Genomic DNA, 103,099 nt, shown 5'->3' on the forward strand with positions numbered 1-103,099 from the left:
CGTTTTCGGAGGGACGATCGATGAAGGAAAGCTCCCCGAAAGCTGCGACCAACGACAGTCAATCATGTTCGCGATCCTTCCGATAGTCGAGAAGTCAAACTGAACAAAACACCGTCAGATTTCAACGAATCGACACGAAGCGGTAATGCCAGAACGCAGATGAAGGACCGACGATGACGCCCGAAGAGTCCTACGGCGAGCAGCTGTTGGCGCGCTCGCTGGCGGGTGTCGAGCCGTCGTTGTCACCTGTCACATATCAGACCGTGATCGGTTCTCAGACAGCACAGTTCGGCGAATGGCCGGACTGGGCGCCTGCGGGTGTCGTCGACGCCTTCACCGAGGCCGGGGTGCGCCGACCGTGGACCCATCAGGTGGCCGCCGCGCAGGAGGCGCACGCCGGTCGGCACGTCGTCGTCGCGACGGGCACGGCGTCGGGCAAGTCCCTCGCCTACCAGTTGCCGATCCTCAGCGAGCTCACCGCCGACAACCACGCCACCGCGCTGTACCTTTCTCCCACAAAGGCATTGGGCGCCGACCAGATCCGGTCGTTGGTGTCGCTGCTGGCCGGGCGACGCGAGTTCTCCCATATCGCGCCCTGCGCATACGACGGCGACACCGAGCCGGAGATCCGACAGTGGGCGCGGGAACACTCGCGGTGGATCTTCACCAACCCCGACATGCTCCACCTCGGGATCCTCAGTTCACCCGCCCGGTGGCGACACTTCTTCCGCCATCTGCGCTACATCGTCATCGACGAATGTCACCACTATCGCGGGGTTTTCGGTTCCCACACCGCGCTGGTCGTCCAGCGCGCGCTGCGGGTGGCCCGAGCGGGCGGGGCAGACCCGACCGTCATCGCCGCCAGTGCCACCGCCGGCGAACCCGGCCTGGCACTCGAGCGTCTGATCGGTCGGCCCTGCACCGCCATCACCGCCGACGGGTCCCCGCACGGCGAACGCACCGTGGCGCTGTGGGAGCCGGGCTTCACCCCCGGCGTCACCGGCGAGCAGGGGGCGCCGGTGCGCCGTGCCGCAGGCACCGAGGCCGCGCGCATCATGGCCGACCTCGTCATCGAGGGCGCGCGGACGCTGTGCTTCGTGCGCAGTCGTGTCGGCGCCGAGGTCGCCGCCCGCTCCACCCGGCAGATCCTCGCCGCGGTGGACCCCGACCTCGTCGACCGGGTCGCGGCCTACCGCGCCGGATATCTGGCCGACGATCGACGCAGGCTCGAGGCGGCCCTGTCCGACGGTGAGTTGCTCGGGGTGGCAACGACCAACGCCCTCGAACTCGGGGTCGACATCGCCGGGCTCGACGCCGTGATCGTCGCCGGATACCCGGGCACCGTCGCGTCGTTCTGGCAACAGGCGGGGCGGGCGGGCCGTCGCGGCGCCGGGTCGTTGGTGGTGATGATCGCGCGTGACGACCCCCTCGACACCTATCTCGTGCACCATCCCGAGGCGTTGCTGTCGCGGCCGGTCGAGGTCAGCGTCACCGACCCCACCAACCCGTACGTCCTCGGGCCGCATCTGCTGTGCGCCGCGGCGGAGCTGCCGCTGACCGAGGCCGATGTCGAGGCGTTCGACGCGCAGGCGCTCGTCGACGACCTGACCACCCAGGGGCTGCTGCGGCGCCGGCTCGCCGGCTGGTACGTCGCGGCGGGCCTGGACCCGCACGGCGACATCGACATCCGCGGTGGCATCGGCGGTCAGGTGATGATCGTCGACGCCACGACGTCGCAACTGCTCGGCACCGTCGACACCGGTCGGGCCATGTCGACCGTGCACGCGGGCGCGGTCCATCTGCACCAGGGGCGCTCCTACGTCGTCGACGAGCTCGACCTCGACAACGGGCTCGCGCTCACGCACCCCGAGGACCCCGACTGGACGACCTCGGCGCGACAGTCGACGGCGATGGACATCACCGCGACGACCGACGAACGGCGTCACGCCGCACTGACGGTCGCGCTGGTCGATGTCGACGTGACCCACCAGGTCATCGGATACATGCGGACGCTGCTGTCCGGTGAGGTGCTCGACGTCGTCGAGTTGGACATGCCCGCACAGACTCTGAGCACCCGGTCGGTGATGTACACGATCACCCCGGAGGCGCTCGAGGCCGTCGGGGTGTCGGTGAGCCGGTTCCCCGGCGCGCTGCACGCGGCCGAACACGCGGCCATCGGTCTACTACCGCTGATCGCGACGTGCGACCGCTGGGACATCGGCGGCCTGTCGACCAACCTGCATCCCGACACCGGGTTGCCGACGGTGTTCGTCTACGACGGCTACCCCGGAGGCGCCGGCTTCGCCGCCCGCGGATTCTCCGCGTTCGAGACGTGGATCCGCGCCACACGCGACGCGGTGACCGACTGCCGATGCGAGACGGGCTGCCCGTCGTGCGTGCAATCACCCAAGTGCGGCAACGGAAACGAACCACTCGACAAGGCAGGTGCCATCGCAGTCCTCGACCTGATCCTGCGTGAGGTCCACGGGTAGACGTTCACCGAATCGTCGACAGCGGACACCCGACCGACGCCATGTTCGATACAACTAATGCTTGTCGCGCCACAACGACTCCTCTGTTCCCGATGTCCGGCCGTGAGCGCATCCTGTGTTCACAGAGCATTCTCCAAACGATGGAGTCGAGAACATGAGCGCACAATCGGTCCGCCCCGGTCTTGTCGAATGGCTCGGCTATGTCGTCGGCCGCACACTGCCGGTCGAGTACAACGATTGGGTGAGAAACGATCTCACCGGGCGACATGCGGCCGCGAGACACATTCTTCGCAACGAGCTCGTCTTCTCGCCGTTCTTCGTCGCAGCGCTCTTTCTTCCCGGGCCGTGGATTTTGCGGCTGTCGACCTTGGCGCTCGGATTCATCCTGGGAACCTTCTACACCGTCGCGTACATGAAGCCGCAGCGCGAAGGGCGTCTCCTCGCGCACGGGTTACCCGCAGATCTGTTGACCGCGCACGAGGCAACTCGTCATGACCAGCAGCGCCGCAGCTTCGAGCACGAGTACCGAAGCGGGGCCGCCGATCTGTCTGGTTCACGACTGCAGCCGACCCCCAGGTCGCCCGAGCCTCGTTTCATGTGAACGGAGATCCCATGCAGATCAGAAGAGTTGTGGCCATCCAGGTTCTGGATTCACGGGGGAATCCCACCATCCGGGTGAGCTTGACCGATGATGGTGGCCGCGAATTCGTCGCCGGTGTGCCTGCCGGTGCGTCCACGGGCACGCGCGAAGCGAAGGAGCTGCGTGACGGAGATCCGAATCGCTTCGGTGGGAGGGGGGTGTCGCGTGCCGTGGAGCACGTGAACGACGAGATCGCCGAGCTGGTCACAGCACAGGCGTGGACACGCCTCGCCGATCTGGACGACGCGTTGCGGTCGCTGGACGGCACGACGGACAAATCCCGGCTCGGGGCGAATGCGATCGTCGGAGTGTCGATGGCCGCGGCCCGCGCATTCGCCCACGACAGGAGGGAGCCGCTCTACCGCTATCTCTCATCATTGACGAGAACCGCACTGCGACTGCCGGTTCCGCATTTCAATGTGCTCAATGGCGGCGCGCATGCGGCCAACGCACTCGATTTTCAGGAGTTCATGATCGCTCCCATCGGCGCACCGTGTTACGCCGAGGCGTTGCGGTGGGGAGCCGAGGTGTATGCGTCACTGCGGTCCGAACTGCGCCGGGTTGGTCTGACGAGCGGACTGGGTGACGAAGGTGGCTTCGCCCCCGACATCGCCGATCCCCGACGAGCTTGTGAGTTGCTCGTCGCAGCGATCGGAAACACGGGATTGAACGCCGGTTCTGAGGGCGTCGCGCTCGCGATCGATCCCGCTGCGAACGGGTTCTTCGACGGATCCTCGTATTCGCTGGACGGGAAGGAGATGAGTCCGTCGGCACTGGTTGAGTTCTATCGCGGTCTCATCGACGAGTTCCCGGTGTGGTCCTTGGAAGACGGGTGCGCCGAAGGTGACGACGAGGGGTGGCAGCTGCTGACCCGAGAGCTGGGTGACGTGGTCCAGTTGGTGGGCGACGACATCTTCGTGACCGACCCAGAGACGATCCGAGCCGCTGCCGACGCCGATCTCGCGAACGCCGCTCTCATCAAGGTCAACCAGATCGGGACGGTGTCGGAGACCCTCGACGCGTTGTCAGTGTGCCGTGAGCGCGGGTACGCGGCCATGATCAGCCACCGGTCGGGAGAGACCCCGGACTCCTTCATCGCAGATCTGGCCGTTGGAAGCGGTTGCGGCCAAATCAAATCCGGTGCACCAGCGCGCGGCGAGAGAGTCGCGAAGTACAACCGTCTGCTGGAGATCGCAGCGCAGGAGAACGACGTACCCTATGGTCTCGCCGTACTGCGGGTTGATCGGTGACCGAAGGCCGCTTGGTGATCGTGCGCCACGGTGAGAGCGTCACCAACGCGGCGAGGGTGTTCACCGGGTGGCTCGATGTCGAGCTGACGATGCGGGGCCGTTCTGAGGCCACCCGTGTCGGGCAGACCTTGGCCGAGACCGACTGCATCCCAGACATCATGCACACATCGACCCTCTCGCGATCGCAAGAGTCGGCGCGCCTGATCTGCGAGGCGCTGCCTCGATCACTCGACGCGCACATCACCGCGCATCGGTCGCTGGATGAGCGGCACTACGGGGCGTTCACCGGGCGCGACAAAAGCGACGTTCTAGGTGCTGTTGGCCCCGAATTCTTCGACGAAGCGCGAAATTCACTCATCGTGCCCCCACCACCGCTGTCCGGCAACGATCTGGCACGCCTGAGGAATTCGAGGTGGCCATCGAGCCGCCTGTCGCTGACCGGGATCCTGACGGAGTCCCTCGGTGACGTTGTTCTCCGCGTCTCCAGATTCTGGCAGGAAACGTTGTCGAGTGAACTGGGGGCGGGCGCAACGGTGCTCGTCGTGGCGCACGGAAATTCACTGAGGGCGCTCTTGGTGGTCATCGAGCATCTGTCGCAGTCGGAATTGGCGGCGCGCCGTCTGGGAACGGGTGAGCCGCTGCTCTATCGCTTCGGCCACAACTTCTCGCCCACCGTGCACGGCGGCGAAACCATGAAGCCCCCACCAACAGAGCAGGTCTAGGAATCGACCTTCCAATTCATCGCTTGCACCGACCACCGATTGCCATCCTCGGAGATGAGGTGGCATGACCCGGGGGCGATGGTCTCGTCGATCGTGCCTCCGATGATCGACTCGAGGATGGGTCGTAACACCGCGTCATGACTGACGAGGACCACCGGTCCGCTGGTCGCGGTCTGCGCTGCGTCGACGACGGCGGGCCAGACGCGCTCGAACACATCGGATTGCGGCTCGACTCCAGGGGCGGCATCAACGCGTCCGAACAGTCTGATCACCTCAGTGCGCAGCTCACCGGTCCATTCGCCGTAATCACGATCGTTGAGCCGAGCGTCGACGTGATGGGCGATGGCGGCGGCGTCGGCGATGATCGTCGCTGTGCGCACCGCTCGCTCCAGCGGACTCGACCACACCACGTGAGGGTTCAGGCGAGCGATGTCGGCTGCCACCGCCTTCGCCTGATCGATACCGATGCTGTCGAGTTCGGGATCGGCGAGACCTCGAAGCCGGTCCTCGGCATTGAGCACGGTGCGACCGTGCCGGACGAGAATGATCCGGCTCATCGGTGGGCCTCGTCGGTGTCGCGCGGTACGACGAGTATCGGCATGTCGTGTCGTCCGATCAATCCGTGTGCCACCGACGGTTCGCCGAGAGATTCGAGGAAGGACCGTAGACCGCTGTGCGGTGATCCGACGACAACCATCAGGGAGTCGTTGTCGTGGGCGACGGAGAGGAGAAGACGCGCGGGGTCTCCGTGCGCGCAGTGATACGTCCAGCCGGCGTCGACGTCGCGGAGTGCCGCTACCGCGTCGTGGGCTTGAGAATCGAGGGTGCGTCGGATCTCGTCCTCCCAGTCCGCCGAATCCGGGTCGACCGGCAGGTCGTCGATGTCGACGATGTGAACGACGTGTAGGTGGGCGGCGAGGCGCCGCGCGAGATCGACCGCGAAGGTGAGCGCTGACCCGCTCGCCGATTCGTGATCCCACCCGACGACGAGTGAGGTGGTTGCGGCGCGAGCGTCCGTTGTGCTCGACATGGTGCGATGACGTTCGATGTCGAGTTCGGGATCGTTGTCCATGAGATGGTCCTGCCGTTGTAGTGGGATGTGGCGTAGTTGACAGTTCAGAGTGCGGAGGTCAGGAGGAGTCCCAGAGCGCATGCGGCAACCGACGCTCCGAGTGTGCCGAGGATGTTGACGGCCGCAGCAAGATGCGCCCGCTGCTGGATGAGTCGGACGCTTTCGAAGCTCGCTGTGCTGAAAGTGGTGTAACCGCCGCAGAATCCCGTCCCGAGGACCGTTTGCCACCCGGGTGCTGCACCGTGGAAGAGCGCTGCGCCGGCCAGACCCCCGAGGAAAAAGGAACCCGAGACGTTGATCGCGATGGTCGCCCACGGGACAGTGCTCTTCCATCGGGATTTGACCTCTGCATCGACCACGAACCGGCACACCGCGCCGATCGCCCCTGCGATGATCGTCAGCATCAGTGTCATCGGTCGCCATCCGCTGTACGTCGCAGAGACGCGGCTGCGGTGATGCCGACCCAAGCGGCGATGATGCCACCGACCACACTCGCCGCGGCATATCCGGCTGCCAATCCCGCTGCACCATCGCGGACGAGGAGTGACGCCTCGAGAGCCAGGGTGCTGTAAGTGGTGAATGCGCCGCATACGCCGGTGCCCACGAGCACCCTGGTTCGGCGGCGCCATCCAGAGTCGGGACCCAGACGGGCGAGCGCCTCGAGGAGCCCGCCCAGAACGGCCGCTCCGGCGAGGTTGATCACGAATGTGCCGGTCGGCCACCCGGTGCCATCGTGGGGCAGCAAGAGTTCGATGCCGTACCGTGCCGCTGTTCCCGCTGCTCCCCCGAGTAGAACCAGGCCGAGCGCTTCCGGATGCAAGTGGAACGGGACTCCCGCGCGACCGCCGGAGTCGGGGTCGATCGGCAGCTTGTCGAGGTCTCGTCGCCTGTCACCGGAACGCATGCGCCCACCCATCATCGACATGGGTAGGAACCATCAGCCGTGTGGCGGTTCGAGCAGATGCTCCGGCGGGATCCATCACCGTGTTCGTCAGCCTAGCGTGTGCGGGTCGATCGGCGAATCGGGCCGTAAGCACTGAGGTACTTCGCTCGTCGCGCGCGAACGACATCACGACGCAGCGCCGGATCGCGGGACACGCTCAGATCCATCCTCAGGAGCGCGTACGCCGAGCCGAACAGCACAAGGGTGATCACCGCCATCACGATCCAGAAGATGACTTCGCCGCCGGCAAGCGCCACGAGGGTCACGCCGCCGGTTGCTGTGCCTGCCATCACCATCGTCGCCGCAGCCCACATGGCCGGTGTGGTTCGCCGTTCGCGGCGCAGTCGTCGTTGAATGTCGTTCATCGTCATCTCCTTGGAAGAGAAATCGGTGTTCTCGTCGCTGCTCACCGATCAGGCGGGGAGGAAGACCTTGCCGCTGATGGTGCCGCGAAGGGTGTGGGTGGCGACCGTGGCCCAGGCGGTCAGCAGCACGACGTAGAGGCCGACGGCCATCGCGTGGATGACCGAGATGCCGGCTGCGGTGCCCAGTGCGGTGGCACCGGTGACACAGGTTCCCACCGGGAAGGTGAAGCTCCACCAGGTGAGTGAGAAGCTCAGCCCGCGCCGTGCGGCGTGGATGGTCAGCATGGTGGCGAGGGCGAACATCAGGATGCCGAATCCGCCCATCGCGAAGCCGTATGCGATGCCGAAGATGTGGAGTCCGGTCGCGATGACGGCCTGCTTGCCGACGAACACCGTCGCGGCGTGGGTGCCGAGCAGGTTCGTGGCGGTGATGGACTGGCCGATCATGCCCAGGGTGATCCACACAGTGGGTGCGGCCTGCACGGCGGGCATGCCGCCGTGGACCAGGCGCGAGTAGATCATCGTCATGGTGATCATCCCGAGGAACAGGCTCAGTCCGAACATGGCATAGCAGGCGGCGATGAGCGCGAGCCGCGACTGCCCGGCCGCGACGTGATCGAGCAACAGTGCGCCGGTCGACGCAGACACCATCGGAGGCACGATGGGCATCAACCACGCGGGTAACGCCATGGCGGTGTCGTGATCGTGAGCGGTGATCATCCGGTACGGAATCCACAGACTGGTGGCCAGACCGGTCAGTGTTCCCGCGGTCCACAGGACTGCGTCGATCCACACCGCGGCGCTCGAGCCGATGAGCGCAGGTCCCAACGTGATCGCGCCGGCGCCCACGGTGAGCATCGCCATCGGCGGTGCACCGTAGAACTGCGACATCACCGGGTGTGCGGCGTGGGCACGGGCGTGACCGCGGTGCAGCGTCCAGTGCGCAGCGAAGGCGACTGTCAGCGCGACCAACGCGGTCGACGCGATGAGCCACACCACGGTCGCGAAGGTGTGCAGGCCAGTGAACTGCAGGGGCAGGGTGGCGGCCGCGTTCGCGACGATGCCTGTTCCCATCACCGAGGCGTACCAGTTGGGGGTGATGTGCTCGAGCATCTGGCCGGGGCGACCCAGGTGCCCGAACACGACCGGAGCGCGACGATGCGACTCCGACCGGTCCGCCGGGCGCGCGACGGTTGACGAGGTGAGGTTCACGGTGGTGGACATACATCGATTCTCGGCGGATGGAACGTGCGACACCAGAGAGTGCTGACTTGTGGGGCCACAAACTGCATTTGTGTCCACACGCGCGTAAATCGACCAGTGCAGAAGCGTCCGGGCGCTTCTGCACTGGTCGATGGGAACTCGTGACGGGAGGCGGTGCAGTCAGTTTCCCGTTCCGGCTGCCGCACTCGTGAAGGTCGACGTGGCGGTGTCGACCATGGCGAGCACGGGGCTCGTCGACGGTATGGAGTGACGAGCGGCCAGGCCGCGGTAGTCCGGGTGCGCGACATGGACCACGCCGTCGGCGTCCTGCCAGGCCGAGTAGCGGACGGGGAGATCGATCCCCATGGTCTGCTGCTGCGACAGCAGCGCGGTCGACACAGTGGGATTTCCGACGAGGATCGTCATCGTGGGCCGCAGCGCGACCCCCACGCTCTGCCCCGCCGCTGCGAGATCCACGGTGGCAACCGTGGGCAGTTGCTTGGCTGTGAACGCGGCGGCGTATCGCGCGATCGACTCCGTGACCGACGCGTTGCTTACCTTCTCGACCAGATACGGAACCGACGTCGATGTGACGCTGCCGCCCGCCGCGGCCGATGTCGAGCCCGTTGCCGCGGAGGTGATGGCCGCCGATCCGGTCCGCAGTGCGTCGAGTTGTCCCGAGCTGACCGCCAGCCCGGCGCGTTGCGCGATGTAATCGGCCGAATTGTAGGCGACGAACACCGTGCCACCCGCTGCCTGCCAGACGAGGTACTTCTGCGGCAGATCGATCGCCGTCCGTTGATCGGCCGCCACCACCGGGGCGACCGCGCTTGGATTTCCTCCGATCACGACTGTCGTCGGCCGCAGTTGCTTGCCGATCTTGCTCGCCAACGCTGCGAAGTCGACCGTGGCGGTGACGGTTCCCTTGTCTGAGATGCGCTGCCGCAGCGCGCTGACCGTGTCACTGAAGGAATGTCTGCTGACGTAGACGATGAGTCCCGATTCCTGGGGGGCCGCGTCGCGCGCGGTGGTGTTGGCCGATGTCGACGCGGATGTCGCCGCCGTCGACGACGTGGCCGTGTTCGTCGATGAGGTCGAGCAGGCGGCGAGAAGAACAATGGACGCGGTGGCGACCGTTGCGGTCATAGCGCGCAGAGGACCGGATTTCATGAAGGGTGTTCCTGACGTCAGGTGGGAGCCATCGAGTCGATGGCCTGACGGTCAGTGTCAGGTGACGACAGACCCCTCAGCTACGGGCAGCTGCTTGTGACCTCACAAATTGGCGTTGTCGCACGCGAGAGACGGCCAACCTGATCAGTCTGTGTCAGAGAGGGTTCCGTGGGGTCGTCGCCTAAAGAACTGCTTCCACCAACGCCTTGGTGCGTAGCGAAATAACCGGTAGTCGTCGCGGCCACCCTCGGCGAAGCGCCAGAGGTTGAGCATCACGACGGGACCCCCGGGATCCTCGGCGAGAAAGCGCTTCAGGCCGACACCGCGGGGATCAATGGCCATGCTGGGAGCCTTCCATACTCGGAGCGCCGCCCATCATCGACAACATCCCACGCCCGCCACTGCGGAAGAATCTCACGACGAGGCCGACGGCGAGGATGACGGCGACGATGTTCAGCCATGTGGTGTAGTTCCAACTGATCCCGGCGTCGGGGAGATGGGCGTCGGCACGACTCGGCGCCAGTCCCGTCGGCGTGAAGAGGAGTTCGACCACGTATCCCGCGACGACCATGGCGACGTAGAAGGTCCCCGCGATCATCATGGTCATGCGCCAGCCGTAGTACTTCCGATAGATGTTGAGGATGGGCAGGATCAGCAAATCGGCGAAGACGAACGCGATCACCCCACCGAAGCTGATCCCACCCGTCCACAGAACCACGGCGAGTGGCACATTGCCGACCGAGCAGACAAAGCTGATCACCGCGACGATGGGACCGATCAAGGGTCCCCAGATCGCTGCGAGCACGGGGTGTCCTTCCAGGAACAATCCCTGCCAGAAGCTGTCGGGGACCCAGGCTCCGACTGCGCCGGCGATGAGGAGTCCGATCACCAGGTCTTTCCAGATGGCCGCCCATTCCATCACGAACACGTGACTGACCGAGGTCGCGGCCTCGCGCGACGCCAACCGGCGTAGGAACCCGCCCTTGCGCCGTACCGACATGTCCATGGCCGCATGGCCTTCCATCGAGCCGGACAGGCCCTTGTCGGCCTGCTCCGCCGCATCTCGGATCAGCTTCGTCGTCAGGAGCCTGCGGAACAGCAATGCGACGATGACGATGATCACCGGCCCGCCGATGAATTCGGCCGCCGTGAATTGCCACCCCATCAACAGGAGCAGGATCACCCCGAGCTCGATCACCATGTTGGTCGACGCGATCTGAAAGGTCATGGCGGCGGTGAAATTCGCCCCCTTGCGGAAGAGTGAGCGCGCAAGTGCCACCGCTGCGTACGAACAGGACGACGATGCGATGCCGAAACCGGTCGCGGTGGCGAGGGATCGAGGGCTGTCGTCGCCGAGGAGCCGCACCATGGTTCCGCGGCGGACGACCGCCTGCACGACGGCCGAGAGGAGGAATCCCAGAACCAGCGCCCAGAGGATCTCCCAGGTCATCGAGCCGGTCAGGCGTAGAGCATGTTCTATGGCGTTCATATCAGATCCTGTTCGTGGTCAGATTCGGTAGTCAAGGCGGGTCATCATTCCGGCGTCCTGGTGATAAGCATTGTGGCAGTGCAGCATCCACTGTCCAGGGTTGTCGGCGACGAGATCGACGACGACGCGTTCGCCCGGACGTACGGCTACGGTGTCCTTGCGCGGGCCAGGGGTGCCGTCGGGTCGTCGAACCTGAAATGTGTGGCCGTGCAGATGCATCGGGTGCCACATCGTCGTGGTGTTGGTGAAAGTGAGGCTGGCCCGTTGGCCCTGGGTGATCATGATGGGTTCCATCTGCTCGTAGACCCGCCCGTTGATGGTCCACTGGTACTTGCTCATGGTGCCCGCGAGTATCGCTTGCAGTGCGGCGTCCTCGCGGCCGGTGGGCAATGTGACGTCGTCGGTGGCGACGAAGGTGTCGACGGTACCGACGAATCCGTCCAACTCGGCAGGACGAACGTTCACCGCGGGTGTGGCCCCCGCGCCGGTGCGCAGCAGCGCGCGAGCGGTGCCGGTCTTCCCCTCTGGAGACGCCACCAGAGGGAATACCCCGTCTTTCACCGTGACGAGCACGTCGTAGCGTTCGGACATCCCGATCAGGAGCGCGTCGACGTCAGTCGGTGTCACCGGGAAACCGTCGGTGTGGGTCACGGTCATCCGGTGCCCACCCAGTGCGACACGGAAGGCGGTGTCCGCACCGGCGTTGATGATGCGGATACGAATTCGTTGTCCCGGCGCAGCAGTGAATGTCGTCGGCGCGTTGGCGATTCGCCCGTTGACCAGGTAGAGCGGGTAGGCGACGTCTCCGGCGTCGCCACCGAGGAGAGCGCTCGTGCCGACCCCACTCGTTGAGCCTCCCGACATGCCGCCCATGGACATGCCGCCCTTCTGAAGCGACGTGAGGATGTCTCGGGGACTGTTCCCGACACCGTCGGTCCAGTCGTCGAGAACCACGATCCATTCCTTGTCGTGATCGTGCGGCTCACGAGGGTCGTCGATGATGATCGGAGCGTAGAGGCCGAAGTCACTCTGCAATCCGACGTGCGGATGCGCCCAATATGTTCCGGAGTCCGGTACCGAGAAGCGGTAGGTGAAGGCGTCGCCTGCGGCGATGTCCGGAGTCGCCGGTGCCGCTCCGTCCATGTCATTGCGCAATGCGATTCCGTGCCAGTGCACCGATGTCGCGTCGGTCAGTGCGTTGCGCGTGGTGATCGACAATTCGTCGCCGACGTTGGCGCGGATGACCGAGCCCGGAATGGTGTCGCCGTATGCGTAGGTGTTCACAACCGGGCCGCCGAGATCGATGTCGGTTCGCCGCGGATCGAGGGTGTACGAGACCGTCCGTCCGGTGTGCGGTCGTCGGGCCTCGGCGGCATCGATCGCACTCTTGTTGACCCGGTGTGCGTCGACCGGACTGACCGCACGCGTGCCGCACGCGGCGGCGGCGGCGGTGAGGCCCATGGCCGCAGCTCCCAGAAAGGTTCGCCGACTGACCGGACGCGTGGTGATGTTCGAGGTGTTCATGAAGTCTCTCCAGATGATGAGTGCGCGCAGCGGCTGATGTCGCAGCGCAGGCCGGCCTGGTGGGCGGTGTCGTCGAACAGACGACGTGCCGCAGGCGTCACTCAGATCTGTAGAACACTCTTGTCGTGGAGAATTGTCACGCCGGTCGTCGGAGGGCTACGCGAGCTGTGCGTTCGTCGCGAGGACGGAGGCGTCACCTCATCGGCCGGAAGTGCGCGTGTGGCGAGGACGGCCGGGTCGTGGTGGTCGACAGCCGCGCCCGTGGGGATCGCCAGGTCGACCGTCGAATGGTTCGAGCAGTGGGCGGTGGGTGCCGAAGCTGTCTCGTGATGCGCGCGGCGCACACTCGGTACGGCAGTGGCCGCCGACTCCGCCTGATGGGACGCGGCGAGGGCGACCGCGCCCTCCGGTTGCTGCGCTGACGTGCCGTCGACGCAGAAACACAGTCGGATCGTCGCGAGTACGGCGAGCACGACCATGACATAGAAGGTCGCGACGATCGGTCGCCGCGTGCCACGAGGCAATACCCCTGTGCCCGTTGCGGCGGTCCCGATCTGCATGCCATCGAATCTATACCCCTATGGGGTACCCGTCGAGTCCTCGGCGGTGCGGCGCCTCGCGTCCGACCACGGGTGGCGACGTCCAGGCGAAGCATCTGCGCGGCCGCGTCAGCTTCGTGACGCCGCCACGTGCCCGACGAGATCCCGGATCGCCCCGGCAGGGGGAGTCCGGCCGCCCATCCACACGGCTCTCAGGTCACGGCGGAGACCGATGCCGTCGGTGGCGACGGCCACGAGCCGACCGAGTGTGAGGTCGTCGGCCACCGACAGGCGACTCAGAACTGCCGGGCCGGCGTTTGCCAAGACAGCGGATCGGACGCCCGAGGCAGTGGTCATCTCCATCGCGGGCGCAGCCTGCGGATGGGTGGGACCGAGCGCCAGACGCATCGCGTAGGACAGAAAGTCGCGTGTCCCCGATCCTGTTTCGCGGGTGACCAGCGACGTCGTGCTCAACTCCTCGGCCGTCACCGGACGCGTTCGCTTCGCCCACGGGTGCGCCCGCGCGACGACGACGACGAGTTCGTCGTGGTCGACGATGCGGCTGCGCACTCCCTTCGGTGTTCCCGGACTCTCGACGAAGCCGAGATCTACGTCTCCGTCGCGTACGGCGGCGATCGCCTGCTCGCTGTTGGATGCCACCAGCGTCACCTCCGGGGGCGCAACGCCGAGCCGGATCGACTCGGCTCGCTGCGACATCAACCACCGAGGTAGGAGCTGTTCGGCGATCGTCAGGCTCGCCGCGACCCGAAGGTGCGCGCGTGCGTCCGTGCGGAGCGAGGCCAACCCGGAATCGAGGCGGTGAGCGGTGTCGAGAAGTCCGTCGGCCCACTCCGCCACGACGCGACCGGCGGGGGTGAGGGTGGAACCACGGCTGGTTCGAATGACCATCTGGACTCCGGTCTGCGCCTCCATCGAGCGGATGCGAGCAGAGACGGCCTGCTGTGTCAGATTCAGCTGATGTGCAGCAGCGGTGAGACTGCCGCCGGCAGCGACAGCAGTGAGAACCTCGAAGGCGGTCAGATCCGGCATGCGTGAACTCAGGGCCACGATCGCACCATAGCTCATCGTCCACAACCACGGATTGTGGCGGTCCGGCAGTACGGAGCGCCGCGATCAACCCGAGTCGGACGGGGTGGCCTCCTGAGATGTTCGGGCGAGTCAGAGTGTCAGGACAGCTGTGGGCGGGGTGCGGCGGTGGCGAGGTGGGAGTTCACACGGACCAGCGGAGCGTGCGGGTCGTTGGTCTGCGGGACGGACTGCAGGGCGAACTCGTTGATAGCGCCCGGCCGGAAAACGAGGCAGTGTGTCGACCCGCCGAACTGGAAGTAGCCCAGCTCGTCGCCCTTTCCGATGTGTGCCCCGGGGCGGACGTCGTCGGAGATCAGACACGAGGACACCTCCGACATCCCGATGGCCACGAACGCCATCCGCCCGATCACCGGGTTGTCGGCGTCGATGACGATGATCGCCCGCGCCGAGACGTGCGCGAGGTACGACTGGGAGTGGGTCGGCTGCAGCGCGTCGCCTTGGCCGTCGGCTTCGGAGAAGTAGGTGCCGTCGACGAGTCGTGTGCTCACGATGGTGCCCGCGACCGGGCTGTGCCAGCGGTGGTAGTTGAAAGCACTGAGGAACGCCTGGTAGACGGTCCCGCCGTCGAACGCGTCCACCGACGGGTCGTTGTCGAGCAGATCGGCGAGCGAGTACGGCTGCCCCTTGACCCAGAACGATTCACGCAGTGAGACATCGGTACTGATGCGGTAGGGCGTGGACTCACACGCACTGACGATGACGGAGTCGTCGTCGGGGGCGGCGACGGGACGCGCTCCGGGCGTGAAGGTCCGGGTGAAGAAATCGTTCCATGACGAGAAACCCGCATGCTCGTCATCGGGGTTGTGTTCGAACTCATCGAACCCGATCTTGTCGCGCGCCTCCTGACAGAGCCAGCCCGAGGGAGAGTCGTCGAGGACGTACCGCGAACCGGGGCTGCTCAGGAACTCGCACCAGGCCGTCAAGATCTTCTTCAGCATGGCGTTCACGCGGGGGTCGCGGAACGCGGAATGTCCCGCGGCGGTTCCCATCGACCAATCGAGAATCGCGCCGAGAGGTGTGACGACGGAGTTGGGACCGTATTCAGGTGCGACGGTGAGGACCTCGTCGATCAGACGCAACAACTGGGGGAGATCCTGTACGTGTCGGTCGCGGTAGGTCCTGCCCGTCGGGACCTGCTCGATCATCTTCTCCAGGTACATACGGACCACCGGATCCGCGTCGATCAGCTCCTGAAACTCGACGATGACCGGGTGTACCACGCGGCCATCGGTCGACTCGGCCTTCTCGCGGTGCCCCCGCAACCACTGCTCGAGGTCGTCCTGCTCAGCGGGGAGCCAGCCACCCTGGCGGCGGGAATCGGAATGCGACTTGTCTACGGTCATAATGCGACGCTACACCAGAACTTCGACATGTGTTGCAGCACAATGATACTGAGAACATTCTGAGGATGTGCGGCATGGAACCGTCCTGCTGCCCCAGTTCGGGGTGATGTGCCCGAACACGCGCGGGCGGCACTGCGAGGCCGAATCGACGCGGTGCGTCGAATGCCGGGTCCGCAGGGTGTGGAAGCGAGTGACGGTGCTCGTTCATCGAGTCTCGGCGCGAACCATCAGCAGGGGTAGAGGGAGCAACGTTGTGGGGCTACAAGCTCACGTTGTGGTCTGGTCTCGGTCTCGGTGCAGTGTGAGTCGCCCCCAGGAGTTGTTCACGTAGCCCTTCGGGTTCCACAGCTCGGCGGCCGAGGCGGGCTGTGTCGCGGCCGCGTCGTCCCAGGCGCGGGCACACAACTCCACGGCGGGAGCGTCGAGGGGGACGACTGCCGACCAGCGGCGCCATGCCCAGGGTCCCTGCGGCTGTGCCAAGTCCGCTTCCATCCACGTCGCCCCCTGGTCGGTCGACACCTGTACCCGCGAGATGCCCCGTTCGTCTCCGGCGAAGGCGTACCCGCCTACCAGGACCTCGGCGGCGTCGATCGGTGTGGCCGGGTCTGGGTAGAGGAAGTCGCAGTTGAGGGCAACTGACGACAGGGAGATGCCGTCGCCGGGTCCGGCTGTGTCGGGGTCGGCGTCGACGGGCAGCACCCGGTAGGCGACTCGTTGAAACCAATTGTCCGATGGGCTTTCTCGTACTGTGATGCTGTCGACCCACTTGACCGAGCGGGCGCCGATGTAGCCGGGTACGACCACGCGCATCGGACCGCCATGCAGCCGTGGGAGGGGTTGCCCGTTCATTGCCCAGGCGAGCATGGTCCCCGGCGACATCGCCTTGCTCAGCTCGATCGAGCTGCCGTACCGCTGCGGTGGTGTTGCCAGATCGGAGACATCGGGACCGATGAATTCAACGTGGTCTGTGCTGTTGTCGGCGACATCGCAGGCGCGGAGTAGATCGGCGAGCGCCACGCCGCTCCACCGCGCGGTTGATGTCGCGCACTGCGTCCACGGATCTTCGCCGGGGATGTCGCGTACCGCGATGAGCCCGGCGCGTCGGTTGCCTGCGCACTGCAGCGTCGCGACGGTGGACACCTCATCGAATTCGTGACGGATCTCGTCCAAGGAAAATGTGCGGGTCGCTCCGCGGCCGTTCGACACGGTCAGTCGCCACTGCGCTGGATCGATGTCCGGGATGGGGCCGTGATTGCGGCTGTAAAACGTGTCGTGGGCCGTCAGCGACTCCGCGGCCAGCGCGGCCGGTGACGGTTCGGCGTTGTAGGGATCGACCTCGTGTACACGGGTGTCGGCTCGTTTGTTCCACATGGTTCTCCTCGGCGATCACGAGGAACCCGCGTCGTCTGCACGAGTTCGGGATGTGGTCCAGGGTTGCACATCGCACGCGGCGCTGTGGTCTGTCTCAGGCCGAGGACAGCCGAGCGGTGTAGATCGAGTAGCCGTCGATCCACCGGGTGATGGCGGTGGCGATGACGGTGGCGACCATCATCGGCACCATCAACCCGAAACCGCTGTGGGTGAGTTCGAGCACCAACACGAGTGCCGCGAGCGGGGCCTGCATCCCGGCGCCGATCATGGCGGCCGCACCGATGAGCGCATAGGCCCCGATGGGACTCCCCGGCCATACCTGGCTCCATGCGATGCCGAGCGCGGCGCCGAGGACCGCGCCGGTGCTCATCACCGGGGTGAAGAGACCGCCGGACGCCCCTGCACCCAGGCAGAGTGCGGTGACGAGAGGTTTGAGCACCGCCAGCGCCGCCAACAACCCGATGCTGCCCACGCCCACAAACGCGTCGTGGGCCATCCCTTTGCCGTTGCCGTACAGCTGTGGAAAGGCCACAGCGACACCGGCGAGCACAGCGAACGCGATCATCGGCGCGATGAGAACCCAGCGGCCCCGCGCCTGATGGTGCGAGACCCATCCGATGACGCGTATGTATCCAGCAGCGACGATCCCGACGATCGGCCCGAGGACTGCGGCCCACACCAGCAGTCGGAGGTCGAACCGGTACTCGGGGATGTCGAGGTACGTGGCGTGTTCGGGGAGGTACACCCAGGCCACGGCCGTTGCGGTCGCGGCGCACGCCAGGGCCGGCAACACCAGTGGCAGCGCCACCGCGCCCATCAGCACCTCGGCGGCGAACAGGGCACCGCCGAGCGGCACGTTGTACACCGCCGCCAGCCCGGCACCGCCGCCACACGCGACGAGCAGCCGCTGCTGCGCCGCCGACATCCCGGCCCACTCCGCCGCGACGCTGCCCGACACCGCGCCCATCAACTTCGGCGCGGCCTCGCGCCCGAGCGACGCACCGAGACCGATCACGATCTCCGACAACACAGACGTACCGAGACTCCGTCGGAACGACAGGCGGCCCTCGCCGGTCCACAGGACCTCGTCGGCCTCGGATTTCCGGCCGGGGGTGAAGCGCCGCAACAGGAACCACCCGACGCCGGCGATCACGCCACCGATCAGCAACGGGGTCACGCGGCGCCACCCGTCGGCGGCGGCGACCGCGGCCGAGAACCCCTGACCGTCGCTGCTCACTCCGAACGCGGCATGCTCGACGGTGAACAGGATGAGCATGAGCAGTACACCGAAGAAGCCGGTGACGATTCCGGTCACGATGACCAGAGCCCAGAACCTCGCGGTGAGGTGTGCCTCGCCGTCACCTGTCGCGTTGGGTTGCAACATCGCGCCGCGGCCCGACGGAAGGCGCTTCTTCAGCAGCGGGGTGGGGATGCGCTCGCGGTCGGTCAACGACGGTGCCGATGGCTCATGGCTTCATCCTCGGATACGACCGACCGCGATGTCGACCATCGCAGAATCGACGAGGGAGTACGCCATGGTCATCGCGGCCAAATCGGAGCGCATTCGCGCTGCTCATGTTGAACCGCTCAATGCGCTTGTCGACACATGGCGCGGCCAAGCGCCGGAACAGCTCGTCCCGTGGTTCGACCCCGACGACGGAGGCGTCGATGCGCGGGTGCTCATCCTCATGGAGTCGCCGGCACCGAGCACGGTGCGAGCAGGGGGTACCGGGTTCTGTTCGGAGGACAACCCGGATCGCAGCAACGAGTTGCTGTCGCGTCTGCGCGCGGCGGCGGGCGTGCCACGGTCGGCCTGCCTGAAGTGGAATGTCGTGCCGTGGGCGGTGCTCGACGCCGCCGGCCATCCGACGTCGCCGTCGGCCGGCGACCTTCGCGCGGCCGCGGTGTATCTCGACGAACTCCTCGTGGTGGCATCCCGTATCGAGGTCGTGATCACCCTTGGCCGGCCGGCGATGCTCGGCTTCATGAACCAGACGTCGCGGAGTCGACAACCTCTACGCCGTGTTGTCGCCGCGCCGCATCCGTCGCAGCGCAACGCCGGGGCGCGAGCGGAGTCGATCGCCCGCATCGAGAACGCCTTCGCGTCGGTGGCGGCGTTCCTGAGGGAATCAGCAAAATGACGACCGATAGTTCGATCGAACACCTGTTCAGGTCGACGCCCGGCAACAGCGCGAGTTCGGCCTGAACCGTCGCCACCAACCGATCTCCCTCGACCCGGATCGAGATGTTGGCACCGCTCGGCGCCTCCGAGCGTCCCGCGCTCACCGCGCGTGCCGAGTCACCCTGCGCAGCGACATAGTCAGCCTCACGCACCGCGTCGACACAGCGGACATGCGTTCCCACGGCGAGCACCGCGCCCCCCGATTTGGGTCGACACGATGGCCGCGATCGCGAACGCAGCCTCGACCGAGACCATTCTTCGATCGTCGCCGAATCGGCGAGTCGCGGATCGCCACACGTGACGCGGTGACCGACTGCCGATGCGAGACCTGCAGCCCGTCGTGTGTGCAGTCACCCAAGTGCGGCAAAGGAAACGAGCCGCTGGACAAATCCGGAGCGATCGCCGTGCTCGACCTCATCCTCCGGGAGCTTGCCCAAGGCCCACAGAATTCATCGAATCGTCAGGTCAGCGCCCTGTGCAGTACACTCGGGGCCATACGCATTGGCTGAAACCCCGGGTTCTGCGTCACCTGGGAAGGATCGCCATCACATCGTCACCGCCGTCTCGTGAGCTCTACCTCGTTCCGCCGAATGCCTCGGCCGCACAGCGCAAGCACGCCACCGAACGTCCGGTGACCCCACGACTGCGGGACCGCACCGACATCGTCGAGTTCCACGGCAGGCACGCGTTGCGCAACACCACCACGACGCCTCGTCAGGCGATGGTCGCCGACCTGCTGTTCATCCGGGACGCGCTCGACTCCGCAGGCATCGGATACCTGCTGGTCCGCGGCAACGACCTGCGGCCCGTCCTCGCCGTCGACTGGCACGTGCGTACCGAACTGCGGGCCGCGCTCGTCTCCGCATGCGAGCGGGAACCGTTCTACGTCAAGGCGATGGACGTCAAGAGCAGCCGCCCGACACTGGTCGCCGACGGCAAGCTCTCCGAGGACGACGACGCCCGCGTCCTACGGCTCTATCGTCCGCGCTTCGAACCGACCAGCGGGCTGCACTACGGCGCGTCGACCGCGGTGCAGATCGAACTGTGGTCGATGTCGGACGAGGTGATGGTGTTGCCGGTCGAGAACTCGCTGACCCGCAACACCATTCGTGCCGACGAGGTCGTGCGCGGCACGGTCGAGCGGTTCGGTGTGACCTGGCCGACGATCGAGAACATGTTCGACGATCACGCCTCCGACATCTCCTTCGACATCGACATCGTCTTCTCCTGGGTCGACGGGTCGTCGGCGGAGTTCCAGGCCCAGCGCGCCAAGCGCATGAAGAACTACGTGGTCGGGTCGGGCGACGACTCGGCCGCACGGTTCCGCCAGATCGACGAACTCAAGTACGCGCTGCGTTCGGTGCACATGTACGCCCCGTGGATCCGTCGCATCTTCGTCGCGACCGACTCCCCACGCCCGGCGTGGCTGGCCGACGACCCCCGGGTCACGTTCGTCCCCAGCGAGGAGTTCTTCGCCGACACCTCGGTGTTGCCCACCCACAACTCGCAGGCCGTCGAATCGCAGTTGCACCGGATCCCGGGCCTTTCCGAACACTTCCTCTACTCCAACGACGACATGTTCTTCGCCCGACCGGTCCAGCCCGAGATGTTCTTCTCCCCGGGCGGCATCAGCATGTTCATCGAGGGTCCCGTACGCATCGGGCTCGGCGTGAACGACAACGAGCGCAGCGGTTTCGAGAACGCCGCACGGGTCAACCGACGAGTCCTCAAGCAGCGCTTCGGATCTGTGACCACCCGACACCTCGAGCACGTCGCGACGCCGTTGCGCAAGAGCGTGATGTCGGAGATGGAGGTCGAGTTCCCCGAAGAGTTCACCGCCACCGCGGCCAGCGCGTTCCGGGCCAGCGAGAACATCTCGGTCACCAACTCGCTGTACCACTACTACGCCCTGCGCACGGGCCAGGCCGTGGTCCAACGCGGAGCCAAGGTCCGCTACATCGACACCACGTCGACGGCCGGTCTGCGGTCGATGGACAAGCTGCTGCCCAAACGGGCCGTGGACTTCTTCTGCCTCAACGACGGCAGCTTCCCCGAGGTCGACCTCGAGGTCCGGACCGACCGGGTCACCCGGTTCCTCGACCGGTACTTCCCGATCGCCGCGGAGTGGGAGACACCGGCCTCGGCGTCCCCCATCACGCGCTAGACCGAACGGCTCCCGGCCCGCGAACTCTCCCGGATCGTGACCCCGTGCGTGGCGAGCCGACGCGCGGCCTCGTCGGCGTCGACACCCTCACCCACGGTGGAGTGACCGCGCATGGGGACGACCGAGCAGACGACGGTCTCGTCGTAGACGTAGACGAGGTTGTGCGCCTGGGCCCCGTCGCGTCCCCGCACCGCCCCGGCGGGCACCGCCAGGTCCTGGGTGTAGCTGGTCGCCGAGACCACCGACACCGGGATGCCCGCGAACGTCGCCGTCGACGAGTAGTGCAGGTGTCCCGAGAGGATCTGCCGGATGTCGCTGCCGCGCACCACATCCGCGAGCTTGTGCTGATCGAGTAGTTCCACCAGCGTCGACAGGTCGAGGACCGCCGGGATCGGCGGGTGATGCATCACCAGGATGCTGCCGTACTCCGCGGGTGTCGCGAGCACGTCGGCCAACCACGCCAGCTGGGCGTCGGTCACCTCACCGTGGTGATAGCCGGGAACGGTGGTGTCGAGACTGATGATCCGCAGTCCGTCGATGTCGTGGACCTCGTCGACCGACTCGCTGGACGGCTCCTGGTCGAGCAGGTGGGCGCGGAACTGTGCCCGGTCGTCGTGGTTGCCCATGGCCCAGATCACCGTCGCACCGAGTTCGGCCGCCAGTGGTTCGACCAGTGCCCGGAGGTCGTCGTAGGCGGAGGCCTCGCCCCGGTCGGTCAGGTCGCCGCTGAAGACCAGGGCGTCGGGACGCGCCTTGGACGCCTGGACGTCGCCGAGGATCTGCCGCAAGCGCAGCCCGCTGTCCACGTCGCCGTAGAGGATGCCCTCGCCGACGAGATGGGTGTCGCTGAGGTGGAGGATGCAGAAATCGGGCCGCGCATATTCGGCCATTCGGGCCTTCATCTGGTCTCGCTTCCGCCGACCGCTCGTCGCGGGCCGTGCGTGGGGCTGCGCGAAACCCGGGGCCGGGCATCCGTCGTGTTCACCCTAGACAACCTCGGACGCGGATCGGGTCGGCGCGGGGTCGGGTGGTGTCGCGCGGCAGCGGGCGTCTCACTCGGCCGGCCCGGCCCGCGCGATGGCGCGCGCCTGCCGGACGCCGAACGGCCCGAGGTCGACATCCGTCGTCGCCAGGACGACGACGTCCTCACCGTCGGTGCGGCATCGGGCGATCGTCACCGATGAGGTGGCGGCGATCGTCCGCGCGGCTCCGCACGGATCGTCCAGCGCCAGCATCGCCCGTTGGGCGGCGGCGAGGGCGGCGAGATCGGCCACCGACTGAGCCCGGTGTCGCGCCACGACCGCCGAACCGACGAACACCACCGCGACCACCAGGCTGACGAGTCCGACGATCACCCACGCACCGAACACCGTGGCCACACCGCGTTCGTCGGACGCGACCCGCGTGCACCATTGTCGCGGTGGTCGGGGCGTCATGAGCCGGCCGGCGCCACCGGCTCCATCGCCGCCACGGCGGTTGCACCGAGGTCGACACCCGGCAGCAGCGCGAGTTCCGCGTGAACGGTCACGACCACCCGATCGGCGTCGGACCGGATGCCGATGTCTGCGCCGCCGGGGGCCACCGAACGTCCCACGGTCATCGCCCGGGCCGAATCGCCCTGCGCGGCCACACGCGCCGTCTCGCGCGCCGCATCGACACAGCGGACATGGACACTCACGCCCAGCACCGCGCCGATCCCCAGAATCAACACCGAGACGATCGCCGCGATGGCGAACGCCGCCTCCACCGACACCATGCCGCGCTCATCGCCCCACGAACGGACCACCGTCCAGCCCCGCCAACCGCCCTGCGCGTCCCCGATCACCCGGTTTCGACGCGCGCCCGGCGCCCGCGGTTCCACTCGACCGAACGATCGACACGGGTCGCCCATGGCCGTCAGACCGTGTTTACTCGTACGCATGGGTAACGCCGAGGGACCCGCAGTGGCCGTGATCGTACCGATGTACAACGAGAAACACCTGGTCCTGGACACGCTGCGCGCTCTGGAGGCCCAGCGTTTCGATCAGCCGGTCCACCGCGACGTGCTCGGCGGATTCCGTGTCATCCTCGTCGACAACAACAGCACCGACGACACCGCGACGATCGTGAGCGACTTCATATTGGCCGGCACAACGGTCCCGTTCGAGATGATCACGGAACGCGAGAAGGGGACCGGGTCCGCCGCCGACGCCGGCGCGCGTCGTGCCATCGAGCTCGGTGCGACCTACATCGCCCGTACCGACGCCGACACCCTCCCCGCCCCCGACTGGCTCGCGTCGATCACCGCTCCACTGCTCAGCGGCAAGCGTCTCGTGGGCGGTCGGGTCCGGGCGCGCAGCGGTGACGGGATGCAGTCGACGGTGTTCAACGCCGTCGGGCGGCTCTGGCGCGTCGGGCATCTCGTCGAGTGGGTCCGCACCCGCAACCACGACCCGGACAAGCGCCGCAGTTTCGCCGTCGTCGGCAACAACCTCGCCATCGACGCCGAGATGTACGAGAAGTCCGGCGGCTTCCCCCGCACGTCGATCGAGGAGGCCGACGAGGACCAGGTGCTCCAGCAGCGCGTCCGCGCCATCACGGGCGGTGACGGAATCGCGTTGGCGCCCAACGCGATCGTCTACACATCACTGCGACGTCTCGACGAGTACGGCACCCAGGGCTTCGTGTCCTGGTACGCATCGTCCGATCGCACTGCCACAGAACAGAACACCGACATTCGCTGACGCACAACGGACGATCCACCGAGGAACGCGAGGAGTGACACCACGATGCCAACCGAACAACTCAGCAGGACCGACAAGCCGACCGTCGCAGTGATCGTCGCGGCGTACAACGAGGAGAAGTTCATCCTCGACACGTTGCGGGCACTCGACAAGCAGCGCTGGGACGACGTCATCCACCGCGATGTGCTCGGGAGCCCCCGGGTCATCGTGGTCGACAACAACAGCACCGACCGGACCGCGGACATTGTGGCCGAGCACATCCAGTCGCACCCGCGGTTCCCCGTCGAGCTGATCACCGAGAAGCAGAAGGGCCTCGGGTACGCGATCGACACCGCGGCCCGACACGCCATCGACACCGGGGCGACGCTGGTCGCGCGAACGGACGCCGACACCATCCCGGACACCGAATGGCTCTCCCAGCTGATCCGGCCGTTGCTCGACGGCAAACGCCTGGTCGGTGGTCGGCTGCGTGCGCGCACCGACGAGGGCTTCACCAACGTCGTGTTCAACGCGATCGGTGTCGCCTGGCGGCTCGGGCACGGTGTGGAGTGGTGGCGGACCCGCAAGGAACCCGACGCCCTCCGACGCAGCTTTGCGGTGTGCGGGCCGAACCTGGCCTTCGACGCCGACATCTACCGCGAGAGCGGCGGTTTCCCGCGGGTGTCGATGGACGACGCAGACGAGGACATCATCCTGCAGCGCCGGGTCCGCGCCATCACCGGTTCGGCCGGGATCGGGCTGGCGCAGAAGGCAGTCGTCTACATCTCGCTGCGCCGACTGCACGCGTTCGGCATCAAGGACTTCGTGACCTGGTACAGCACCAAGGACCGCGACACCACCGGCAAGCAGGTCGACGTCCGCTGACGACGCTCGGGCGAGACCGGTTCCGGGACAGCGCAACCGCCCGGCCGGTCTCGACCCGCGGCCGTCAGCTCACCGTGGTGTTCAACGCCTTGGTGATGATGCCCGTCAACGCCGAGACGATGTTGTCGCCGGTGACCACCGTGTAGAGAATGGCCCCGAACGCCGCCGCGGCAATCGTCCCGATCGCGTACTCGGCCGTGGACATCCCCTCGTCGTCGGTCACGACGATCATCACCCGTGTCTGCAGATCCTGGATCACCCTGTTCACCATCATGTCTCCCCCTTGTGCCCGCGACGGCGTGTTCCGTCGCGAAGTTCTTCTCTCACAGCAGTCCGCCGTCGAGGACGTTGCCCGCCAACCCGATGACCACCGGGACGATGCCGAGGCAGACGAACGCGGGCAGGAAGCACAGTCCGAGCGGTCCGGAGATCGCCACCCCCGCGCGTTCGGCGGCCGCCGCCGCGTTGTCCTGTGCCGCTGCGCGTTCGGTCTCGGCCAGCTCCCGTAGTCCTCTAACCGGCGACGAACCCGCCCGCGCAGACCTCCGGGCCATCGCACTCAACGACACCGACGACGCCGGCGCATCCGTCGGCACCTCCCAGGCGTGCGCCGGATCGGCACCCAGCCCCAGCAGCTCCGCGGCCCGACGCAGCGTCCGCGCCATGGCGTCCGGTGCCGAGTGGGACACGACCTCGGCCGCGGTGGCGACCGGCATCCCCGAGCGCAGGCACACCGCGAACAGGTCGTAGCCGGCCGCGTTGGCGAACGGATCGTCGCGGTCCTTCGTGACCCCAAGCCAGCGCGCCTCCCGGACGATCTCGGGTGGCGGCGCAATCCGATACAGCCGCCACTGCGGCGCCGGGATGATCCACAGGCCGATCAGCGCGCACACACCGGCCACCACCCACACGCCGCTCACGGCCGCATCACCTTCGCGGTGATGCGTTCGGTCCACCAGAGGCCCGTGGCCACCAGTGCGGTGCCGACGACGAGCAGCGCACCACCGAGGCCCCCGCCGAACAGGATCGCCAGCGGCCGAGCGCCCATCGCCTGACCGAGACCGATCCCGAGGAGCGGCAACAGGGCCAGGACGGTCGCGGTGGCACGAGCACCCGCCAACGCGGCTCGTGTGCGCTCGGCGAACCGGCGCCGGGCCACGAGATCGTCACGCACGGCGCTGAGCAGGTCGGCCATCGGCAGCCCGTGTCGCTCGGCCGTCCGCCAGGCGACGGCCACTCGATCCCAGGACGACTGATGGGTCACAGTGGCGCCCTCGATGCCCTCCGCGACGTCGCCACCCAGTTCCGCCCGGCCGGCCATCTGCGTCAGCACCCCGGCGACCGCGGCTGACTCCCCGACCCCTCCGCGGGACACGTCGTCGGCCGCCTGCCGACATGCACGGGCCGGGTGGGCGCCCACCGACAACTCCGCGATCATCACCGCGACCGCATCCAGCAGGAGACCCAGCCCGGCATCGAGCTCGGCGGTTCTGCGTTGCAACGCCATCCGATGGTGAACGGTCACCGCCGCGATGCCCGCGGCGATCGTCGCCGCCGGTCCGACCACGACGAAGACCACCGCACAGGCTCCCGCGGCGACGAGCACCGGCGCACCCGGCAGACCGCGGCGGCGACCGACCCCTCCCGCCAGGGTCCGCAGGCGCGCCGTCGGCCGGGCCCGGGGCCACAGGAGGAGCATCGCGGCCACCCCGGCCAACAGCGGACTCATCTCGACCCCGTCCGCGGTGTCCGGGACCCGACGAGCCGGTCGAGGTCCGTACGGGCATCGGTGAAGCCGTTGTCACGCAACCACACCGGCTCGATCCGCACCAGACCGTCCGCGCCGCGCGTCACCAGGCCGATCTCGGACACCCCGCGGCGCCCAGCGGCGTCGCGCGCGACGCCGATGACTACGTGGACCGCGGCCGCGAGCTGACTGTGCAGAGCAGCCCGGTCCATGCCACCGAGGGCGGCGAGTGCCTCCATGCGGGCGGGCACCTCGGTCGTCGAGTTCGCGTGCAACGTCCCCGCGCATCCCTCGTGCCCGGTGTTCAGCGCGGTCAGCAGATCGACCACCTCGGCGCCCCGCACCTCGCCGACGACGATCCGATCGGGTCGCATCCGCAACGCCTGCCGGACCAGGTCCCGGACCGCGACCGCTCCGACGCCCTCGACGTTCGCGGTCCGCGCGACGAGTCGCACGACATGCGGATGATCGGGTGCGAGCTCCACCGCGTCCTCGACGCACAGAATCCGTTCGGCGGGGTCCACCCGACCCAACATCGCGCTGAGCATCGTCGTCTTGCCTGCACCGGTGCCACCGACGATGAGGAAGGCCAGGCGCGCATCGATCACCGACGCCACCGTCCCGGCGATCTCCGACGGGATCGCTCCACGCTCGACCAATGCGTCGAGATGCTGTGTGGCCGGTCGGAGAACCCGCAGGGACAGACACGTGCCGTCGACACTGATCGGCGGGATCACCGCGTGTAGTCGGACGCTGTAGCCGCGCCGACCGACGTTGCTCAGCTGGCCGTCGACCCATGGCGCGGCGTCGTCGAGTCGTTTGCCTGCCCCCAGCGCGAGGCGGACGGCCAGGCGACGCACCGCCGCGTCGTCGGTGAAGCGGACGTCGCTGCGGCGCAGCCCGATCCCGCGATCGACCCAGACCTGATCGGGACCGACGACCAGGATGTCGGCGACGTCGGGATCGGCGAGCAACTCCTCCAGACGTCCGGCCCCGACGAGTTCGGTCTGCAGGAACCGCAGAGCCTCGAGCAGGTCGGTGTCGCCGAGCACTCCCCCGGACTCGGCCCGGATCGCGTCGGCCATCACCTGCGGCGTGGGGTCCGCGGACTCCGATGCCAACCGTTCGCGGACACGGACCAACAGATCCGCACGCTGATCGGTCAGCCCGGTCATGCGACGTAGCCCGCGGCGTCGGTGAGCCGGTCGAGGACGCGATCGGCCGTGCGCGAGAGCGCAGATCGTGGCCGCAGCGACAACGCCCCCGATTCGAGAGCGGCGACGAGTCCTCGTTCCGACCGCATGCCGGCGATCAGCGGGAGTCCGGCCGCGTCGGCGATGTGGTGCGCCGACAGTCCACCCGGCGCGGGGCCGCGGACCACGCACCCGACCCGTTCGGTGCGGGCGGCCATGCGCGCCGACATCTCCCGGGTGGCCGCACACCCGTGGACGGTGGCCGAGGTGATCACCACGACGAGGTCCACCGACTCGACCACCGCGTCGACGAGCGACGTCGCGCGACGCGGCAGATCGACCACGACGATGTCACCGTTCTCGCGGCCGGCATCGATCACCGTCGTCACCGCGTCCATCCCCACCGGCCGCACGTCCCCACGCCTCGGGCACAACACGGCCAGATCCGTCCCCACCCGCGGCAACGCCGCGTGCAGACTGTCGGCGAACACGTGCCCGCTCTCGAGGGTCAGGTCAGGCCACCGCAGCCCGGATGTGTCCTCGATCCCGAGCAGGAGGTCGACGCCGCCGCCGAGTTCGTCGACGTCGAGCAGCAGCGTCGTCCCCGCGAACTCTCCGGCCGCGCGCATCGCGACAGCGGCGGCGAGCACCGACGCCCCCGCTCCGCCGTGACCACCGAGGCACGCGACCACCGCCCCGGCCGGGCTGCGCGGCGCCCGCAGTCGACTCAAGGCCCCGACCACGTCGTGTTCCTGCTCGGGCAGGAGGTACCCGTCGTGCGCACCCAAGGTCAGCGCCGACCGCCACAGCTGTGGATCGACCTCGCCGGAACCGACTACGAGGACACCGCCGCGACGCGGCCACCCGAGCCCGGCGAGATCTGACGCCGCCCGGGCGTCGACGACCACCGCCAGGCAGTCCGACCACGCCCGACGGCAGGTGTCCGGCTCCGCGGTGACCACCTGATAGCCGGCCGCGGCGGCGCAGCGGGCCACATCGTCGGCGAGGTCGTCGCCCACCATGACCAGTACGTGATCGCTCATGGGGTCGATGGTGCTCGGGCGATGTCACCGTCGACCGTGCAACGGGCACCCGATCCCCGCATTCTGCGACTCGGAGAACAACTGTGCACAAATAGGCTGAATGCGCGCGAAACCACAGGTCAGTGAATGCGGTTATTGCGATCAGCGTGCGCAGAATGGGGACGGACGAAAAGGTCCGGAAATGGGGACGACCCCGGCCAGGGGGGGAGGAGGCCAGGGTCGTCGCGTTTCAGCCCCGGGGGGTCGGGCTGAAAGCCCCGGATGAACCGGGTAACCATGACTATACACACGGTCCCCGGGATGATTGCAAGTTCAACCATGTTGTTACCCGCGGGTAGTTTATGGCGGCTGACCTCACGGTTTGGTGTCGGAGCCCGGACGTCTGTCCGAGCCGACCCGCCCGCCGAGCCCCCGACGTAGGCTGATGCCGTGACGACCTCGCCACCGGGTTCACCCACGGGTGCCCGGAGTGCTCAGAGACCCGAAACTCCCGTAGCCGCATTCTTCGATCTCGATAAAACGATTATCGCCAAGTCGAGCACCCTGGCATTCTCACGACCCTTTTTCGACGAGGGCTTGATCAACCGGCGCTCGGTGCTGAAATCGAGTTACGCACAGTTTCTGTTCCTGCTGACCGCGGCCGATGCGGACCAGGTCGAGCGACTCCGCAAGCACGTGACGCAGATGTGCGCGGGATGGGACGTCGACCAGGTGCGCACGATCGTGGCCGAGACCCTGCACGACATCGTCGACCCGCTGGTCTTCGCCGAGGCGGCCGAGCTCATCGCCGGCCATCGTGCACGCGGACACGACGTGGTGATCGTGTCGGCGTCGGGCAGCGAGATCGTCGAGCCGATCGGCGGGATGCTCGGCGTCGACACCTCGGTGGCGAGCCGTATGCAGGTGGTCGACGGCAAATACTCCGGCGAGGTCGAGTTCTACTGCTACGGCGAGGGCAAACGGACCGCCATCCGTGAGATCGCCGCCGAGCGCGGGTACGACCTGGCGTTGTGCTTCGCGTACTCGGATTCGATCACCGATCTGCCGATGCTGGAGGTCGTCGGCCATCCGACCGCGGTCAACCCCGACCGCGCGCTGCGCAAGGCCGCGGCCGCCAACGGCTGGCCGGTCCTGTCGTTCAACCGCCCCGTCTCCCTGCCTGAACGGCTCCCCGGCGCGCCGTCGCGCACGACGGTGACCGGCGCAGCAGCCGTCGGCGTGGGCGCAGTGGTGGCCGGCGGCATCACCTACGCGATCGTGCACCGCACCCGGGGTCGTTGACCCTTTCGGGGCTGTCACGCAAAGGTTTTCGACTGACCACCGAATCGTTGCCGTTCACCTCTTGATGTGACCGATGTCACGGTGTACAAAGAGAACTACGGAAGTACGAACGGCAAAGGCCACCTCGGAAGAGAAGGAGTGGCCCCCCGGACGGGCACTTCCCAGCACGGACACCGAGCACCCACGCGGAGCACGCCGCGAGAGGCACAAGTGTTGCGGGCCTGCGACATTGCGGAAGTGACGAGAGCGTCGGACCTTGGGTGGGACGGCGCGTTCATCACAACGCGACCAATCGCCGAGGCCACCCACGCAACCCACTCAGCACGCTTGGTAACCAGTGATCCGTGCTCGGCGGGCGGCCTGATGATCTCCGCGATCATCGGCCGCCCGCATTTATGTGTCCACCGGCGTCGAGGTCGGCGTGATTCAGCGACGAGCGTCGGCGATCGACCGGGCCTCGGTCGCCCCCGCGGTCAGCGCGGCACAATGCAGGGTCAACCATTCACGAACCCCGTCACCGGTTCCGCTACCGAAGCCGATTGCGGCCGTACGATATTCGTCGATCCGGCGCAGCCAGGTCACCTCCGGCACTCCGAGACTGTGTGGATCGAGTCCGGTCGACGCCGCGACCAGTCGCGCGGCGGCGCGGGCGACCACGCCGTTGCCGGTGGTGAACGGGGCGAGGGTCAGCAACTCCCCGTGGACGACGCCCGCGAGTACCGGCGCCGCGACCGAGGTACCGCCGGTGACGAGCTGCGCGAGCATGTCGAGACGCTGGGAGACGTCCGGGTCGGTCCGCGGGCGGCCGAGGGTGTCGGGATCGGTGACCAGGTCGGCCGCGACCAACAGGTGCAGTCGGGCGAGCGCCTGCAACGGCGCCCGCGTCCACACCGAGACGAGCTGATCCAGCGAATCACCGGTCAGGGCCAACGCGACCCGCATGGCGCCGCCGAGCACCGGGTCCTCGACGTCCTCGTCCCGCCGCAGCGAGCCGGCCACGCCCTCGATGCCCGCCGAGGAGTGCGCGGTTCGCCACGAGGCCTCGGTCGAGGTGTCCAACCATCCACGCATGTTGACCGGATGCCGGTGCACCGAGCTCAGCGCGTCACGCGCCTCGTCCGCGGCGGCGGCGACGCCGGGCAGGTCCAACAGCGGTGCGAGCGGATCGGTGGTCACAAGCGATCAGCGTAGTGGTCGGCGCATCCGCGGCCGGTCCGCCGGCACTACGTCGTGACGATGGACGCCCCGGGAATCGCGTCGAGCAGCTTGCGCGTGTAGTCCTGCGACGGGTTGTCGAACACCGCGTCGGTCGTGGACTGTTCGACGACCTTGCCCTGCTCCATGACCACCACGTTGTCGGCGATCTGCTTGACGACGGCCAGGTCATGGGTGATGAACAGGTACGTCAGGCCCAGCTCGCCCTGCAGGTCGTTCAGCAGACCGAGGATCTGCGCCTGGACCAGCACGTCGAGCGCCGAGACCGCCTCGTCGCAGATGATCAGCTCGGGATCGAGCGCCAACGCGCGCGCGATGGCCACACGCTGTCGCTGGCCGCCGGACAACTCGTTGGGAAAGCGCTTCATCACCGACGACGGCAGCGCCACCTTGTCCAGCAGATCCCGGACACGGGCCTCGCGCTCCTTCGACGACCCGATGCCGTGGATCCGCAGCGGCTCCTCGATGACCCGGTAGATCGAGAACAGCGGATCGATCGACCCATACGGGTTCTGGAAGATGGGCTGCACCCGTCGCCGGAACGCCAGGGCGCGCTTGCCCTTGAAGCTCGTGACGTCGTCACCGTCGAAGGTCACCGACCCGCTGGTCGGAGGGAGCAACGCCAGGACCATCTGTGCGACGGTGGATTTGCCCGAACCGGACTCGCCGACGATCGCGGTGGTGGTGCCGCGGCGGATGGAGAACGAGACGTCGTCGACCGCGGTCAGCGTCTTCGATTTCCACGGCGCGCTGCCGCGGATGGGGAAGACCTTGGTGAGCTTGTCGACCACGAGGACCGTCGGGTCGGCCGCGACCGGCTTGATCTCGTCAGCGACGTCGACCGCCTGCTCCACGATCTCCGCGCGAGCGGCCTTGGCCGTCAAGCGCTTCGACGCCAGCGACGGGGCCGAGGCCACGAGACGCTTGGTGTACTCGTGCTGCGGGTCGCGCAGGATCTCGCGCGCCGGACCGGACTCGACGACCTTGCCGCGGTACATGACCACGAGGTGCGACGCGCGCTCGGCGGCGAGACCGAGATCGTGGGTGATCAGCAGGACCGACGTGCCCAGTTCCTTGGTCAGACCCTCGAGATGGTCGAGGATCTGCCGCTGCACCGTGACGTCGAGTGCGGAGGTGGGCTCGTCGGCGACGAGCAGCTTCGGCCGGCACGCGAGGCCGATGGCGATCAGCGCGCGCTGGCGCATACCGCCGGAGAACTCGTGGGGGTACTGGTTCATCCGCGACTCGGCGTCGCGCATACCGGCCTCGGTCAGCAGCTCCGCCGCGCGCTTCTTGGCCGCGGCCCCCTTGGCGACGTTGTTGGCCTCGAGTGCCTCACGGACCTGGAAGCCGATTTTCCACAACGGGTTCAGGTTCGACATCGGGTCCTGCGGCACCAGGCCGATCTCAGACCCCCGCAGGGCGTCGATGTCCTTCTTCGACGCGGTGGTCAGCTCCTGGCCGTCGAAGCTGATGCTGCCCGAGGTGACGTGCCCGGTGCCCGGCAGTAGGTTGAGCACCGCGTTGGCGGTGGTCGTCTTGCCGGATCCGGACTCGCCCACGATCGCGACGGTCTGGCCGGGATAGATCGTCAGGCTGACGCCGGAGACCGCTTCGGTGTCGCCGAAGGAGACCGCGAGGTCGGTGACCTTCAGCAGTGGTGTGGCGTCGGTGTTCTGTTCGCTCATCGGGTGCGCGCCTTGGGGTCGAGGGCGTCGCGCAACGCGTCGCCCATCATCATGAAGCTGAGCACCGTCAGGGCCAGCCCCACAGCGGGATAGAGCAGGATCGGGTTGCCCGAGCGGAGCAGGCTCTGCCCCGCCGAGATGTCGATCCCCCAGGACACGCTGGTGGCCGGCAGTCCGATGCCGAGATACGACAGCGTCGCCTCGGTCACGATGAACACACCCAGGGAGATGGTGCTCGTGACGATGACCGGGCCGAGCGCGTTGGGGATCACGTGGTTGAACAGCGTGCGCACCCGCGACGAGCCCAATGCCTGTGAGGCGGTGATGAACTCGTTGTTGCGGATCGAGATGGTCGCACCGCGGGCGATACGGGCTATCTGTGGCCAGCCGAAGACCGCGAGGATCGTGACGACGGTCCAGACGCTGCGGGTGGTGAACATCTGCATGATCACGATCGCGGCCAGGATCAGCGGCAGCGCGAAGAAGATGTCGGTCAGACGCGAGATGATCACATCGAGCCACCCGCCGAAGAACCCGGCGAACACGCCGAGCAGACCACCGACGACGAACGCGATGAGCGTGGTGCAGACGCCCACGACCACCGACGCACGTGCGCCGTACATGGTGCGGGAGTAAATGTCACAGCCCTGCAGGTCGGTACCGAACCAGTGGGCACCGCTGGGCTTGAGGAGGCTGTCGGCGCCGATGCACTGACGGGGGTCCTGGTGCGCGAACAGCCCGGGGAACAGACACACCAGGATGACGAACAGGATCATCACCGCGGAGATGATGAACAGCGGGCGGCGACGCAGGTTGCGCCAGGCGCCCTTCCAGAAGCCCGCCGAGGCGGTCGAGTCGTCGACCGTGTCGACGGCGAGCACCTCGGTGGCGTCCGGGCCGGCGACGAACCGAGCCTGGCCGGCGCGCGCGCCGATGGGCATTTCCGGGGTGGGGTCAGGCATAACGGATCCTCGGATCGATGACGGCGTAGAGGAGATCGACCGCCAGGTTTGCGATGAGGTAGATCAGGACCAGCACCGTGACGATGGATACCACCGTCGGCGCCTCGCCGATCTGCACACTGCGGAACACGGTCTGGCCGATCCCGTTGATGTTGAAGATCCCCTCGGTGACGACGGCACCGGCCATCAGAGCGCCGAGGTCGGCGCCCAGGAAGGTGACGACGGGGATCAGCGAGTTGCGCAGGATGTGGACGGTGACGACACGCGGACGCCCCAGTCCCTTCGCGGTCGCGGTACGTACGTGGTCGGCGGTGGCGTTCTCGGCGACCGATGAACGCGTCAGCCGCAGCACGTAGGCAAAAGACCCGGACGCCAGCACAATCGCAGGCAGCACCAGATTCGAGATCCCGTCGTTGCCGCCCACCGTCACCGGCGCGAGGCCCCACTTGACGCCGATCACGAACTGCGCGATGAAGCCGATCACGAAGATCGGGATGGCGATCACGATGAGGCTGATGACCAGGACACTGCTGTCGAACCAGCCGCCCTTGCGCATACCGGCGATGACACCGAACACGATGCCGAACACGGCCTCGAAGATCAGCGCCATGACGGCGAGGCGGATCGTCACCGGGAAGGCCTGCTGCATCACATCGAGCACCGGACGCCCCGAGAACGACGTCCCGAAGTCGAAGGTGAAGATGCCCTTGAGGTACAGCCAGTACTGGGTGAAGAAGTTGTCGTTGAGGTGGTACTGCTCGCGGATCTGATTACGCACCGCCTCGGTGAGCGGACGTCCACCGCCAAGCGCCGCGGTGGGGTCACCGGGCAGCTTGTAGACCATGAAGTAGAGGAGCAGCGTCGCACCGAAGAACACCGGGATCAGCTGCAGGATCCGACGGATGGTGTACCAGACCATGATTGGTCACTTTCTCTCAGCGCAGCCATCGGCCCCGCGCCCCTCCGACACTGGGCCGGAGGGGACGGGGTCGAAGGACAGGGACTACTTGGTGATGTTCTCGTAATCCGGCAGACCCGACCACGTGATGGACGCCTTCACACCGGTGTTGACGCCGGCGTTGTTGACGTAGTCCCACATGGGAATTGCGGGCAGGTCGTTGAGCAGGATCTGCTGCGCCTCCCCGACGACCTTGTACGACGCCTCGGCGCTGGTCTGGCTCTCGGCCTCACGGACCTTGGCGTCGAACGTGGGGTTGCTGTAACCGGCGTCGTTCGAGCCGCCGCCGGTCACGAAGATCGGCTCGAGGAACTCGAGCATCGACGGGTAGTCACCCTGCCAGCCGGCACGGAACGCGGTCTGGATCGTCTTGTCGTTGATCTGCTGCCGCAGCTGCGAGAACGTCGGGATACCTGCACCCTCGGCGTCGATCTTCAGCGTGTTCTTGATGCTGTTGGCTGCCGCATCGGTCCACTCCTTGTGTCCACCGTCGTAATTGGTGCTGATGACGAACTTTCCCGACCACGGCGAGATGGCGTTGGCCTGGTTCCAGAGCGCGACGGCCTTGGTGGGGTTGTACTCGAGGTTCGACTCCCCCGGCAGGTTGCCGTCGAAGCCGGGCAGCGAGGAGGCGGTGAAGTCCTTCGACGGGTTACGTGATCCCTGGAAGATGTTCGTGGTGATCTGCTTGCGGTCGATCGCCATGGAGATCGCCTGACGCCGCAGCACACCTTCCTGACCACCGAAGTGCGCGAGGCGCTCGGGGATGGTGATGGTCTGGTTCTGTGCGGTGGCCTTGTCGATCGCACGATCTCCCAGGTCCTGCTTGTACGTACGCAGGGCGCTCGTCGGAATCGTGTCCAGCACGTCGAGGTTGCCCGACTGCAGGTCGGCGTAGCCGGTGTCGAGGCTGGTGTAGAACACGAACGAGATGCCCTTGTTCTGCGCCTTGTTCTCACCCGGGTAGTCCGGGTTCGGCACGATGTCGGCCTTGACGTTGTGCTGCCAGGTCTGCAGCTTGTACGGGCCGTTGCCGACCGGGTTCTCACCGAAGGCCTTGATGTCCTTGAACGCGACATCGGGCAGCGGCTTGAAGGGGGTGAACCCCAGACCCAGCTTGAAGTCGATCGCGGGCTGCTTGAGCGCCACGGTGAAGGTGTAGTCGTCGACGACCTTGAGGCCGGACATCGTCTTCACGGTCGGGTTCTCCGACGAGACCTCGTCGTATCCCGCGATCGGCGCGAAGAAACTCTGCTGCTTCTGCGCGTTCGGGGTGTACGCGCCGAAGTTCCAGGCGTCGACGAAGTTGTGCGCCTTCACCTCGGTGCCGTCGGTGAACTTCCAGCCCTTTTTGATGGTGATCGTGTAGTTCTTGTTGTCGGTCGTGTCGAGCTTGTCGACCATCGCCGGCTTCGGGTTGCCGTCGGCGTCGTAGTAGTACAGGCCGGTGAACAGGCGGTCGACGATGCGTCCGCCGCCGTTCTCGTTCGTGGTGGTCGTGATCAGACCCGTCTCGGGCTCGGATCCGTTGACCCGGATCAGGCTGCTGTCCGAACTCGATCCACCACATGCTGCGAGCACGCCCGCACTGATCACCAGTGCACCGGCCATCGCCGCGATTCTCTTCAATCTCACCGCTGTCATTCCTTCTCATCGACGTCGTTCGACGCTCGGGATTACCGGCGTCGAACGTTGTGTGACCTCAAACCCACCCCGCGAACGGAGGTCCGAAACACCTCGGCAACATTTCGTGAATGTCGCTAAACGGCGCTCGGACCTTCGAGGACATTACCCACCTCACCCGGCCCCGTCTCGCTGAGTGGGAAATTCGTTGACTCCTACACGTAACGATTGGTAGGAATTGCGACCTTTCGGACAGACATGTCGCTGCAACGGGAATCCAACGTGACTACGCTCACGATGGGACGGCCGCGACATCCGATCACTGTGGGTACATCCACGCGTGGCGTGCGCCGTGCCGCCGACAATGATGAGCGGTGCGCGACCCGTACCGAACTGAATCTCTGCCGCTCGGGCCTCACCCGCGACGAGCGGCCCCAGAAAGGGTGATTGATCCACCATGTCGAGTGCCACAGGGCAGTCCACGCAGGGCTCGCAGGACGACATTCCATCGGCCTACCCCCCGCCCCCGGAGTTCGCGGAGAACGCGGTCGCCAAGGCCGATCTCTACGACGAGGCCGAGCAGGACCGGCTCGCGTACTGGGCCAAAGAGGCCCGTCGCCTGCAGTGGGACACCGACTTCACCGACACCCTCGACTGGACCGACGCGCCGTTCGCGAAGTGGTTCGTCGGCGGCAAGCTCAACGTGGCCGCCAACTGCGTCGACCGCCACGTCGACGCGGGCAACGGCGACCGTGTCGCCATCCACTGGGTGGGCGAGCCCGGCGACACCCGCGACATCACCTACTCCGACCTGTTGACCGAGGTCAGCCGCGCCGCGAACTACTTCACATCACTCGGCCTCGTGGCCGGTGACCGGGTCGCGGTCTACATGCCGATGGTCCCCGAGGCCATCGTGACGATCCTGGCGTGTGCACGTCTGGGCCTGCCGCACTCGGTAGTGTTCGCCGGGTTCTCCGCGGGCGCACTGCGTTCGCGCGTCGACGACGCCGAGGCGAAGCTCGTCGTGACCACCGACGGACAGTTCCGTCGCGGTCAGCCCGCCCCGCTCAAGGAGGCCGTCGACTCGGCCCTCGGCACCGGTGACGACGCCGCGAAGTCGGTCGAGAAGGTCCTCGTCGTCCGGCGCACCGGCCACGACCCCGACCTCACCTGGGTCGAGGGCCGCGACGTGTGGTGGCACGAGACGGTGGCGAACGAATCCGACTCCCATGCCTACGAGTCGTTCGATGCCGAGCACCCGCTGTTCCTGCTGTACACCTCGGGGACCACGGGCAAGCCGAAGGGCATCCTGCACACCTCCGGCGGCTACCTGACCCAGGTCAGCTCGACGTTCCACAACGTCTTCGATCACCGGCCCGAGTCCGACGTGTTCTGGTGCGGCGCCGACATCGGCTGGGTCACCGGCCACAGCTACCTCGTCTACGGGCCGCTCTCCAACGGCGCCACCGAGATCATCTACGAGGGCACCCCGAACTCCCCCAATGAGCACCGACACTTCGAGATCATCGAGAAGTACGGCGTCACAACGTATTACATCGCACCCACGCTGATCCGCACGTTCATGAAGTGGGGTCGCGAGATCCCCGACGCCCACGACCTGTCGTCACTGCGTCTGCTCGGCAGTGTCGGTGAGCCGATCAACCCCGAGGCGTGGCGCTGGTACCGCGAGGTCCTCGGCGCGAACTCGGCACCGATCGTCGACACGTGGTGGCAGACCGAGACCGGCGGGATGATGGTGTCGCCGTTGCCCGGTGTCACGGCCACCAAGCCCGGTTCGGCCATGAAGCCGCTGCCCGGCATCAGCGCCAAGATCGTCGACGACGACGCCAACGAGGTCGCCCAGGGCGAGCAGGGATACCTCGTCATCGACAAGCCGTGGCCCGCGATGCTGCGCGGCATCTGGCGGGACAACGACCGCTACAAGGAGACCTATTGGTCGCGGTTCGCGGCGCAGGGCTGGTACTTCGCCGGTGACGGCGCGCGCTACGACTCCGACGGCGCCCTGTGGGTCCTCGGCCGCATCGACGACGTCATGAACATCTCCGGTCACCGCATCTCCACCTCCGAGGTGGAGTCGGCATTGGTCAACCACCACGGGGTGGCCGAGGCCGCGGTGATCGGTGCCGCCGACGAGACCACCGGGCAGGGCATCGTCGCGTTCGTCATCCTGCGCGGCAGCACCGTCGACACCGGCGACGCGCTGATCAAGGAGCTCAAAGACCAGGTGTCAAAGGACATCTCGCCGATCGCCAAGCCGCGTGAGATCTACGTCGTGCCGGAACTGCCCAAGACCCGCAGCGGTAAGATCATGCGACGACTGCTCAAGGACGTGGCCGAGGGACGCGAGCTCGGGGACACCTCGACCCTCGTCGACCCGACTGTCTTCGAGAACATCCGCAAGAAGAAGTAGTGGCACGGAGCTCGGCTGCTGACGTGGTTCAGCAGTCGAGCTCGACGGTCACGGTGACCGCGCCGGTGTCCGCGGCCACGACACCGTCGGTGTCGGTGAACCGCCCGAGATCGGCGATACCGGGGAAGTACCCGACGTCGCCGTAGTACAGGACGAGCACCCGGTCGGGGGCGTAGTAGCCCAGCGTTCCCGGTCCGGGGTCGGCACCGGCGGGCATGCCGGTCATCGGCAGCGCCGGGATCTCCGCGGTCTTCTCGACACGGCCGTAGTCGGTGGCGTCCGCCGTGATCGGCAGCCGGTCACGCAGCGCACGCGCCGCGGGGCTCGCATTGAGCGACCCCGTCAGCGCTGTCGCTCCGAAGCGGATGCGGATCGGGGTGGTGGATGCGTCTGCGTTCGTGCATGTTCGAGGTGTGCCGGCGGCGGGCGTCGACGTGCTCGGGCTCGTCGGGTCGGGTTGCGCGACGTCGGATCCAGATCCGGACGCGCACGCGCCGACCGCGAACACAGCGGCAAGAACGGCGGCAGATCCGTTGGCCCGCAGGCCTACAGCCCCACGGTCTGGCCGCCGTCGACCACCATCGCGTGCCCGATGGTGAAGGCAGCGAGCGGCGAACACAGCCAGAGCACCGCGGAGGCGATCTCCTCGGGCCTGCCCATACGGCCGATGGGCTCCTGGGCGATGACCCGCGCCCGTCCCTCCGGGGTGCCGCCGGAGAACCGGTCCATCATGGGGGTGTCGATGATGCCCGGGCAGATCGCGTTGATCCGCACCCCCCGATCGGCGTAGTCGAGTGCGGCGGACTTCGTCATCCCCAGCATCCCGTGTTTGGCTGCGGCATAGGCGCTCTGACCACGGATCCCGATCACCCCGGCGCCCGAGGCGGTGTTGACGATCGCGCCGCGACCGTTCGCGAGCATCAGAGGGATCTCGTGCTTCATGGACAGGAACGTGCCGCGGAGGTCCACGTCGATGACACGGTCGAAGTCGGCGGCGGTGATGTCGGCCAGGGCGGTCACCGGCTGCTCGACACCGGCGTTGTTGAACGCGATGTCGAGGCGACCGAACTCGTCGACGGTCGCCCTGAGTGCGCTCGCGATCGATTCGGCGTCGGTCACGTCGCAGTACACCGACAGGGCCCGTCCGCCCGCACCACGAACAAGGTCGGCCGTCTCCTCCGTCGACCCGTCGTCGACGCCGGTGCACACCACCGATGCCCCCTGTTCGGCGAACGCGACGGCCGTCGCCCGACCGATACCGGTACCGGCGCCGGTGATGAACACGACGCGGTCTGAGAACTGATGATCTGTCATGTCCCCACCACAGCACCGGATGCGCGCGTGCGGGAGTCCTCCTCGATGGAGGCACGCACAGGGACCCCCACCACCGCGGATCCCCGACTACCGTCGCAGTGTGGGCGTCGACAACAAGGCGGAGGTACGGGATTTCCTGACCTCGCGCCGAGCCAAGCTCTCGCCCGAGGTGGTCGGGCTCCCCGCCGGGACGAACCGTCGGGTCGCCGGACTGCGTCGCAGTGAGGTGGCCGTGCTGGCCGGGGTCAGCGTGGAGTACTACACACGCCTGGAACGGGGCTCGATCAGCGGCGCATCCCCGGAGATCCTCGACGCACTGGCGCGTGCGCTGCTCCTCGACGACGCCGAACGCGCCCACCTGTTCGACCTCGCCCACGCGGCCAGTCCGGTCGCCCGCCCGCCCCGGCGACGCACCACGACGTCGTGGAAGGCGCACGAGAGCCTGCAGTGGACGCTGGACGCGATCACCGCCGGACCGGCGTTCGTCCGCAACGGACGCATGGACGTCCTCGCGGTCAACCCGCTCGCGCGAGCCTTCTACGACGAGGTGTTCGACATGCCGGGGCAGCTGCCGAACATCGCGCGCTACACCTTCCTCGACGAGCGGGCCGCCATCTTCTACCCGGACTGGGACCTGTTCGCCGAGGTCACGGTGTCGATCCTCCGCACCGAGGCAGCCCGCGACCCGCACAACAAGGAACTACACGACCTCATCGGTGAACTGTCCACCCGCAGTGACGATTTCCGTCGGCAGTGGGGCAGGCACGATGTCCGCCACCACGGCACCGGCTCCAAGAGCTTCCACCACCGGGTGGTCGGCGAGATGACCCTGGCCTACGAGGGCCTCGAGATGGCCGCCGAACCCGGACTCACCCTGACCATCTATGCGGCTGCCCCGGGATCGTCGTCGGAGCAGGCGCTACGTCTCTTGTCCTCGTGGGCGGCAACCGAATTCGCCGGCGAGACCGAACAGCGGGCCGCGCACCGCGACTGATCTCAGCGTCCGTCCCGGTCAGGGGCGAACTCGGACAGCTGGGCGGTCAGCTCGCGCGCGTAATCGAGCTGGGTGCTCAACTTCTCGCACGCCTGCGTCGCCCGGGTGTGACATCCGGCGAGATAGTCGGTCGCCGCGGCTTTCTCGGTGGCCGTGGCGTCCGGATCGTCGAGCGCCGCGAGTGATTCGAGCAGCGACCGCATCTCGTCGAGCGTGAAGCCCAGCGGCTTCATCCGGCGGATCGCGAGGAGTCGGTCGATGTCATCGGCGGTGTAGAGCCGGAAGCCGCCGGCCGATCGCGCCGACGGCACGACGAGCCCCACCTCGTCGTAGTGCCGGATCGTCTTGATCGACAGCGCGGTTCGCTCGGCCACCTCGCCGATCTGCAGATGCGCCCCGGTGTTGTCAGTGTCCGGCACCGAGTTGTCCGCTCAAGAGGTCGTGGCGCTCGGCGCTGTGGTCATCGAGACCGATGATGCTGACCGTCTTGCCCTTTGCCGCATATTTACCGGTGATCGCATCGAGGGTGGCGACGGTGGAGGCATCCCACACGTGGGCGTCACTGAGGTCGATCACCACGTTCTCGGGATCGCCGACATAGTCGAACTGGTAGATCAGATCGTTGCTGGAGGCGAAGAACAGCTCGCCCCGCACGGCGTAGACACGGGTGTCCTCATCGGGATGCGCGATGTCGACGACTTCGGTCATGTGAGCGACACGACGTGCGAAAAGCACCATGGCGGTCAGCGTTCCGGCACCGACCCCGTAGGCGAGGTTCCCGGTGGGAACCGTCACCGCGACGGTCGCGAGCATCACCAGCGTCTCGCTCTTGGGCATCCGATTCAACGTCGACGGCGTGATGCTGTGCCAGTCGAACGTGCCGACGGAGACCATGACCATCACCGCGACCAGCGCCGCCATCGGGATCAGCGCCACGATGTCGCCGAGCCCGACCACCAGGATCAACAGGAACACCCCGGCGAGGAACGTCGAGATCCGGGTACGCGCACCGGACACCTTCACGTTGATCATCGTCTGACCGATCATCGCGCACCCGCCCAGACCGCCGAAGAAGCCGGTCACGATGTTCGCGATGCCCTGTCCGGTGCTCTCACGGGTCTTGTCGGAATGGGTGTCGGTGATGTCGTCGACGAACTTGGCCGTCATCAGCGATTCGAGCAGCCCGACGATCGCCATGGTCAGTGCGTACGGCGCGATGATCGACAGCGTGTGCCAGGTGTACGGCACATCCGGGATGAGGAAGGACGGCAGGTTCGACGGCAGCTTCCCCTCGTCACCCACGTTGGGAACGTTGTTCCAGCCGAACACGATCGTCGCGCCGGTGAGCAGCACGATGGCGACCAACGGCGCCGGGACGACCGAACTCACCCGGGGGAGGAACACCATGATCGCGATACCGACGGCGACCAGCGGGTACACCAGCCACGGGACGCCGATGAGGTGGGTGAGCTGCGAGATGAAGATCAGGATCGCGAGAGCGTTGACGAATCCGACCATCACGCTGCGCGGGATGAAGCGCATCAGCTTGGCCACACCGAGCAGAGACAACACGATCTGCAGGATCCCGGCCAGGATCACCGCCGCGATCAAGTAGTCGAGACCGTGGTCCTTGACCAACGGCGCGACGACGAGGGCGACCGCGCCGGTCGCCGCGGAGATCATCGCCGGGCGTCCACCGACGATCGCGATGGTCACCGCCATGGTGAACGACGCGAACAGGCCGATCTTCGGATCGACGCCGGCGATGATCGAGAACGAGATCGCCTCCGGGATCAGCGCGAGCGCGACGACGAGTCCGGCGAGCACCTCTGTCCGGAGTCGGGCGGGCGAGCGCAGTGCCAGGCGGACCGACTGTTCCTGCGCCGGGGTGACCGGCTTCGCGGACGATGTCATTGCAGGAACCCTACCCTCCCCGGAGGGGAGAGTTGACCACGTCGCCTCGGCGTCAAGAACCCGTTAAGGTTGTCCACGGTGCGCCGGGAAGTCTGGTCGGCAACAGTTTTGTCGACCCACGACCCCGAAGGATCTGCTCATAAACGCCCCGAAGATCTCCCCGCCGTCGCCCACCGAGTTCGTCCGCTACCTACGGACCGAGACGTTCGGCGGGATGGTCCTGCTCGCCGCGGCCGCCGTCGCCTTGCTCTGGGCGAACTCCCCCTGGTCCGACGCCTACCTCTCACTGCGCGACGCACACGTGGGCACCGACGTCCTGGGCCTCGACCTCACCGTCGGACACTGGGCGCAGGAGGGGCTGCTCGCGGTGTTCTTCTTCGTCGCCGGCCTCGAACTCAAACGCGAGATCGTGCTCGGCGAGCTGTCCGCGTTCAAACAGGCCATCCTCCCGGTGGTTGCTGCGGTCGGCGGCGTCGTCATCCCGATCCTCATCTGTCTCGCGATCGGCTGGGGCACAACGGGAATCGAGAAGGCCTGGGCCATCCCGGCAGCCACCGACATCGCCTTCGCGTTGGGAGTCCTGGCGCTGGTGGGTTCCCGGGTCCCGTCGGGGGCGCGGGTGTTCCTGCTCGCGCTCGCCGTCGTCGACGACCTCATCGCCATCGCCATCATCGCCGCGGTGTTCACCGACAGCCTCGATCTGGTGGCGCTCGCGATCGGCGCCGCGGCGATGGTGGCCTACTGGTTCTGCCAGCGCCGCAGGATCACCAGCCCCCTGGTCTACGTACCACTGGCCGTCATCACCTGGGTCGCCGTTTACAACGCAGGCATCCACGCCACGATCGCGGGCGTCGCCCTGGGCCTGCTCACGCGCGTACGTCCCGACCCCGGCGAGGAATGCGCTCCCGGTGCGCGACTCGAGCATCGGCTCCAACCGATATCGGCGGCGATCTGCGTCCCGCTGTTCGCGTTGTTCGCCGCCGGCGTCCCGCTGAACGCGTCCATCGTCGGCGACCTCTTCGGCGACCGCATCGCGATCGGGATCATGGTCGGTCTCATCGTCGGCAAGACCATCGGGATCTTCGGCGCCAGTTGGGTGCTCATCCGACTCGGCCTGGCCAGCCGACCGGACGGCTTCTTCACCAGAGACCTTCTGGCCGTGGCCATCCTGGGCGGCATCGGCTTCACCGTCAGCCTGCTCATCGCCGACCTCGCCCTGTCGCCCGCACAGGCCGAACTCGCCAAGGCCGCAGTCCTGCTCAGCTCGCTGGTCGCATCACTGCTCGGCGCGGCCGCGCTGATCCGACGCGGCCGCGTGCACAGCCGACTGCTCGACGACTAGGCGACATCACCACCAGGCCGGTCGCCTCAGGAGAGGTCGGCGAAGTGCTTGACGGTGTCGGTGCGCAGCGTCGACAGCAGCGGTGCGGCCGCCGCCGAGGTCCCGGGCAGCCTGGCCGCCGGACCCGCGAGCTCGATGGCGAAGGCCCACGTGAGCCGGCTGCCGTGCTCGGCGGGGACGATCTCGGTCATCTCCCCGAACCGTCGCAGGCTCGGGACGTTGGACTCCACGACGCGAAAAGCGTTGCGGTAGCGGCCCGCTCCCGGATCCTCGGTCCAGTCGAAGAAGTACTCCGACAGGTGCAGGCCGCCGGGGGCCAGGACAGCAGAGCGGGTGGTCCCGACACCGTAGGGGGCATCGGAGGTGAAGGTGATCTTCTTGATCAGCCGGCACCAGTCGAGGGTGTTCTGCCTGCTGAACTCGGCCCACGCGCCCGCCGGGGAGATGGGCAGGTCGACGCTGAACCGGTAGGCGATCGGGGCGGAGTCGAAGAAGTCCAGTTCGAACGGTTCCAGGGTGTGGGTGGCCATCGCGCACGCTCCTCGGTGATCAGACGGTCGGGTCGGTGCCGAGCCTAGTGCTCAGAGGTCGCGACAACGCGGGGTCGCAGGACCACGTAGACGACGATCCCGACGACCAACGCCCAGAACGCGGAGCCGATCCCGACGAACGCCGTGCCCGACGCGGCCACCACGAAGGTCGCGACGGCCGCCGTCCGGTGCTGCGTCGACCCGCCGTCGGAGCCCACCGCGGCCGCGATCGCCGACCCCAGCGTGGCCAGCAGCGCCACCCCGGCCACGGCCTGCACCACCCCGGCGGGCGCGAGGACGACGAGCGTGGCCATCGCGGCCGAGGCGGCCCCGAGCACGAGGTAGCTGACACCGCCCGCGACCGCGGCGACCCATCGGCGCCCCCGATCGGGGTCGGCCTGGGGACCTGCGGCCAGCGCGGCGCTGATCGCCGCCAGGTTCATCACGTGCCCACCGAACCCGGCGCCGAGCACCGTCCCGAGACCGGTCACCGACATCGACGCCCGCCACGGCACCCGGTATCCGAACGAGGTCATGATCGCGACCCCTGGGACGTTCTGCGCGGCCATCGTCACGATGTAGAGCGGGATGGCCAGGCCGGTCACGGCCTGGAACGTCCAGTGCGGCATGGTCCAGACCGGTTGCGGCACCAGCGACGCGGCGTCGACGTGCGAGCCCGCCCGGATCACCTCGACCACGATGACCACCGCGGCGACACCGAACGCGCCCGGCACCGCCCACCGCGGGGCCCACCGCAGCAGCACCAACCAGCTGAGCAGGATCGGCGCGATCACGGCCGGGTCGTGGGCCAGCGCGGTCACCGGTGCCAGACACAGCGGGAGCAGGACCCCGGCCAGCATCGCCTGGGCGACCGGCATCGGGATCCGCCCGATGAGGTCCGACAGTCCCGACCACAGGCCGGTGATCACGATCAGCACTCCGACGACGACGAAGGCACCGACCGCGGCGGGCCAGCCACCGGCCACCACCCCCGTCGTCGCCAGCAGCGCGGCGCCTGGCGTGGACCACGCCAGGACCACCGGGATCCGGTGTCGTAGCGACAGCACGATCATCCCGACGGCCTGCAGCAGGCAGACCGCGAGCAGCCCGGACGCGGCCTGCGCCGGTGATGCACCCACCGCGCGCAGACCGGCGAGCACCACGGTGAAGGAACTGGTGAAGCCGACGACGGCCGAGACGACCCCCGCGCCGATCGGTACGGACAGACCGACCCGGTCGACGGTGTCGACGTCATCGGGCGGGTTGTCGGGCACGGCACACCTTCTACTCGGGCGGTTTCGTCCACCGCGGCCCGATGGTCGTTCCGCAAACAGAACGTTCTGGATACGGAACGTAGCACGTAGGCTCGGGCCATGGCAGCGGGTTCGGCGTCGGTCGAGATCGGGCGACGCGTCCGTGCGCTGCGGGCCGAGCGCGGCCTGAGCCTGTCCGAGCTCGCCCGCAGATCATCCGTCGGCAAGGGGTCGCTGTCGGAGATCGAGACCGGGCAGCGCAACCCGACCATCGAGACGCTCTACGCGCTGTGCGCCCCGCTCGGAGTGGCGATGTCCGCGCTGATCGGAACCCTGCAGGTCCGCACCAGCAGCGGCGGGATGGTGTCGACGACGCTCGACGTGCGCGAGCTGCCGGACTCGACCGTCGAGGTGTTCCGATTGCAGTACGAGGCCGGGGCCGACCACACCTCCCCCGCCCACGTCGCCGGTGTCACCGAACATCTGACCGTGGTCGCCGGTCGTCTTCTGGTCGGCCCGGTCGACGCCCTGCGGACCGTCGGTGCGGGCGAGTCGACGAGCTGGGAGAGCGACCGGCCGCATCGATACAGCGCGACCGAGGGTGCCGCCGAGGCGGTCGTCGTCATAGTCACGCCCCGGCATGGCACGATGAGCGCGTAGACCGACAATGGAGGAGCAGCTGTGAGCCTGGACGACCGTGCCCGCGGAGATGTGGGCCGAAACGTTTCTGCCATCCCGCTGAGTGACCCCCACGCGCCCGCCGAGCAGTCCGTCGGCGGACTCGTCAAGGACGCGACGACCCACATGTCGACCCTGTTCCGGTCGGAGCTCGAGCTCGCGAAGACCGAGATCGTCGGCGAGGCCAAGAAGGCCGGCATCAGTGCGGCCCTGTTCATCGTCGCCGGTGCGATCGCGCTGTACGCCAGTTTCTTTTTCTTCTTCTTCCTCGCCGAACTGCTCGACGAATGGCTGCCGCGGTGGGCCGCGTTCGGGATCGTCTTCCTGATCCTGCTGGTCATCGCCATCGTCGCGGGCATCGTCGGCTTCGTCATCGTCAAGCGCATCCGTGGCCCGAAGAAGACCATCGACTCGGTCAAGGCCGTCCCGTCGGTGCTCCCCGGATCCGGCAAGGGCGCCCCGGCCGACCTCCCCGGCGGCCTGGGTTCGGCGCCACGCGGTTGATCCGCCTCCGCTGTGCCGGCGCCTGACCCGTCATCGGTACGGATCGAGGGACCCTGGACCCATCTCGATGTCCGGGCCAACGGGATCCGGTTCCACGCCGTCGAATGCGGTGACGGTCGCATCGACCGACCCCTGGTGTTGCTGCTGCACGGGTTCGGCGAGTTCTGGTGGAGTTGGCGGCACCAGCTCGAGTCGCTGACCGCGCAGGGGTACCGCGCCGTCGCCCTCGATCTGCGTGGCTACGGCGACTCCGACAAGCCACCGCGCGGGTACGACGGTTGGACCCTCGCCGGCGACACCAACGCCCTGATCCGTTCCCTCGGCCATTCCGACGCCGCGTTGGTCGGGCATGCCGACGGCGGTCTGGTCGCCTGGGCGACCGCCACCCTGCACCCGCGCGCGGTACGTTCCGTCGCCGTCATCGGATCACCCCACCCGCGAGCCCTGCGGTACGCGGTGGTCCGCGACGGTGCCCAGCGCTCGGCGTTCCTGAGCGGGTTCCTCGGCAACCAGCTGCCGCGGACCGCGGAGAAGACCCTGACCCGTTCCGACGGCGCGTTCATCGCGGACATGTTCGCCCGCCGCACCGCGTCGGCCTGGCAGCACACCGACGAGTACGCCGAGGTCATCCGACGCAATCGCGCCGCGATCCAGATCCCCGGCGTCGCGTTCTGCAGTCTGGAATACCGTCGGTGGGCGTTCCGGTCACAGCTGCGACGTGACGGCGTCAAGTTCCTCGCGCTGATGAACCAGCGTCTGCACATACCGGTTCTCGCCGCCCGTGGTCACCTCGACGACTACATGCTGTCCGAGACCGTGTCGGCCAGTCGGTACTGGGCGTCGCGGATGACCTACGCCGAGGTCGACGGCAGCGGGCACTACGCGCACGAGGAGAACCCCGACCAGGTCACCGAACTGCTCCTCGAGCACCTGCAGCTCGTCTGAGCCTGCGGGTCAGAGCATCTCGGTGGCGTAGACCGGAGCGAGTTCGGCCGCCAGCGTCCGGCGCTCGGCGATCTGTTCGGCCGTCAACTCCGGCGGAGGACTCGTCCGGGTCGGGATGCGATCACCCACCCGGTCGAAGAACTCCTCCTGCCCCGCCGGGGAACACAGACACAGCATGCGTGCCGACACGTCGGACCGGTTGACGAAATTGTGGGGCGCGTTGGCCGGGATGTTGACGGTGTTCCCCGCGGCCACGGTCGTCGTGACGCCACGGAAGGTGAACGCGATCTCGCCGCTGAGGATGGTGAACATCTCCTCGAAGTCGTGCCGATGTGGCGGCGGACCACCACCGGGCGGGATCTCCATGTCGATCAGGCAGTACCGACCGGCGGTCTGCTCACCGGTCACCAGCACCGAGTAGGTGTCCCCGGCGAGGAAGATGTGCGCCACGACGGGATCGTCCCGGCCGGAGACGGTCAGTTCGCGCGTCGGGTCGTCGTCGGGAATCGGCATGCCGGGCTCCATTTCGTGGGTCGTGCTGATGGCTCGCGTGATGAACGGTCGGAGGTCAGGGTTGCGCGAAGTGCGCACGCAGGAACTGCCCCGCGGCGTCGAGGGCCGCGGCCCCCTCGTCGAGGATCGCGGCGAACGCCTGGAAGACGTGGGGCACGCCCGGGGTGATCTGCAGGCTGATCTCTACGTCGGCCCTCGCTGCGGCGGCGGCCACGCGAATCGCGTCGTCGAGCAGGATCTCGTTCGATCCCGCCTGTACGAGCAGAGGGGGGAGCCCGGTGAGATCGGCGTACACCGGACTCAGCAGCGGGTCGGACGGGTCCGACATCCCGACGTAATCGATGGCGCGCGTACGCAATCCGTCGACCGTCAGAGCTGGGTCGATCCCGGCTCGGGAGTCGATCGTCGTACCGGACAGCGTCAGATCCGCCCATGGGGAGAAGACCGCGGCGGCCGACGGCATCGGCAGGTCACGATCGCGCAGAGCGAGGAGCGTGGCCAGGGCGAGTCCTCCGCCCGCCGACTCGCCCACCACGGCCACGTGACCGGGCTCGGTCACCTCCAGTAGTGCCGTGTACGCAGCGACGGCGTCCTCGATCGCCGCCGGGAACGGCGATTCCGGCGCCAGTCGGTAGTCGACGGTGACGGCGCGGGCACGAGATCGGCGTATGAGGTCTCCGACGAGGCCGACCGACGACGCGGCCGTTCCGAGCGAGTACGCCCCGCCGTGCAGGTACAGCACCACGTCGTCCGTGCTGACCCCCGCGATCTCGACCGACACGACATCGACGCCGCCGAGCCGATCCGGGGTCGCGACCACATCGTCGGGCAACGGGAACGCGGTGAGCATCTCGACCAGCACGCGGCGTTGTTCGTGGACCTCGCCTCCGAGGTCGAGGGGCCCGCTGCGCAGCATCTCCGCAACCGCTCGCTTCTGGCCATCGGTCATGGTCGTTGGACCCTTCGTCAATTGAGTAGCCGACTACGTAATAGTAGGCGTGGACGCCGCGAACGCAACGGGGAAGGCAGAATGTCCGACATGGACCGTCGCGCTCCCGTCGCCAACACGCTCGAGAGCCGGTTTCCCGTCAGCTATTCGATCTATGCGATGGCCCGCGTGCAGCGAGCACTCGCCGCGACCGGGCTGGCCGACCTCGGACTGTTCCCCGCGCAGGAGATCCTGCTGACCGAACTCGACGGGGACGACGGGCGGTCCCAGAAGGCCCTTGCGGAGACGATGGGGATCAGTCACGTGACGGTGGCGAAGATGACGGCGCGACTGGAGCGCGCCGGGCTGGTGGCCCGTCGCACGTCATCGACCGACCGACGGGTCAGCCTCGTGTTCCTCACCCCGGCCGGGCGCAGCGCACAGGAGGGCATCCGCGCCGTCTGGGCGGGTCTCGAGGCGATCGTCAACCGCGAACTCGACCCACAGGCCAAGCAGGATTATCTCGCCGGTGCCGCCAAGATCCGTCGCGCTCTCGACGCGTCGGGTTCCGGCGACGCCGGCGAGTAGCGCCGGCCCGTCATCGGATCTAGGACGAGTGCACGCAGGACATCGTGTCGACGGCGGCGTTACGGCCCTCGGACGCCTGCAGGTTGTCCTGGACCTGCTTGGCGGTGAGCACGAACCCGGTCTGACTCGAGGTGTCCTCGGCGGCGCCGAAGATCACGCCGAGCACCTGACCGTCCGAATTGATCAGCGGTCCACCGGAATTGCCCTGCCGGATGGATCCGCGGACGGTGTAGACCTCACGACGGACCTGTCCGTCGCGGTAGATGTCGGGGCCGGACAGGTTGACCACCTCGCGGATGCGCTCCGGGCTCGCGGTGAACGGGCCCGCTTCCGGATAACCCAGCGCGATGGCGTCGTCGCCGGTGTCCGCGGGCTGGTCGACGAAGTCCAGTGCCGGTGCGGTGAGTCCGGGTACGTCGAGCACGGCGATGTCGTTGCGGGAGTCGAAGAGAACCACCTTCGCGTCCAGCGGTCCGTCGTTGGACTGCACCTTCAGGGTGCGGGTGCCCGCGACCACGTGTGCGTTGGTCATCACCCGCTCGGGGGACACGACGAAGCCGCTGCCCTCCAGCGCCTGGTTGCAACTCGGGGCGATGCCCTCGATCTTGACCACGCTGGGACGCACCTGGCTGATCACCGGCAGGTTGAGCAGGGTGGTGTCGGGCGGGTTGACGTTGGTGATCGGGGTCCGGCCGAACGGACCGATGACCTCGGGCAGACCCGAGTCGTCGAGGAGGGAGCTGAAGTCGCTGGGCAGCTCACGCAACCACTGCGGCGCAACCTGATCGACCCCGCTGAGCACCTTCGAACCGCGTACGGCGTTGGCGATGGACGGTTCGGCGGCACTGCTGACCGGGATGGCCAGCAGCCACGCCGCGACCAGCACGGCGACCGCCTGTAGCAGCGACCCGACACCGCTGTCGGCACGCCGGAACGCCGCCGATCGGATGCCGCTGCGCGCGGCCCGACCGAGCACCATCCCGGACACCTCGCCGATGACCACCAACAGCACCAGCAGTCCAACCCCGACGACGAGTCGCCACCGGCGGTCACCGATGTGGTCGATGATGTGTGGCGCCAACATGATCCCGGCGACCGCGCCGAGGACGACACCGAGGAACGCCAGCGCCGACGCGAGCGCGCCCTGTCGGTATCCGGAGGCGGCGGCCAGCAGGGCGACCACGACGACGGCGATGTCGACCCACGCCGACCCGCTCATCGCTGACCCGCCCGGTCCAGCATGTCGCCGAGGTCACGGACGTCGTCGGTGTCCCACGGGACATCCCAGCCCGCGGTCTCGAAGATCGCGGCCAGCAGTCCGCCGGTGAAGCCCCACACGAGCATGTCCTCCACCCAGAAGGCCGGGCCCCGATAGACCCGCCCTCCCATCACCGAGCGCTGTACCTGAAAACGATTGTCCGGAGAGAGTAAGTCGCGCAGTGGCACTCGCGCGACCCGGGCGGTCTCGCCCTGGTCGACCGCGCGGACCGGGCTCGGCGTGGGCCAGTGGGCGATCACGGGCACCACGTCGAATCCCGACGGCGGCACCGGGAACGACCGCAACTGCGCCACGGGCACGACGCTGTCCGGGTCGAGTCCGGTCTCCTCCTGCGCCTCGCGCAGCGCGGTGCCCACGGGGTAGTCGTCACCGGGGTCGACGGCTCCTCCGGGGAACGCGACCTGGCCGGGATGGTTGCGCAGCGTGTTCGCCCGCTGGGTGAGCAGCACGTCGGCGTCGACGGGCGGTGTCCCGTCCGCGGCGGCGTCGAACGATCCGCCGAACAGCACGAGGACCGACGCCGGTCGGGCGCTGCGCTTGCGGGTGAGTGCGAGCAGTCGGGTGCGGTCGCCGCCGCGGTTGTTGACGCTGTCGGTGACCCCGTCGACGTTGTCGGTGAGCGATCGCAGCCATGACGGGATGGACTCGTCGGACGTCAGCGGTCCGGCGACGGTGCGGGCACCGTCGTCGTCCGTCCGGTCGGTCACAGGCTCGTGCCGAGGTACTGGTTCACCGAGTCGGTGACCGCCTGGGTGTCGGGGAAGACGGTGGGCAGCACCTTCGCCACGGTCCCGTCGGCACGCACCAGGATCGACACCGGGTAGGCGCGCGGAGCGCCGAGAGCGGCGGCGATCCTCGACTGGGTGTCGACGACCGAGGGCAGGTGCACGTCGATCTCGCTGAGCAGACCGAGGGCGAGCACCGGGTTCTCCGACCCCTCCTTGGCCTGGACCGCCAGCACCTGGACGCGATCGCCGGCGACGCGCGCGAAGTCGGCGATGGACGGCAGTTCCTTGCGGCACGGCAGGCACCACGGTGCCCAGAAGTTGATCAGCAGGGGTTTCCCGGCGGTGGCGCTGCCCAGGTCGACCGTCCCGGGACCGCCGAGACACGGTGCCGTGACCCCCTTCAGGACGGACGCGGCCGGAGCGGGGGCGGTGCCGGTGGGGCACGGCGCAAGGGCCGCCCGGTCGCGGGCGGCGGAGAGGTCGTCGGCGCTGACCGATGCGGTCGCCCCGGGGATCGGCCCCGCCGACGCCGCCGGGCTGCCTGCCCCGAGACCGTCGTCGGACGAGCCGGAACCGCGCGGCCAGATGGCCGCGATCAACGCCACCACCACGATCAACGCAGCGATGGTCCAGCGTGCCGACGCGGGCACGCGTGAGAGACGGCTCATCACGCCGTCACCCCGGCCAACGCGAGCAGATGGTCGGTCTCGGGACCCTTCACCAGCTTCGCGGCGGCGGTCTTGTCGGTGGGGCCCTCCCCATAGGACGGGCAGTCCGCCGCGAGCACGCACACCCCGCAGGCCGGCTTCTTGGCGTGGCAGACGCGGCGCCCGTGGAAGATCACCCGGTGCGAGAGGTCGGTCCAGTTCTTGCGCTCGATCAGCTCTCCGACCGCGTGCTCGACCTTGACCGGGTCGGTCTCGGCGGTCCAGTTCCAGCGACGCACCAGTCGTCCGAAATGCGTGTCGACGGTGATGCCGGGGACGCCGAACGCGTTGCCCAGCACGACGTTCGCCGTCTTGCGACCGAATCCGGGCAGGGTGACGAGATCCTCGAGACGACCCGGGACCTCACCGTCGAAACGTTCCAGCAGTGCCTGTCCGAGACCGATGATCGAGTTGGCCTTGTTCCGGTAGAACCCGGTGGTGCGCACCATCTCCTCGAGTTCCTCACGCTGCGCGCTCGCGTAGGCCGTGGCGTCGGGATACCGCCGGAACAGGGCCGGGGTCACCATGTTGACGCGCACGTCGGTGCACTGCGCCGAGAGGATCGTCGCGACCGACAGTTCGAGCGGCGTCGTGAAGTCGAGTTCGCAGTACACATGCGGGAACGCGATCTGCAGCTCCCGGTCCATCCGCCGAGCGCGGCGGACGAGACCGGTGCGCGTCTCGGTACCGCGTTGCGCGGCAGTCTTCCGTCGAGAACGCGGCGCTGCCGCAGCCTGCGGTTCTCGTGAAGGATCGGTGGTCACGTGAGTCAGGGTACTGAGCAGACCTGAAGGCGATCTTCAGCATCCGGTCACGACCCGGCGGGGCGCGGCCGGAAGGTAACGCTTGGGTTCCACCTCGGGTTTCGTTGCCCTTCCGAGACCTGGATTGTGTTTACTGACCTTCATGCACGGACTCGCTGTACTGCTGTTCCCGGCGGTGCTCATGTTGTTCGCGTTGGCCATGGAGAAGATGGAATCGCAGATCGACGACGTGAGCGTCAACCGCGACCAGGTCGAGGAGTTCCTCGAAAGCGCAGCTCCGGAGCAGATGGACACCCTCGCCAAGGACGGCTTCCCCGCCGCACTCGACGAATTCCGCAGCCGCCGCGACTCGGTCGAACCCGAGTCGTTCGACTCCCCGACCGAGTCGAGCCGCGCGAGTTGATCACCGCGGTTCGATGACCCCGTAACCGGGCAGGTGAGGCGCTGTTGGACGTTCGTCGAACTCCGCTGGGGCTATGGCCGTAGACTCGATCACAACGAGTGACGAATCCAACATTCGGACATCACAAACTATGCGCGGGGCAGCCCGCGGCAGCACCCTCAGAAAGGGGCGTACGTGGAGGAAGTACTGGCCAGGGCCGGCATCTTTCAGGGAGTGGAGCCCAGTGCCGTCGCGGCGCTGACCAAGCAGCTCCAGCCTGTTGATTTCCCGCGCGGCCACGTCATCTTCAACGAGGGCGAGCCCGGCGATCGTCTCTACATCATCCTCGCGGGCAAGGTGAAGGTCGGCCGACGCTCGGTCGACGGCCGCGAGAACCTGCTCACGATCATGGGTCCGTCGGACATGTTCGGCGAGCTGTCGATCTTCGATCCCGGCCCGCGCACCTCCTCGGCGACCACGGTCACCGAGGTCCGCGCGGTGTCGATGGACCGCGACGCCCTCAAGGCGTGGATCGCCGACCGCCCCGAGATCGCCGAGCAGTTGCTGCGCGTGCTGGCCCGTCGCCTGCGCCGCACCAACAACAACCTCGCCGACCTCATCTTCACCGACGTCCCGGGTCGTGTCGCCAAGCAGCTGCTCCAGCTCGCCCAGCGCTTCGGCACCCAGGAGGCCGGTGCACTGCGCGTCACCCACGACCTCACGCAGGAGGAGATCGCCCAGCTCGTCGGCGCATCGCGCGAGACGGTCAACAAGGCGCTCGCCGACTTCGCCCAGCGTGGATGGCTGCGTCTCGAGGGCAAGAGCGTCCTCATCGCCGATTCAGAGCGTCTGGCCCGCCGCGCGCGCTGATCCCTCGGCTATCCCGCGACACCCATCGACTCCCGCGACAGTGATCACTGTCGCGGGAGTCGTTTCATGTCGCGGGAACCCTCAGTAAGGTCATGGTGTGACACACCCTCGTTCCAGACGTGACCCCCGCGCCGTGACACCGGTCGATGACGCCTGGATCGCCGCGGCGTCGGCGTTCGAACTGGCCGACGCGATCCGAACCGGGGCGACCACGTCGCGACGGGTGGTCGAGTTCCACATCGGGATCCTGCGCGAGCGCGAGGCCTTCGGGGCCATCGCCCGCGACCGATTCGACGACGCCCTCGCCGAGGCCGATGCCTCCGACGCCGGCTCCCCCGGCACCGCCACCGACCGCCCGCTGCAGGGTGTGCCGTGCACCATCAAGGAATCCATCCCGGTCACCGGCATGCCGCACACGGCGGGACTGTCCAGCCGCGCGGGCATCATCGCCGACGCAGATGCGATCGCCGTGCAACGACTCCGGCGCGCGGGAGCAATCGTCGTCGGCGTCACCAACACCGCGGAACTGTGCCTCGGTATCGAGAGCACCAACAGCGTCTACGGCCGTACCTCCAATCCCTATGATCGGCACCGCGTCTCGGGCGGATCGTCGGGTGGCGAGGGCTCGGCCATCGGAGGCGGAGGCATCCCGTTCGGCGTCGGTGGCGACACCGGCGGTTCGATCCGCATCCCGTCCTTCTACTGCGGCGTGTTCGGCCACAAGCCCTCCCCCGGCCTCGTCCCGGCCAACGAGTCCATCCCGTCGCTGTCCGGCGAGGAGGAGGTCGACCTGCTCGAGACCCTCGGTCCGATGGCACGGCGCGCATCCGACCTGATGCCACTGCTGCGCATCCTCGCCGACGACGACGGCACCCGTATCGGCACGATCGAGTCCGTCGACCTCGAGGGCCTGCGAGTCGTCATCCCCACCAAGTCGAGCTATCTGCGCCCGATGGACCGGTCCGTCCGCGATGCGCGGGACGCCGCCGGAGCCGCACTGGCCGACCGCGGGGCCGACGTCGTGTGGCAGCCGATGCCCGCCATGCGTCGGGTCATCGCCAGCTACCTGATGGAGTTGCGCAAGCACGCCGGGACCTCGGTGATGTCGTTGTTCGACTCGTTCGGCGAGCCCGGTTCGCGCCACCTGACCCCGGCCGTGCTGCGCGCCAACAGTCTTCAGTTGCAGCTCGCGATGATCGGTGACCGCCTGCCCGAGTTGCTGCCCGGTCCGGCACGGACCCTGCTGGACAAGTTCGCGGCCGACCTCGCCGAGGAGGTGGACGGCGCGATCGGGGACGGCGTCATGCTGCACCCGCCCCTGCCGCAGCCGGCCCCGCTGCATCACGGAACCCTGGCACGCCCCTGGTTGTTCGGCGGCGCGGCCATCTTCAACATGTTGGGCCTGGCCGTCACCGAGGTCCCGTTGGGCTTCAGCAGGCGCGGTCTGCCGGTCGGAGTCCAGGTGGCCGCGCGGCCGGGCAACGACAACGTCACCATCGCGGTGGCACTGGAACTCGAGAAGCAGTTCGGCGGATGGGTTGCGCCGCAGGACGTCGCCACCGGATCGGTCGCTACGACCACCTGAGGAAGGCGCAGACATGGGCAGATTCCACCGGCACGACGACGGTGTCGAACACAGCCATGCCCACACCGACCACGGCGACATGTCGGGCTACGACACCGACACCGAACGCGTCGACGTGCTCGACGCGATCTTCGGTGAGAACGATCAGCGCGCCGACTTCAACCGCACCGCGTTCGACGCCGCCGGTGTGCGTGCGATCAACCTCATGAGTTCGCCGGGATCGGGCAAGACCACCGTCCTCGTCGCGACGCTGGAGGAGCTGGCCGAGGAGATCCGGTTCGGGATCATCGAGGGCGACATCGCCACCGACCTCGACGCCGCGAAACTCGCCGGGCGGGGCGCGCAGGTGTCGTTGCTCAACACCGAGGACGGTTTCGGCGGTGAATGCCACCTCGACGCACCGATGGTCAATCGCGCCCTGCAGGGCCTCGATCTCGACGCGCTCGATCTGGTGATCATCGAGAACGTGGGAAACCTGGTGTGCCCGGCCGAGTTCGATGTCGGTGAGCACGCCAAGGCCATGGTCTGGTCGGTCACCGAGGGCGAGGACAAGCCCATGAAGTATCCGGTGATGTTCCGCAGCGTCGAGGTCGTGCTCATCAACAAGATCGACCTGATCCCTTACCTCGACATCGATCTCGACGACTACATCGTCGCGGTGCGCACCGCGAACCCGACGGCCCGGATCATCCCCGTCAGCGCGAAGACCGGCGAGGGGATGGCCGAGTGGTACGAGTGGCTGCGCGATCGGTTCCCGTCCGCCTGACATCGGTGGACAACTGCGTGATTGTCCCCAACCACCGCGGTTGTGTCCGATGTGTTCGACATGTCCGACATCGTCCTGCGACACTGACCAGATGTACGACACAGCAGGGGTGGGACTGCGGTGGCGACGGTGACGATTCCCTCGCCGCCGCCGGAGACGGTGAAGGTCGAGGGGGATCCGGGGGCAGCCGAGGCCATGGCCGCGCGCTTGACCAGTGCGGCGAGCGCGACCGAGGGGCAACAGGATTTCGCCACCGGTTCTGCCGTCTCCGGTGTCGGTGACGGCGGAGGAACGTGGTCAGGCCTCGGAGCGTCGGCATACCGCGGCGCGATCGCCCCGTTCGCCTCCGAGACGTCCACGGCCTACACCGGACTCACCCGTGGCGCCAAGGCGATGCGCGCCTACGGCGACGCACTGGTCGATCTGAAGAGGACACGTCAGGATCTGGATGAGCGGAGAGGTTCCCTGGCCCAGGCGATCTCCGTGTTCGCCGACGAGGTCCGCTCGTGGGAGGGCAAGGACATCCCCGCCGAGACACTCGCCGTCCTGCAGTCGCGCTCCTCCGATCTCCAGCGCGAGGTGCAGACCGTCACCGACGAGAACCAACGATTGGCGAGCGCCACCGAGTCCAACGAGCGGTCGTTCGTCTCCGCACTCGGTTCCTACACGGGTGTGGCGGCCTCGGGCGCAACGATGGCGGCGAGTGGGTACGACCCGTCGACTCTCGTCCGGTCAGGGCTCGACAAGGTCGGTCGCGGAGCGCATCCGGAGGACATCGACGATCTCAGCCCCGAGCAGCGAGCGCAGTGGTGGGCCGCGTTGAACCCGGCCGAGCAGGAAGCAGCGATGCAGGAGTTCCCCGAGTACCTCGGTAACGGCCAGGGCCTACCGGCGTCGGTGCGCAACGACGCGAACCTGCAGAATCTCGACCGGGACATCGCCCAGTCCGACGCCGTGATCGCGGGCGGCGCCCTCGCCGATCCCAGGCGTTACGTCGACGCGGAGAAGACGTTGCGCAACGCCCGATCGGTGAAGTCGACGATCACGACGACGCAGGAGGACCGACCCGGCGTGCCGATCCAGTTGTACGGCTACGACGCGAACGCGTTCGGCGGGGACGGCAAGGCCATCGTGTCGATCGGCGATCTGGACACCGCGCGCGACGTCGCCTGGAACGTTCCCGGGATGACCACCGACATCTCCTCGATCGAAGCCAACGTCGGTTCCGCCGGCACTCTCCACGATCAGGCGTCCAGGCTCCCCAACGGCTCGACCTCGTTGGCGTCGGTGGCGTGGATCGGGTACGACGCACCCAGTGGAGCCGACATGGGAGCCGTCGCCGCACCGGGTGCCGCACGAGATGGCGGCAACCTGCTCGCCGCCGACATCCAGGGGTTCACCGCCGCTCGCGACCAGGCGGGGCTCGGCCAGGGATCCGGAGCGTCCGACCATCTCAACCTGAGTCTCATCGGTCACAGCTACGGCACACCGACGGTCGGGTGGGCCGGCGACGACGGTCGACTGTCCGCCGACGTCGACACCGTCACGCTGCTGGGGTCACCCGGTACCGGCGGCGTCACCGACGCAGAGGAGTTCGGCATCGGAGCAGAGAACGTCTACGTCGGTTCGGCCGCGAACGACTTCGTCGGACACCTCGGGAGTCCGAACAGCGTCAACGCGTTCGGGATGAGCGGCCTGGGATCCGACCCTGCCACCACGGCGTACGGCGCGGAGCGGTTCCGCGCCGAGGGCGGCGACACGACCGCGCTCATCGGCAACCACAACAGCTACTACCAGGAAGGGACCGAGTCGCTGAAGAATCTCGGCAAGATCGTCGCCGGGCACGGGGACGACATCTCCCACGAGAACCGACGGAGTCCGTTGGACGTCCTCGAAGGTGCCGTCACACAGCAGGATCCAGCAGTGGAGTCCCGGGAGGACGGCAAATGATGAATCAGCACCTGCCACGCAGACGAACGATCGTGATCGTCGCGGTGGTGGTCGCTGTCCTGGTTGTGGTGGCGAGCGCGATCTTCACCTCCAGCAAGGACGACGCACCGTTGCCGAACTCGACCGAGAAGGTCGGGAAGGACGACCCGCTGACCGCAGCGCAGGCCACCGAGGTCCGAAACGGGGCTCACACCCTCACCGTCGAGCTCGTGGACCGGATCACGTCCGACGGCCGGGACGTGGACCGGGACAGGTCCTACGAAGCCTGGTCGGTGTGCACGGCCAAGCAGGAAGACCTGTTCGAGCCCACCTACAACGGCATCTACTACCACGCCACGGTGTTCGTGACCACATCTCGACCCGTCTTCACCCCCGAAATCCGCACCCTGACAGGCGATGTCGGTGTCACCTGGAACTCCGACGACGACGAGAAGGGCACGCGCGGCATCTACACGGTGGAGGTTCCCGGCGGCGAGTCCCTGGGCGTGAACGTGGACAGTCCCTGCTACTTCCTACGGGACGCAGGGACGCAGGGGCGCGCCGAGGCGACGAAGAACGTGACCGGTTTTCTCCGTCAGGAGTGGCGGCGATGACCGCGGGCGACGACGATGCCGCCTTCGTCGACGCACTGCTGCGCCAGACACAGCAGGTGCTCGGCGACTCGCGGATCCACTACGTCCGGGTGCACCACGCCGGTCCCCCACCGACAGCCGAGGCGGGCGGGTCGATTCCGGATCCGGAGTCGGGTGCGACGTCAGCCGGTGCGCACGCGGCGTGGGTCCAGACATCGGAGCTCGCCGCCGTGCTCGGCGAACTGTGGGCGCACGCCTGGCTGCCCGATCCGCCGACCGTGGTGGGCGTCCGGTACGTCGACACCTCCGGGCACCTCCGTGCCGAGGTCACCGCGCACTCGCCGTCCGCGGTATCGGCCGCGGTCGCCACCGCGCTGGACCGGTTGCTCGTGCGGGGGTTCCTCCCGGACGACGACGCGTCGACTCCCACCGTCGTCCGCGCGCGCCGCGGTGACCACGACCTCGTCGTCGACTCGAGCGGGACCGGGGTGTCGATCACACTCTCCACGGATCTCGACGTCGACGAGAGCACCACGCTCGATGCCCTGACCGAACTCCCGACCCAGCTGTCGCTGACCTCAGACGGTCGATAGGAACCTGACCATGCAGATCGACAGACCACGTGTGAACGCGATCGCGACACGGTGGGACGAATGCCACTCGGCGCTGACCGAGACCGCGAGAACAGTCGGCGACTCCAGCGGCGACTGGGCCCCGACGGTCCGCGGCGCCGTCACCGCGTTCGCCGACTCGTGGGGACGCGACCTCGCGCAACTCGCCGCGGAAGCGGCGACGACACAGCAGATCCTCGACACCGCGGCCGCGAACTACGCGATGACCGACGAGGAGGCCGCGGAGAGGATGCGGCAGGTCCAGAAGTCGGTGGCGCCATCGCGGTGACGACCGGCGACAGTAGGGTCGGCGACATGACTGCTCCCCTGCGTGTGGCCGTGATCGGTGCCGGCCCGTGGGCCCGCGAGACCCACATCCCCGCGCTGTCGGCACATCCCGGCGTCGAGCTGGTCGGTGTGTGGACCCGGCGACCGGAGGCAGCCGAGGACCTGCCGGTGCCCCGCTTCGACAGCGTCGAGGCCATGTTCGACGGGTGCGACGCGGTGTCGTTCGCGGTGCCGCCGGAGGTACAGGCACCCCTGGCGGTCACGGCTGCCCAGGCCGGTAAGCACGTGATCCTCGACAAGCCCATCGCCGACACGGTCGAGGCCGCGGAGGCGATCGTCGCCGCCGTGCACGCCGCCGACGTGCGGTCCATCGTCACGTTCACCCGCCGGTACGCACCGGAGACCCGCGCGTTCGTGGCCGCGGCGCAGGCGGGTGAGTACGCAGGCGGTCTGGGTCGATGGATCTCGGGCGCTCTTCTCGGCGGCCGCTATTCGTCGTCGCAGTGGCGTCGGGACGGCGGCGCGCTGCTCGACGTCGGCCCGCACGTCATCGATCTGCTCGACGCTGCGCTGGGTCCGATCACCGAGGTGATCGACGCTCGACTCATCGCCGCCGACGATCTGTGGCACCTCACCCTCGGACACGCCGACGGTGCGACCTCGACGGCGCAACTGTCGCTTCGCGTCCCGGCTCAACCCACCGTCACCGAGTTCTCGGTGCACGGTCACGACGGGGTCGTGACCCTCACCGACCGCACGACAGGCTCGGTCGAGTGCTTCACGACTCTCGTCGACGAATTCCGTACGGCCATCGCGACATCGACCGACCATCCACTGGACGCCGCCCGTGGACTGCACATCCAGCGGATCATCGGCGAGGTCCAGAGCCGCGTCACATAGGTCGGGTAGCCGACGAGGCAGCGCCGGCGACGGTCGGGAGAGACCATCGCCGGCGCTGCGTGCACCTCGTGCGTCAGCGACGCGCGAGTACGACGTGCACGAACGTGCGGTCGTAGGTGAAGCCCCACGCGCGGTGCGCGGCGTCGTAACGCGGGGTCACCCGGTGGCCGCGGTAGGTGAAGGGCCGGTAGTCGGGCCGGGAGATGGTGATCTGACGCTGCTGCTGCGGCTGCTGTGCGCGGGGTTGGGTCTGGAACGAATGCCCCTGCTGCGGTGCGGCGGACGCGGTGCCTGCGCTGACGCCCAGCCCCAGCAGTGCGGCTCCGACGAACCCTGCGGCCATGGTCGAGGTGGCAACCTTCTTGATGTTCACGTCTACTCCTGTTTCTCCGGCCGGTACGAGAACCCCGGCAGCGAAATACGCTTCCGCTGAGGAGAAAACTAGGAGTCCGAGCTGTCAGCAGCGTGGCTGCGAGCTGCCAGATCCCTGTCAGCGCGGCGGCCGCGACGGTAGCGTGTGGACCATGACTGCACCGAAGCATCCCGCGTACGAGACGCTGCGCACGGTCACCCCGTTCGCATCCGTCGTGCTCTGCAACAACCCGGGGATGATGGAACTCGATGGCACCAACACCTGGGTTCTGCGTGCACCCGGGCACGCCGATTGCGTCGTCGTCGACCCGGGGCCCAAGGGACACAAGAAGCATCTGCGGACGGTGGCCGAGCAGGGTCGCGTGGTGCTGACGCTTATCACCCACCGCCACGCCGACCACACCGACGGCATCAAGAAGTTCCACGCGCTCACCGGGTCCCCTGTGCGGGCGCTGACCGCGAAGTTCTGCCGAGACGCCGATCCGCTCACCGACCGCGAGGTGATCGTCGCCGCCGGACTGCGGATCACGGTGTTGCGCACGCCGGGTCACACCGCGGACTCGGTCAGCTTCCTCGTCGAGCACCTGGCGAAGGGCGACCCGGCCAACACCTCCGGGGTCGAGCCGGCTCGTGTCATCGGGCGCGCGATGTGCACCGGCGACACCATCCTGGGAAGCGGCACAACCGTTCTCGACCCGTCCGACGGCGGACTCCGCGACTACATGAACTCACTCAACCGGTTGATCGTCGAGGGTGAGGGGTGCGCACTGCTGCCCGGTCACGGTCCCGACCACGCAGACCTGATCCCGGTGGCCCGCTTCTACAAGACCCATCGTGAGGAACGGATCGACCAGATCCGCGCCGCCCTCGCCGACCTGAACCTGACTGCGGCACAGGCAAAGCCGATGAAGATCGTCAAGAGGGTCTACTCCGACGTCGACAAGAAGCTGTGGCCCGCCGCGCGAATGTCGGTCAAGGCCCAGCTGACCTATCTGCAGGAGGTCTGAGCCGGCGATGACCGCACCCCACTGGACCGAGTACGCGTGGGTGGACGACGCCGATGTGGGTGTGGAACTCGCCGTCTGCTGCCTTTCCGTCGCCACCAAGATCACGGTCGACGAGATCATCGGACTGCTCCCGTCGGAGCACGAGAGCTTCTCGGCGTCGCACGATGACCTGGACGACCGCATGATGGAGCAGCGGGACATGCACCTGGTCGGACTTCTGCAAGTAGGTGACGCGGTCGTCCTCTTCGAGCCCAACGGGTACATGGGACAGGAGCTCGACGTCATGGGGCCCGTGTCCATGGGGCGTGACGTGGCCAGCTACTACTACGGCGGCCATGGGGTGTCGGGGTTCAGGTGGTACTCGAACGGGGAACTGCGGGCCGACTTCGAACCGGCACAAGCCATCGGGCGTGACGACCCGGAGATCCCCCGCGCGCTCATCGCGGCAACCGAGGAGATCGGCGGCTTCTGGTTGTTCGACGGAGAGCCCGACGATCTCCCGGACCCCGATTGGGACTCACTGCATACGATCGAGGGATCACTTGCGTTGTGCGAGTGGGTCACCGGAGTCCGTGTGACGAAAGAACTGCTACGGGACTCCACCTACCAGGGTTGGGCCACCCCGGCCCCCTAGCGACGGGCCGCGAACGCGCGCCGGTCGTTCGCGGCCGCCGATCAACGGACCGACGTTCAGCCGACCTCGACGATCATCTCGACCTCGACGGGCGAACCCAGCGGCAACTCGGCGACGCCTACCGCCGACCGTGCGTGATGCCCGGCCTCGCCGAAGATCTCACCGACGAGGTCGGACGCGCCGTTGATCACGGCGGGTTGCCCGGTGAAACCGGGTGCGGAGGCGACGAATCCGACGAGCTTGACGACACGGACGAGCGAGTCGATGCCCACCAGACCGTTGACCGCGGCCAGCGCGTTCAGCGCGCACAGGCGTGCGGCCTCATGGGCCTGCTCGGGTTTGATGACGCCTTCGGCGCCCTCGGAGACCTTGCCGTGGAACGTCAGCTCACCGTCGACCATCGGGAGCTGGCCCGAGGTGTAGACCATGTTGCCGCTGCGCACCGCCGGGTAGTAGACCCCGAGCGGTGCGACCACCTTGGGCAGTTCGATTCCGAGATCGGCCAGTCGCTGCGTCCACGACTGCTGCGCATCGGACATCGCGATCAGCCCTTCGCGCGCTTGAGGTAGGCGACGTGCTGCTCACCGGTGGGGCCGGGCAGGACGCTGACCAACTCCCATCCATCGACCCCCCAGGTGTCGAGGATTTGCTTGGTGGCGTGGGTCAGCAGCGGCACGGTGGCGTATTCCCACGCAGTCAGTTCACTCATGGGCTCACCCTATCGGGGTGTGACGGACACATCGAGGCCCCGGCGAAAGGTCATCGACGTCACTCACCTCGCTACGCCGATCGCGGGGGTTCGCGGTGCGCTCGCCGATACAGTCGACAGGTGTCATCACAACCGCTTTCCGATCTACCGGGCGCCGGCCTCGCGCCTGCCGGCTGGCCCGACTCCGCGCGAACCGCGCGTCTGCATTTCGTCTCGGGCAAGGGCGGAACCGGCAAGACCACGGTCGCCGCGGCGCTCGCTCTGACGTTGGCCGGCGAGGGCAAGAAGGTCCTGCTCATCGAATGCGAGGGCCGTCAGGGCATCGCGCAGCTCTTCGACATCCCGCCGCTGCCGCCGACGGAGACCAGGGTCGCCACCGCGCAGGGCGGCGGTCAGGTCAGTGCGCTGGCCATCGACATCGAGCACGCGCTGCTCGAATACCTCGACATGTTCTACAACCTCGGGTTCGCCGGTCGCGCGATGCGCCGCATCGGTGCCATCGACTTCGTGACCACGGTCGCCCCCGGCCTCCGTGACGTGCTGCTCACCGGCAAGATCAAGGAGTGCGTCGTCCGCACCGACAAGGCCGGCGCGCAGGTGTACGACGCGGTCGTCGTCGACGCGCCGCCGACGGGCCGCATCGGCAACTTCCTCGACGTCACCTCGGCGATGTCGGATCTGACCAAGACCGGCCCCATCCGTAACCAGAGCGACGGCGTGGTGAAGCTGTTGCACTCGGAGCTCACGGTCGTCCACCTGGTGACGCTGCTCGAGGCGATGCCGATCCAGGAGACCATCGAGGCCGTCACCGATCTGCGGGACAAGAAGATGCGGGTGGGTGCGCTGATCATCAACCGGGTCGCGCCACCGCATCTGAGCGAGGCCGCGGTCGACGACGCGGCCGAGGGCGTCATCGACGCCGCCACGATCGCCGAACACCTGTCGTCGGCCGGGATGACGGTGTCCGACGCCGACCTGCAGGGACTGCTGACCGAGACGATCGAGCACGCGTCGCGGGTCCAGGCGCAGCAGGTGGCCAAGGCCGAACTCGACGAGGTGGACGTCTCCACCATCGAGATCCCGTCGTACGACGACGGGGTCGACCTCGGCGGGGTCTATGAGATCTCCGCCCTCTTGGAACGGGCGGGTGCGTGATGGTTGCCGTGCTGAAGATGGGCGAGGTCCTCGCCGACGAGCAGACCAAGGTGGTGATCTGCTGCGGCGCGGGTGGCGTCGGCAAGACGACGACCGCCGCGGCGATGGCCGTGCGCGCCGCCGAGCGGGGCAGACGGGTGGTGGTGTTGACCATCGACCCGGCCAAGCGGCTCGCGCAGTCACTCGGGATGACCGAGCTGACCAACGCGCCCCAGCCGGTGGAGATCGACGGGCCCGGGTCGCTCGACGCGATGATGCTCGACATGCGTCGGACCTTCGACGAGATGGTGACGCAGTACTCGACGCCCGAACGCGCCGAGGCCATCATGAACAACTCGTTCTACCAAACCGTGGCGACGTCGTTCTCCGGGACGCAGGAGTACATGGCGATGGAGAAGTTGGGGCAGCTCCTCGCCGAGGACAAGTGGGATCTCGTCGTCGTCGACACCCCGCCGTCACGGAACGCGCTCGATTTCCTGGATGCGCCGGCCCGGCTGGGTTCGTTCATGAGCGGTCGGTTGATGAAGCTGCTGATGGGCGGCGGGCGCGGGGTCGGACGTGTCGTCACCGGGGTGGTGGGCCTCGCGATGCGTGGCGTCTCGACGATCGTCGGCGGTGACACGCTGCGGGACGTCTCGACGTTCGTGCAGTCGCTCGACGCGATGTTCGGCGGGTTCCAGGAACGCGCCACGACGACCTACAACCTGCTCAAGCGGCCTGGCACGCAGTTCGTGGTGGTGGCCTCGGCCGAGCCGGACGCGCTGCGCGAGGCCGCGTTCTTCGTCGACCGGCTCTCCGAGGAACAGATGCCGCTGGCGGGACTACTGCTGAACCGGACGCATCCGAATCTGACGTCGATCACCGCAGATGCCGCGCGGACCGCTCTGGATTCGGTGGACGACGAGCTGACGCGGGCCGTGTTGACGATTCACGCCGAGCGGACGACGACCGGTCGACGCGAACTCCATCTGCTGCAGAGGTTCACCGCGTCGCATCCGGCCGTCCCGATCATCGGGGTGCCGTCGCTGCCGTTCGAGGTGGCCGACATGACCGCGCTGCGCGCGGTGGCCGAACAGATCGTCGGTCAGAAGAGCTAGAGAGCAGAGTTCAGACGGCGTCGGCGTGCCGACGGCGCTGGCTCTCGAAGAACTCGCCCCACGAGGTGACCTCGGGGTGCTGGCGCAGCAGCGCGCGCCGCTGACGCTCGGTCATACCGCCCCAGACGCCGAACTCGACCCGGTTGTCGAGGGCGTCGGCGCCACATTCGAGCTGTACCGGGCAGTGCCGGCAGATGGTGGCCGCCTTGCGCTGGGCCGCGCCGCGGACGAACAGCTCATCCGGGTCACCCCGCGGCATCGTGCCTGGGCCACCCACGCCAATCGGGTGTCGGTCTCACCGGTTGTCTCGCCGTGTGTCACTGCCGCGTTCGCCATGTGCCGAACCCCTGTCTGCCGCTGTGCGTCGTTCTTGAGGGCAAGCCCCGCCACTTTCGTGACCAAATGTTACGTGAGTCACATTCTGTACAACAATCTAGGTTTTGCGATGATCGATCGTCAAGTCGGGGTCCCGGGGAAAGTGGGACCGCCGTCGGAATCCGATTCGTCGGGTTCGAGGTACGGGGTCCGCGGCGCCATCCGTTCGTGAGTCGTCACCGATGGTTGACCCGGTCTCTCAGATCGGACCCGTATCCTGAGTTCCGTGTCCGATCAAACCCACCGCACCCCGCGATCGAGGGCCCTCTGGGTCCTGCTCGCCTGTTGCGCGCTCGCCGGCGTCCTCGTGGCCGCCCTGTTGTTCCCCGCGGCCGGAGGGTTCGGGCTCCTGACGAACAAGGCCGCGACCACCGTCGAGAACTCGTCGTCCGAGTTGCTCGACGGCACGGTCCCGGAGGTCACGACGATGACCGACTCGACGGGTAAGCCCATGGCCTACCTGTACGACCAGCGGCGCATCCAGGTGGACTACGACGACATCTCCCCGGACATGATCCGGGCGATCATCTCGATCGAGGACAAGCGCTTCCTCGAGCACGACGGCGTGGACTGGAAGGGCACCATCCGCGCGTTCCTGAAGAACTCGTCGTCGGGCGAGGTCCAGCAGGGCGCGTCGACGCTCGATCAGCAGTACATCAAGAACTATCAGCTGTTGGTGCTGGCGCGGACCGAGGCCGACCGCGAGGCCGCCATCGCCACCACCCCGGCGCGCAAGCTCCGCGAGGTGCGCATGGCACTGACGCTGGAGCAGACGCTCACCGATCAGATCATGCGCGACAAGAACATCGACAAGGCCGCGGCAAAGCAGGAGGCGAAGAAGGAGATCGTCACCCGCTACCTGAACATCGTGCCGTTCGGCAACGGCGCCTACGGCATCGAGTCCGCGGCCCGCACCTACTTCAACAAGTCCGCCAAGGATCTCGACGTCCCGCAGTCGGCGATGTTGGCCGGCATGGTGCAGTCCAGTTCGGCGCTCAACCCCTACACCAACGTCTCGGGCGTCACCGATCGTCGAAACCTCGTGCTGGACACGATGATCGCCAACTTCCCGAACCGCGCCGCGGAGTTCGCGGCCGACAAGTCCAAGCCGCTCGGCGTGCTGCCACAGCCGCAGTCGCTGCCACAGGGCTGCATCTCGGCCGGAGACAACGGGTTCTTCTGCGACTACGCGCTGCAGTTCCTGGCCGAGAACGGACTCAACCGCGACGCGGTGCTGCGCGGTGGCTACACGATCCGCACGACCCTCGACCCCCAGGTCCAGGCGTCGACGAAGAGCGCCGTGCAGGCCGTCGCCAGCCCGCAGCTGACCGGAATCGCCAACGTGATGAACGTGATCAAGCCCGGAAGCACGAGCCACGACCTCCTCGCGATGACCTCGAGCCGCGACTACGGGCTCGATCAGCGGCGGGATCAGACCGTGCAGCCGCAGCCGTATTCGATGGTCGGCGACGGCGCCGGGTCGATCTTCAAGATCTTCACGGTCGCCGCGGCGATGCAGAAGGGACTCGGTTCGTCGGCGTCCCTTGACGTCCCGACGACCTACCAGGCCAAGGGGATGGGCTCGAGCGGTGGCGTCAACGGGTGCCCGGAGAACACCTACTGCGTCAAGAACGACGGCAAGTACCCGCGGACCATGTCCATCACGAACGCCCTTGCGCAGTCTCCCAACACCGCATTCGTCAAGCTCCTCAACGAGGTCGGCGTGCCGTCCGCGGTCGACATGGCCGTCAAACTCGGTATGCGTTCCTACGCGCAGCCGGGCACGTCGGGCCAGGGCGATCTGAGCCTGGCCGACTACGTCAAGCAGGGCAACTTCGGTTCGTTCACGTTGGGCCCCAACGCGATCAATCCGCTCGAGCTGTCGAACGTCGCGGCCACCCTGGCGTCGCACGGCACCTGGTGCCCGCCCAACCCGATCAAGTCGATCACGCAGAAGAAGCGGGATCGCAACGGCAACACGGTGATCGGCACCAACGGCGAGCCCGAGGTCACCGCGGTGGCGTTCACCCCACCCGCCTGCGAGCAGGTGGTGGAGCCGGGTCTGGCCGACACGTTGGCCAACGCGATGTCCGCCGACGACCGTGGCGGCGGAACGTCGGCCGGTGCAGCGTCGTCGGCCGGATGGAACCTGCCGTTGGCGGGTAAGACCGGCACCACCGAGGCGCACCGCTCCTCGGCGTTCCTCGGCTTCACCAACAACTTCGCCGGTGCCACCTACATCTACGGCGACACCACGAGCCCCGAGGACATCTGCTCCTCGCCGCTGCGCCAGTGCTACGGCGGCGACCTGTACGGCGGTTTCGAACCGGCGCGGACCTGGTACAACGCGATCCTGCCGGTGGCCAACAAGTTCGGTCCCACCTCGTTGCCGCCGACCGACCCGAAGTACGTCGAGGGCAGCCAGAACGGTCGGGTCCCCGACGTGACCGGCCTGTCCGCAAGTTCGGCGACCGCGCGTCTGCAGGAGAACGGCTTCAAGGTCGAGCAGTCCACCACGACCAGTCCGCAGTCGGCGGGCACCGTGGTGTCGACCAGCCCGTCCGGAACGGCGGTCCCCGGCACGACGATCACGATCTACGTCAGTGACGGTCAGGGGCGGGTGGCGACGCCGGAGCGCAACCTGCCGCGTCTCCCGCCGACGACCATTCAGCTCCCCGGTATCGGACCGATCGTCATCCCCGGGTCACCCTGACCGGTAGGGCTACTGCAGCGCCGAGCGGACGGCTGTCGACAGACGCTTGCCGTCCGCTCCGCCTGCGGCACGCTCGGTCACGATCTTCATGACCTGACCCATCTGCTTCATCGCGGGCGGCTCACCCAGATCGGCGGTGACCTGCGCGATCGCGTCGGCGACCAGCGCGTCCACACCGGCGTCGTCGAGGGGCGCGGGCAGGTAGCGGGAGATGATGGCCGCCTCGGCGCGCTCCTTGTCGGCGAGCTCGCTGCGGTTGTTCTCGTCGAAGATCGACGCGGACTCGGCCCGCTTCTTGTTCTCCCGCATCAGCAGCGAGGTGACCTGCTCGTCGCTCAGCGTGTGAGCCGCCGACCCGGAGACCTCCTCGGCCCCGATCGCGGCGACGACCATGCGCAGGGTGGCGACGGTCTCGGTGTCGCGGGCCTTCATCGCTGCGGTCAGGTCGGTGCGGATGCGGGCTTTGAGAGCTGAGTCGTCGGTCATGAGGCCACGGTAGTGCCCGTCCGCGGATGTCCCCGCACCATTTTCTTTGCCGAGTCCGCTGGTACTTCGGGTACCCACCGGGTCGGCCATCGGTATCCTGACCAGATGGCTGACGTCGACATCAAGCGAATCCGTGACGCACTGGCCGGATCTCGCCGCCCCGCGGGTACCCCGCAAGCGACCGTGGCGCGTGTCGCCGCGGCGTCTGCCGGTGCCGCCGTGGCGGGGGTCGCCTACGCGACCCTCATCGAGCGCAACGCCTTCACGCTGCGCCACAAGACGATGTCGGTGCTCGAGCCCGGCGCCGGCACGCTGCGGGTGCTGCACATCAGTGACCTGCACATGCTGCCCGGCCAGCGCCTCAAGCAGGCATGGGTCTCCGAGCTGGAGTCGTTGGAGCCCGACCTCGTCGTCAACACCGGCGACAACCTCGCCCACCCGAACGCTGTCCCGTCGGTGATCCAGTCGCTCGGCGGGTTGTTGTCGCGGCCGGGTCTGTTCATCTTCGGTTCCAACGACTACTTCGGCCCGACCCCGAAGAACCCGTTGAAGTACTTCAACAAGAACCACAAGCGCGTCCACGGTGAGCCGCTGCCGTGGCAGGACCTGCGCGCGGCGTTCACCGAGCGCGGCTGGCTCGACGCGACCCACACCGTCCGCGAGCTCGAGGTCGCAGGCGTGCGGGTGGCCGCCGCCGGCGTCGACGATCCGCACCTGGGTCGCGACCGCTACGAGACCGTGGAGGGGCGCCCCAATCCCCTGGCCCATCTGCGGCTGGGGCTGACGCACTCGCCGGAGCCCCGCGTGCTCGACAAGTTCGCCGCCGACGGTTACGACCTGGTGATGGCCGGGCACACTCACGGTGGTCAGCTGTGCGTTCCCGGGTTCGGCGCGCTGGTGACCAACTGCGAGATCGACCGGTCGCGGGTCAAGGGCCCGTCGAACTGGGGCTCGACGATGAAACTGCATGTCAGCGCCGGACTGGGCACCTCGCCCTACGCGCCGTACCGGTTCTACTGCCGCCCGGAGGCAACTCTGCTCACGCTCACCCCGGTGTCGCACGGCGACGCCGAGTACGACGAGGAGCAGTCGTTGCCGCCGCTGACCGCGGGCCAGCGCCACTGACGCTCGTCGATCAGCGTGCGTGCTGCGGCACGTGCCCATCGCGTGCGTGCGCCGGCACGTGCGTCTCGGTGATACCCCACTCCTCGTCGAGGAGCTCTTCAGCGGTGTCCAGCGTGCTGCGTCCGCGACGGATCGCGATCACGTAGAACGCGGCTCCGACGATCAGCCACGCGAGCAACACCAGCGTCGCGTGACCCGTGGCGTGGCCGTCGAAGAACACGACGTTGCGCAGCAGCGTCCCGGTCGCGCCCGGCGGCAGGTACTGACCGATCGCGCCCCACGGCTGCGGGAGCAGGCTGGGCGAGCTGGTCAGTCCCGACAGCGGGTTCCCGAGCACGATCAGTGCGAGTCCGGCGATGCCGAGGCCGGCTGCGCCGAGCAGGGTGCGGAGTCCGATGACGCCGAAAGCCGTTGCCGCGATGCCCAACATCGCCGCGCCCGCCGCCGGCCAGAACTGACCGTCGAAGGTACCCAGGACGAACCGCAGGATCGTGGTGAGGGCGAGGCCACCGACGACCGCGAACGCGAGCGTCGACACGACGAGAGTCCGCGGATTCCGCAGCACCATCATCATCACCAACGCCCCGATCCATCCTCCGAGCGCGAGTGGCAGGGCCCCGGCCGCGAGACCGGCGCCGCGGGGGTCACCGCCGCCGAAGCCGCGGACGTCAACGGTCGTGCTGGTCGTGTTCTGCGAGGACGCGATCCGCGTGCCGACGCCCTCGATGAGGGTGGCGACCGACGTGCTGCCCGCGGTCGTGACCATCGTCGTGATGCCCGTCCGGTCGACGATGAGGGCGCCGTCGAGGTCTCGGGATTCGATCTGCGATCGCGCTGCGGCGGCCGACGCAGGGTACGAGACGTCGAAAGCGCCGGGCTGCCGGGTGTCGAGCGACCGGGCGAGTTGTTGCGACGTCGTCGGGGCCGCGACCACGCCGAACCGCAGATCGTGCGGCTTCGAGTGCACGCCGGGAAGCGCGAAGGCCAGGAGCAGCAGCGAGAGTGCCGCGGTCAGGCCGAGCACGACTGCCACCTGGCGGAGCGGCTGACGGGCGGGAGAGTCGGCCATGGTGCCTCCTTTTAGATACGGATAGTTTCTTATGCTCCGAATGCTAGATTGCTTCTGCGAGATACGCAACGTTTCTTATCAACCTGTGGGGACGGAATGACATCCACACGACGCCGTGGCCCCGAACTCGACGACGCCATCTACCGGGCCGTGTTCGGCGAACTGGTCGACCACGGATATGTCGGACTCACCTTCGAAGGCGTCGCCCGGCGTGCCCAGACCAGCAAGCCCGTGCTCTACCGTCGGTGGCCCAACCGCCTCGACATGGTGGTGGCCGCGCTGACCAGCGCGAGCGACGACGTCATCCAGGCGGCCGACACCGGTTCTCTCGCAGGCGATGTCGAGGCCACGCTGCAGCTCGTCCTCAACCGGCTCGAATCCATGGGGCGGTCCATCGCACTGGGGGTCCTCGCCGACGCCGCCGCATCCCCGGGAACCGGAACCCTGCGCATCCTGCAGATCAAAGGCGTCGCGCTCAGTGACGCGATCCTCGACCGGGCCCGCGCGCGCGGCGAGATCGGGCCGGCGCCGCTACCGGAACGAGTCCGCTCGCTGCCGTTCGATCTGGCGCGCTACGAGTTCCTGGTCAACGGCGATCTCACCGCCGACGCCATCCACGACATCGCCACCACGGTGTTCTGCCCCCTCGTCACGCTGATCGCCAGCGGCTCTGACCAGCCGATTTAATACCGATTGCGGTGTGGATGTAGGCTGATCGAGGCTGTCCGCGAGAGAGTGCGATGCGGATGGAAGCCACGGGGTGTGGCGCAGCTTGGTAGCGTGCTTCGTTCGGGACGAAGAGGTCGTGGGTTCGAATCCCGCCACCCCGACGTGTTGGTTGAGACACAGAAGAGGCCCTGACCAGGGAAACCCGGTCGGGGCTTCCTCGTTTCCGGCGTCTTCCGAATTGGGTTCCAGTCCGCACCGCACGGCCGCGATCTCTCTTGTCCGCTAGCTACTATCGGGCGCGTGGGAATTGAGGGTCTGGACGAGCGGCAGCAACTGGCGTTCATTGCCGAAATCGATTCGACCCGAAATCTGTTGGCGTACGGGCTTCGTGCACTCCGCACCGATGCGCTGATCGACAACATCCAGTATCCGCTACTGACCGTGTTGTCCATCGGCCTCGACAAGCTCAAAAAATCTCGCACTCGGGCTGACCGCCTTGGACGACCCGCAGCAGCGTGACGCACCGCAGAGGTACTGGATCGCGGTGGAGACAGTGGCATACAACGCGTCCGAGAACTTACGGCAACTTCGCGCGAACCGCTTCGATGATTCATCCAGCGCCGCCGCAGACAGGACGCTGCGTCTCGCACTAAGGGACCGCATCGCCACCTCGATCGAGGTGGCCTGGGACACCGTGGCCCAGTGCGGGAGAATGCGTGCCTTCGGACCCGCAGGAGAGGCCTTCGGCCAGGACGTTCAGCCCGCCGCGGTCGGACGACAGTGAACCCTCCGACGCGCGCGTCGAGCCGTCTCAGGTCGTCCACCCCGGGTCAGGTCGTGACGCGTTTCGGTTCGGCCGACATCGGTTCCGCGGGTTCCGCCGGGATCTGTTCGAATACGACGTCGAGGCCCTTGGCTTTCATTTCCTTCGCGAGGTTGAGTTCGTACAGATACTTGAGTTCACGGATCGCGGCGGGGATGACATAGAACGGCGGTGCGATGAGCCACGGAAGGTTCCAGCCGATGAAGACGATCCAGAAACCGAACCAGCCACCTTGGATGTCTTCCCAGCCGCGGTACCAGACGTGTGCGATGAAGATCAGGTTCGCAAACGTCATAGCCCAGAGGTAAAGGATCGCGATCCAGTTGCCGGCGATCCGACGCCCGGAGCGCAGCAGGTAGATGCCGAACAGTCCGATCGGACCACAGGACGCGGCACAGATCTCGATGGCCATGGACGCTGCGTCGTTGGTCAGGTAGCGGGTGTCGGCGCGCCCATACATCCACCACAACCACAGCCAGTGGTCGTCGGCCGTCGCACCGTGAATGGTGCCGGTGAAGTTCAGCACCACCCAGGAGATCTCCCAGAAGCACTCGATCGCGACGGACATCCCGAAGAAGAGGAACACCATCTCGGCGCCCCGCTGCAATCGGGTCCGATTCTCGCCGGGATTGTCCAGGAGCGCGATGAACGGCAGGAATAGCGTCGGCAGGATGACCACCAACGCGATGACGTCGGAGGTCGGCTGCACAGGAATCAGATCGAACCCGATCAGTATCCACGCGAGCACGTTCAAATTGGCATACATGCCCGCCCACACGAAGATGGCTTTTCGACGTCCGGTCATGGGAAGCGTCAGGTTGTGTTCTGTGAAGGTGTAGCTCACGTGCATTGGTCCTGTCTGTTGTCGGATTTGTTCAGGGAATGAGCGTCGTTCGCGCTAAAGGGGAGTGAGTTTGTCAACGAGCCAACGACCGTCGACCTGCAGCGCGGTCACCTCGACTCGGCTCCCGGTGGTCGCGGGTTTGGGTTCGGTGGCGGTGGTGGTCACCTGGTTGAGGAACAGCAGCATCGTCACGCGATCGCGCTGTCGGCTCACCACTGAATTACCGACGACGCTGACGCGGGTGACGACTTGCTTTTGCTTGGCGCCCGGGATGATCGTGTTGTTGATCAGATTGGTGTAGTCGGGGCGGAAGTTGTCGGTCAAACCCTTTTCGGCAGTGGGAAGTTGGTTCTCGGCGTCGGCATAGTCGTAGGAGAGCATCGAGACGACGGTGGTGGCGACTGCCTGTTGTGCCGCGGCCGAGTTCTGGAGTGCACGCTGGTCTCGGTTGTCGTTTCGCACGATGACGCCGGTGATCGTCGTTGTGACCGCGAGAACGACCAGTACTGCGGCTGCGGCGATGCGCACCCTGGGGGATCTCCAGCGGCGTCGGCGGTGCACCCCGTCATCGGGGCCATCTGACTCAGCGCCGATGCCGCCATCGTCGCCGTCGGGTTCCTCTGCGGTGTCGGGCTTCTCGTCGACGGTCGGAGGCGGAGCCACGTCGGGATCAGTGTCTGCGGGTGTCGTCGGGTGCGGGCGGCTGAGCTCGATGGTGCCCAGGCGGCCTAGACGCAGTGTGCTCATAAGACGAAGTCGACTTTCGACAATGTGGGCGGTGCCCCGTTGGTGACGGTGACGCGGAAGCGGTAGTCACGGGCTTCGGGTTGCGGTGACCCCTGGTTCTTGATGTCGGCGTGTGCGGCGATGAGCAGCGTGGCGGTCTTGTCGTCGAACCGCTCGACCCCGACCGAGACGATGCGGCCGGTGGATGTCACGCCTGCTTCTTTGACGACCTGTGTGTAGGAGGTCGATCGGCCCCCGAAGTCGGCTTTGAAGTCACCGCTCGAGCGTGCGAGCAGCGTCTTCACGTCTTTGTCGGCCGAGGTGGCGCTGATGGTGGTCAGCGCTGTGATGCCGGCGCGCCCGGCGTCGATGTAGGCGGCGCGCAGCGAGTCGGTGGCGTCGATCTGCGATCGGTCATGCAGACCGATGCCGAGGAAGACCGATCCGGCTATGGCGGCGCCGACGCACACCAGAGCGGTGGTGACCCCGGCGGCGGTTCGCGCCCGCGAGCGGGGGGCGTCCGTGTCGGTGGCCGGCTCGTCGTCGGCGGCGGGCGCCGCGACGGCGGTGGCTCCCGGTTTCGCTGGTTCGCTTGACGTCTCGGCAACGGGTTGGGTCAGTTCTGTTGTGTCGTCATCAACTGATGCCATGAGTCGCCTCCGTTCTGATCGGTGGGGGTGAGAAGTGCGCTGCGATAGACGGATCCGTCGGGTCCGACGTACTTGCCGCTGCTGGGGTCGTAGTCGGCGGGTGCGATCGCCGAGGCCAGTCCCTGCTTGTCGGGTTGTCCGGATCCGTCGATGCTGGAGGGAAGTGGCCCCTTGGGTTGGTAGCCGTTGGGATCTCGACACAGTTCGGGTGTGGGCGCGCGGCGGCCGGGGAACTCCATACACGGAAGGTTTCGCGCGCCGCGGGCGTAGATGGGTGCGTCCTGCGGGATCTTGCAGTACTGGTCCGGCGGGGTGGGGATGACCGACACCTGGTCCGGTGAGCGCCGTTCGGACGCAGGCATGTAACCGGTTGTGCACGCAGGCGGGGCGCCGATCTGAGACACGAAGTCCGCAGTCGCGGCGCCGTCTTTCGCACCGCGGTTCAAGGTGGTTTGCAATGCCGCGAGCAGAGGCGGGAGCAACACCAGGATCTGCTCGAGTCCCGGGTTGTAGGTGACACCGACCTGTCCGACGCTGATGAGGTTGGCCAGCAGCAGAGGAATCGAGGGACTGATGCCGTCGAGCAGTTGTTGGGCGTTGGCGGTGGTTGCGGGTGTCTGGTCGAGGATGGAGCGGACGTTGGCGTCGCGGTCTTTGACCACACCCGTGAACGAGGCGAGTTGACGGGCCCATTCCGCGATCGGTGCGCGGTTGTCGGCGAGCGGTTGAACGATCGCGGTGAGTTTGCGGATTGTGGTCTCGATGTCACCGGTGTGATCGTTGGCGGTGTCGGCGATGGATCGAATGGAATCGACGAGGGACGCCAGGTCGTCCTCGGTCCCGACAAGGCTGGTGAAACTGGTGCCGATGAGGCTGCGCAGTTTGCCCTGGGGAATCGATGCGAGCAGGTCGTTGGCCTGGGTGAGCAGGGGGCCGACCTGGGTGGGGATGGTGACCGAGGTGGCGGGGAGGTTGTCGCCGTCGCGAAGGTAGGGACGGGACGTCGTGGTGGGGACGAGGTCGATGTACTGCTCTCCGATGGCGGACATGCTGTGTACGTCGACGCGGAGTCCGGCGCGCGGAATCCGGACGTTGTCGTCGACTCGCAATTTCGCAACGACGCCGGAGTCGTCGAGTCCGATCGTCGTCACGATGCCGACGGTCGCACCACGGTAGGTCACGTTCGCACGTTCGTACACGCCTCCGGCAGAGGGCATGTGGGCCGTCATGGTCATCGTGCCGATGCCCACGGTCTGCGGGATCTGAAGGTAGACGACGGCCATCACGGTGATCGAGACAATCGAGATGGTACTGAGGATGCTCAGTTGGATCTTGATGATGCGCCGCATGTCAGCGACCTCTCGGCGGTGCTGTGGCCGTGGGTGCGCCGGTGACGGGGGCGGTAATCGGGTTCGATGTGTCGCCGGCGGTTCCTGGTGATCGGCCGAGCACCCCGCCGGGGCCGGCGAGGGTGTTGCCCAGCGGGGTGCCGCGCAGCATCCCCTCGCGCAGACGGGGGACGGAGAAGTCGAGGATCAGGAAGAGGTTTGCGTAGTCGCCTCGAACGACCTGGTCGACCTTGCTCAGCGGGAACGGCAACGTGAACGCCAGATCGAGGGATCTGCTCAGCGAATCCCCGGAGTCGGCGAGGCCCTTCAACGCCGGCCTGAGATTGCTCACGTTGGTGCGCAGGTTGTCTCCGCTGGTGTTCACGACCAGGGTGGCCTGCTCGCTGAACCTGTCGAGCGACCCGAGCACCTTCGACAATTGGATGCGGCGGGCCGACAACACTCCGAGAGCGGGCTGCACGGTGTCGATTGCGTCGGCCAGCTCGGTGTTCTGCTCGCGGACGGTGGTGGAGAGTCGGTCAAGGCCACGCAAGGCGGTCACGATCGTCTCGCGGCGCTGCGCCAGGGTTCCGGTGACCTTCTCGAGTTCGGTGAGCAGTCCGCGAGCTCCGTCCGGACGCCCGGCCAGCGCATCGTTGGCGCCATGCACGATCTCCCCGACCCGCGCCAGTCCGCCGTCGTTCAGAATCACCGACAGCGCGGTCAGTGTCTGTTCGGTGGTCGGGTAGCTCGTCGCCCGCTCCAACGGGATGACCGCACCGGCCGCGAGACGACCTGCCGGAGCATCGTCGGTCGGTGGCGCCAACTCGATGTGTTGCGACCCGAGCAGACTGGTCTGCCCGACCGCGGCCACCGCGTTGGCGGGCAGAACCACATCGCGATTGAGCGAGACGGTGACGCGGGCGTGCCACCCGGACAGGGAAATCGACTTGATCCGTCCGACAGTTACGTCATCGACCATGACCGGCGAATTCTGGGTGATGGTGCTGACGTCGGGCATCTCGATCGCCACCTCGTAGGCACCCGCCCCTCCACCTTGACCACCGGGCAGAGGTAGCGAGTTCACTCCGTCCCAGCTGCACGACGAGAGGGCGAAAGTGGTTGCGACGCCTATGATCAGGACGGTGCCCGACAGACGCCGGCGCCGGCTCATTTCGTCGCCTTGGGTAGCAGCAGCGACGCGAGCCGGTCGGGCACGCTGACCGAGGGTGGTGCGGTGCCGTCGAGGCCGGGAACGCTGTCGAGAACACCGGGGACGCTGGGGATCTGTTGGCCGGGGTCGGCGAACGTGGTGCGCAGGGGGTTGATCGCCAGATCCGGGTACGAGGTCTTGAGCATGTTCAGGTACGGGCCGAGGTATTGGGCGCACAGCTGGCCCCCGCGGGCCGATGTCTGCTTGCCCGCTCCGGCGATTGCGCCGCACACGGTGGCGATGGGGTTTTCCAGGTTCGACACCGACAGAGACCCGACAAGATCGCCCAGTCCGGGGTGGTACAGGTTGTAGAAGTTGGCGATCTGGGTGGGGGCCTGGTGCAGAACTCCCTCGATCGTCGCGCGTTGGGCGGCGAGGTTGGCCGTGACATCGGTGGCCGTTCGGACATTGTCGGTGAGGATGCCGGTGTTGTCGGTGACGAAGCGTTGAACGTCGCCGAGCACCGTGTCCAGGGACGTGATTGCCGCGCTGACGTCGTCGCGGTTGGATCCCAGGACACTCGCGGTGGTCGCCAGCCGTTGCTGCAGGTCTCCGATCTGTTGACTGCTCGCCGAGAGTGCCGAGGTGAACACGGCGAGGTTGCGGACCGTGGCGAAGATGTCGTCACGGCCGTCGGAGAGGACCGACAGGGCGGTGGACAGGGAGGTGATGGTGCCGTTGACCTGCTCGGCGCGGCCGTTGAGTGCATCAGACGTCGACCCGACGAGCTCAGCGGCGGCGCCGGGATCACCCGGACTCTGGGGGCTCAGCGCCTTGGTCGTGGTGTAGAGCGCCTTCTTCACGTCGTCCCATTCCATCGGGACGACGGTGTGCGACAACGGGATCACCGCGTTGTCGGTGAGTTGCGGTCCGTCGGTGTATGCGGGTGTCAGTTGCACGGACCTGCCGGCGACCAGGCTTTGGCTGATGATCGCGGCGTCGACGTCGGCGGGGAGACGTACGCCGTTGTCGACCGAGAGGACGACCTTGACGCCACTCGGTCCCGGGGTGATCGAGGAGATCGTGCCGACGGGTACCCCGAGCACGGTGACCGGGTCGCCGGCGTAGACGCCGGTGGTTGAGGTGAACTCGGCGTCTACGGTGTGGCCGGACGGGTCGTCTGTCGTCCACCACAGCGTGATCCCGGCGACCAGGACCACGACGGTGGTGACGGCAGCGGCGATGATGATCGATCGGCGCATCAGTTGCCTGCTTTCGGGGCCTGCTTGACGAGTTCGTCGACCAGGGGCTGGATGTACTGCACGGGAATGAAGTTGCCGACGTAGGCGAGGAAGAACGGGCCACTGGAGATGGATTCGCCGAGACCGGTCGAGTAGGTGCGCAAGCCGGTGAGCGCCGAGTTGATGTCGGTCTTCCGCTTCTTGAGTACTGACAGGATGCCGTCCAGCTGTGTGAGTGCAGGCGTCAGTTGCGCACGGTTCTCGCGGATCACGCCGGTGAGCTGTTGCGAAACGAACCTGATTCCGACGATGAGGCGCTCGAGCTCGCCGCTGCGTGTTTGTAGTTCACCGAGCAGCTTGTTGGCGTCGAGGGTCAGGGTGTTGAGTTGCTTGCTGCGGTCGGCCAGGATCGCGGTGGTGTCCTGGGTCTTGTCCAATAGTTCGCGAAGCTGGTCGTTGCGTGAGCCGATGGTCCGCGAGAGGCGGGTCACGCCGTCGAGTGCACCGCTCAGGGCAGGCGCCGATTCCTTGGCGACCTCACTCAATGACCGCAGTGCCGCATTGAGTTGATCGGGGTCGGTGCGGTTGAGCGTTTGGCTGGCGTCGTTGAGGGCGTCGGGAAGTGAGTAGGGCGGTGTGGTCCGGGTCAGCGGAATCGGTGTGGAGGTGCTCAGGGTCCCGGTGCCCGCGGGGCTGATCCGTAGGGCGCGTTGTCCCAGGGCCGAGGTGGTGACGATGGCCGCCCGGGTGCCGTCTCCGAGATCGACCGCGGCGTCGATGGTGAAGGCGACGGTGACCTTGTTCCCCGTCAGACGAATCGATCCGACCTTGCCGACCTGGGAACCCGAGATCTCCACAGGGTCTCCCCCGCGGAGATTGCCGACCTCGGCGAACTCGGCACGGTAGGTGTCACCGCCGGTGACCCCGGGGATCTTGTCGTAGAACAGCGCGATGACCACGGCCAGCACGGTGATCGTGATCCCGATGAAAGCGACTCGTGTTCGGGGCATCTCGCGAAAGCTGGGTAGCTCGCGGAGGCGCTGTCGTCGGTTCATCGTGCGCACCGGCCGGTGTTCTGGTCGATGAAGGGAATGTCGATGTTCTTGCCCGCGGGATCCGAGAGCCGCACGATGACCTGGCAGGCGTAGAGCTGGAAGACGCCGCCGTAGGCGCCCATCCGGCTCAGCCGTTTGTAGGCGTCGGGCAGTCGACTCAGAACGGTGTCGAGGTTGCCGTCGCCGGTCCCCTTATTGATGGTCGTGGCGGTGCGGTTGAGGTCGGCGATGGTGGGTTGCAGATCCGGTCGCACGCGCTGAAGGAGATTGCCGGTCACCAGTGTCGCGGACTCGAGGTGGTCGACGATCGGACCGAGCGGGTCGGGTTGGTTGGCGACCTGCGAGACCAGCGACTGCAATTGATTGATGGTGTCGGTGACCTCGCGACGGCGGTCGACGACGGTCGTCAGCACGGTGGTGAAGTTGTCGACCACCTCTCCGATGACCGCGTCCTGGTCTGCGATGCGGCCGCTGAGAGCCGCAGTGTTGTCGAGCAGCGCCTTGACGGCTTGTCCCTGCCCTTGAAACGTCGCGACCAATGCGGTCATCAGCGAATTGACCTCGGACGGCTGTACCGATTGGAACAGGGGTTTGAAACCGCCGATGAGGGAGTCGATGTCGAGGGCCGGCGTGGTTCGGGTGGCGGGGATGGTCTGCCCGGCCGGCAACGGCGTCGGCGCCGAGACCGCAGAGTCCTCGGACAGGTCGAGGTAGCGGTCGCCGATCAGGTTTTCGTAGCGGACAGCTGCGCGCGTCCCCGAATCGAGTGGCCGCGAGTCCGCGGCGTCGAACTCGACGACGACGTCGGCGTTGCGTTGCAGTCGCACTGACGTCACCTTGCCCAGCAGCACTCCGGCGGCACGCACGTTCTGCCCCGGTTTGAGGCCGGACACGTTGGTGAACACGGCCTTGTAGCTGTGGGTGGATCCGCTGCGGAAGTTGCCGAACACGACGATGAGGCCGGCGGAGATCAGGACCATCACGACCGTGTAGCAGGAGACCTTGATCAGGGTGCTTCGTGCGCCGGTCATGGAGTCTGTCCTCGTGGTTGGCCGAGGAGCGAGGTGAACAGGTCTTCGGGTTTGAACTGCAACGACTTCGGCTCGTTCTTGTACGGGTTCACCCCGGTGTCGGTGACCAGGTACGGGGCGTTCTTCGTGGGGTCGATCAGCGGCAGCCCGAAGCATCGGGGGCCGCCGGTGGCGTTGACCTTGGGGAGGTTCTGTTGTCCATACAGGCTGCTGCCGGCGACGAATCCGACGCTGAGGGTGGCGCCGGGGTGTGTGCCGGCGAACGCCGGGCCGGCGAGCTTGTTCGACTCGTCGAGCCCCGTCACCAGGCATTTCAATTCCGGGGCGTAGACCCGGAGCAGATCTGTTGTCGGTGAGAGTGTTTCGAGAGTGGTCGCCAAGGCCGAACTGTTGGTCTTCAGCACGTCGGTGCCGGTGTCGGCGAAGCCAAGGACGTTGGTCAACACCAGATCGATCGTGGATCGCTTGTCAGTGATGGTCTTCGCGGTGGTCGGCAGGTTGGTCAGAACCGACATGATGTCCGGGGCGGCGTCGGCGAACGCCTCGATCGTCTCCGTACCTGCGGTGATGTCCTGGCGCAGTTGGGGAGTCGCAGAATTGACAGTGCCCACGACCTTCTCCAGCTCGGTGATCGCCGTGCCCAGGCTGGCACCGCGTCCGTTGCCCAATGCCTGCGACAGGGCGCCGGTGATTGTGTTGAGCTTGTCGGGCTCGATCTGGCGTAGGACCGAGGTGAGGCGTTCGAACGTCGTGTTCGTCTCCACGGTGACGTCGTCGGTGTTGAGCACGGTGTCAGGGGCGATCGGCCGGCTCTCGGGTACGCGCGGTTCGTCGAAGTTGATGTACTTCGCCCCGAACACCGTGGAGGAGGTGATGGCGATGGAGGCGTTGGCGGGGATGTGGGCGGCCGCGTCGCTGTCGACGGCGATGACGATGCGCGCGGTGTCACCGGTCGCGGTGATGGTGCGGACCCGCCCGACGTCTAGGCCGCGGAACTTCACCTTCGCGCCGGGGTCGGTGAGCAGCCCTGCTCGTGTCGCGACGACGGTGACGGGGATGGTGCTGGTGAACGTGCCGTTGAACGACAACGCGGCGACGGTGACAACGGCCACGATGGCGGTGATCAGAGCCAGGGCGTAGAGCTTGAGGCGGTACCGGGTCATGTGACGCGCGCTCATCCGGAGAGGTGAAAGTTGCCGGTGACGCCGTAGACCGCGAGCGAGATCAACAGCGTGACGCTGACGACGACAATGAGTGATGTGCGCACGGCCCGGCCGACAGCGCGGCCGACGCCGTCGGGTCCACCCGAGGCGGTGAAGCCGTAGAACGTGTGCACGAGCATGACGGCCAAGCCCATCGCGATGGCCTGGAGGAACGACCACAGCAGGTCCACTGGCTGTAGGAATGTCGAGAAGTAGTGGTCGTAGAGTCCACCGGATTGCCCGTAGATGATGACGGTGGCGAACCTGCAGGCGAAGAACGACGCGATGACCGACATGGAGTAGAGCGGGATGATGACGATGGTGCCTGCGATGATCCGGGTGCTGATCAGGAACGGGATCGGTCGGATGCCCATGGTTTCGAGTGCGTCGATCTCTTCGCTGATCCGCATGGCGCCGAGTTGCGCGGTGGCGCCGGCGCCGATGGTGGCGGCGAGGCCGATTCCGGCGATGACGGGAGCGGCGACGCGGACGTTGACAAAGGCTGCGAGGAAGCCGGTGAGTGATTCGATGCCGATGTTGCCCAGGGAGCTGTAGCCCTGGATCGCGATCGTGCCACCGGTGAACAGAGTCAGGGTGGACACGATGATGACGGTTCCGCCGATGACCGCCAACGCTCCGGTGCCCATGCCGATCTCGGCCATCAGGCGGATCACGTCTTTGCGGTAGAGACGTAGGGCGGTGGGGATCGCGCGGATAGCGAGGACGAAGAACTCCATCTCCGCGCCGACGCGGTCGACCGCTGACGATGCACGGCGGAGTTCCCGGCGGGTCCGTGTGAGCTGATCGGATGCTGCGAGCACCATGTTCCTTTATCCCCCTGTGACTTTCACGCCGATGGCGGTGACGATGGTGTTGACGACGAACAGTCCGATGAAGGCGTAGACGACTGTCTCGTTGACGGCTTCTCCAACGCCTTTGGGTCCGCCGCGGGCGGTGAGTCCGCGGTAGCAGCCGACGAGGCCGGCGAGGATTCCGAACAGGCCGGCTTTGACCACGGCGATGGCGAGTTCGCCCAGCCCGGTCAGCAGCGTCAGGTTCGCGACGAAAGCGCCGGGGTTCGCGTGTTGGAAGAGCACCGAGAACGCGAACCCACCGACGATCCCGATGGTGCAGACCAGCCCGTTGAGCAGTACGGCCACGAATCCCGACGCCCATACCCGGGGAACCACGAGGCGCTTGACGGGGTCGACGCCCATCACTTCGAGGGCGGCGATCTCGTCGTGGATGGTCCGCGATCCGAGATCGGCACAGATTGCGGTGGCTCCGGCGCCGGCCACGATGAGAACCGTTACCAGCGGGCCGATCTGGGTGACGGTGCCGAACGCGGCGCTGGCACCGCTGAGGTCCGCCGCGCCGATCTCCTTGAGCAGGATGTTGAGGATGAAGGTCACCAGCACCGTGAACGGGATGGCCACGAGCACGGTCGGCAGAGTGGACACCCGTGCGATGAACCACGTCTGATCGATGAACTCGCGGAACTGGATCGGCCGTGCGAGGGAGTAGCGGAAGGTATCGAGGGTCATGGCGTAGAAGCCGCCCATGCCGTCGACCCCACCGCGGACTCGTCGCCGCGCGTTGCCGGAGATCGCCGCCAAACGCTGCGTCACGGCGGCGCCGCCGCCGCGCTGTTGGAGGTCGGTCATCGTCGCGGTCGCCGATCGGTCACGGTGGGCGGCCGGCGGACGCCGACCCTCAGGTAGAACACGTTACATTTCAGGTGCAATAATTATCACGCGTTTGATGTTTTTGATTCGTCGCGAGAGAGATGGGGTTCCGGCCGACGACGAACTGCGATGATGTGAGCAATGGAATCGGATAAAGCCGTCCCCACCGGAGGACGCCGGAACGTCAAACGTGGGCAGGAACGCGCGGATCGGACGCGCGATCTCGTGATCGCCGAGACCATCTCCTGCATCCGCGAGGAGGGGTTCGCCGCCGCGAGCACCCGGCGAATCATCGAACGGGCAGGCCTGACGTCAGGTGTCATCCAGTATCACTTCGGTACTCGTGACGGGTTGCTCACCGCGGTGGTCGATTTCGCGTTGGCGCGACTGGTCAGCTCCATCGGCGAGTTGACCACGTCCGTCGAGGGCGTCGACGACCCGGATCAGCGGCTGCGGACGTTGGCGCAGACGGCCTGGTCGACGTTCAACAGCCCGGCATCGATGGCGGCGCTGGAGATACTGATCGCGACCCGCTCGATACGGGACCGTCTCGATGTCGACAACCTCGAGGTACTCATCCCCGGGCTGGCCCGGATCAGCCAACTGGTCGGCGACTCCACCCACGCCACCGCGATCGGCAACCTGCTGTGGGCAGCGCCGGTCGGACTGATGGTGGCCGAGCTCGTCGTCCAGTTCCCTCCGCCTACGCAGCCAGAACAACACGCGTTCGCACAGCTGTTGATCGATCATCGCCACCGGGGACTACCCAGCTGATCCCGACCTGCTCATGCAGTGGCTGCGTGCGTCTACCCGTCTGTCCTGTAGTCGGCGACCGCAGAGGTATCGCCCCACTTCGCCGACGCTGCCGCCCACGGGTTCACCGGCTGGGACGGGTCGACGACGTCGGGGACGAAGCGACGTCGGGCGTTGGCCACCAGCGGCGCCACACACCGGAGTAGATGTCGCCGCCATCCCATCCTGGAGCTCAACACGGCCAGCACGTCCGGGAATGTCTGAGTCTGGAACCGCAAGGCGTGCTGCGCCTCCGACGTGTCCATCCAGTCCGTGGCGAACCACGCCCCGTCGTCGGTCGGGTCACCGAGGGCGGAGTCGGCGATGACCCCGGGCAGCCCCATCGCCGCGGACACTCGGTGTGCCACATCCTGATGCCGGATCCGGTGCGAGTCGTCCCCGCCGATCAAGAAGCACCTGCCCACCACGGGAGTTTCGGTGGCCGCGGCGAACGCCCGGGCAACGTCGCCCACTGACACCGTCTGCAATCGGCCGTCGCCGGGCAGCATCCGGTCGAAAGTGGTCAAGTCGCCGTTCGGCTGGAGGTTCGGGTGGTCGTCGAGAACCCCGCCGAGCCGCAGGATCAGCCACTGCGAGCGGGCATCACGCACGATCCGCTCGGCGATCGTCTTGTGGTGCCCGTAGACATCGACCGGCGACAGAGGGGTCGCCGGGGTCAGCAGATCGTCGGTGCTGTGGGGATTCCGCGGGCCGTAGACGGCGACGCTCGACGCCAGGATGAATCGGCAGCCGTCATCGACCTGGTCGGCCGCGGCAACGAGGTGGTCGGTCGCCATCACGTTCACGCGGTACGCCATCGCCGGGTTCGCATAGCAGAACGGGGGGATGATCGCGGCAAGGTGGATCACTGCGACCGGGTTCGCTCCTGAGACCAGCGCTGCGGCCGAGAACTGGTCGGCGAGGTCGGCCCAGACGAACTCGACGGAGCCAGGGCTCCGTCTTCCGCGTCGGGTGACAGTCGTTGCCGCTCTGCGATTGTCGACCGTGTCCAGATCGGTTGCGACCACGTGGCGTCCTCGCGAGAGGAGCTCGCTCACCACCGCTGTGCCGACGAGGCCGCATGCCCCGGTGACGACTACGCTGCCACTTGGCGTCTCGGTACTGTCGCTGGTGGTTGTCATGATTGCAGGGGCCGTTCTGTTGTGGCGACACCGGCGGAATGTCGCTGGTATTCGTCGCGGAGTAGTCGTTTGAGCACTTTGCCGGTCGCCGTACGCGGCATGCGGGCAGTTCTCATCTGAACCGCGGACGGGATCTTGTACTCCGGAAGGGTCGTCCGGGCGATCACCAGGACGTCCTCTACGTCGACAGTGATGCCATCTGCCGGGGAGACTGCGACAACAAGTCGTTCCCCCAGCCTGTCGTCGGGGACGCCGAACGCCGCGACCTCCTCGAACAGTCCAGAGGCGGCTATGACCGCCTCCACCTCGGCGCATGAGATGTTCTCACCGGCTGAGATGACGATGTCCTTCTTGCGGTCGACGATGTGGACCAGGTTGTACTCGTCGACATAGCCGACATCACCTGTGCGAAGCCATCCGTCGACAAACGCCTCGCGCGTCTCGGCGGGCCGACCTACATACTCGGACATGACTTGTCCGCCGCGAATTTCGAGCTCGCCGACCTCCCCGGTCTGGAGAACGGCGCCACCGTCGGTGACCCGGACATCCATGGTGGGGCTCATCGGACCCGACGTGGTCGGGATGGCGCGGAGGATCTGGCCGTTGGCAGTACAGACACTCCCCCCGACTTCTGTCATCCCCCATCCCGCGCTGCGTTGCGCATTCGGCAGACCGGTGGAGATCTTCGCCGTGACATTGGGCGGAGTCGCCTGCCCACCGGGGACCACGTTGATCAGCGAGCTCAGCGCAACGTCGCTACCGGGGACCGACAGCAGCTCGTCGACGGTCAGCGGCGGGCCGGCCATCAACGTCAGGCCGTTCTCTGAGATGAGCCGCACTGCCTCCTCCGGGGACCACCTCGGCATCGTGGCGATCACCCCGCCGGAATTCATCGTCACCATCAGCGCTGCGATTCCGGAGACGTGAAAGAGCGGGAAGACGAGCAGCGTTGACACGGTCGGCATCAGCGGCCTCATGTCGGCGATGGGGATGCTGTAGGTCCGGGAGGCGAACTCGAGATTGACGTCGGTCACGAAACGCATGTTGTGCACCACCGTCCCCATCGCACGGTGCGACAGCGCAACACCTTTGGCGCGTCCCGACGTGCCCGAGGTGAACAGGATCACGCTCGTCTCGTCCGGGTGCGCGGATGCCTGTGGGGCGTCCTCGACCGCTCGGTCGATGAGGTCGTCGATGGACCGGACGTCGGTGTCGGCCTGCCCGGCGTCCACGGTCACCAGACATGCGACCGTGCCGATGGTCTGCAGCTGGTCGATCCTCTTGCCGTCGGCGAGGACCACCGCGCAGGGCACGTCGGCGAGAGCGTCGCGAGTCTCGCTCACCGATGCGCGGCTGTTGAGCAGGACGGCCACGGCTCCGATCCTGATCGCGGCGAACAGGGCGACGAGGTAGTCGGCCCGGTTGAGCATCATGATCCCCACGCGGTCGGCGGCAGTGATTCCGAGCTCATGGTGGAGGCTCCACGCCAGCCGCCGGGAGCGGGCGAACACCTCGGAATAGGTGTACGACCCACCGTGGCCGATCGTCAGTGATCGTGGTCCGTGTCGGTCCTCGAAGTCGGAGACGATCGCGTCGAGCGTCGGTGACGCATGTCGGAAGTGTCGAACCGTTCCGCTGCCGTGCGGCGACGGGGTCTCGATCATCTCGTAGTCGGCGCCCGAACGGGTCAGGCCGTCGACGATGTCGTCGTATGCCGATGTGACCGCCGCTGGGTCCTCGTTGATTGTCGTCATGGGTTTCTTTTCAGTCCTGGCCCAGGTAGGCGCGTTCGAGCGGAGTCATGTCGGCCGCCAGCGAGGAGGCGTCGGCTTCGAGGACGATCTGTCCGTGCACGAGGACGACGGCTCGATCGGCCACGCTGAGCGCGAGGTGGACGTGTTGCTCGACGATGACGACGGCTGCCCCAGCGTCGGCCACCGACCGCAGGACCGGCAGGATCGACTCGACGACGATCGGCGCCAGACCCATGCTGAGTTCGTCGAGCAGAAGCACTTTCGGTGTCTGCACCAGGGCCCGCGCGATGGCAAGCATCTGCTGCTCACCTCCCGACAGGTCGCCCGCGGCGACCTTCATGCGCGACCGCAGCGCAGGAAAATGATCAATCGCATTGTCGATCAGTTCTTTCGACCGGTGACCTCTCCGCGGTGCCGCCAGCCGCAGGTTCTGCTCTGTGGTCAACCTACGGAACAGCGCGCGGTCGTCCGGCACCAGGACGAGGCCTGCCTGTACGGCTGCGCGTGCGTTCCCGGATCGAATCCGATGTCCGCCGACCGAGACGGAGCCGCCCTTGCGAGGGAGCAGGCCTGCCATGGTCGTCAGGCTGGTCGTCTTCCCGGATCCGTTGGGGCCCATGAGGGCGACGATCTCGCCTTCGGACACGGACAGGTCGAGGTCACGAACGCAAGGGCTGCCGGTTCCGTGGCCGGCCGTCATACCCTCGCAATGCAAAGCCGTCATGATGGCGCCCCTTCACCGACAGGTGCCGCCGACGGCTCAGAAAGCACGGTCGGCGGACCGGTCTCAGACGAGGCGAGGTGCGGTGTGCCGAGGTACGCCGCGATCACGTCCGGGTTCGAACGGACCTGCGCAGGTGTGCCGGCGGCGATGACGGCACCGAGGTCGAGGACGATGATCCGATCACATATGCCCATGACCAGGTCCATATCGTGATCGACGATCACGATGCTGACGTCCGACGACCGGGTCGCCCGCAGACGCTCACCAAGCCAACCGCTCTCGGTACTGTCCAGACCGGCTGCCGGCTCGTCGAGTAGGGCAACACGCGGACGCCCGACCAACACCCGAGCCACCGATACGAGTTGCCGTTGCCCCTGGGACAGATCGGCCGCATCCGTGTCGGCGAAGGCCTCGATTCCGAGTAGCCGCATCACTTCATCCACCTGCTCGTCGGTCTCGCCACGTGCGGATCGCGCACCGACGGTGATGTTCTCGGCCACCGAGAGATCCTCGTAGAGTTCGATGTTCTGGAACGTTCTCCCCAGGCCGGCCCGACTACGACGATGCGGAGCACGTCCACTGACGGCCTCGCCGTCCACCGCGACAACACCTGATGCCGTGACGAAGCCACCGAGGGCATCGATCAGTGTGGTCTTTCCCGCGCCGTTGGGACCGATGATCCCGACGATTTCTCCCTGGTACACCTCGAAGTTGACATCGTTCACTGCGGTGACTGCGCCATAGCGAACCGTGATGTTCTGCGCTGACAACACCACGTCGCGCGCCCCCGACTCGACGGCTTGGACGACCGGCACAATCGTCGCTGATGCCGCGGGCGCAAGCGGCGTGTGAGGTGTGGCGTGCCTGCGATGCAGAGTGATTCGATGCAGTAGACCCGCGAGCCCATCGGGTTGGGTCACGACGACGAAAACCAGCAGCAGCCCGCTGAGCAGTGAATAGTAGTCACCCGAGGACAGGTATCGATCACTGAGCAGATAGACCACGCCGCCCGGAGCCAAGACTCCGGCTAGAAGCGCCCCGGTCACTGAGGTCACTCCGGCGATGTAGGCCACGGCAAAGATGCCGAGGCCGATGAACACCCCGTAGCTCCCGGCTGTGGCGACGGTCTGCTGATACGCAAGGAGCGAGCCCCCGAGGCCGGCGATGAACGATGCGATCGCAAAGGCCGCCAGCTTGGTCACTCCCACGTTGATTCCCGACGCTGCTGCCGAGCGCTCGTTGGCGCGGACGGCAAGCATGGACGCTCCCAACCGGCTGCGCCGTAGGGTGACGACACCGCACGCGCAGGCCAGGAGAAAGATCAGGCACACGATTCCGAACGCGATGCGTGGATAGCCCTCGCCTGCGCCGATTCCCACGTCGAGACCGAACAGGGAAGGACTGGGGATCGGCGCCCCCTGTAGACCGCCGTTCAACGACGGGTTGGTGAACCACACCGCCTCGACGAACACCGCGAGCGCGAGAGTCGCCACCATCAGCGGCAGGCCGCGCACGCGCAGGGCCGGGAGTCCGATGACGACACCGATGATCATGGCGACGGCAGCCGCGAGGAGCGGTGCGACAGGAAACGGGATTCCGAGCCCGTCACCCAAGCGGCTCAGTGAGTAGGCGCCGGTGCCCGCCAGCGCGAGTTGCGCGAGCGACACCTGCCCGCCGTAGCCGGTGACCACCACCTGGGAGAGCGCGATGACTGCCGAGATCATCGTGATGATGACCGCCAGACGCATGCTCCTCGACGTGGCGAAGAGAGCGACCACCGCGACAACGACGCAAGCAATGGTCGGCAGCACCGGCCGACCGGGGCGGGGCGACTTGCCGAGGTCGTGTTGGATGACCGTCCCGCGGCCGGGCAGGGACCGACCCCGCAGGAGCAGAAACGCCAGGATGAGAACGAGTGGAACAGCCTCGGCCACGCCGGCATCGGGTAGCCAGCTCACCGAGACCTGGAGATTCGTGGCCTCGGACTGCAGCATGCCGATGGCCAGCCCCGCGCCGACGGTGAGGCCGATGCCGGAGAAGTTCCCCACCAGTGCGGCCGCGAGAGCAGGGACGATGAACAGGGTGTAGGCCACCGGGTTCAACGGCACGATCGGCGCGATGATGACACCGCCTACGCCGGCAACGGCGGACGACAACGCCCAGTTGACGATCGCGATCCGGTTCGGCGACAACCCTGTCACCACAGCACCTTTTTCAGATTCTGAAGCGGCTTCCGTCGCCAGCCCGAATCGCGAATAGCGAAGGCCGATTCCGGCGCACACGGCCAGTCCGATGACCACGGCGGCCAGCAGCAGTCGATCGGTCGGCACTGCGTTTCCGCCGATGGAGATCGTGTCCGTCTTGAACATCGGACCCACTGTGGGGGCGTCCGACCCCACCCGCAGCGCGATGAGCGCCTGCAGGACCAGCATCACGCCGATCGCGGCCACCGCCTTCGCCAATGCCGGCGCGGCGCGGAGCGGACCGAACACGACCAGATAGAGCACGACGCCGAGAAGAGCCGAGATGGCGACCGAGATCAGCAGCGCAGGGAAGATCGGCATCGGGCCACCGAGATCGATCGTCCCCGGGAGCCCCGGAATCGGATTGAGGAGATCACCCTGGCGGAGGAAGGCAAAGTTGTAGGCCGCGTACAGCGCAACTGCGCCCGTGGAGAAGTTGATGACCCCTGAGCTCTTGAAGGTCATCACCAGAGCGAGACCAAGCGCTGCGTATACCGCGCCGTTTCCGAGTCCGAGGACGAGAAACGCGAAATCCTGTGTCATGAATATGGTCGGTCGGGCGCCACGGATTTCCGCGCCGCCCGACCACTCCGATCAGTTGTTGACGGCGACTGTGTTCTCGAGGGTCGAATCCGACGTCACGTCGCTGACGAGGATTGCCTTGCTGCACAGCGCCCGCAGCTGCGGGACCGCACTCGAGTCGCAGGTGAACGCAATTCCCGGGGCCGCCGGAAGCGAGACGTTCTTCGCCCCGGAGAACGCCGTGATGAACGACTGTGCGGTGACGGGGTTCTGCAGCGACTTCCCGACCTCACCCAGCGCCATCACCGTCTGGTACCCCAGGTAGGCGATACCCGCCGGGTCGGTGTCGGGGGCGTAGCGCGCCATGATGCTGCGGTACAGCGTGACCGACGGATCGTCCGAACCCGTGTTCACCGTGGTGAAAGCCTTTGCACCGGCTATGGTCTGCGCTCCCACGGCCGCCACCACCGGCTTGTCGAGACACGCCGAGATCAGGTACTTCTTCACCTGTGGCGCCACGGTCTGCAAGGCCTTCAGGACACTGATGCACTGACGCTGATCACCGAGGATGGACACCGCACCCGGGTTCCCGGACAGGCCGGCGGTGATCTGCGGTGTCGGGTCGGCCGCGCTGGTCGGAATGCTCACGACGTCGAGGTCGACCCCTGCGCCCTTGAAGATGGGAGTGCCGAGCGCGCGGATGGACGCGGGCGCGTCGCCGGCGTCACCGACGAGCACCGTGACCTTCTTCAGCCCGGCTTTGGCGGCGGTGACCGCTTGCCCACTGAGCACCGAGATGACGCCGCCGGAGAGCATGAACGAGTTCGGGGAGACCATCTCGACCTGGGACACAGGCGCCTGAGACACGTACGGGATGCCTGCCCGGGTGATGATCGGAACCATCACCGCACCCTGACTGCTTGCCGGCGACACAACCACCGAGACCTTCTTCTCCACCATCTCGTTGGCACACTTCGTCGCCGACGCAGGCTCTTCCTGCTCCTTGCACACCGCGAGATCGATTTTGTGTCCGCCGATTCCGCCGCCGTTGTTGTTGAGGTAGTTCGCTGCGGCCTCGCCGCCTTCCCGGACCATCGCCAGGGAGACCGCCCCGCCCTCGGGCGTGATGTACCCGACCTTGATCGCTTCGCCGGTGGCCGCGTTCGACGGCAGCGAACTTGTCGATGCAGCGCTCGCATCGCTGCTGCTGCTCGTCGAATCGTCGGCACACGCGGCCACCCCACCAACTGCGAGCACCCCCGTCGCTCCGAGCACCAGGCACCTGCGTAGTGCGCTTCTGAGTGAAATCACGGTTGTCACCGAGGACCCCTTAACGTGGGAGCGGAACGCCCAAAAGCGTCCCTGAGCTGGCTAGATGGCTCTACTGTAGGTAATACAGTAGTGCTGAAGCGATACGGTAGCGTGTTACACGTCACGTGGGAAGGTTTCGCGAAAACGAGCCGCGTGAGTCGAGTGGTTTCGTCTACTTCAGGGAGTTCGATGGTCACCGCGAAGACGAGCGGGACCCCACGTGGTCGGTTGCCCAGAGGCACGTTGAGTGCAGACGACATCGTTGCTGCGGCCTTCGAGGTCGCGAACGAGAGCACCCTGGCGAATTTCAGCATGCCGGCACTCGCGAGTCACCTGGGCGTGGGCGTCACCAGCATCTACTGGCACTTTCGCAGGAAAGAAGAACTACTCGACGCGATGACCGAGTTCGCCACAGCCGAGTACCACCTGGCAACCCCGGTCATCCGCAGTGACAACTGGAAAGACGCTCTGCGCAAACACTTTCGCGCAATGCGCGCCACCTTCCAGTCCAATCCGGTACTGGTCGAACTGGTTCTGCTCCGCGACAGCACCAGCTTCCTGGACAGCTTGGCGGTGCACACGACCGCGCAGAAGTTGGACTCCACCGTGGGTGAGATGGTGGAGGCAGGCTTCAGCCCCGACGACGCAATGGACGTCTACCTGTCGCTGCTGGCCCACGTGTGCGGCTCGGCAATGATCGAGCACCAGGGCGTGTTCAGCCGGGAAGTACAAGACGAAACCAGTCGAGAATCGGCAGATGCACGCTCCGGTCCACTCTTTCGCGAGCTTGCCGAACGGGGACGGTATGTGCCTGACGTGGAGAACATGACCTTCGACTTCATCTTCAGCGCAATACTGAGCCACGCTGAGTCAACGTGTCTGGCCGAACCGCCAAACCCTTTGTGACCGTGCTCAAGTAAGCGTCGACTTCGGCAGCACACGATGCCGCCGCAACCCTGAACAAGTCGCAAACCCGCGCGGTTCGAGGCCGAACGCGAGCGCGCACGACCCGCGAGTGGTGGAACGTGGTCACACAGTTTCGACGAGACCCGTTTCGACGTCGTAGACCATGCCCGACACAGCGATACCCGCACCGAGTCGCGTCTCTGCCTTCAGAAGCTCCATGTCGCGTGTGACCGCTGCGCGCGGATCGGCGACATGGGTGTCGGCGACGTCGTCCTCAGCAACCCCGAAGTAGGCGGCCAGGGCAGGGGTGTCGTCGGCGATACGCGTGATCCCACAGTTGTTGTGCTGCATCACGATCAGCTGCCATCCTGCGCCGAGGTCGGCACCAGCCGCCTGGGTGACCGATCGCAGCATCGCAAGCTCGTCGAGAACCCCGGGCGTCACGCGCCCACCCACGTTGCGGATCACCGCGATCTCGCCGAGCTCGGCACCCAACAGCAATTCCGGGTCCACTCGCGGATCCACGCATCCGATGACGATCGTTTTCAGGACCGGCATCATCCGCAAACCCCGCGCGAAGGTATCGGCAGCGAAGGACTTGTTGCGGGTCGTCAGTGTCTCGTGCACGTCCATGGTCGAGCCTCTCGTCGGGTGAGTCCAATTTGTGGACTCAGTAGGAGGTACGCTACACGAGTGAGTCCAGAATCAATACCGAGTCCACGGGAGTGCTCGATGTCCGACGCGCTTGCCCTCATCGGCGAGCGCCACACCTTGCCCCTGCTGCGCGAACTCGCCTACGGCTACCACCGGTTCTCCGAGCTGGTCACGCTGACCGGTGCGCCACGCACGCTGCTCGCCTCCCGTCTGCGCAAGCTCGAAGAGGTTGGGGTCATCTCGAAGACGCCCTACAGCGAGCACCCGCCGCGCCACGAGTACCACCTGACCGATGCCGGTGCCGATCTGATCCCGGTGATGCTGATGCTCAAGGAATGGGGTGAGCGGCACTCGGGTGACGACATCCCCAAAGCAATCTTCCGACACTCGTGCGGCCACGAACTGCACCCCGCAACGGTGTGCGCCGCATGCCTGATCGAACTTCGACCCGGCGAATTCGAGGTCGTCGGAGGCACCCACCCACCGGTCCTACGCCCCGGCTGACCTACGCCTCCGCTGAGCTCGGCGACCCCATCAGCGGCTCCACGGCGGAGCGGATCTCAGGCGCCGGGTTTGCGGGTGTCGACGAAAAAGACCGGCCGGAGGACACGCCCCTCGAGAACGCTCCAGGAACAGCTGTGGACGGATCCTCAGTCGGGGTCTTCGTCGTTGGCGAGGATGTTTTCGATGGAGTGGGCGGTGTCGCGGCGGGTGACGAGTTGGCCGATCAACCTGTGGTTCCCGGTGATCGGGGTTTTCAGCGCTCCCTTCCCGACACTGTCACTCCACAGCGCTCACCGAATGACCACGACTGCCTTCGATCGAAAACAGAACCGCCGCGTCCCTCGGAACCAGCAATTTCATACAGTGTCGATCCGTACGTGTGTTAAGTAAAGGGTCGAACCGACGGCTGAACCCTTACGAATTTCAACAGGACGGTGGAGACGATGGGGACGACGTACCGCGACTACCTCTGGTTTCACAATGATGACCAATTTGGTGGTTGGTGTTCGAACGGGCATGTCGTCAGCCTCATTCGAGACGCCACCGCAGCGGCTGTGCTCGAGGACCTCCGCGCCTACGGCGGTAGACGGTCCGGAACGGGGTTCACCGAGTTCAGCAAGCGGGCATTCGAGTTCGAGCTACTCGATCTGAGGCCCACGATGTCCGACGCCGTCCAGACGGTCGGGGTCGCCGAACTCGATGACGGCTGGGTGTTGTTGGTCCAGCAGAACAGCGATTACGTGGGCATCAGCGATGAGCTGTTCGCCCCTGTGATCAAGCGCCACGAGGTCGTCAGCCACTACAGCAACGTCAACGCCGTCTCTCGATTCGTCTGGTGGAAAGACGGAACGCAACAGGTTTCTTTCGAGCCCATGTTTCCCTCCTGGGACCTCGACCCGGACCGCGCAACGCCATCGCCCGGAGCAGCTGTCGTACGCGACCTCATCACCGAGGTCGGAGGTATCGATCTCGAAGAGACCGAAGAACCCCGATCCGAGTTCTTTCACATCGAAGGTTCTTTCGCCCTCGCCGAACGTCTCACGGGAATCGCCGTCGACAAGCACCTGCTCGAAACCGCCGAATTCACGGTCGCTCTCGTTCCCACGACATCAGAGCCGCAGGCGCAGTACGCGCACGAGCTACCCCCACGAGTACCGCTACTGGGTGCAGACGCAACCTGGCAGGACGTATATCAGCTCTATCGCTCGTCCGCCGAGGCAACCGTGCACGCCACCATGGTTCTTTCGACCAACCAGAGCGGCTCGGATGAACATCAGCAGGTCGAGTTCTGGTACTCGCCGCACGCAGGCACGCGTCAGGTTGATGCGCACGGACTGCTCTCGGTGGACGGTCCCGACGGTCACTGGGACCGTGGCCCCTACGTCCCCGATACACAGCCGGACCGTCTCCTCATGATTCACCGCCGCTGGGGTGACCAGACCCCGTTCCGCCTCCTCATCGACCCCGCGAATCCGGGCACCCCTGTCGACGTCAACGGCCGCCGCGCTTGGGAATTCGTGTTCCCACCCGAATTCTTCGGCGGCCCGATCGCGGTGGCCTTCGACGCCCACACGGGCGTGGCCCTTCGCGCCGAAACCAACAACAGAACAGAGGAACTCGTCAACCCCAACCTCGACGACCAGTTCGACGAGGACCTCTTCACGCTGCCCGACTAGGCGCAGCTGACGGCATCGAGAAGCCCGTGATCAATGACTGCCACAACCGCTTTCACCAGATTGCGGATGTGCTGACGCGAGCCGAGCCACCACGACAACGCCGAGCCGGCAATCAACATCATTGCCTTCGTGGCGGCGTCACGGGTAGCGCAAGGGTGACGGTGAGTCCGCCCTCCGTGCGAGCGACAAGCGTCACGATGCCGTCGTGGGCACGAGCGATGGCGTCGACAATGGCCAGGCCCAGCCCGTGCCCCGTCCCGCGACGGGCGGTGCGTCCGATTCCGCGGACGAATGGTTCGAGAAGTGAGGCGGTCTTGTCAGGGGGGATGGGGGCTCCGGTGTTGGCGACAACGACGTACGTGTGAGCGTCATCGGCCCAGGTCCGCACATGGATACTGCCACCACGGGCAAGGTTGTGCTGGAGGGCGTTTCGCACCATGTTGTCGACGGCTTGGCGCACCAGCGTGGCGTCGCCGGTCGTCATGGCCGGCTGCACATCGGTGACAATGGTGATGTGTGAGCGCCGCGCCTCGTCGGCCCGCGAATTGATCACTCGCGCAACGACGGCGGTGAGATCAATGGGGTCCCGAGGGACTGTCGTGGCTTCGGCCGCGGCGAGGGCGAGGAGTGCCTCGGCGATCGCGATGTTGTCATGGTTGACCTCAGCGATCCGCTCGATCAGCGATCGCAGCTGGGCGGCGTCCGTGTTCGGATCGGCCAACGCCACCTCGATCATCGTCTTGGTCGTCGACAACGGGGTGCGCAGCTCGTGAGAGGCGTTGGCCGCGAAGCGACGTTGGGACTCGAAGCTGCGCTCGAGAGACTCGAGCATCCGGTCGAAGGTTGCTGCCAGACGATGGACCTCGTCGTCTGGACCGTGGAGCCCGATGCGGTGGTCGAGTGCACCGGTCGCGGCCCTGGTGGCGGCCGCGTTGATGGTCCTGAGCGGCTTGATGATGCGCGCTGCCACCAGCCATCCGACGGTTCCGGACAGCACGGCCAGCACGGCCAGAGCGATCGAGGACGCGATGAGGAGGTCCTGCAACAACTCATTGAGTGTCGAGACCGAATCCGGGGAGCTCGCTTCACCCGCGGTCGCTGTGGCGCCTGGCTCGGTGGGAGCCATGTCGGACAGGGCATACGTCGGGACGTAACGCATGTAGAGGTAGACGATCGCGATCAGGACCGCCCCGCACCCCATCACCAGGCCGGCGTAGCTGACTGTCAGCCGTCCTCGGATGGTCAGACGCGACGACACTCGCCGGGAGCCGCGACACGACGCCTGCTCGAACACGGTCATCTCACGTCCCGAACCGGTAGCCGGCACCGGTGACGGTCTGGATCAGCTGCGGGTCACCGAGCCTGCGCCGCAGGGTGGAGACGGTGACCCGGATGGAATTGGTGAATGGGTCAGCGTTGGCGTCCCACGCCCGCTCCAGCAACGACTCAGCACTCACCACCCCGCCGTCGTCGGACATCAGGATCTGCAGCACCGCGAACTCCTTCCGCGACAACTGCACAGGCTGATCGCTCCGATGGACCTCGCGGCGAAACGGATCGAGTCTCACGCCGTGGGCCTCGATGACCGGCGGTCGAGCCGGCTGCGTCCGGCGCTCCAGAGCACGTAGCCGAGCCACGAGCTCGCGGAACTCGAACGGTTTGGGCAGGTAGTCATCAGCGCCGAGCTCGAAACCCGTCACACGGTCGTCGAGCGCACCCGCGGCGGTCAGCATCAACACGCGAGTTGCGGGATGTTCGGCCGCCAGGCGCGCGCACACGTCGTCACCGTGCACGCCGGGCAAGTCCCGGTCGAGAACCACGACGTCGTAGCGGGCGTCGAGCACAGCCTCCAGGGCGACCTCACCGTCGTAGACCACGTCGACGGCCATGGTCTCGCGGCGCAGCCCGTCTGCGATCGCGTCGGCCAGATAGGGCTCGTCTTCGACGACCAGCACTCGCATCTGCAGTCTCCGGTTCTTTTGTCTCGACGTTGTCAGGATGGGAAATCGACCGAGTCGGCCGCTCCGGCTTCGGGACTCGCGTCTCCGACACCGGAACGGCCACAGCGACGGTCAGACGTCACCCGTGACGGGGCCGTCCAGACCGACGTCGACCCGCGGGAAGTCCGGCCACGGGTCGTCGGTACCGGGCGCGTCGACGTCACCGCGACCCGGTCCGTCCTGAGCGACAGGCTCGAACGGCTCGACCGCCGCTCCGACCTCGGTGCCCGGCGCATCGACATCGTCGACACCCGCTGCGTCAGTGTCGGCAGGCTGCATAGTCGCGTGCTGAGCTGGCCGGTCCGCCCGGGTGGGCGCGTGATCGGTCGCCATGGCGGTGCCGGCACCGGCGGTGGCGAGGGCCGCCGCAGCCATGACGAGGACGAGAGAGCGCTTGATCTTCATGATGTGTTCCCTTCCGCGAGCCCAACGATTGGGCCCGTAACTACAGTCAACCGAGGACGGTGTTGCGAGACCGTAAAGATCGGCCTGCACCGTCGGTGTTGTTTCACAACAGTTTTGGGGGTTCGGACTCGTCACGCTTGCCCACTGGCCGTCGACGCAACCGCACGACCGAGGCCTGGTGCATCACCCGTTCCAGGGGGCCTCTGTCGAACACACGCAGCCAGCAGGTCGCAAACACCATCGAGGCCCCGATGAAGGCAACCAGTATCCATCCGGCCGGCGTGCTCGCATCCGATCCGAGACAGTTGATGGCAATGACGTGGGCTGTGTAGATCGTCAGCGACATCGCCCCTACAGCAGCGACCGGCCAGGTGAGCCTGGGGAATCGTGTTGAAAGCCAGACAGCGATACCCAGCACCAGCAATGCGGTGCCGATCCCGCCGACGATCTCGAAGAAGGTCCCGGAGTGAGGGTCGGCGCCGAACAGACCGCGCCACCCGGGGGTGAATTTGTCGAGCACGGCCGGATCGAGCATGGACAGGTCAACGGTCTGATCCTTGGCACTTGCCTCCAGGTTCTTCCAGGATTCGACCAGGCCGTCGGTGTCGGTCGCCGGAATGACCAGGGTGGCCAGGGCAGCTCCGGCGTAACCCACAACCATCAGCGCCACCCCGGCAGCCGCGAGGAGTCCAGCACGGAGTCGGTTGATTCCGAATCTGGCGATCGCGACGCCGACCAGCAAGAAGGGCAGCCAGGTGATCGTCGGGTACACGCCTGTCAGGATCAGTTTCGTGATTCCCTCGGAGGACAGCCGATCGATCGGGTCCAGCGAGTCGATCCGCATCAGCACGTCTGACACCGTCATCGATCCTCGCGTGAGAAGAACGATCATCGGGCCGATGACCGCCATCCCGGCAGCCGCCAGCAGGAGCGTTCGTGGTCGCATCCTGAGAAACGGGATCGTGAACACAAAAAAGACGCCGTAATAGGCCAGAATTACCGCGACCGGTGTCCCGTAGGCCACCAGCCCGGTGCCCAACGCGATAAGCAGTGCGGCGCGAATAAGGATTCGGCGAAGCGCTTTTCGATGGTCGCGTCCTGTCCGGATGGCACTACCCCCGGTCATCAGCGCCAGCGACACGCCTGCCAGCGTCGCGAAGAGAATCGACGAGCGTCCCTGTGCAGCCTGCATCACCTCACCCACGATGCTGCCGTCGTCGGCGGGAGGACCGACGTGTACCGCGAACATGCCGAACATCGCGATGCCGCGGGCGAGATCTATCCCGCGGTTCCTCTTGGGCTCTTCGGCGGCGACGGACGTGGCCGGATTGTCTGTCGACGTGGCGTTCTCGACCTGTGGTGTCGTCATTGTTCCTTCGTGTCCATCCCGCGTGATCGCACACAAGGATGCGAATGTCTTCGGTCTCCCCGACGAGTGACGTCGGAGCCCGACTTACCTTGGGCCAGCCTGATCGGTCGCGGCCCTTGCCGGTATCCGCCAACCGGCCAGAGTGATTCGCCGACTGTCTGGAGTTCGTGCGTTGGTGTACAGAGTTGGGTTCGCGCAAAGCCGCCGTGAAGATCGAACGCCAGCCACATGGTTGGCCAGAGCAGCCACATGACCGATACCCACTCGGCCATGAACGCACCACAGTGGTGTCGAGCACCATCACACATGGAGGTTGATCTATATGCCCGTCACGAATGTCTCTGCTGCGGTGACCCCGAAGCGCTCGCCGGCGCGTCGGCGGCGCGAAAGTGGGTTCGGAGCATGAGCCTGCCATCGATCCCCAGAAGCAAAAAAGTTCCCGTCCTGCGGTGTGACTTCTCCGATGACACGCGCTGGAAGGAAACGTGGAAGCTCATCGTTGCGGCCACCGAAGACGGCTTCCAGAAGTCGGTCACGAAAATCGAGGACCGGGACTTCACCGGATTGGATACGTCCGCATTCCTCGAACTGGTGCGCCAATTGCCGAAGTCCTTTCCACATCCGCTCGTGTTCTTCGCCGACGCGACCACCATGTCCGATCCTGAGCACACCCTGTTCGTGGCCTGGGCATGGAAAGACGAGTACGAGGGCCAGTTCATGCGCTGCTTGCCGAGTGATGTACTCGCCATCGAGAACAACGTCATCGACAACATGCCCTGGGAAGAGTTCCACGACGCGGTCGGAGACGACGGCGTCAGCCGAACCGACTGACCATCAGCACATCCTGGACACGAGAGGACAAAGTCACATGACTCGACGCTTACCCGACGGGGATTCCCTGTTGATTCGCACCGACTTCTCCGACGATGCGCTCTGGCGTGACGTCGTCGACATCGTTTCGCAGCCGCAGACCGATGACGGAGAGGTCTACGTCGCGGAACTGACACTGGTGGACGACCGGGCGTTTGATCGAATCACTCTGAAAGAGTTGGTCGCCGAGATCGCCACATCACCACGTTCGTACGTCTTCGTCGTCGACTCCGACGCGATCGCCGATCCCGAGCACTCGGTCCTCGCAGTGGACACCTCCGGAGACTCCGGCGATCACCCGACTTTCCGGGTGCATCCGTCGCAGATGCCGACGGTGGAGAGCAATCTGTCCATCGACAACATGGATTTCGAGGAGTTCTCGTCCGCGGTGGCCGCGGACGGAGTGTTTCGTGGATTCGAATACGAGTAAACGCAGCTCAATCCCCGCGTCAGGCGGCGGGGGCCGTTCCGCCAAGCATCGTCGACCGGACCCACCGTTCAACCGGGCGCGTGCCACGACGCTGGGCCGAACGGCAGTCGCGTTGGCCGCGTGTGGGGTGTTGGCAGCGACCGGGCTGGCGTGGTCAGGGGCGCAGACGGTGCAGAACGCCTTCCATACGTCCGATGCGTTGGACGGGGCGCCGCGCTCGACCGGCGCCGCGGAGAACATCCTGCTCATCGGCCTCGACTCCCGCAAAGACCGCAACGGAAACGACCTCCCGCCCGACGTCCTCGCGCAGCTCCACGCCGGCGACGGACAGGAGGGCGGATACAACACGAACACCCTGATCCTCGTCCACGTCCCCGCCGACGGGAAAAACATCACCGCCTTCTCCATCCCGCGCGACGACTACGTGCCCGTCGTC

General features: G+C 66.8%; 105 protein-coding genes, 1 tRNA gene, 3 pseudogenes and 1 riboswitch. Of the genes and pseudogenes, 42 read left to right on the forward strand and 67 right to left on the reverse strand.

Annotated features, from left to right (window positions below; translation table 11 throughout):
* The first annotated feature begins 173 nt into the window (after nt 1-173).
* From sftH to LX13_RS06300, 4 genes are all read left to right on the forward strand, one after another.
* Nucleotides 174-2,492 carry a DEAD/DEAH box helicase gene (gene sftH / locus LX13_RS06285; RefSeq protein WP_253660408.1) on the forward strand — a complete coding sequence of 773 codons (2,319 nt, stop codon included), beginning with the start codon at nt 174-176 and terminating at the stop codon, nt 2,490-2,492.
* 154 nt (nt 2,493-2,646) lie between these two features.
* Nucleotides 2,647-3,093, forward strand: a complete 447-nt coding sequence (locus tag LX13_RS06290; RefSeq protein WP_253660409.1) for a DUF5313 family protein — start codon at nt 2,647-2,649, stop codon at nt 3,091-3,093.
* 11 nt (nt 3,094-3,104) lie between these two features.
* Nucleotides 3,105-4,382, forward strand: a complete 1,278-nt coding sequence (gene eno, locus LX13_RS06295) for a phosphopyruvate hydratase (RefSeq protein WP_253660410.1) — start codon at nt 3,105-3,107, stop codon at nt 4,380-4,382.
* Entirely contained in the window at nt 4,379-5,104 is a 726-nt protein-coding gene (locus LX13_RS06300) for a 2,3-bisphosphoglycerate-dependent phosphoglycerate mutase (RefSeq protein WP_253660411.1), read from the forward strand. Before eno ends, LX13_RS06300 begins: the two co-directional genes overlap by 4 nt.
* Here the strand turns inward: LX13_RS06300 and LX13_RS06305 are convergent.
* From LX13_RS06305 to LX13_RS06370, 14 genes are all read right to left on the reverse strand, one after another.
* Nucleotides 5,101-5,661: a histidine phosphatase family protein gene (locus LX13_RS06305; protein ID WP_253660412.1), complete on the reverse strand. Its 561-nt coding sequence runs from the start codon at nt 5,659-5,661 to the stop codon at nt 5,101-5,103. The two genes, LX13_RS06300 and LX13_RS06305, sit on opposite strands and share 4 nt — an antisense overlap.
* On the reverse strand, nt 5,658-6,176 hold the full coding sequence (locus LX13_RS06310) for a universal stress protein (protein ID WP_229704811.1): 519 nt from the start codon (nt 6,174-6,176) through the stop codon (nt 5,658-5,660). The genes LX13_RS06305 and LX13_RS06310 overlap by 4 nt, the downstream gene beginning before the upstream one ends.
* 44 nt (nt 6,177-6,220) lie before the next feature.
* Entirely contained in the window at nt 6,221-6,589 is a 369-nt protein-coding gene (crcB, locus tag LX13_RS06315) for a fluoride efflux transporter CrcB (RefSeq protein ID WP_188486271.1), read from the reverse strand.
* Complete coding sequence (locus LX13_RS06320; protein ID WP_188486273.1) at nt 6,586-7,080, reverse strand: fluoride efflux transporter FluC; 495 nt, start codon at nt 7,078-7,080, stop codon at nt 6,586-6,588. The genes crcB and LX13_RS06320 overlap by 4 nt, the downstream gene beginning before the upstream one ends.
* Nucleotides 7,081-7,097: 17 nt before the next feature.
* Nucleotides 7,098-7,169: riboswitch (Fluoride riboswitch) on the reverse strand.
* A gap of 3 nt (nt 7,170-7,172) precedes the next feature.
* A complete protein-coding gene (locus LX13_RS06325; protein ID WP_253660413.1) occupies nt 7,173-7,529 on the reverse strand; it encodes a hypothetical protein in 357 nt (118 codons plus the stop codon).
* A gap of 3 nt (nt 7,530-7,532) precedes the next feature.
* Complete coding sequence (locus tag LX13_RS06330; protein WP_253660414.1) at nt 7,533-8,708, reverse strand: TDT family transporter; 1,176 nt, start codon at nt 8,706-8,708, stop codon at nt 7,533-7,535.
* 159 nt (nt 8,709-8,867) lie between these two features.
* Entirely contained in the window at nt 8,868-9,833 is a 966-nt protein-coding gene (locus LX13_RS06335) for a DUF302 domain-containing protein (RefSeq protein ID WP_188486279.1), read from the reverse strand.
* A 355-nt stretch (nt 9,834-10,188) separates the two neighbouring features.
* The gene (locus tag LX13_RS06340; RefSeq protein WP_253660415.1) at nt 10,189-11,346 is read right to left on the reverse strand and encodes a permease; all 1,158 of its coding nucleotides are present in this window, start codon (nt 11,344-11,346) and stop codon (nt 10,189-10,191) included.
* 18 nt (nt 11,347-11,364) lie between these two features.
* Nucleotides 11,365-12,870 carry a multicopper oxidase family protein gene (locus LX13_RS06345; RefSeq protein WP_253660416.1) on the reverse strand — a complete coding sequence of 502 codons (1,506 nt, stop codon included), beginning with the start codon at nt 12,868-12,870 and terminating at the stop codon, nt 11,365-11,367.
* A 101-nt stretch (nt 12,871-12,971) separates the two neighbouring features.
* Nucleotides 12,972-13,430, reverse strand: a complete 459-nt coding sequence (locus LX13_RS06350) for a hypothetical protein (protein WP_253660417.1) — start codon at nt 13,428-13,430, stop codon at nt 12,972-12,974.
* 108 nt (nt 13,431-13,538) lie between these two features.
* Nucleotides 13,539-14,477, reverse strand: a complete 939-nt coding sequence (locus LX13_RS06355; RefSeq protein WP_253660587.1) for a LysR family transcriptional regulator — start codon at nt 14,475-14,477, stop codon at nt 13,539-13,541.
* A gap of 119 nt (nt 14,478-14,596) precedes the next feature.
* On the reverse strand, nt 14,597-15,862 hold the full coding sequence (locus LX13_RS06360) for a phosphatidylserine decarboxylase family protein (RefSeq protein ID WP_253660418.1): 1,266 nt from the start codon (nt 15,860-15,862) through the stop codon (nt 14,597-14,599).
* A 267-nt stretch (nt 15,863-16,129) separates the two neighbouring features.
* On the reverse strand, nt 16,130-17,233 hold the full coding sequence (locus LX13_RS06365; protein ID WP_253660419.1) for a sulfite oxidase: 1,104 nt from the start codon (nt 17,231-17,233) through the stop codon (nt 16,130-16,132).
* A 94-nt stretch (nt 17,234-17,327) separates the two neighbouring features.
* A complete protein-coding gene (locus LX13_RS06370) occupies nt 17,328-18,683 on the reverse strand; it encodes a chloride channel protein (protein WP_253660420.1) in 1,356 nt (451 codons plus the stop codon).
* 85 nt (nt 18,684-18,768) lie between these two features.
* Between LX13_RS06370 and LX13_RS06375 the strand changes: the two genes are divergently transcribed.
* Nucleotides 18,769-19,374: a uracil-DNA glycosylase gene (locus LX13_RS06375; protein WP_253660421.1), complete on the forward strand. Its 606-nt coding sequence runs from the start codon at nt 18,769-18,771 to the stop codon at nt 19,372-19,374.
* Nucleotides 19,375-19,459: 85 nt separating this feature from the next.
* On the opposite strand, the pseudogene LX13_RS23175 reads toward LX13_RS06375, so the two are convergent.
* Nucleotides 19,460-19,606: pseudogene (locus LX13_RS23175) on the reverse strand (TadE family type IV pilus minor pilin); the annotation flags it as partial.
* Between the two features lie 99 nt (nt 19,607-19,705).
* Here LX13_RS23175 and LX13_RS23585 point away from each other — a divergent pair.
* Together LX13_RS23585 and LX13_RS06380 are read left to right on the forward strand one after the other, a co-directional pair.
* A pseudogene (locus tag LX13_RS23585) lies at nt 19,706-19,924 on the forward strand (hypothetical protein); the annotation flags it as partial.
* 212 nt (nt 19,925-20,136) lie between these two features.
* On the forward strand, nt 20,137-21,579 hold the full coding sequence (locus LX13_RS06380) for a stealth family protein (RefSeq protein WP_253660588.1): 1,443 nt from the start codon (nt 20,137-20,139) through the stop codon (nt 21,577-21,579).
* Here LX13_RS06380 and LX13_RS06385 read toward each other — a convergent pair.
* The 3 genes from LX13_RS06385 to LX13_RS06395 form a co-directional block, all read right to left on the reverse strand.
* The gene (locus LX13_RS06385; RefSeq protein WP_253660422.1) at nt 21,576-22,481 is read right to left on the reverse strand and encodes a phosphodiesterase; all 906 of its coding nucleotides are present in this window, start codon (nt 22,479-22,481) and stop codon (nt 21,576-21,578) included. The genes LX13_RS06380 and LX13_RS06385 overlap by 4 nt on opposite strands.
* 150 nt (nt 22,482-22,631) lie before the next feature.
* A complete protein-coding gene (locus LX13_RS06390) occupies nt 22,632-22,958 on the reverse strand; it encodes an Rv3654c family TadE-like protein (protein ID WP_308214711.1) in 327 nt (108 codons plus the stop codon).
* Nucleotides 22,959-23,011: 53 nt separating this feature from the next.
* On the reverse strand, nt 23,012-23,404 hold the full coding sequence (locus LX13_RS06395; protein ID WP_308214712.1) for a TadE family type IV pilus minor pilin: 393 nt from the start codon (nt 23,402-23,404) through the stop codon (nt 23,012-23,014).
* A gap of 118 nt (nt 23,405-23,522) precedes the next feature.
* Between LX13_RS06395 and LX13_RS06400 the strand changes: the two genes are divergently transcribed.
* Together LX13_RS06400 and LX13_RS06405 are read left to right on the forward strand one after the other, a co-directional pair.
* Complete coding sequence (locus LX13_RS06400; protein WP_253660424.1) at nt 23,523-24,302, forward strand: glycosyltransferase family 2 protein; 780 nt, start codon at nt 23,523-23,525, stop codon at nt 24,300-24,302.
* Nucleotides 24,303-24,347: 45 nt separating this feature from the next.
* The gene (locus LX13_RS06405) at nt 24,348-25,166 is read left to right on the forward strand and encodes a glycosyltransferase family 2 protein (protein ID WP_253660425.1); all 819 of its coding nucleotides are present in this window, start codon (nt 24,348-24,350) and stop codon (nt 25,164-25,166) included.
* Between the two features lie 64 nt (nt 25,167-25,230).
* On the opposite strand, the gene LX13_RS06410 is transcribed toward LX13_RS06405, so the two are convergent.
* The 5 genes from LX13_RS06410 to ssd are packed head-to-tail and all read right to left on the reverse strand — an operon-like array spanning nt 25,231 to nt 29,149.
* Nucleotides 25,231-25,437, reverse strand: a complete 207-nt coding sequence (locus LX13_RS06410; protein WP_253660426.1) for a DUF4244 domain-containing protein — start codon at nt 25,435-25,437, stop codon at nt 25,231-25,233.
* A 52-nt stretch (nt 25,438-25,489) separates the two neighbouring features.
* On the reverse strand, nt 25,490-26,086 hold the full coding sequence (locus LX13_RS06415; protein ID WP_253660427.1) for a type II secretion system F family protein: 597 nt from the start codon (nt 26,084-26,086) through the stop codon (nt 25,490-25,492).
* On the reverse strand, nt 26,083-26,895 hold the full coding sequence (locus LX13_RS06420) for a type II secretion system F family protein (protein WP_253660428.1): 813 nt from the start codon (nt 26,893-26,895) through the stop codon (nt 26,083-26,085). Before LX13_RS06420 ends, LX13_RS06415 begins: the two co-directional genes overlap by 4 nt.
* Nucleotides 26,892-28,088, reverse strand: a complete 1,197-nt coding sequence (locus tag LX13_RS06425) for a TadA family conjugal transfer-associated ATPase (RefSeq protein WP_253660429.1) — start codon at nt 28,086-28,088, stop codon at nt 26,892-26,894. Before LX13_RS06425 ends, LX13_RS06420 begins: the two co-directional genes overlap by 4 nt.
* The gene (gene ssd, locus LX13_RS06430; protein ID WP_253660430.1) at nt 28,085-29,149 is read right to left on the reverse strand and encodes a septum site-determining protein Ssd; all 1,065 of its coding nucleotides are present in this window, start codon (nt 29,147-29,149) and stop codon (nt 28,085-28,087) included. Before ssd ends, LX13_RS06425 begins: the two co-directional genes overlap by 4 nt.
* A 429-nt stretch (nt 29,150-29,578) precedes the next feature.
* Between ssd and LX13_RS06435 the strand changes: the two genes are divergently transcribed.
* Nucleotides 29,579-30,430 carry an HAD family hydrolase gene (locus tag LX13_RS06435; protein WP_253660431.1) on the forward strand — a complete coding sequence of 284 codons (852 nt, stop codon included), beginning with the start codon at nt 29,579-29,581 and terminating at the stop codon, nt 30,428-30,430.
* Nucleotides 30,431-30,856: 426 nt separating this feature from the next.
* On the opposite strand, the gene LX13_RS06440 is transcribed toward LX13_RS06435, so the two are convergent.
* The 5 genes from LX13_RS06440 to LX13_RS06460 form a co-directional block, all read right to left on the reverse strand.
* Nucleotides 30,857-31,606, reverse strand: a complete 750-nt coding sequence (locus LX13_RS06440; protein WP_253660432.1) for a Fic family protein — start codon at nt 31,604-31,606, stop codon at nt 30,857-30,859.
* A gap of 47 nt (nt 31,607-31,653) precedes the next feature.
* Nucleotides 31,654-33,333, reverse strand: a complete 1,680-nt coding sequence (locus LX13_RS06445; protein ID WP_253660433.1) for a dipeptide ABC transporter ATP-binding protein — start codon at nt 33,331-33,333, stop codon at nt 31,654-31,656.
* Entirely contained in the window at nt 33,330-34,295 is a 966-nt protein-coding gene (locus tag LX13_RS06450; protein ID WP_253660434.1) for an ABC transporter permease, read from the reverse strand. The genes LX13_RS06445 and LX13_RS06450 overlap by 4 nt, the downstream gene beginning before the upstream one ends.
* Complete coding sequence (locus tag LX13_RS06455) at nt 34,288-35,214, reverse strand: ABC transporter permease (RefSeq protein WP_253660435.1); 927 nt, start codon at nt 35,212-35,214, stop codon at nt 34,288-34,290. The genes LX13_RS06450 and LX13_RS06455 overlap by 8 nt, the downstream gene beginning before the upstream one ends.
* Nucleotides 35,215-35,298: 84 nt before the next feature.
* Nucleotides 35,299-36,897, reverse strand: coding sequence for a peptide ABC transporter substrate-binding protein (locus LX13_RS06460; protein ID WP_253660436.1), 1,599 nt, complete (start codon nt 36,895-36,897; stop codon nt 35,299-35,301).
* Nucleotides 36,898-37,333: 436 nt separating this feature from the next.
* Here LX13_RS06460 and acs point away from each other — a divergent pair, with 436 nt between their 5' ends.
* Complete coding sequence (gene acs, locus LX13_RS06465) at nt 37,334-39,307, forward strand: acetate--CoA ligase (RefSeq protein ID WP_253660437.1); 1,974 nt, start codon at nt 37,334-37,336, stop codon at nt 39,305-39,307.
* A 28-nt stretch (nt 39,308-39,335) separates the two neighbouring features.
* On the opposite strand, the gene LX13_RS06470 is transcribed toward acs, so the two are convergent.
* Together LX13_RS06470 and LX13_RS06475 are read right to left on the reverse strand one after the other, a co-directional pair.
* Nucleotides 39,336-39,815, reverse strand: a complete 480-nt coding sequence (locus LX13_RS06470; RefSeq protein ID WP_253660438.1) for a cyclophilin-like fold protein — start codon at nt 39,813-39,815, stop codon at nt 39,336-39,338.
* A 38-nt stretch (nt 39,816-39,853) separates the two neighbouring features.
* Nucleotides 39,854-40,621: a glucose 1-dehydrogenase gene (locus LX13_RS06475; protein ID WP_253660439.1), complete on the reverse strand. Its 768-nt coding sequence runs from the start codon at nt 40,619-40,621 to the stop codon at nt 39,854-39,856.
* Nucleotides 40,622-40,721: 100 nt separating this feature from the next.
* On the opposite strand from LX13_RS06475, the gene LX13_RS06480 reads away from it, so the two are divergent.
* The gene (locus tag LX13_RS06480; protein WP_253660440.1) at nt 40,722-41,615 is read left to right on the forward strand and encodes an MmyB family transcriptional regulator; all 894 of its coding nucleotides are present in this window, start codon (nt 40,722-40,724) and stop codon (nt 41,613-41,615) included.
* A gap of 2 nt (nt 41,616-41,617) precedes the next feature.
* Here the strand turns inward: LX13_RS06480 and LX13_RS06485 are convergent, their stop codons facing one another.
* Both LX13_RS06485 and LX13_RS06490 read right to left on the reverse strand, forming a co-directional pair.
* The gene (locus tag LX13_RS06485; protein ID WP_253660441.1) at nt 41,618-42,034 is read right to left on the reverse strand and encodes a MerR family transcriptional regulator; all 417 of its coding nucleotides are present in this window, start codon (nt 42,032-42,034) and stop codon (nt 41,618-41,620) included.
* Nucleotides 42,021-43,529 carry a SulP family inorganic anion transporter gene (locus tag LX13_RS06490; protein ID WP_253660442.1) on the reverse strand — a complete coding sequence of 503 codons (1,509 nt, stop codon included), beginning with the start codon at nt 43,527-43,529 and terminating at the stop codon, nt 42,021-42,023. Before LX13_RS06490 ends, LX13_RS06485 begins: the two co-directional genes overlap by 14 nt.
* Before the next feature lie 154 nt (nt 43,530-43,683).
* Here LX13_RS06490 and nhaA point away from each other — a divergent pair, with 154 nt between their 5' ends.
* On the forward strand, nt 43,684-44,871 hold the full coding sequence (gene nhaA, locus LX13_RS06495; protein WP_253660590.1) for a Na+/H+ antiporter NhaA: 1,188 nt from the start codon (nt 43,684-43,686) through the stop codon (nt 44,869-44,871).
* A 26-nt stretch (nt 44,872-44,897) separates the two neighbouring features.
* Here nhaA and LX13_RS06500 read toward each other — a convergent pair whose 3' ends face one another.
* Nucleotides 44,898-45,401 carry an SRPBCC family protein gene (locus LX13_RS06500; protein ID WP_253660443.1) on the reverse strand — a complete coding sequence of 168 codons (504 nt, stop codon included), beginning with the start codon at nt 45,399-45,401 and terminating at the stop codon, nt 44,898-44,900.
* 44 nt (nt 45,402-45,445) lie between these two features.
* Nucleotides 45,446-46,675, reverse strand: a complete 1,230-nt coding sequence (locus tag LX13_RS06505) for a benzoate/H(+) symporter BenE family transporter (RefSeq protein ID WP_253660444.1) — start codon at nt 46,673-46,675, stop codon at nt 45,446-45,448.
* Between the two features lie 99 nt (nt 46,676-46,774).
* On the opposite strand from LX13_RS06505, the gene LX13_RS06510 reads away from it, so the two are divergent.
* From LX13_RS06510 to LX13_RS06520, 3 genes are read left to right on the forward strand one after another with little or no spacing between them, the layout of a single operon-like run.
* Complete coding sequence (locus LX13_RS06510) at nt 46,775-47,314, forward strand: helix-turn-helix domain-containing protein (protein ID WP_253660445.1); 540 nt, start codon at nt 46,775-46,777, stop codon at nt 47,312-47,314.
* 21 nt (nt 47,315-47,335) lie between these two features.
* Nucleotides 47,336-47,836, forward strand: a complete 501-nt coding sequence (locus LX13_RS06515) for a phage holin family protein (protein WP_253660446.1) — start codon at nt 47,336-47,338, stop codon at nt 47,834-47,836.
* A gap of 12 nt (nt 47,837-47,848) precedes the next feature.
* A complete protein-coding gene (locus tag LX13_RS06520) occupies nt 47,849-48,781 on the forward strand; it encodes an alpha/beta fold hydrolase (protein WP_253660447.1) in 933 nt (310 codons plus the stop codon).
* A 9-nt stretch (nt 48,782-48,790) separates the two neighbouring features.
* Here LX13_RS06520 and LX13_RS06525 read toward each other — a convergent pair whose 3' ends face one another.
* Together LX13_RS06525 and LX13_RS06530 are read right to left on the reverse strand one after the other, a co-directional pair.
* Nucleotides 48,791-49,294 carry a cupin domain-containing protein gene (locus tag LX13_RS06525; RefSeq protein ID WP_253660448.1) on the reverse strand — a complete coding sequence of 168 codons (504 nt, stop codon included), beginning with the start codon at nt 49,292-49,294 and terminating at the stop codon, nt 48,791-48,793.
* Between the two features lie 55 nt (nt 49,295-49,349).
* A complete protein-coding gene (locus LX13_RS06530) occupies nt 49,350-50,243 on the reverse strand; it encodes an alpha/beta hydrolase fold domain-containing protein (RefSeq protein WP_253660449.1) in 894 nt (297 codons plus the stop codon).
* Between the two features lie 90 nt (nt 50,244-50,333).
* On the opposite strand from LX13_RS06530, the gene LX13_RS06535 reads away from it, so the two are divergent.
* A complete protein-coding gene (locus LX13_RS06535; RefSeq protein WP_253660450.1) occupies nt 50,334-50,810 on the forward strand; it encodes a MarR family winged helix-turn-helix transcriptional regulator in 477 nt (158 codons plus the stop codon).
* Nucleotides 50,811-50,829: 19 nt separating this feature from the next.
* On the opposite strand, the gene LX13_RS06540 is transcribed toward LX13_RS06535, so the two are convergent.
* From LX13_RS06540 to nth, 4 genes are read right to left on the reverse strand one after another with little or no spacing between them, the layout of a single operon-like run.
* Nucleotides 50,830-52,029, reverse strand: coding sequence for a MarP family serine protease (locus LX13_RS06540; RefSeq protein ID WP_253660451.1), 1,200 nt, complete (start codon nt 52,027-52,029; stop codon nt 50,830-50,832).
* On the reverse strand, nt 52,026-52,796 hold the full coding sequence (locus LX13_RS06545; protein ID WP_253660452.1) for an NUDIX hydrolase: 771 nt from the start codon (nt 52,794-52,796) through the stop codon (nt 52,026-52,028). The genes LX13_RS06540 and LX13_RS06545 overlap by 4 nt, the downstream gene beginning before the upstream one ends.
* The gene (locus LX13_RS06550) at nt 52,793-53,485 is read right to left on the reverse strand and encodes a TlpA disulfide reductase family protein (protein ID WP_253660453.1); all 693 of its coding nucleotides are present in this window, start codon (nt 53,483-53,485) and stop codon (nt 52,793-52,795) included. Before LX13_RS06550 ends, LX13_RS06545 begins: the two co-directional genes overlap by 4 nt.
* The gene (nth, locus tag LX13_RS06555; RefSeq protein WP_253660591.1) at nt 53,485-54,171 is read right to left on the reverse strand and encodes an endonuclease III; all 687 of its coding nucleotides are present in this window, start codon (nt 54,169-54,171) and stop codon (nt 53,485-53,487) included. Before nth ends, LX13_RS06550 begins: the two co-directional genes overlap by 1 nt.
* A gap of 259 nt (nt 54,172-54,430) precedes the next feature.
* Between nth and LX13_RS06560 the strand changes: the two genes are divergently transcribed.
* The 9 genes from LX13_RS06560 to LX13_RS06600 all read left to right on the forward strand — a co-directional run bounded on the left by LX13_RS06560 (nt 54,431) and on the right by LX13_RS06600 (nt 62,212).
* Complete coding sequence (locus tag LX13_RS06560; RefSeq protein ID WP_253660454.1) at nt 54,431-54,691, forward strand: hypothetical protein; 261 nt, start codon at nt 54,431-54,433, stop codon at nt 54,689-54,691.
* 174 nt (nt 54,692-54,865) lie between these two features.
* Nucleotides 54,866-55,540 (forward strand): Crp/Fnr family transcriptional regulator, encoded by a 675-nt coding sequence (locus LX13_RS06565; protein ID WP_188486371.1) that lies wholly within the window; start codon nt 54,866-54,868, stop codon nt 55,538-55,540.
* 133 nt (nt 55,541-55,673) lie between these two features.
* Nucleotides 55,674-57,125, forward strand: coding sequence for an amidase (locus LX13_RS06570; RefSeq protein ID WP_253660455.1), 1,452 nt, complete (start codon nt 55,674-55,676; stop codon nt 57,123-57,125).
* Between the two features lie 13 nt (nt 57,126-57,138).
* Nucleotides 57,139-57,891: a hydrogenase nickel incorporation protein HypB gene (hypB, locus tag LX13_RS06575; protein ID WP_253660456.1), complete on the forward strand. Its 753-nt coding sequence runs from the start codon at nt 57,139-57,141 to the stop codon at nt 57,889-57,891.
* 129 nt (nt 57,892-58,020) lie between these two features.
* On the forward strand, nt 58,021-59,841 hold the full coding sequence (locus tag LX13_RS23410; protein WP_253660457.1) for an alpha/beta hydrolase: 1,821 nt from the start codon (nt 58,021-58,023) through the stop codon (nt 59,839-59,841).
* On the forward strand, nt 59,838-60,434 hold the full coding sequence (locus LX13_RS06585) for a hypothetical protein (RefSeq protein ID WP_253660458.1): 597 nt from the start codon (nt 59,838-59,840) through the stop codon (nt 60,432-60,434). The genes LX13_RS23410 and LX13_RS06585 overlap by 4 nt, the downstream gene beginning before the upstream one ends.
* The gene (locus tag LX13_RS06590) at nt 60,431-61,006 is read left to right on the forward strand and encodes a hypothetical protein (protein WP_253660459.1); all 576 of its coding nucleotides are present in this window, start codon (nt 60,431-60,433) and stop codon (nt 61,004-61,006) included. Before LX13_RS06585 ends, LX13_RS06590 begins: the two co-directional genes overlap by 4 nt.
* A gap of 10 nt (nt 61,007-61,016) precedes the next feature.
* Nucleotides 61,017-61,313, forward strand: coding sequence for a type VII secretion target (locus tag LX13_RS06595; RefSeq protein WP_253660460.1), 297 nt, complete (start codon nt 61,017-61,019; stop codon nt 61,311-61,313).
* Between the two features lie 26 nt (nt 61,314-61,339).
* A complete protein-coding gene (locus LX13_RS06600) occupies nt 61,340-62,212 on the forward strand; it encodes a Gfo/Idh/MocA family protein (protein ID WP_253660461.1) in 873 nt (290 codons plus the stop codon).
* Nucleotides 62,213-62,285: 73 nt separating this feature from the next.
* Here the strand turns inward: LX13_RS06600 and LX13_RS06605 are convergent, their stop codons facing one another.
* Nucleotides 62,286-62,585: a hypothetical protein gene (locus LX13_RS06605; protein WP_253660462.1), complete on the reverse strand. Its 300-nt coding sequence runs from the start codon at nt 62,583-62,585 to the stop codon at nt 62,286-62,288.
* A 151-nt stretch (nt 62,586-62,736) separates the two neighbouring features.
* Between LX13_RS06605 and LX13_RS06610 the strand changes: the two genes are divergently transcribed.
* Nucleotides 62,737-63,591 carry an MBL fold metallo-hydrolase gene (locus tag LX13_RS06610; RefSeq protein WP_253660463.1) on the forward strand — a complete coding sequence of 285 codons (855 nt, stop codon included), beginning with the start codon at nt 62,737-62,739 and terminating at the stop codon, nt 63,589-63,591.
* Nucleotides 63,592-63,598: 7 nt separating this feature from the next.
* Nucleotides 63,599-64,225: a DUF6461 domain-containing protein gene (locus tag LX13_RS06615; RefSeq protein WP_253660464.1), complete on the forward strand. Its 627-nt coding sequence runs from the start codon at nt 63,599-63,601 to the stop codon at nt 64,223-64,225.
* Nucleotides 64,226-64,281: 56 nt separating this feature from the next.
* Here LX13_RS06615 and LX13_RS06620 read toward each other — a convergent pair whose 3' ends face one another.
* Both LX13_RS06620 and sp36 read right to left on the reverse strand, forming a co-directional pair.
* Nucleotides 64,282-64,764, reverse strand: a complete 483-nt coding sequence (locus LX13_RS06620) for a RidA family protein (protein WP_253660465.1) — start codon at nt 64,762-64,764, stop codon at nt 64,282-64,284.
* Between the two features lie 5 nt (nt 64,765-64,769).
* A complete protein-coding gene (gene sp36 / locus LX13_RS06625) occupies nt 64,770-64,934 on the reverse strand; it encodes a Sp36 family protein (RefSeq protein ID WP_253660466.1) in 165 nt (54 codons plus the stop codon).
* A 120-nt stretch (nt 64,935-65,054) separates the two neighbouring features.
* Here sp36 and bagA point away from each other — a divergent pair, with 120 nt between their 5' ends.
* Both bagA and bagB read left to right on the forward strand, forming a co-directional pair.
* Nucleotides 65,055-66,089, forward strand: a complete 1,035-nt coding sequence (gene bagA, locus LX13_RS06630) for an ATPase BagA (protein WP_253660467.1) — start codon at nt 65,055-65,057, stop codon at nt 66,087-66,089.
* Nucleotides 66,089-67,186: an ArsA family ATPase gene (bagB, locus tag LX13_RS06635; protein WP_253660468.1), complete on the forward strand. Its 1,098-nt coding sequence runs from the start codon at nt 66,089-66,091 to the stop codon at nt 67,184-67,186. Before bagA ends, bagB begins: the two co-directional genes overlap by 1 nt.
* Nucleotides 67,187-67,196: 10 nt before the next feature.
* Here the strand turns inward: bagB and LX13_RS06640 are convergent.
* Nucleotides 67,197-67,522: pseudogene (locus LX13_RS06640) on the reverse strand (WhiB family transcriptional regulator).
* A gap of 265 nt (nt 67,523-67,787) precedes the next feature.
* Between LX13_RS06640 and LX13_RS06645 the strand changes: the two are divergent.
* Nucleotides 67,788-70,274 (forward strand): penicillin-binding protein, encoded by a 2,487-nt coding sequence (locus LX13_RS06645; RefSeq protein WP_372499846.1) that lies wholly within the window; start codon nt 67,788-67,790, stop codon nt 70,272-70,274.
* A 9-nt stretch (nt 70,275-70,283) separates the two neighbouring features.
* On the opposite strand, the gene LX13_RS06650 is transcribed toward LX13_RS06645, so the two are convergent.
* Complete coding sequence (locus LX13_RS06650; RefSeq protein ID WP_253660469.1) at nt 70,284-70,760, reverse strand: GatB/YqeY domain-containing protein; 477 nt, start codon at nt 70,758-70,760, stop codon at nt 70,284-70,286.
* Nucleotides 70,761-70,865: 105 nt separating this feature from the next.
* Here LX13_RS06650 and LX13_RS06655 point away from each other — a divergent pair, with 105 nt between their 5' ends.
* Complete coding sequence (locus tag LX13_RS06655; RefSeq protein ID WP_253660470.1) at nt 70,866-71,885, forward strand: metallophosphoesterase; 1,020 nt, start codon at nt 70,866-70,868, stop codon at nt 71,883-71,885.
* Nucleotides 71,886-71,895: 10 nt separating this feature from the next.
* Here LX13_RS06655 and LX13_RS06660 read toward each other — a convergent pair whose 3' ends face one another.
* Nucleotides 71,896-72,954, reverse strand: coding sequence for an ABC transporter permease (locus LX13_RS06660; RefSeq protein WP_253660471.1), 1,059 nt, complete (start codon nt 72,952-72,954; stop codon nt 71,896-71,898).
* Nucleotides 72,955-73,050: 96 nt separating this feature from the next.
* Between LX13_RS06660 and LX13_RS06665 the strand changes: the two genes are divergently transcribed.
* The 3 genes from LX13_RS06665 (at nt 73,051) to LX13_RS06675 (ending at nt 74,142) form a co-directional block, all read left to right on the forward strand.
* Nucleotides 73,051-73,641, forward strand: coding sequence for a TetR/AcrR family transcriptional regulator (locus LX13_RS06665; RefSeq protein ID WP_253660472.1), 591 nt, complete (start codon nt 73,051-73,053; stop codon nt 73,639-73,641).
* A gap of 69 nt (nt 73,642-73,710) precedes the next feature.
* Nucleotides 73,711-73,784 (forward strand) — tRNA-Pro (locus LX13_RS06670).
* 139 nt (nt 73,785-73,923) lie between these two features.
* The gene (locus LX13_RS06675) at nt 73,924-74,142 is read left to right on the forward strand and encodes a hypothetical protein (RefSeq protein WP_253660473.1); all 219 of its coding nucleotides are present in this window, start codon (nt 73,924-73,926) and stop codon (nt 74,140-74,142) included.
* A gap of 311 nt (nt 74,143-74,453) precedes the next feature.
* Here LX13_RS06675 and LX13_RS06680 read toward each other — a convergent pair whose 3' ends face one another.
* Genes LX13_RS06680 through LX13_RS06730 form a run of 11 tightly spaced genes read right to left on the reverse strand, consistent with a single transcriptional unit; the run spans nt 74,454 to nt 85,238 of the window.
* Nucleotides 74,454-75,290, reverse strand: coding sequence for a hypothetical protein (locus LX13_RS06680; protein ID WP_253660474.1), 837 nt, complete (start codon nt 75,288-75,290; stop codon nt 74,454-74,456).
* 54 nt (nt 75,291-75,344) lie between these two features.
* A complete protein-coding gene (locus tag LX13_RS06685; protein WP_253660475.1) occupies nt 75,345-76,037 on the reverse strand; it encodes an Rv1363c family protein in 693 nt (230 codons plus the stop codon).
* Nucleotides 76,034-76,666, reverse strand: coding sequence for an Rv1363c family protein (locus LX13_RS06690; protein ID WP_253660476.1), 633 nt, complete (start codon nt 76,664-76,666; stop codon nt 76,034-76,036). The genes LX13_RS06685 and LX13_RS06690 overlap by 4 nt, the downstream gene beginning before the upstream one ends.
* Nucleotides 76,633-78,015 carry an MCE family protein gene (locus LX13_RS06695; RefSeq protein ID WP_253660477.1) on the reverse strand — a complete coding sequence of 461 codons (1,383 nt, stop codon included), beginning with the start codon at nt 78,013-78,015 and terminating at the stop codon, nt 76,633-76,635. The genes LX13_RS06690 and LX13_RS06695 overlap by 34 nt, the downstream gene beginning before the upstream one ends.
* A 1-nt stretch (nt 78,016) precedes the next feature.
* Entirely contained in the window at nt 78,017-79,168 is a 1,152-nt protein-coding gene (locus LX13_RS06700; protein WP_253660478.1) for an MCE family protein, read from the reverse strand.
* Nucleotides 79,165-80,409, reverse strand: a complete 1,245-nt coding sequence (locus tag LX13_RS06705) for an MCE family protein (protein ID WP_253660479.1) — start codon at nt 80,407-80,409, stop codon at nt 79,165-79,167. Before LX13_RS06705 ends, LX13_RS06700 begins: the two co-directional genes overlap by 4 nt.
* Entirely contained in the window at nt 80,409-81,398 is a 990-nt protein-coding gene (locus tag LX13_RS06710) for an MCE family protein (protein WP_253660480.1), read from the reverse strand. Before LX13_RS06710 ends, LX13_RS06705 begins: the two co-directional genes overlap by 1 nt.
* 41 nt (nt 81,399-81,439) lie before the next feature.
* Nucleotides 81,440-82,474: an MCE family protein gene (locus LX13_RS06715; RefSeq protein WP_253660481.1), complete on the reverse strand. Its 1,035-nt coding sequence runs from the start codon at nt 82,472-82,474 to the stop codon at nt 81,440-81,442.
* Complete coding sequence (locus LX13_RS06720) at nt 82,471-83,652, reverse strand: MCE family protein (protein WP_253660482.1); 1,182 nt, start codon at nt 83,650-83,652, stop codon at nt 82,471-82,473. The genes LX13_RS06715 and LX13_RS06720 overlap by 4 nt, the downstream gene beginning before the upstream one ends.
* Complete coding sequence (locus tag LX13_RS06725) at nt 83,649-84,500, reverse strand: MlaE family ABC transporter permease (RefSeq protein ID WP_253660483.1); 852 nt, start codon at nt 84,498-84,500, stop codon at nt 83,649-83,651. Before LX13_RS06725 ends, LX13_RS06720 begins: the two co-directional genes overlap by 4 nt.
* Nucleotides 84,501-84,506: 6 nt before the next feature.
* Nucleotides 84,507-85,238: an MlaE family ABC transporter permease gene (locus LX13_RS06730; protein ID WP_253660593.1), complete on the reverse strand. Its 732-nt coding sequence runs from the start codon at nt 85,236-85,238 to the stop codon at nt 84,507-84,509.
* A 264-nt stretch (nt 85,239-85,502) separates the two neighbouring features.
* Between LX13_RS06730 and LX13_RS06735 the strand changes: the two genes are divergently transcribed.
* Nucleotides 85,503-86,135, forward strand: a complete 633-nt coding sequence (locus LX13_RS06735; protein WP_253660484.1) for a TetR/AcrR family transcriptional regulator — start codon at nt 85,503-85,505, stop codon at nt 86,133-86,135.
* A gap of 32 nt (nt 86,136-86,167) precedes the next feature.
* Here LX13_RS06735 and LX13_RS06740 read toward each other — a convergent pair whose 3' ends face one another.
* From LX13_RS06740 to LX13_RS06760, 5 genes are read right to left on the reverse strand one after another with little or no spacing between them, the layout of a single operon-like run.
* Nucleotides 86,168-87,295 (reverse strand): NAD-dependent epimerase/dehydratase family protein, encoded by a 1,128-nt coding sequence (locus LX13_RS06740; protein ID WP_253660485.1) that lies wholly within the window; start codon nt 87,293-87,295, stop codon nt 86,168-86,170.
* Nucleotides 87,292-89,049 (reverse strand): class I adenylate-forming enzyme family protein, encoded by a 1,758-nt coding sequence (locus tag LX13_RS06745; protein WP_253660486.1) that lies wholly within the window; start codon nt 89,047-89,049, stop codon nt 87,292-87,294. The genes LX13_RS06740 and LX13_RS06745 overlap by 4 nt, the downstream gene beginning before the upstream one ends.
* A gap of 10 nt (nt 89,050-89,059) precedes the next feature.
* Nucleotides 89,060-89,773 (reverse strand): ABC transporter ATP-binding protein, encoded by a 714-nt coding sequence (locus LX13_RS06750; protein ID WP_253660487.1) that lies wholly within the window; start codon nt 89,771-89,773, stop codon nt 89,060-89,062.
* Nucleotides 89,770-92,559 carry a branched-chain amino acid ABC transporter permease/ATP-binding protein gene (locus tag LX13_RS06755; protein WP_253660488.1) on the reverse strand — a complete coding sequence of 930 codons (2,790 nt, stop codon included), beginning with the start codon at nt 92,557-92,559 and terminating at the stop codon, nt 89,770-89,772. Before LX13_RS06755 ends, LX13_RS06750 begins: the two co-directional genes overlap by 4 nt.
* Nucleotides 92,560-92,610: 51 nt before the next feature.
* Nucleotides 92,611-93,813 carry an ABC transporter substrate-binding protein gene (locus LX13_RS06760; RefSeq protein ID WP_253660489.1) on the reverse strand — a complete coding sequence of 401 codons (1,203 nt, stop codon included), beginning with the start codon at nt 93,811-93,813 and terminating at the stop codon, nt 92,611-92,613.
* A 225-nt stretch (nt 93,814-94,038) separates the two neighbouring features.
* On the opposite strand from LX13_RS06760, the gene LX13_RS06765 reads away from it, so the two are divergent.
* Nucleotides 94,039-94,755 (forward strand): TetR/AcrR family transcriptional regulator, encoded by a 717-nt coding sequence (locus tag LX13_RS06765; RefSeq protein ID WP_253660490.1) that lies wholly within the window; start codon nt 94,039-94,041, stop codon nt 94,753-94,755.
* Between the two features lie 123 nt (nt 94,756-94,878).
* Here LX13_RS06765 and LX13_RS06770 read toward each other — a convergent pair whose 3' ends face one another.
* Entirely contained in the window at nt 94,879-95,313 is a 435-nt protein-coding gene (locus LX13_RS06770; RefSeq protein WP_253660491.1) for a carbonic anhydrase, read from the reverse strand.
* 174 nt (nt 95,314-95,487) lie between these two features.
* On the opposite strand from LX13_RS06770, the gene LX13_RS06775 reads away from it, so the two are divergent.
* Nucleotides 95,488-95,913, forward strand: a complete 426-nt coding sequence (locus LX13_RS06775) for a winged helix-turn-helix transcriptional regulator (RefSeq protein WP_253660492.1) — start codon at nt 95,488-95,490, stop codon at nt 95,911-95,913.
* 443 nt (nt 95,914-96,356) lie between these two features.
* Nucleotides 96,357-97,589 (forward strand): DUF6461 domain-containing protein, encoded by a 1,233-nt coding sequence (locus LX13_RS06780; RefSeq protein WP_253660493.1) that lies wholly within the window; start codon nt 96,357-96,359, stop codon nt 97,587-97,589.
* Between the two features lie 118 nt (nt 97,590-97,707).
* Here LX13_RS06780 and LX13_RS06785 read toward each other — a convergent pair whose 3' ends face one another.
* The 4 genes from LX13_RS06785 to LX13_RS06800 form a co-directional block, all read right to left on the reverse strand.
* Nucleotides 97,708-98,889 carry a sensor histidine kinase gene (locus tag LX13_RS06785; protein WP_253660494.1) on the reverse strand — a complete coding sequence of 394 codons (1,182 nt, stop codon included), beginning with the start codon at nt 98,887-98,889 and terminating at the stop codon, nt 97,708-97,710.
* Nucleotide 98,890: 1 nt separating this feature from the next.
* Complete coding sequence (locus tag LX13_RS06790) at nt 98,891-99,550, reverse strand: response regulator transcription factor (protein ID WP_253660495.1); 660 nt, start codon at nt 99,548-99,550, stop codon at nt 98,891-98,893.
* Between the two features lie 111 nt (nt 99,551-99,661).
* On the reverse strand, nt 99,662-99,994 hold the full coding sequence (locus LX13_RS06795) for a hypothetical protein (RefSeq protein ID WP_253660496.1): 333 nt from the start codon (nt 99,992-99,994) through the stop codon (nt 99,662-99,664).
* Between the two features lie 103 nt (nt 99,995-100,097).
* Entirely contained in the window at nt 100,098-101,363 is a 1,266-nt protein-coding gene (locus LX13_RS06800; RefSeq protein WP_253660497.1) for a DUF418 domain-containing protein, read from the reverse strand.
* Between the two features lie 249 nt (nt 101,364-101,612).
* Here LX13_RS06800 and LX13_RS06805 point away from each other — a divergent pair, with 249 nt between their 5' ends.
* From LX13_RS06805 to LX13_RS06815, 3 genes are all read left to right on the forward strand, one after another.
* The gene (locus tag LX13_RS06805; RefSeq protein ID WP_253660498.1) at nt 101,613-102,194 is read left to right on the forward strand and encodes a DUF6924 domain-containing protein; all 582 of its coding nucleotides are present in this window, start codon (nt 101,613-101,615) and stop codon (nt 102,192-102,194) included.
* A gap of 37 nt (nt 102,195-102,231) precedes the next feature.
* Complete coding sequence (locus tag LX13_RS06810) at nt 102,232-102,663, forward strand: DUF6924 domain-containing protein (protein ID WP_253660499.1); 432 nt, start codon at nt 102,232-102,234, stop codon at nt 102,661-102,663.
* A gap of 130 nt (nt 102,664-102,793) precedes the next feature.
* Nucleotides 102,794-103,099 (forward strand): LCP family glycopolymer transferase (locus tag LX13_RS06815; protein WP_505011329.1); only part of this gene is annotated, 306 nt, incomplete at its 3' end.

This window comes from Williamsia maris (genome assembly GCF_024171815.1).
Lineage (GTDB): Bacteria > Actinomycetota > Actinomycetes > Mycobacteriales > Mycobacteriaceae > Williamsia_A > Williamsia_A maris.

Excerpts from the sequence above, each read along its gene's own strand:
- LX13_RS06475 (WP_253660439.1), bottom strand. The coding sequence starts at position 40,621 with ATGACAGATCATCAGTTCTCAGACCGCGTCGTGTTCATCACCGGCGCC.
- LX13_RS06795 (WP_253660496.1), bottom strand. The coding sequence starts at position 99,994 with ATGAAGATCAAGCGCTCTCTCGTCCTCGTCATGGCTGCGGCGGCCCTC.
- sftH (WP_253660408.1), top strand. The coding sequence starts at position 174 with ATGACGCCCGAAGAGTCCTACGGCGAGCAGCTGTTGGCGCGCTCGCTG.
- LX13_RS06310 (WP_229704811.1), bottom strand. The coding sequence starts at position 6,176 with ATGGACAACGATCCCGAACTCGACATCGAACGTCATCGCACCATGTCG.
- hypB (WP_253660456.1), top strand. The coding sequence starts at position 57,139 with ATGGGCAGATTCCACCGGCACGACGACGGTGTCGAACACAGCCATGCC.
- LX13_RS06590 (WP_253660459.1), top strand. The coding sequence starts at position 60,431 with ATGACCGCGGGCGACGACGATGCCGCCTTCGTCGACGCACTGCTGCGC.
- LX13_RS06535 (WP_253660450.1), top strand. The coding sequence starts at position 50,334 with ATGGACCGTCGCGCTCCCGTCGCCAACACGCTCGAGAGCCGGTTTCCC.
- LX13_RS06385 (WP_253660422.1), bottom strand. The coding sequence starts at position 22,481 with ATGAAGGCCCGAATGGCCGAATATGCGCGGCCCGATTTCTGCATCCTC.
- LX13_RS06410 (WP_253660426.1), bottom strand. The coding sequence starts at position 25,437 with ATGGTGAACAGGGTGATCCAGGATCTGCAGACACGGGTGATGATCGTC.
- LX13_RS06695 (WP_253660477.1), bottom strand. The coding sequence starts at position 78,015 with ATGCGGCGCATCATCAAGATCCAACTGAGCATCCTCAGTACCATCTCG.
- LX13_RS06600 (WP_253660461.1), top strand. The coding sequence starts at position 61,340 with ATGACTGCTCCCCTGCGTGTGGCCGTGATCGGTGCCGGCCCGTGGGCC.
- LX13_RS06510 (WP_253660445.1), top strand. The coding sequence starts at position 46,775 with ATGGCAGCGGGTTCGGCGTCGGTCGAGATCGGGCGACGCGTCCGTGCG.
- acs (WP_253660437.1), top strand. The coding sequence starts at position 37,334 with ATGTCGAGTGCCACAGGGCAGTCCACGCAGGGCTCGCAGGACGACATT.
- LX13_RS06650 (WP_253660469.1), bottom strand. The coding sequence starts at position 70,760 with ATGACCGACGACTCAGCTCTCAAAGCCCGCATCCGCACCGACCTGACC.
- LX13_RS06330 (WP_253660414.1), bottom strand. The coding sequence starts at position 8,708 with ATGTCCACCACCGTGAACCTCACCTCGTCAACCGTCGCGCGCCCGGCG.
- LX13_RS06405 (WP_253660425.1), top strand. The coding sequence starts at position 24,348 with ATGCCAACCGAACAACTCAGCAGGACCGACAAGCCGACCGTCGCAGTG.
- LX13_RS06735 (WP_253660484.1), top strand. The coding sequence starts at position 85,503 with ATGGAATCGGATAAAGCCGTCCCCACCGGAGGACGCCGGAACGTCAAA.
- LX13_RS06460 (WP_253660436.1), bottom strand. The coding sequence starts at position 36,897 with ATGACAGCGGTGAGATTGAAGAGAATCGCGGCGATGGCCGGTGCACTG.
- LX13_RS06360 (WP_253660418.1), bottom strand. The coding sequence starts at position 15,862 with ATGACCGTAGACAAGTCGCATTCCGATTCCCGCCGCCAGGGTGGCTGG.
- LX13_RS06730 (WP_253660593.1), bottom strand. The coding sequence starts at position 85,238 with ATGGGCGGCTTCTACGCCATGACCCTCGATACCTTCCGCTACTCCCTC.
- eno (WP_253660410.1), top strand. The coding sequence starts at position 3,105 with ATGCAGATCAGAAGAGTTGTGGCCATCCAGGTTCTGGATTCACGGGGG.
- LX13_RS06320 (WP_188486273.1), bottom strand. The coding sequence starts at position 7,080 with ATGCGTTCCGGTGACAGGCGACGAGACCTCGACAAGCTGCCGATCGAC.
- LX13_RS06810 (WP_253660499.1), top strand. The coding sequence starts at position 102,232 with ATGACTCGACGCTTACCCGACGGGGATTCCCTGTTGATTCGCACCGAC.
- LX13_RS06655 (WP_253660470.1), top strand. The coding sequence starts at position 70,866 with ATGGCTGACGTCGACATCAAGCGAATCCGTGACGCACTGGCCGGATCT.
- LX13_RS06780 (WP_253660493.1), top strand. The coding sequence starts at position 96,357 with ATGGGGACGACGTACCGCGACTACCTCTGGTTTCACAATGATGACCAA.
- LX13_RS06455 (WP_253660435.1), bottom strand. The coding sequence starts at position 35,214 with ATGGTCTGGTACACCATCCGTCGGATCCTGCAGCTGATCCCGGTGTTC.
- LX13_RS06345 (WP_253660416.1), bottom strand. The coding sequence starts at position 12,870 with ATGAACACCTCGAACATCACCACGCGTCCGGTCAGTCGGCGAACCTTT.
- sp36 (WP_253660466.1), bottom strand. The coding sequence starts at position 64,934 with ATGAGTGAACTGACTGCGTGGGAATACGCCACCGTGCCGCTGCTGACC.
- LX13_RS06365 (WP_253660419.1), bottom strand. The coding sequence starts at position 17,233 with ATGTGGAACAAACGAGCCGACACCCGTGTACACGAGGTCGATCCCTAC.
- bagB (WP_253660468.1), top strand. The coding sequence starts at position 66,089 with ATGGTTGCCGTGCTGAAGATGGGCGAGGTCCTCGCCGACGAGCAGACC.
- LX13_RS06305 (WP_253660412.1), bottom strand. The coding sequence starts at position 5,661 with ATGAGCCGGATCATTCTCGTCCGGCACGGTCGCACCGTGCTCAATGCC.
- LX13_RS06450 (WP_253660434.1), bottom strand. The coding sequence starts at position 34,295 with ATGCCTGACCCCACCCCGGAAATGCCCATCGGCGCGCGCGCCGGCCAG.
- LX13_RS06550 (WP_253660453.1), bottom strand. The coding sequence starts at position 53,485 with ATGAGCCGTCTCTCACGCGTGCCCGCGTCGGCACGCTGGACCATCGCT.
- LX13_RS06445 (WP_253660433.1), bottom strand. The coding sequence starts at position 33,333 with ATGAGCGAACAGAACACCGACGCCACACCACTGCTGAAGGTCACCGAC.
- LX13_RS06770 (WP_253660491.1), bottom strand. The coding sequence starts at position 95,313 with ATGCCGGTCCTGAAAACGATCGTCATCGGATGCGTGGATCCGCGAGTG.
- LX13_RS06775 (WP_253660492.1), top strand. The coding sequence starts at position 95,488 with ATGTCCGACGCGCTTGCCCTCATCGGCGAGCGCCACACCTTGCCCCTG.
- LX13_RS06530 (WP_253660449.1), bottom strand. The coding sequence starts at position 50,243 with ATGACCGATGGCCAGAAGCGAGCGGTTGCGGAGATGCTGCGCAGCGGG.
- LX13_RS06350 (WP_253660417.1), bottom strand. The coding sequence starts at position 13,430 with ATGCAGATCGGGACCGCCGCAACGGGCACAGGGGTATTGCCTCGTGGC.
- LX13_RS06800 (WP_253660497.1), bottom strand. The coding sequence starts at position 101,363 with ATGACGACACCACAGGTCGAGAACGCCACGTCGACAGACAATCCGGCC.
- LX13_RS06720 (WP_253660482.1), bottom strand. The coding sequence starts at position 83,652 with ATGAGCGCGCGTCACATGACCCGGTACCGCCTCAAGCTCTACGCCCTG.
- LX13_RS06665 (WP_253660472.1), top strand. The coding sequence starts at position 73,051 with ATGACATCCACACGACGCCGTGGCCCCGAACTCGACGACGCCATCTAC.
- LX13_RS06560 (WP_253660454.1), top strand. The coding sequence starts at position 54,431 with ATGCACGGACTCGCTGTACTGCTGTTCCCGGCGGTGCTCATGTTGTTC.
- LX13_RS06790 (WP_253660495.1), bottom strand. The coding sequence starts at position 99,550 with ATGCGAGTGCTGGTCGTCGAAGACGAGCCCTATCTGGCCGACGCGATC.
- LX13_RS06290 (WP_253660409.1), top strand. The coding sequence starts at position 2,647 with ATGAGCGCACAATCGGTCCGCCCCGGTCTTGTCGAATGGCTCGGCTAT.
- nth (WP_253660591.1), bottom strand. The coding sequence starts at position 54,171 with ATGGACCGGGAGCTGCAGATCGCGTTCCCGCATGTGTACTGCGAACTC.
- LX13_RS06660 (WP_253660471.1), bottom strand. The coding sequence starts at position 72,954 with ATGGCCGACTCTCCCGCCCGTCAGCCGCTCCGCCAGGTGGCAGTCGTG.
- LX13_RS06500 (WP_253660443.1), bottom strand. The coding sequence starts at position 45,401 with ATGGCCACCCACACCCTGGAACCGTTCGAACTGGACTTCTTCGACTCC.
- LX13_RS06740 (WP_253660485.1), bottom strand. The coding sequence starts at position 87,295 with ATGACAACCACCAGCGACAGTACCGAGACGCCAAGTGGCAGCGTAGTC.
- LX13_RS06700 (WP_253660478.1), bottom strand. The coding sequence starts at position 79,168 with ATGAGCCGGCGCCGGCGTCTGTCGGGCACCGTCCTGATCATAGGCGTC.
- LX13_RS06340 (WP_253660415.1), bottom strand. The coding sequence starts at position 11,346 with ATGAACGCCATAGAACATGCTCTACGCCTGACCGGCTCGATGACCTGG.
- LX13_RS06785 (WP_253660494.1), bottom strand. The coding sequence starts at position 98,889 with ATGACCGTGTTCGAGCAGGCGTCGTGTCGCGGCTCCCGGCGAGTGTCG.
- LX13_RS06690 (WP_253660476.1), bottom strand. The coding sequence starts at position 76,666 with ATGGCATCAGTTGATGACGACACAACAGAACTGACCCAACCCGTTGCC.
- LX13_RS06725 (WP_253660483.1), bottom strand. The coding sequence starts at position 84,500 with ATGGTGCTCGCAGCATCCGATCAGCTCACACGGACCCGCCGGGAACTC.
- LX13_RS06685 (WP_253660475.1), bottom strand. The coding sequence starts at position 76,037 with ATGAGCACACTGCGTCTAGGCCGCCTGGGCACCATCGAGCTCAGCCGC.
- crcB (WP_188486271.1), bottom strand. The coding sequence starts at position 6,589 with ATGACACTGATGCTGACGATCATCGCAGGGGCGATCGGCGCGGTGTGC.
- LX13_RS06375 (WP_253660421.1), top strand. The coding sequence starts at position 18,769 with ATGGTCATCGCGGCCAAATCGGAGCGCATTCGCGCTGCTCATGTTGAA.
- LX13_RS06335 (WP_188486279.1), bottom strand. The coding sequence starts at position 9,833 with ATGACCGCAACGGTCGCCACCGCGTCCATTGTTCTTCTCGCCGCCTGC.
- LX13_RS06715 (WP_253660481.1), bottom strand. The coding sequence starts at position 82,474 with ATGACCGGCGCACGAAGCACCCTGATCAAGGTCTCCTGCTACACGGTC.
- LX13_RS06425 (WP_253660429.1), bottom strand. The coding sequence starts at position 28,088 with ATGACCGGGCTGACCGATCAGCGTGCGGATCTGTTGGTCCGTGTCCGC.
- LX13_RS06705 (WP_253660479.1), bottom strand. The coding sequence starts at position 80,409 with ATGCGCCGATCGATCATCATCGCCGCTGCCGTCACCACCGTCGTGGTC.
- LX13_RS06420 (WP_253660428.1), bottom strand. The coding sequence starts at position 26,895 with ATGAGTCCGCTGTTGGCCGGGGTGGCCGCGATGCTCCTCCTGTGGCCC.
- LX13_RS06745 (WP_253660486.1), bottom strand. The coding sequence starts at position 89,049 with ATGACGACAATCAACGAGGACCCAGCGGCGGTCACATCGGCATACGAC.
- ssd (WP_253660430.1), bottom strand. The coding sequence starts at position 29,149 with ATGAGCGATCACGTACTGGTCATGGTGGGCGACGACCTCGCCGACGAT.
- LX13_RS06490 (WP_253660442.1), bottom strand. The coding sequence starts at position 43,529 with ATGACATCGTCCGCGAAGCCGGTCACCCCGGCGCAGGAACAGTCGGTC.
- LX13_RS06540 (WP_253660451.1), bottom strand. The coding sequence starts at position 52,029 with ATGAGCGGGTCGGCGTGGGTCGACATCGCCGTCGTCGTGGTCGCCCTG.
- LX13_RS06525 (WP_253660448.1), bottom strand. The coding sequence starts at position 49,294 with ATGCCGATTCCCGACGACGACCCGACGCGCGAACTGACCGTCTCCGGC.
- LX13_RS06755 (WP_253660488.1), bottom strand. The coding sequence starts at position 92,559 with ATGACACAGGATTTCGCGTTTCTCGTCCTCGGACTCGGAAACGGCGCG.
- LX13_RS06380 (WP_253660588.1), top strand. The coding sequence starts at position 20,137 with ATGGTCGCCGACCTGCTGTTCATCCGGGACGCGCTCGACTCCGCAGGC.
- LX13_RS06585 (WP_253660458.1), top strand. The coding sequence starts at position 59,838 with ATGATGAATCAGCACCTGCCACGCAGACGAACGATCGTGATCGTCGCG.
- LX13_RS06620 (WP_253660465.1), bottom strand. The coding sequence starts at position 64,764 with ATGTCCGATGCGCAGCAGTCGTGGACGCAGCGACTGGCCGATCTCGGA.
- LX13_RS06615 (WP_253660464.1), top strand. The coding sequence starts at position 63,599 with ATGACCGCACCCCACTGGACCGAGTACGCGTGGGTGGACGACGCCGAT.
- LX13_RS06610 (WP_253660463.1), top strand. The coding sequence starts at position 62,737 with ATGACTGCACCGAAGCATCCCGCGTACGAGACGCTGCGCACGGTCACC.
- LX13_RS06805 (WP_253660498.1), top strand. The coding sequence starts at position 101,613 with ATGACCGATACCCACTCGGCCATGAACGCACCACAGTGGTGTCGAGCA.
- LX13_RS06595 (WP_253660460.1), top strand. The coding sequence starts at position 61,017 with ATGCAGATCGACAGACCACGTGTGAACGCGATCGCGACACGGTGGGAC.
- LX13_RS06750 (WP_253660487.1), bottom strand. The coding sequence starts at position 89,773 with ATGACGGCTTTGCATTGCGAGGGTATGACGGCCGGCCACGGAACCGGC.
- LX13_RS06710 (WP_253660480.1), bottom strand. The coding sequence starts at position 81,398 with ATGCCCCGAACACGAGTCGCTTTCATCGGGATCACGATCACCGTGCTG.
- LX13_RS06765 (WP_253660490.1), top strand. The coding sequence starts at position 94,039 with ATGGTCACCGCGAAGACGAGCGGGACCCCACGTGGTCGGTTGCCCAGA.